The organism is Pseudoalteromonas sp. APC 3250, from assembly GCF_030407915.1.
GTDB lineage: Bacteria > Pseudomonadota > Gammaproteobacteria > Enterobacterales > Alteromonadaceae > Pseudoalteromonas > Pseudoalteromonas tetraodonis.
Map to the genome: position 1 here is coordinate 115,343 of NZ_JASDCM010000002.1, position 115,343 is coordinate 230,685.

Annotated in this window: 98 protein-coding genes (1 of these 98 cut by a window edge); 26 read left to right on the forward strand and 72 right to left on the reverse strand. The window is 39.2% G+C overall.

Going from position 1 to position 115,343, the window contains the following annotated elements; all coding sequences use genetic code 11:
• On the forward strand, positions 1-613 hold the 3' portion of the coding sequence (locus QL986_RS02950) for an AraC family transcriptional regulator (protein ID WP_290191148.1). Its footprint begins 281 nt before the window's first position; only the last 613 of its 894 coding nucleotides appear in the window; its start codon lies off the left edge, out of view; its stop codon occupies positions 611-613.
• A gap of 81 nt (positions 614-694) precedes the next feature.
• Positions 695-1,726, forward strand: a complete 1,032-nt coding sequence (locus QL986_RS02955) for a LacI family DNA-binding transcriptional regulator (protein ID WP_290191149.1) — start codon at positions 695-697, stop codon at positions 1,724-1,726.
• A gap of 73 nt (positions 1,727-1,799) precedes the next feature.
• Here the strand turns inward: QL986_RS02955 and gtfA are convergent, their stop codons facing one another.
• Entirely contained in the window at positions 1,800-3,272 is a 1,473-nt protein-coding gene (gene gtfA / locus QL986_RS02960) for a sucrose phosphorylase (RefSeq protein WP_138764301.1), read from the reverse strand.
• Positions 3,273-3,447: 175 nt separating this feature from the next.
• Here gtfA and QL986_RS02965 point away from each other — a divergent pair, with 175 nt between their 5' ends.
• From QL986_RS02965 to QL986_RS02975, 3 genes are all read left to right on the forward strand, one after another.
• On the forward strand, positions 3,448-4,677 hold the full coding sequence (locus QL986_RS02965; RefSeq protein ID WP_024602703.1) for an MFS transporter: 1,230 nt from the start codon (positions 3,448-3,450) through the stop codon (positions 4,675-4,677).
• A gap of 167 nt (positions 4,678-4,844) precedes the next feature.
• Positions 4,845-7,238 carry a TonB-dependent receptor gene (locus tag QL986_RS02970; protein WP_013463014.1) on the forward strand — a complete coding sequence of 798 codons (2,394 nt, stop codon included), beginning with the start codon at positions 4,845-4,847 and terminating at the stop codon, positions 7,236-7,238.
• 125 nt (positions 7,239-7,363) lie between these two features.
• The gene (locus QL986_RS02975) at positions 7,364-8,308 is read left to right on the forward strand and encodes a carbohydrate kinase (RefSeq protein ID WP_024602702.1); all 945 of its coding nucleotides are present in this window, start codon (positions 7,364-7,366) and stop codon (positions 8,306-8,308) included.
• A 198-nt stretch (positions 8,309-8,506) separates the two neighbouring features.
• Here the strand turns inward: QL986_RS02975 and QL986_RS02980 are convergent, their stop codons facing one another.
• The 3 genes from QL986_RS02980 to QL986_RS02990 form a co-directional block, all read right to left on the reverse strand.
• Complete coding sequence (locus QL986_RS02980; RefSeq protein WP_024602701.1) at positions 8,507-8,908, reverse strand: STAS/SEC14 domain-containing protein; 402 nt, start codon at positions 8,906-8,908, stop codon at positions 8,507-8,509.
• 120 nt (positions 8,909-9,028) lie between these two features.
• Positions 9,029-9,721: a cupin domain-containing protein gene (locus QL986_RS02985; protein ID WP_024602700.1), complete on the reverse strand. Its 693-nt coding sequence runs from the start codon at positions 9,719-9,721 to the stop codon at positions 9,029-9,031.
• A gap of 14 nt (positions 9,722-9,735) precedes the next feature.
• The gene (locus QL986_RS02990; protein WP_016900120.1) at positions 9,736-10,356 is read right to left on the reverse strand and encodes a glutathione S-transferase; all 621 of its coding nucleotides are present in this window, start codon (positions 10,354-10,356) and stop codon (positions 9,736-9,738) included.
• 178 nt (positions 10,357-10,534) lie between these two features.
• On the opposite strand from QL986_RS02990, the gene QL986_RS02995 reads away from it, so the two are divergent.
• Entirely contained in the window at positions 10,535-11,053 is a 519-nt protein-coding gene (locus QL986_RS02995) for a TetR/AcrR family transcriptional regulator (protein ID WP_024602699.1), read from the forward strand.
• Positions 11,054-11,125: 72 nt separating this feature from the next.
• Here the strand turns inward: QL986_RS02995 and QL986_RS03000 are convergent, their stop codons facing one another.
• Positions 11,126-12,589 carry a carbon starvation CstA family protein gene (locus QL986_RS03000; RefSeq protein WP_024602698.1) on the reverse strand — a complete coding sequence of 488 codons (1,464 nt, stop codon included), beginning with the start codon at positions 12,587-12,589 and terminating at the stop codon, positions 11,126-11,128.
• Between the two features lie 349 nt (positions 12,590-12,938).
• Between QL986_RS03000 and QL986_RS03005 the strand changes: the two genes are divergently transcribed.
• Positions 12,939-13,421, forward strand: coding sequence for a putative 4-hydroxy-4-methyl-2-oxoglutarate aldolase (locus QL986_RS03005; protein ID WP_024602697.1), 483 nt, complete (start codon positions 12,939-12,941; stop codon positions 13,419-13,421).
• A gap of 77 nt (positions 13,422-13,498) precedes the next feature.
• Here QL986_RS03005 and QL986_RS03010 read toward each other — a convergent pair whose 3' ends face one another.
• From QL986_RS03010 to QL986_RS03025, 4 genes are all read right to left on the reverse strand, one after another.
• The gene (locus QL986_RS03010) at positions 13,499-16,129 is read right to left on the reverse strand and encodes a glycosyl hydrolase family 18 protein (protein ID WP_290191150.1); all 2,631 of its coding nucleotides are present in this window, start codon (positions 16,127-16,129) and stop codon (positions 13,499-13,501) included.
• Positions 16,130-16,202: 73 nt separating this feature from the next.
• Positions 16,203-17,798, reverse strand: a complete 1,596-nt coding sequence (locus QL986_RS03015) for a lytic polysaccharide monooxygenase (RefSeq protein ID WP_290191151.1) — start codon at positions 17,796-17,798, stop codon at positions 16,203-16,205.
• Between the two features lie 67 nt (positions 17,799-17,865).
• Positions 17,866-21,036 carry a glycosyl hydrolase family 18 protein gene (locus tag QL986_RS03020; RefSeq protein WP_290191152.1) on the reverse strand — a complete coding sequence of 1,057 codons (3,171 nt, stop codon included), beginning with the start codon at positions 21,034-21,036 and terminating at the stop codon, positions 17,866-17,868.
• Between the two features lie 229 nt (positions 21,037-21,265).
• Positions 21,266-23,773 (reverse strand): S8 family serine peptidase, encoded by a 2,508-nt coding sequence (locus tag QL986_RS03025; RefSeq protein WP_290191153.1) that lies wholly within the window; start codon positions 23,771-23,773, stop codon positions 21,266-21,268.
• A gap of 570 nt (positions 23,774-24,343) precedes the next feature.
• Between QL986_RS03025 and QL986_RS03030 the strand changes: the two genes are divergently transcribed.
• From QL986_RS03030 to QL986_RS03045, 4 genes are read left to right on the forward strand one after another with little or no spacing between them, the layout of a single operon-like run.
• Entirely contained in the window at positions 24,344-25,852 is a 1,509-nt protein-coding gene (locus tag QL986_RS03030; protein WP_013463001.1) for a curlin, read from the forward strand.
• 41 nt (positions 25,853-25,893) lie between these two features.
• Positions 25,894-26,286: a curli production assembly/transport protein CsgE gene (locus QL986_RS03035; RefSeq protein WP_016900116.1), complete on the forward strand. Its 393-nt coding sequence runs from the start codon at positions 25,894-25,896 to the stop codon at positions 26,284-26,286.
• Positions 26,280-26,702 carry a curli assembly protein CsgF gene (locus QL986_RS03040; RefSeq protein WP_016900115.1) on the forward strand — a complete coding sequence of 141 codons (423 nt, stop codon included), beginning with the start codon at positions 26,280-26,282 and terminating at the stop codon, positions 26,700-26,702. Before QL986_RS03035 ends, QL986_RS03040 begins: the two co-directional genes overlap by 7 nt.
• Complete coding sequence (locus tag QL986_RS03045; protein ID WP_024602690.1) at positions 26,702-27,475, forward strand: CsgG/HfaB family protein; 774 nt, start codon at positions 26,702-26,704, stop codon at positions 27,473-27,475. Before QL986_RS03040 ends, QL986_RS03045 begins: the two co-directional genes overlap by 1 nt.
• Before the next feature lie 52 nt (positions 27,476-27,527).
• Here the strand turns inward: QL986_RS03045 and QL986_RS03050 are convergent, their stop codons facing one another.
• The 4 genes from QL986_RS03050 to QL986_RS03065 form a co-directional block, all read right to left on the reverse strand.
• Positions 27,528-28,217 carry a LuxR C-terminal-related transcriptional regulator gene (locus tag QL986_RS03050; RefSeq protein WP_290191154.1) on the reverse strand — a complete coding sequence of 230 codons (690 nt, stop codon included), beginning with the start codon at positions 28,215-28,217 and terminating at the stop codon, positions 27,528-27,530.
• Between the two features lie 103 nt (positions 28,218-28,320).
• Entirely contained in the window at positions 28,321-29,817 is a 1,497-nt protein-coding gene (gene treF / locus QL986_RS03055; RefSeq protein WP_290191155.1) for an alpha,alpha-trehalase TreF, read from the reverse strand.
• A gap of 15 nt (positions 29,818-29,832) precedes the next feature.
• Positions 29,833-31,071, reverse strand: a complete 1,239-nt coding sequence (locus tag QL986_RS03060) for an MFS transporter (RefSeq protein ID WP_290191156.1) — start codon at positions 31,069-31,071, stop codon at positions 29,833-29,835.
• A gap of 169 nt (positions 31,072-31,240) precedes the next feature.
• Complete coding sequence (locus tag QL986_RS03065; protein WP_010389326.1) at positions 31,241-32,248, reverse strand: LacI family DNA-binding transcriptional regulator; 1,008 nt, start codon at positions 32,246-32,248, stop codon at positions 31,241-31,243.
• Positions 32,249-32,528: 280 nt separating this feature from the next.
• On the opposite strand from QL986_RS03065, the gene QL986_RS03070 reads away from it, so the two are divergent.
• Positions 32,529-34,778: a TonB-dependent receptor gene (locus QL986_RS03070; protein ID WP_290191157.1), complete on the forward strand. Its 2,250-nt coding sequence runs from the start codon at positions 32,529-32,531 to the stop codon at positions 34,776-34,778.
• Between the two features lie 35 nt (positions 34,779-34,813).
• Here the strand turns inward: QL986_RS03070 and QL986_RS03075 are convergent, their stop codons facing one another.
• The 3 genes from QL986_RS03075 to QL986_RS03085 are packed head-to-tail and all read right to left on the reverse strand — an operon-like array spanning position 34,814 to position 36,467.
• The gene (locus QL986_RS03075) at positions 34,814-35,431 is read right to left on the reverse strand and encodes a GDSL-type esterase/lipase family protein (protein WP_290191158.1); all 618 of its coding nucleotides are present in this window, start codon (positions 35,429-35,431) and stop codon (positions 34,814-34,816) included.
• Entirely contained in the window at positions 35,431-35,955 is a 525-nt protein-coding gene (locus tag QL986_RS03080) for a DsrE family protein (RefSeq protein WP_064663727.1), read from the reverse strand. Before QL986_RS03080 ends, QL986_RS03075 begins: the two co-directional genes overlap by 1 nt.
• A 47-nt stretch (positions 35,956-36,002) precedes the next feature.
• Positions 36,003-36,467: an NAD(P)H-dependent oxidoreductase gene (locus QL986_RS03085; RefSeq protein WP_028834220.1), complete on the reverse strand. Its 465-nt coding sequence runs from the start codon at positions 36,465-36,467 to the stop codon at positions 36,003-36,005.
• A 98-nt stretch (positions 36,468-36,565) separates the two neighbouring features.
• Here QL986_RS03085 and soxR point away from each other — a divergent pair, with 98 nt between their 5' ends.
• The gene (soxR, locus tag QL986_RS03090; protein WP_008468671.1) at positions 36,566-37,024 is read left to right on the forward strand and encodes a redox-sensitive transcriptional activator SoxR; all 459 of its coding nucleotides are present in this window, start codon (positions 36,566-36,568) and stop codon (positions 37,022-37,024) included.
• A 13-nt stretch (positions 37,025-37,037) separates the two neighbouring features.
• On the opposite strand, the gene QL986_RS03095 is transcribed toward soxR, so the two are convergent.
• The 32 genes from QL986_RS03095 to tagH all read right to left on the reverse strand — a co-directional run bounded on the left by QL986_RS03095 (position 37,038) and on the right by tagH (position 74,609).
• Positions 37,038-38,204, reverse strand: coding sequence for a lipase family protein (locus QL986_RS03095; protein ID WP_013462988.1), 1,167 nt, complete (start codon positions 38,202-38,204; stop codon positions 37,038-37,040).
• Positions 38,205-38,234: 30 nt separating this feature from the next.
• Positions 38,235-38,747, reverse strand: a complete 513-nt coding sequence (locus QL986_RS03100; protein ID WP_290191159.1) for a DUF6795 domain-containing protein — start codon at positions 38,745-38,747, stop codon at positions 38,235-38,237.
• A 177-nt stretch (positions 38,748-38,924) separates the two neighbouring features.
• A complete protein-coding gene (locus QL986_RS03105; protein ID WP_290191160.1) occupies positions 38,925-39,710 on the reverse strand; it encodes a hypothetical protein in 786 nt (261 codons plus the stop codon).
• 60 nt (positions 39,711-39,770) lie between these two features.
• Positions 39,771-40,037, reverse strand: a complete 267-nt coding sequence (locus QL986_RS03110) for a hypothetical protein (protein ID WP_010389341.1) — start codon at positions 40,035-40,037, stop codon at positions 39,771-39,773.
• Positions 40,038-40,093: 56 nt separating this feature from the next.
• Positions 40,094-40,684, reverse strand: a complete 591-nt coding sequence (locus QL986_RS03115) for a hypothetical protein (protein ID WP_290191161.1) — start codon at positions 40,682-40,684, stop codon at positions 40,094-40,096.
• On the reverse strand, positions 40,678-41,451 hold the full coding sequence (locus QL986_RS03120; RefSeq protein WP_290191162.1) for a ChaN family lipoprotein: 774 nt from the start codon (positions 41,449-41,451) through the stop codon (positions 40,678-40,680). The genes QL986_RS03115 and QL986_RS03120 overlap by 7 nt, the downstream gene beginning before the upstream one ends.
• Before the next feature lie 173 nt (positions 41,452-41,624).
• A complete protein-coding gene (locus tag QL986_RS03125; protein WP_290191163.1) occupies positions 41,625-42,797 on the reverse strand; it encodes a lipase family protein in 1,173 nt (390 codons plus the stop codon).
• A gap of 17 nt (positions 42,798-42,814) precedes the next feature.
• Positions 42,815-43,306 carry a DUF6795 domain-containing protein gene (locus tag QL986_RS03130; protein WP_077535568.1) on the reverse strand — a complete coding sequence of 164 codons (492 nt, stop codon included), beginning with the start codon at positions 43,304-43,306 and terminating at the stop codon, positions 42,815-42,817.
• A 39-nt stretch (positions 43,307-43,345) separates the two neighbouring features.
• Positions 43,346-43,873: an SMI1/KNR4 family protein gene (locus QL986_RS03135; protein ID WP_290191164.1), complete on the reverse strand. Its 528-nt coding sequence runs from the start codon at positions 43,871-43,873 to the stop codon at positions 43,346-43,348.
• On the reverse strand, positions 43,873-48,384 hold the full coding sequence (locus QL986_RS03140) for an RHS repeat-associated core domain-containing protein (protein ID WP_290191165.1): 4,512 nt from the start codon (positions 48,382-48,384) through the stop codon (positions 43,873-43,875). The genes QL986_RS03135 and QL986_RS03140 overlap by 1 nt, the downstream gene beginning before the upstream one ends.
• A complete protein-coding gene (locus QL986_RS03145) occupies positions 48,384-49,229 on the reverse strand; it encodes a hypothetical protein (RefSeq protein WP_290191166.1) in 846 nt (281 codons plus the stop codon). Before QL986_RS03145 ends, QL986_RS03140 begins: the two co-directional genes overlap by 1 nt.
• Entirely contained in the window at positions 49,226-50,251 is a 1,026-nt protein-coding gene (locus QL986_RS03150) for a hypothetical protein (RefSeq protein ID WP_290191167.1), read from the reverse strand. The genes QL986_RS03145 and QL986_RS03150 overlap by 4 nt, the downstream gene beginning before the upstream one ends.
• Positions 50,252-50,253: 2 nt before the next feature.
• Entirely contained in the window at positions 50,254-50,544 is a 291-nt protein-coding gene (locus QL986_RS03155) for a PAAR domain-containing protein (protein WP_013462976.1), read from the reverse strand.
• A gap of 38 nt (positions 50,545-50,582) precedes the next feature.
• Positions 50,583-50,942, reverse strand: a complete 360-nt coding sequence (locus QL986_RS03160) for a hypothetical protein (protein WP_016900103.1) — start codon at positions 50,940-50,942, stop codon at positions 50,583-50,585.
• Entirely contained in the window at positions 50,942-52,795 is a 1,854-nt protein-coding gene (gene tssI, locus QL986_RS03165; RefSeq protein ID WP_024602740.1) for a type VI secretion system tip protein TssI/VgrG, read from the reverse strand. Before tssI ends, QL986_RS03160 begins: the two co-directional genes overlap by 1 nt.
• A gap of 73 nt (positions 52,796-52,868) precedes the next feature.
• Positions 52,869-53,348, reverse strand: coding sequence for a type VI secretion system tube protein Hcp (locus QL986_RS03170; RefSeq protein WP_013462973.1), 480 nt, complete (start codon positions 53,346-53,348; stop codon positions 52,869-52,871).
• Between the two features lie 220 nt (positions 53,349-53,568).
• On the reverse strand, positions 53,569-56,187 hold the full coding sequence (gene tssH / locus QL986_RS03175; RefSeq protein ID WP_290191168.1) for a type VI secretion system ATPase TssH: 2,619 nt from the start codon (positions 56,185-56,187) through the stop codon (positions 53,569-53,571).
• 23 nt (positions 56,188-56,210) lie between these two features.
• Positions 56,211-57,200, reverse strand: a complete 990-nt coding sequence (gene tssG, locus QL986_RS03180) for a type VI secretion system baseplate subunit TssG (RefSeq protein WP_036955215.1) — start codon at positions 57,198-57,200, stop codon at positions 56,211-56,213.
• The gene (gene tssF / locus QL986_RS03185) at positions 57,197-59,023 is read right to left on the reverse strand and encodes a type VI secretion system baseplate subunit TssF (RefSeq protein ID WP_013462970.1); all 1,827 of its coding nucleotides are present in this window, start codon (positions 59,021-59,023) and stop codon (positions 57,197-57,199) included. Before tssF ends, tssG begins: the two co-directional genes overlap by 4 nt.
• Entirely contained in the window at positions 59,020-59,505 is a 486-nt protein-coding gene (gene tssE, locus QL986_RS03190) for a type VI secretion system baseplate subunit TssE (protein WP_013462969.1), read from the reverse strand. Before tssE ends, tssF begins: the two co-directional genes overlap by 4 nt.
• Before the next feature lie 15 nt (positions 59,506-59,520).
• A complete protein-coding gene (locus QL986_RS03195; protein WP_290191169.1) occupies positions 59,521-60,300 on the reverse strand; it encodes a type VI secretion system accessory protein TagJ in 780 nt (259 codons plus the stop codon).
• 2 nt (positions 60,301-60,302) lie between these two features.
• Positions 60,303-61,829, reverse strand: a complete 1,527-nt coding sequence (tssC, locus tag QL986_RS03200; RefSeq protein ID WP_028834236.1) for a type VI secretion system contractile sheath large subunit — start codon at positions 61,827-61,829, stop codon at positions 60,303-60,305.
• Positions 61,830-61,865: 36 nt separating this feature from the next.
• Complete coding sequence (gene tssC / locus QL986_RS03205) at positions 61,866-63,356, reverse strand: type VI secretion system contractile sheath large subunit (RefSeq protein WP_013462966.1); 1,491 nt, start codon at positions 63,354-63,356, stop codon at positions 61,866-61,868.
• The gene (tssB, locus tag QL986_RS03210; protein ID WP_036955223.1) at positions 63,353-63,856 is read right to left on the reverse strand and encodes a type VI secretion system contractile sheath small subunit; all 504 of its coding nucleotides are present in this window, start codon (positions 63,854-63,856) and stop codon (positions 63,353-63,355) included. The genes tssC (QL986_RS03205) and tssB overlap by 4 nt, the downstream gene beginning before the upstream one ends.
• A gap of 15 nt (positions 63,857-63,871) precedes the next feature.
• The gene (tssA, locus tag QL986_RS03215) at positions 63,872-64,987 is read right to left on the reverse strand and encodes a type VI secretion system protein TssA (RefSeq protein ID WP_024602746.1); all 1,116 of its coding nucleotides are present in this window, start codon (positions 64,985-64,987) and stop codon (positions 63,872-63,874) included.
• 203 nt (positions 64,988-65,190) lie between these two features.
• Positions 65,191-65,988: a protein phosphatase 2C domain-containing protein gene (locus tag QL986_RS03220; protein ID WP_013462964.1), complete on the reverse strand. Its 798-nt coding sequence runs from the start codon at positions 65,986-65,988 to the stop codon at positions 65,191-65,193.
• Positions 65,981-66,709: a type VI secretion system-associated protein TagF gene (tagF, locus tag QL986_RS03225; RefSeq protein WP_013462963.1), complete on the reverse strand. Its 729-nt coding sequence runs from the start codon at positions 66,707-66,709 to the stop codon at positions 65,981-65,983. The genes QL986_RS03220 and tagF overlap by 8 nt, the downstream gene beginning before the upstream one ends.
• Positions 66,691-70,200, reverse strand: a complete 3,510-nt coding sequence (tssM, locus tag QL986_RS03230) for a type VI secretion system membrane subunit TssM (RefSeq protein ID WP_016900102.1) — start codon at positions 70,198-70,200, stop codon at positions 66,691-66,693. Before tssM ends, tagF begins: the two co-directional genes overlap by 19 nt.
• A 10-nt stretch (positions 70,201-70,210) precedes the next feature.
• The gene (gene tssL, locus QL986_RS03235; RefSeq protein WP_013462961.1) at positions 70,211-71,491 is read right to left on the reverse strand and encodes a type VI secretion system protein TssL, long form; all 1,281 of its coding nucleotides are present in this window, start codon (positions 71,489-71,491) and stop codon (positions 70,211-70,213) included.
• A gap of 22 nt (positions 71,492-71,513) precedes the next feature.
• A complete protein-coding gene (gene tssK, locus QL986_RS03240; RefSeq protein ID WP_036955230.1) occupies positions 71,514-72,842 on the reverse strand; it encodes a type VI secretion system baseplate subunit TssK in 1,329 nt (442 codons plus the stop codon).
• A gap of 15 nt (positions 72,843-72,857) precedes the next feature.
• Positions 72,858-73,322: a type VI secretion system lipoprotein TssJ gene (gene tssJ, locus QL986_RS03245; protein WP_013462959.1), complete on the reverse strand. Its 465-nt coding sequence runs from the start codon at positions 73,320-73,322 to the stop codon at positions 72,858-72,860.
• Positions 73,323-73,337: 15 nt separating this feature from the next.
• Positions 73,338-74,609, reverse strand: a complete 1,272-nt coding sequence (tagH, locus tag QL986_RS03250) for a type VI secretion system-associated FHA domain protein TagH (RefSeq protein ID WP_290191170.1) — start codon at positions 74,607-74,609, stop codon at positions 73,338-73,340.
• A 393-nt stretch (positions 74,610-75,002) separates the two neighbouring features.
• On the opposite strand from tagH, the gene QL986_RS03255 reads away from it, so the two are divergent.
• Complete coding sequence (locus tag QL986_RS03255) at positions 75,003-76,976, forward strand: serine/threonine-protein kinase (protein ID WP_028834241.1); 1,974 nt, start codon at positions 75,003-75,005, stop codon at positions 76,974-76,976.
• Between the two features lie 176 nt (positions 76,977-77,152).
• Complete coding sequence (locus QL986_RS03260) at positions 77,153-77,497, forward strand: PEGA domain-containing protein (RefSeq protein WP_028834242.1); 345 nt, start codon at positions 77,153-77,155, stop codon at positions 77,495-77,497.
• Between the two features lie 47 nt (positions 77,498-77,544).
• On the opposite strand, the gene QL986_RS03265 is transcribed toward QL986_RS03260, so the two are convergent.
• On the reverse strand, positions 77,545-77,910 hold the full coding sequence (locus tag QL986_RS03265; RefSeq protein ID WP_290191171.1) for a DUF1294 domain-containing protein: 366 nt from the start codon (positions 77,908-77,910) through the stop codon (positions 77,545-77,547).
• Positions 77,911-77,961: 51 nt separating this feature from the next.
• Between QL986_RS03265 and QL986_RS03270 the strand changes: the two genes are divergently transcribed.
• A complete protein-coding gene (locus QL986_RS03270; protein WP_013462954.1) occupies positions 77,962-78,492 on the forward strand; it encodes a hypothetical protein in 531 nt (176 codons plus the stop codon).
• 104 nt (positions 78,493-78,596) lie between these two features.
• On the opposite strand, the gene QL986_RS03275 is transcribed toward QL986_RS03270, so the two are convergent.
• Positions 78,597-79,139, reverse strand: a complete 543-nt coding sequence (locus tag QL986_RS03275; RefSeq protein WP_033102987.1) for a carboxymuconolactone decarboxylase family protein — start codon at positions 79,137-79,139, stop codon at positions 78,597-78,599.
• A 113-nt stretch (positions 79,140-79,252) separates the two neighbouring features.
• Here QL986_RS03275 and QL986_RS03280 point away from each other — a divergent pair, with 113 nt between their 5' ends.
• Positions 79,253-79,840 carry a TetR/AcrR family transcriptional regulator gene (locus QL986_RS03280; protein ID WP_013462952.1) on the forward strand — a complete coding sequence of 196 codons (588 nt, stop codon included), beginning with the start codon at positions 79,253-79,255 and terminating at the stop codon, positions 79,838-79,840.
• A 124-nt stretch (positions 79,841-79,964) separates the two neighbouring features.
• Here QL986_RS03280 and QL986_RS03285 read toward each other — a convergent pair whose 3' ends face one another.
• The 5 genes from QL986_RS03285 to QL986_RS03305 all read right to left on the reverse strand — a co-directional run bounded on the left by QL986_RS03285 (position 79,965) and on the right by QL986_RS03305 (position 85,448).
• On the reverse strand, positions 79,965-82,082 hold the full coding sequence (locus QL986_RS03285; protein WP_290191172.1) for a methyl-accepting chemotaxis protein: 2,118 nt from the start codon (positions 82,080-82,082) through the stop codon (positions 79,965-79,967).
• A gap of 113 nt (positions 82,083-82,195) precedes the next feature.
• Positions 82,196-83,416, reverse strand: a complete 1,221-nt coding sequence (arsJ, locus tag QL986_RS03290; protein ID WP_033102989.1) for an organoarsenical effux MFS transporter ArsJ — start codon at positions 83,414-83,416, stop codon at positions 82,196-82,198.
• 15 nt (positions 83,417-83,431) lie between these two features.
• A complete protein-coding gene (locus QL986_RS03295) occupies positions 83,432-84,445 on the reverse strand; it encodes an ArsJ-associated glyceraldehyde-3-phosphate dehydrogenase (protein WP_290191173.1) in 1,014 nt (337 codons plus the stop codon).
• A 16-nt stretch (positions 84,446-84,461) separates the two neighbouring features.
• Positions 84,462-84,818, reverse strand: a complete 357-nt coding sequence (locus QL986_RS03300) for a metalloregulator ArsR/SmtB family transcription factor (protein WP_013462948.1) — start codon at positions 84,816-84,818, stop codon at positions 84,462-84,464.
• Positions 84,819-85,019: 201 nt separating this feature from the next.
• Positions 85,020-85,448: an organic hydroperoxide resistance protein gene (locus QL986_RS03305; protein WP_024602752.1), complete on the reverse strand. Its 429-nt coding sequence runs from the start codon at positions 85,446-85,448 to the stop codon at positions 85,020-85,022.
• 129 nt (positions 85,449-85,577) lie between these two features.
• Between QL986_RS03305 and QL986_RS03310 the strand changes: the two genes are divergently transcribed.
• From QL986_RS03310 to QL986_RS03330, 5 genes are all read left to right on the forward strand, one after another.
• Entirely contained in the window at positions 85,578-86,012 is a 435-nt protein-coding gene (locus QL986_RS03310) for a MarR family transcriptional regulator (RefSeq protein WP_024602753.1), read from the forward strand.
• A 47-nt stretch (positions 86,013-86,059) separates the two neighbouring features.
• A complete protein-coding gene (locus QL986_RS03315) occupies positions 86,060-87,154 on the forward strand; it encodes an L-dopachrome tautomerase-related protein (protein ID WP_013462945.1) in 1,095 nt (364 codons plus the stop codon).
• A 429-nt stretch (positions 87,155-87,583) separates the two neighbouring features.
• Positions 87,584-88,930 (forward strand): N-succinylarginine dihydrolase, encoded by a 1,347-nt coding sequence (gene astB, locus QL986_RS03320; protein ID WP_036955249.1) that lies wholly within the window; start codon positions 87,584-87,586, stop codon positions 88,928-88,930.
• A 258-nt stretch (positions 88,931-89,188) separates the two neighbouring features.
• Entirely contained in the window at positions 89,189-89,869 is a 681-nt protein-coding gene (locus QL986_RS03325; protein ID WP_058155772.1) for an SDR family oxidoreductase, read from the forward strand.
• A 182-nt stretch (positions 89,870-90,051) separates the two neighbouring features.
• The gene (locus tag QL986_RS03330; RefSeq protein ID WP_290191174.1) at positions 90,052-92,139 is read left to right on the forward strand and encodes a bifunctional diguanylate cyclase/phosphodiesterase; all 2,088 of its coding nucleotides are present in this window, start codon (positions 90,052-90,054) and stop codon (positions 92,137-92,139) included.
• Here QL986_RS03330 and QL986_RS03335 read toward each other — a convergent pair.
• The 5 genes from QL986_RS03335 to QL986_RS03355 all read right to left on the reverse strand — a co-directional run bounded on the left by QL986_RS03335 (position 92,136) and on the right by QL986_RS03355 (position 98,483).
• On the reverse strand, positions 92,136-92,963 hold the full coding sequence (locus QL986_RS03335; protein WP_290191175.1) for a response regulator: 828 nt from the start codon (positions 92,961-92,963) through the stop codon (positions 92,136-92,138). The genes QL986_RS03330 and QL986_RS03335 overlap by 4 nt on opposite strands.
• A gap of 120 nt (positions 92,964-93,083) precedes the next feature.
• Entirely contained in the window at positions 93,084-96,011 is a 2,928-nt protein-coding gene (locus QL986_RS03340) for a TonB-dependent receptor (RefSeq protein WP_290191176.1), read from the reverse strand.
• A 256-nt stretch (positions 96,012-96,267) separates the two neighbouring features.
• Complete coding sequence (locus QL986_RS03345) at positions 96,268-97,083, reverse strand: TlpA disulfide reductase family protein (RefSeq protein WP_290191177.1); 816 nt, start codon at positions 97,081-97,083, stop codon at positions 96,268-96,270.
• A 155-nt stretch (positions 97,084-97,238) separates the two neighbouring features.
• Positions 97,239-97,958: a Sir2 family NAD-dependent protein deacetylase gene (locus QL986_RS03350; protein WP_024602760.1), complete on the reverse strand. Its 720-nt coding sequence runs from the start codon at positions 97,956-97,958 to the stop codon at positions 97,239-97,241.
• 279 nt (positions 97,959-98,237) lie between these two features.
• On the reverse strand, positions 98,238-98,483 hold the full coding sequence (locus tag QL986_RS03355; RefSeq protein WP_058155766.1) for a YfhL family 4Fe-4S dicluster ferredoxin: 246 nt from the start codon (positions 98,481-98,483) through the stop codon (positions 98,238-98,240).
• Positions 98,484-98,605: 122 nt separating this feature from the next.
• On the opposite strand from QL986_RS03355, the gene QL986_RS03360 reads away from it, so the two are divergent.
• Positions 98,606-98,728 (forward strand): hypothetical protein, encoded by a 123-nt coding sequence (locus QL986_RS03360; protein WP_257720507.1) that lies wholly within the window; start codon positions 98,606-98,608, stop codon positions 98,726-98,728.
• A gap of 49 nt (positions 98,729-98,777) precedes the next feature.
• Here QL986_RS03360 and QL986_RS03365 read toward each other — a convergent pair whose 3' ends face one another.
• The 5 genes from QL986_RS03365 to QL986_RS03385 are packed head-to-tail and all read right to left on the reverse strand — an operon-like array spanning position 98,778 to position 103,139.
• Positions 98,778-99,392: a class I SAM-dependent methyltransferase gene (locus tag QL986_RS03365; protein WP_036955265.1), complete on the reverse strand. Its 615-nt coding sequence runs from the start codon at positions 99,390-99,392 to the stop codon at positions 98,778-98,780.
• A gap of 36 nt (positions 99,393-99,428) precedes the next feature.
• Positions 99,429-101,105: a bifunctional protein tyrosine phosphatase family protein/NAD(P)/FAD-dependent oxidoreductase gene (locus QL986_RS03370; RefSeq protein WP_290191178.1), complete on the reverse strand. Its 1,677-nt coding sequence runs from the start codon at positions 101,103-101,105 to the stop codon at positions 99,429-99,431.
• On the reverse strand, positions 101,102-101,452 hold the full coding sequence (locus QL986_RS03375; RefSeq protein ID WP_016900098.1) for a TIGR01244 family sulfur transferase: 351 nt from the start codon (positions 101,450-101,452) through the stop codon (positions 101,102-101,104). Before QL986_RS03375 ends, QL986_RS03370 begins: the two co-directional genes overlap by 4 nt.
• A 13-nt stretch (positions 101,453-101,465) precedes the next feature.
• Positions 101,466-102,320 carry an MBL fold metallo-hydrolase gene (locus tag QL986_RS03380; RefSeq protein ID WP_016900097.1) on the reverse strand — a complete coding sequence of 285 codons (855 nt, stop codon included), beginning with the start codon at positions 102,318-102,320 and terminating at the stop codon, positions 101,466-101,468.
• 12 nt (positions 102,321-102,332) lie between these two features.
• Positions 102,333-103,139 carry a sulfite exporter TauE/SafE family protein gene (locus tag QL986_RS03385; RefSeq protein ID WP_020476975.1) on the reverse strand — a complete coding sequence of 269 codons (807 nt, stop codon included), beginning with the start codon at positions 103,137-103,139 and terminating at the stop codon, positions 102,333-102,335.
• A 274-nt stretch (positions 103,140-103,413) separates the two neighbouring features.
• On the opposite strand from QL986_RS03385, the gene QL986_RS03390 reads away from it, so the two are divergent.
• The 3 genes from QL986_RS03390 to QL986_RS03400 all read left to right on the forward strand — a co-directional run bounded on the left by QL986_RS03390 (position 103,414) and on the right by QL986_RS03400 (position 106,478).
• On the forward strand, positions 103,414-105,483 hold the full coding sequence (locus QL986_RS03390) for a TonB-dependent receptor (RefSeq protein ID WP_290191179.1): 2,070 nt from the start codon (positions 103,414-103,416) through the stop codon (positions 105,481-105,483).
• A gap of 16 nt (positions 105,484-105,499) precedes the next feature.
• On the forward strand, positions 105,500-106,006 hold the full coding sequence (locus QL986_RS03395) for a DUF2938 family protein (protein WP_290191180.1): 507 nt from the start codon (positions 105,500-105,502) through the stop codon (positions 106,004-106,006).
• Between the two features lie 124 nt (positions 106,007-106,130).
• The gene (locus QL986_RS03400) at positions 106,131-106,478 is read left to right on the forward strand and encodes a rhodanese-like domain-containing protein (RefSeq protein ID WP_064664266.1); all 348 of its coding nucleotides are present in this window, start codon (positions 106,131-106,133) and stop codon (positions 106,476-106,478) included.
• Positions 106,479-107,109: 631 nt separating this feature from the next.
• Here the strand turns inward: QL986_RS03400 and QL986_RS03410 are convergent.
• The 7 genes from QL986_RS03410 to QL986_RS03440 all read right to left on the reverse strand — a co-directional run bounded on the left by QL986_RS03410 (position 107,110) and on the right by QL986_RS03440 (position 115,330).
• Complete coding sequence (locus QL986_RS03410) at positions 107,110-108,759, reverse strand: ATP-binding cassette domain-containing protein (protein WP_290191181.1); 1,650 nt, start codon at positions 108,757-108,759, stop codon at positions 107,110-107,112.
• Entirely contained in the window at positions 108,743-110,470 is a 1,728-nt protein-coding gene (gene cydD / locus QL986_RS03415) for a thiol reductant ABC exporter subunit CydD (RefSeq protein WP_058155760.1), read from the reverse strand. The genes QL986_RS03410 and cydD overlap by 17 nt, the downstream gene beginning before the upstream one ends.
• Positions 110,471-111,472 (reverse strand): cytochrome d ubiquinol oxidase subunit II, encoded by a 1,002-nt coding sequence (gene cydB, locus QL986_RS03420; protein ID WP_016899620.1) that lies wholly within the window; start codon positions 111,470-111,472, stop codon positions 110,471-110,473.
• A gap of 3 nt (positions 111,473-111,475) precedes the next feature.
• Complete coding sequence (locus tag QL986_RS03425) at positions 111,476-112,873, reverse strand: cytochrome ubiquinol oxidase subunit I (protein ID WP_016899621.1); 1,398 nt, start codon at positions 112,871-112,873, stop codon at positions 111,476-111,478.
• Between the two features lie 241 nt (positions 112,874-113,114).
• Positions 113,115-113,693, reverse strand: a complete 579-nt coding sequence (locus QL986_RS03430; protein WP_290191182.1) for a DUF3365 domain-containing protein — start codon at positions 113,691-113,693, stop codon at positions 113,115-113,117.
• Between the two features lie 55 nt (positions 113,694-113,748).
• The gene (locus tag QL986_RS03435) at positions 113,749-114,618 is read right to left on the reverse strand and encodes an MBL fold metallo-hydrolase (RefSeq protein ID WP_290191183.1); all 870 of its coding nucleotides are present in this window, start codon (positions 114,616-114,618) and stop codon (positions 113,749-113,751) included.
• A gap of 61 nt (positions 114,619-114,679) precedes the next feature.
• Complete coding sequence (locus QL986_RS03440) at positions 114,680-115,330, reverse strand: peroxiredoxin (RefSeq protein WP_016899624.1); 651 nt, start codon at positions 115,328-115,330, stop codon at positions 114,680-114,682.
• Positions 115,331-115,343: the final 13 nt, after the last annotated feature.

A 115,343-nucleotide genomic window follows, 5' to 3' on the forward strand; every position in this document is an offset into this window, starting at 1 on the left:
CTTAAACGCACCCACCACCTGTTTAGCCATTGAAATAAGCACCGATAAAATAACCAATGTGGCTAATGCGCTTAATATGCAGCAAAGCTTTGCTAGTGATACCTTGTTTGAATACACCCCTAATTTAGTGCATACCCAACATAATACGCAAACTCAGCAGTTATTAGAGCGCATGGTGCATTTATTTAGTGAGCAAGGCGCTGAGCGACACTACTTAATTGATTTATCGTTAAACGAATTGATCACCCGTTTATTACAACAACAAAGCCGTGATTTATTGCTGGCAAACTGCGATAAGCTGCGCCTAAAAAGTAACGTGAGTGATGCACTGCATTATATTGAAGAGCATTTAAGCGAAAACCTCGACATAAACACCTTGTGCAAAATAACCTGTATGAGCCGTAGTAAGTTTTACCAGCAATTTAAACTTGCTTTTGGTACAAGCCCTGCACTTTGGCAGCAACAACTTAGGCTTAAAAAAGCCCGCACGCTTTTATTAGAAGGCCACGCTATAAGCAAGGTATGCTACGACCTGGGTTTTAATAGCGCCAGTCATTTTAGCCGTTTGTTTAAGCAAACTTTTGGTATTGCACCAAAAGCGTGTCGCCATTAACCTAAAACAACAGTTTTTGTTATATTAAACAGCCTAATATGCTAGATTGTTTGCAATGTTGTAAGTAGTAATGAGTCACCGATGAGTACACCCACCCGCTGGACATTAAAGAGTATTGCCAAAGAATTAGGTGTGTCTAATGCTACGGTATCAAATGCGTTTAATCGCCCGGATCAACTCTCTGCTAAACGCCGCGAAGCCATACTTAAAGCGTGCAAAGAGCTGGGGTATTATGGCCCTAATAAAGCGGCGCAGTCTTTGCGAAGTGGCACGTTTAATATTGTTGCATTAGTCCTTCCTGATAGCGTGGAATACATGGTATCAGACCCTGTTGCGAGCAGTTTTATGCGGGGAGTAACCTCGGTACTTGAAAAAAACAATATTAATGTTTTATTGTTTTCAGGCAATAGTGACAACCTCAACAGCGTTGTTGATTTTGTCGATGGCTTTATTTGTTATGGTCGCCCGCGCAATAAAGCACTAGTAGAGCAACTAAAAACAGTCTCTAAACATGTGGTGACGGTTGATTTTGACATTGCCCGTAACGCCTCAATTAATGTTAATAACGAGCAAGCCAGTTATGAAATAGCCAAACATGTTTTGCATAATCAAGATGATAAAGTGGCTATATTAGGTTTAAGATTACTTGATGAAAATGTATTGTGCCGGGTATACGAACATCACGAATTTGAAACTGGCCAATCTATTTCGCATCAACGTTTGCGTGGTTATCAACGCGCCTTAAGTGAAGCTAATATAACGGTTGCCGACGACCGCATTTGGAATATTCCTGAAAGCAGTGAGCGCTTTGCAAATATTGCCGCAAAAGAGGTATTAACAGCCTCCCCTCGCCCTAACGTGATTATATGCATGAGTGATTTAATTGCCCTTGCCACCATGCGAGAAGCCATAAAACAAGGGATAAAAATAGGCAGTGAGCTGCGTATTGTGGGGTTTGATGGCATAGAAGAAGCCGCTCGTTTTGTACCTCGCCTTACTACAATTCATCAAAATAGCCAAGAAAAGGGCGTTATGGCTGCTAACTTATTTATTTCCAAAGAAGAAAAACAATATGAAGTAGGTTACGCACTCGATATTGGTGCAAGTAGCTAAGCACTGCTAATAAAGCAAATAAAAAAGCCAAACAGAGGCTGCTTGGCTTTTGGTTTTCAACAAATAAAGCTATTTAAGCCAATAAACTTTGTAAGTTTAGAGTGCTTTCTTGAGTGCCATTAACCTGCGAAATAAGTGCAATACGGCTTGCAAAGTCAATCCTCAATGAAATTGATTGTTGTTCAAGCTTCCACATTAAACAACAAACACTTGCGCCGCCTTGAGCCGAAAATTCACCTTCAAATGCGGGATGTTCATTACGCATTTTAATTAGCTCTATGAGCCCTTTTACTACCGGTTTATTAAGTGCTTGCTCTATTTTAGCCGCGTTCAAATATGGGCGATTTATATCACGGCCAACATTGGTTTTTGCTAACAGTTCCATATCGTTTTCACAGGCAAATAAGCCGCCGTAATAAACTTGCGGTACACCTGGCGCAAAAAATTGAATTGCGCGCGACAGCAAATAGTCAAAATCATTAGCGCCTAATGCATTGTAATAAGTACAGTTTACTTGATATAAATCGACATTACTGGCAGCCGCGCCTGTTGCCTGGCGGCTTTGATTGTTACTATTTGCATGCATGGTTTCTACTAGGTTATCAATTTGCTCTGCATTTAATAAGCCTGGTTTTTCACCCATTGGGCCTGCATCAATAATGCCTATGCCATCATGGGTGTCTAGCACAGTTAAACAGTTACGCGGCGATATTTTTAGCCATTTGAGTAATGCATCCGCATTGTTATTAAACAAGCTATGTAGAATAAGTGGTGGCAACGCAAAGTCGTAAACCATATTAACGCGCTTAGCTACATCTACTTGTGTTTGATAATGGCTATGAATTTCTGCAATGGTTTCCATGCCTAAATCGTTGGCTTGCTTTGATAAGTTATCTAAGTAGCCAAACGTTTCATCTAGCATAAAACAATTAGTACCCGCCTGCTTAATGGCATAACCCGCTGCATCTAAACGAATAATATTAACGTTGTTAGCAGAGAACTTAGTAAGTACATTATTTAAATACGCAATTCCCGCCTCTACTTTTACGTTTATATCAATTTGATTGTCGGTAAAAGTGGTCCAAAAATCATACGTTTGACCATCACCGCATTTCATTGGTGTAAAACAACTGCCTGGGCGTGGACGGTAAATAGCTTGCTGCTCAGCCTCGCTCATGCCATTGGGAAACACGTCTTCTTTGGTTAAAAATAAATCCCAAAATGCTGACGCTTTACCTTTAGCCAGTACATCTTGAAACTGAAAAGATTGCGCCGACACATGATTCACTATTAGATCAGCCATTAAATCATGGTCTTTACCGAGTGCCTTTATGTCGTCCCAAGTACCGATTCGAGAATCAACTTCACTATGATCAATCGGGTCAAAGCCTGCATCGCTGCCATCAATTGGGTTATAAAATGGCAATAAGTGCACACCACCAAAAACGCCCTCTAATGGGCCATGTAAAAGAGTGGTAAGTGCATTTATATCTTGGCCAGTAATTCGATCAGCGTATGTGATCAATTGAACTTTATTCTTCATCATTGTGTGATTACCATGTTGAAACTTAATCGATTAAGATATATCTTTAACTAGCACGTACGAATTTACAAGTTATTTTTATAAATTTTACATACAAATATCGTGGCGACATTAATACTATAATCAGTAACTGACTGACTTACTGAGTGTTAAGAACGCATTTAACGAGGAAAAGCACATGACAAAATCACACACACACGTAAGCAGCGATCCGTTGCAACAAATTCGCTGGCTCACATATATGATGTTTTTTATGTTTGCCATGACCTCCGATGCCGTTGGCATGATCATTCCCGAGCTCATAACTGAATTTGGTTTAAGCATGACCCAAGCCAGCGCATTCCACTATGCGCCTATGGCACTCATTGCCTTTAGCGGATTATTTTTAGGCTTTTTAGCCGATAGCCTCGGGCGTAAAAAAACGATTATGCTTGGGTTATTAATATTTTCTGCGAGTTGCTTTTTATTCGCCATTAGTAGCAGCTTTATATTTTTTGTTTTTTTGCTCTGCTGTATTGGTTTAGCTATTGGCTTATTTAAAACCGGCGCTTTGGCGTTATTAGGCGATATTTCTCATAGCAACGCAGAGCACACTAAAACCATGAACAAAGTAGAAGGCTTTTTTGGTATTGGTGCCATTGTTGGACCTGCACTTGTTGGTGTATTACTGGTACAAAATGTAAGTTGGACTTATTTATATATTATTGCCGGCATTATGTGCTTAATTTTAGCGTTTTTAGCGTGGCGTGCAGAGTATCCAAGCGTTGTTAAAAGCACTGAAAAGCCCGCTTCACTTGCTACCACCATGAAAATGATTAAAAACCCCTACGCGCTTGGCTTTTCGCTCGCCATTGCGCTTTATGTTGCAACCGAGGTTGCCATTTACGTATGGATGCCGACGCTGTTAAAAGACTACACAGGCTCTTGGCCCCTTTTGGCAACCTATGCACTCACCATATTTTTTATACTGCGTGCCGCAGGGCGTTTTATTGCGGTGTGGTTATTAAACCGCTATAGCTGGCAAGGTGTTATGGCTTACTTAAGTTTAGGTATCGCATTGTGTTATGTGGGTACTTTAGTCGGTGGCGTTGATTGGGCTGTTGGTTTATTGCCGCTTTCAGGGTTATTTATGTCGATGGTTTACCCGACCTTAAACTCCAAAGGAATATCGTGCTTCCCGGTACAACAACATGGCGCAGTTGCTGGGGTTATATTATTTTTCACTGCACTTTCAGCCGCATTAGCGCCTTTATTTATGGGTATGATCAGCGATTACTTTGGTCATGTACGTTATGGTTTTTACCTTGCAACCGGCTTTGCCATTATTTTATTTTTAGCGATGCTGTTTAACTATTTCCGTGACCCATCAGCCTGCGCTTTACAAGAGAGCAACCTAATAACTGAGTAAATCAACAAATTGGGGGCTAAAAAAACACTATATAAATCAATAGATGAGTAAAAAAACAGCAAATAAAGAATAAAATAATTTGCTTATTGTAAAAGATTTGTTATTTTTACTTAATCGATTAAGTAAAAATAACAAACCCCTTCGGGCTCACAAAACGAGGCGTTCACATGACAACACACAACACACCTTTATATTTAATGAGTGCTTTAGCGCTGGCTGTAAGCCAAGGCGTTTATGCACAACAAGAAGAGCAAAACACACAAGCGCAAGCTAACAAAGGTCTTGAGACTATCGTTGTAACCGGTGTACCACGTCGTACAACCATTATGGCATCAAGCTCATCAGTGAGCAGTTTATCGCTTGCTCAAGTTGAAGTATCTACACCGCGTTCAACTGCTGAAGCGTTTAGAATTATTCCGGGCGTACGCTCAGAATCAACCGGCGGTGAAGGTAACGCAAACATTGCTGTACGCGGCTTACCTGTGGCCTCTGGTGGTGCTAAGTTTTTACAATTACAAGAAGACGGTTTACCCGTTATGCAATACGGTGATATTGCTTTTGGTAACGCTGATATATTTATGCGCCTAGATAATACCGTACAAACTATCGAATCAATTCGTGGTGGTTCGGCCTCGACTGCAGCAAGTAATGCACCGGGCGGCATAATTAACTTTATATCTAAAAATGGTGAAAACGAATCAGGCAGTGTTTCTACAACACTGGGCCTTGATTACGACACTATTCGTACAGACTTTGAATACGGCACTTACCTTAGTGATAGCGTACGTTTTCATGTAGGTGGTTTTGTGCGCCAAGGTGAAGGCCCGCGTGAAACAGGTTACACATCAAATAAAGGTGGGCAAATTAAAGCCAACCTTACCAAAGACTTTGAAAACGGTTACGTGCGTCTTTATTACAAACATTTAGATGACAAAAGCGTGGGTTACTTACCAATGCCAATGTATGCAAATGGTGACTCAATCCCAGGGTTTGACGCACAATCAGATACCCCGCATTCAGCATTATTTACTAAAACAGTGCGTTTAAATGGCGAAAATCAAATTAGTAGCGGCGATATTCGCGATGGCATGAACCCGCAAGTTGACTCAGTTGGTTTTGAAGCTGTATTTGACTTAGATAACGATTGGCGTATTGAAAACCGTTTTCGTAAATCCTCTGTTAGCGGTAACTTTAATTCACTTATTCCTGCTGAAGTAGGCAGCGCGACTGCTATTGCACAAAGTATTGGCGGCGCAGGTGCAACGCTTAGTAATGCAAATACCGGAGCTGCATTTAATGACGATTTAGCCATGCGTATTCATACGTTTGACGTCACAATGAACGACTTTGACTCTATTGTGAACGACTTCAAACTAACTAAATCACTAAGCGATGATACAAGCGTTACATTTGGTTACTATGCTTCAACGCAAAATATTGCTATGTCATGGTTATGGAACTCTTACCTAATGGAGCTTAAGGGCGATAATGCGGCGCTACTAAATGTAACAGCTGCTGATGGTACAGCGTTTTCTGAAAATGGTTTATATGCATACGGAACGCCTTTTTGGGGTAACTGCTGTCAGCGTGATTACGATACAGAATACGATACCCGCGCCCCGTACGTTTCATTTTCAACAAAAGTGGGTGATGTAAGTATTGACGCAAGTGCTCGTTACGATAGTGGTGAAGCACGCGGCAACTATGCAGGTGCCGTTACCTCAACGGTCGATATGAATCGCGATGGAGTGATTTCAGTTCCTGAACAAAATGTAGCAGGCATTGATACCGCAAATGCTAGCCCAGTAAATTACGATTGGGATTATGCATCCTATTCAATTGGGGCTAACTACCAAATAGATTCAAGCCTTGCGACATTTGCAAGACTGAGTAAAGGTGGCCGCGCAAATGCTGACCGACTTTTATTTGGTAAAGTACGCGCTGACGGTTCGGTTGCTGATGAAGATGCCGTTGATGAAGTAAACCAGTATGAATTTGGGGTTAAAAAACGTTTTGATTCACTCTCAGTTTTTGCAACAGCGTTTTATGCAGAAACAGAAGAGCAAAACTTTGAAGCAACATCGCAAACCTTTTTTGACCGTGAATACGAAGCAAAAGGGATTGAAATTGAATCAACTTACTTCATCGATGCATGGGATTTTCGTGGTAACTTAACATGGACAGATGCAGAAATTGCTAAGGATGCGCTTACTCCTGAAGTGGTAGGTAATACGCCACGCCGCCAAGCTGATTTAATCTACTCTTTAATGGCTCGTTATAGCTTTGATAAAGGTGCTGCCGGTGTGAACTTTATTGGTACTACTGATGCTTACGCTCAAGACAACAACGACCTTAAATTTGACGGTTACACTCAAGTAAATGGCTTTGTAAGTTACGATTTATCTGAAAACCTTAATATTGCACTTAATGTAAATAACTTATTCGATACGGTAGGTATTACAGAAGCTGAAGAAGGCTCAATTCCAGATAATAACATTATTCGCGCCCGTACTATTAATGGCCGCACAACATCAATAACGCTTAAATACGCGTTTAACTAACCATTTTTAGTGTAACAAACGCTGAAGCTATGTTTTTCAGCGATTGTTACACTAACTTTAATTAGTTTTAATAATTCTCCCTTGAATTTTGACCTAGCTCTGCTGGGTTTTTTAGGATTTACACTATGACCAAATTACTTAGCCTCGGCGAGCTACTTATTGATATGCTGCCACAAGATTCTCAAAACAGTGCTTATTTGCCCATTGCAGGAGGTGCCCCTGCCAATGTAGCGGTAGGTTATGCAAAGTTAGGCGGCAAGGCTGCTTTTTGTGGCGGTATGGGTGATGACTACTTTGCTAAACAATTAAGTAAATCGCTTGCGCAATATAAAGTAAGTACAGAGTACTTATTTACGATTAAAGACTCTCAAACGGCCGTGGTTATTGTGAGTTTAGATGAAACCGGTGAACGCAGCTTTAATTTTTATCGCCACAATACCGCCGATTTACTGTTAACGAGTGATCACTTAAGCCATATTAAATGGGATGAATTGAGTACCCTACACTTTTGTTCCAACACGTTAACCAATCCAGCCATTGCAAACACCACCGTGTGTGCTTTAAAGCTGGCTAAAAACAACCATAAACTCGTTAGCTTTGATGTAAATTTACGCTATAGCTTGTGGCAAAATAGCAATGACATTGAACACAATGTACATGCGTGTTATGCGTATTGCGACATTGTTAAGCTATCGCGTGATGAGCTGAACTTTTTAGCTGAGCAAACACAGCAATCACCTGATGATTACTTACAGTCTATTTTAAATATAGGTGTAAAATTGGTATTTTTAACCGATGGCCCTGCACCGGCAATGGTTTACCATAAAGAGTTTATATTAAATGAATCGGCGCCAATCATTAATGCTGTGGATACAACCAGTGCCGGTGATGCGTTTATTGCAGGCGTGTTATATTATTTAAATCACACCGATGAAAATAGCTCGCTCATCGAAAAAATTAATAATGAGCACCTAGTAAAACACGCTTTAAGTTTTGGTTTGCGTTGTGGCTCTAAAGCCTGCTTAGCCAAGGGGGCATTTCCCGCATTACCTACACTTCAAGAGGTGTAATACCAATCCGCAATAATACTTAATTATTTTACGAGGCTAAACGTGTCGCTATCTGCGTTAAAAAATTCTCATTTAGAACAACTAAATAGCAAATTTTTTGCCTAGCTATCAACACGTTTTTCCAGCCTCAAAATAGATCACTTAATTAAGCGAATTGATATAAATACTTTAAAAATAAAAGCCGATTATGGCCTTTATTTAAGCATCCGCTTCTTCATCATTACTTTTTAACCATTCTAAAGCCGCAGTGGCGTTCTCAAAATATTGAATTTCACCTGATACAAACCAACTGCCTAATTTAGCGATGGTTGATTGCCAGTCTTTGTTGCCGTATATGGCTATTTTTTTAAATTCTTTGTTATGCTTTAAGCCAAGTTTTAAATCATCCCATGCAGCTCTAAGTTCCCAGCCATCAAGCTCAGTACCATCTATGAGTACATTAACAATAGGATGTTTAACTTCACCAAGCGCAGAGTCAATCATCGGCGTGATCACCTCATAATCTTTATGAGTGAGTGTACCTATAGCTTTTAAGGTTAAAAAAAACTCGCAACCAGAGCGCTCAAAACCAATCGATAAGCCGTGTGTTAAATTTACCATAACCCGAACTCCACAATAATATGAGCATCAAGTATAGGTGATAGCTTATTAACCAATAGTGAAGTAGATCAAAAAACAGGCACATCACTTTTATTGTGCCCATTTTAATTAAATGCTTAATTATGCATTTTTAAGCCGTGCTATTTGGTTTTCAACATCTGTTAAATGACCGATTTTAAGCCATACTCTGGCTCCTTCACTGCCTGCTGTTGCTTTAATTTCGCTGTTAGGCGGCACTCTTAACCAGCTGTGCTGTACTAATGTATCGCCTTGCTCTTCAAGCGAGCCTTCAAGAACTAAAAGCTCGCCCCCACCTGAGGCGTTTAACGATATTTCACTGTTAGGTGCAAATGCTAAAATACTCACCTCTTCAAAGGCATCTTTATAAAGAGAAACTACATTTACATTACTAAACTCAGGGTGAGGAACGCTGCACATGGTATTAGTTTGCAAGCGAACATGCTCTCTATCCTCTGGCTGAAACTGCCATAATTTCACAAATATCACGCACCCGTTTTCAGAGCTTGGTGTATGTTTTGACTCAGGCGGATTACGAATATAAGAGCCCTTGGGGAAATCACCATGTTCATCTTGAAAAACACCTTCAAGCACAATAAATTCTTCACCGCCGGTATGTGTATGGGCAGAAAAATGGCTGTTGGGCGCATAACGTACAATGCTGGTTGCGCGTGCAACCTCATCGCCCACTCTATCAAGTGGACGCCTATCAACACCCGCCATCGGTGAGGCTATCCATTCTAACGATTCGCTATGTACAACAACACGTTCGCTAAAATCAGCTGCAATTTTCATATTTGACTCCATATCTAAACAGCAATACTTGGACGCTGAGCGACCTTTTCTTGCCATGCTATTAAATGTGATAGCTCACTAGGAATAGCTATTTTTGCAAAGCCTGCAAACACCAGACCGGCGTACAAAGTAATATCTGCAACACTAAAATTCTCACCAGCAACATAAGCAGAGTTGGCTAACACTGTATTAAAATAAACAAAGCCTTGGCGCGCTTTTTCACCTTGCTTTTCTCCCCAAGCAACATTTTGATAGGTTTCAAGCGCTGGGCCTAAACCATCCGTTGCATGATGAAAGTAAGTGGCTACAGCATCAAGTACCATTGACTCCGCACGTTTTTGCATCATATTAATCACTGCACGCTCTTTTGCCTCAACACCGGTTAATGAAGGGCCTGCAAAAGCGGTATCAATATATTCAGTAATTGCGGTGCATTCTGCTATGAACGTTCCATCATCTAGCTCTAAAACAGGTACGCCTGCTAAGGGGTTTTTAGCTAAAAAAGCCTCAGTACGGTGCTCACCATTTAATAAATCGACAGCAACAAATTCTACTTTATCAGTCGCCTTTTTTTCAGCAAGCGCAATACGTACACGTAATGGATTAGGAAAGTTTTCTACATCATAAATTTTCATAATTATCTCTTTATATTTTTAATCACAGTTTGAGCTAATACTGGCAAGAATAAATTACCTACCTACTGGTAGGTAATTTATATTAAGTTCTCGACCTTTGCAAACTAAAAATAAAAGAGCTTGAAAATAACTACCTACTGGTTGATAATTTTTTGCAGCGATATGAAGGAAGTTTAAAATGACAAAAAAAGCAGCCCTGTTAAAAGCAGCAGAAAACAAAGTTAGACTTGGTGGCTATAGCAATTTTAGCTTTAGAGAGTTGGCCAATGAAATTGGTATTAAAAGTGCCAGTGTGCATTATCACTTTCCAACTAAAGCTGATTTAGGTGCAGAGCTTGCGCATCAATATACCGATGCCTTTATCGCTGTACTTGGTGAACCAGAGGCACACAAAGCAAACGGTAAAAACCCTATTGATATTTACACTCAGTTATTTAGAAATGCACTCGTGATTGATAAAAAAATGTGTTTATGTGGCTTGCTCGGCGCAGAAAGCGACAGCCTACCTGATAAAGTGCGGGTTGAAGTTCAGCGGTTTTTTAATAAAAATTTAGCCTGGTTAACCCAAGCACACGCTGTGAATGGTGAAAAAAACCCTGCTCGCGCGGCAATACAAACAGTGAGCTTATTAGAGGGGGCGATGATGATTAGTAAAACCCTAGATGATATTAGCTACTTCGAACAAGCCACTTTTTAGCGATTGGTCATCAAGTATAAAAAAAGCGAGCCTTCATAAGGCTCGCTTTTACATTTTTAAGATTACGATTTATTAAGCCGTACGCACTTTATGCTTTGAATGCACAACAGCTAATACAATAAACCCTATAACAACCACCGCTGCACCAATCGGTTTACCTAAATCACTTGATAAGTTTAACCCTATTGCCGCGGTCATTATGTATGACAAGGTCACTGCTGTAGCGATTACTGCTGGTATACTAGTGATCCAGTGGAATGTACCACGGTCAAATAAGTACTTGGTCGCAAGCCACAACACACTGGTTGAAAGCAGCATATTTGAGAATGCGAAGTAGCGCCAAATCACAGAGAAATCGAGCTTAGTCATAAAGTAAGCAATGGTTAAAATAGGGATTGCTAGCAATAAACGATTACGTAAACTTTGCGGAATACTAAACGCATCAACCACGGTTAAGCGCAGTGAACGAAACGCCGTATCGCCTGAGGTAATAGGAAAAACAGCAACAGCAATAATTGCCATAATACCGCCAAATACACCTAAGTAGCTGTTTGCAATATGGTTAACCACCAAACCTGGACCGCCTAAATCAAGCATAGCTTTTAAACCCGCATAGCCTTCAGGGAATGCAGCAATACCCGCTAATGCCCAAACACAACCTACAATGCCTTCACACATCATCGCACCATAATAAACTGGGCGTACGTATTTTTCGTTGGTTAAACAACGGGCAATAATAGGTGCTTGCGTTGAGTGAAAACCACTAATAGCACCACAGGTAATGGTTATAAATAGCAGCGGCCAAGTGGGCAGTCCATCAGGATTTGGTGCTAAGAAGTCATGAGCGTGATCAGCCTCAAAGTATGCTAAAAAGTCGCCCGCTACTGGTAAATGCGGTGCGTTTATTAGCAGTGATACCGCAATAGCTACTGTCATTACAATCATTAACAAACCAAAAATAGGGTAAAACTTAGTGATGATTTTATCAATGGGTAATAACGTGGCTAAAAAGTAGTAAGCTAAAATAGCCAAAACCCAAAAGGTATTATTTGCAAATATTGTATCCTTAAATATATCAAGGTTACTTAATAATCCTGCCGGGCTCATAATAAATACAACACCAACAAAAAATAGTAGCATCGCAGTAAAAATAAGCATAAAGCCTTTAAATACAACGTTGTAGTAGTGCCCTGCTATTTCCGGTAAGCTTTTCCCGTCTTCTTTTATACTCATTACTCCTGAGAAGAAGTCGTGTACAGCGCCACCCAAAACATTACCAAGCACAATCCATACAAGCGCAACCGGACCATATAATGCACCCAATATCGGGCCAAATATGGGGCCTACGCCTGCTATATTTAAAAATTGAATCAAAAATGCACGAACAGGGTGAATTGCAACGTAATCAACACCTTCGCTAAAGCGTTTTTGTGGTGTGTCGACCGTTGAATCCATGCCCGCTTGCTTTTCAACAAACGGGCTATAAAACTTATAGCCTAATATTAAAATAGTTAGGCAAATAAAAAAGATGATCATAAAGCACGCTTCTCTTTTTGTATGTGTGTATAGGGCCAAGTATTGCAGCCCAAATTTTAAAATAACAATTGAACGTAGCATATGAAAAAGCACGCAACAATGAGACGTTTGGCTAATGCTCTGGCAAAATCAAATTTATTTAAAAAAATAAAACTAAGTAACAGCATAAGTTACTTATAAAAAAGCGTTAAAAAACGTTAAAAGTGCTTATATTGCGACTAAAATCTATACGCCAATTTACAACAATAGCTACACCTGAATGATTAATTAGCCTACGATAAACATTATTACTACTTTTAATGTACTGCCGTTGGCCTACGTGGCTTTATAAAAAACAAGGATGCCCTCAATGACACAGTTTACTACGCCCGATTTATACGATGAACATCGCGACCATGTGCAAGTCGCTGACAGTGGCTTGCAACACTTTGGTAATAAAACTCTCTTTTATGGTCAAGTAGTGACTGTCACCTGCCCAGACGATAACTCGTTTGCTGGCAACATATTACATGAAAATGGTGAAGGCAAAGTGTTGGTTGTGGATGGCTTTGCTAGTAAGCGTTTTGCCTTCATTGGCGATATGATTGCAGAGCGAGCCCTAAAAAATGGCTGGCAAGGCATTATTATTAATGGTTGCTGCCGCGATATTGAAATTCTTGCCAAGCTTGATTTACCCGTGATGGCGCTAGGCGCTACGCCGCGCTGCACCACTAAGCGCGGTTTAGGTGCCAAAGATCACCCGGTTAATATGTTAAACACCACAATTAATACCGGTGATTGGGTGTATGCTGATGTCAATGGATTAATTATTAGTAATAAAGCCTTGTTTTGAACAATCAAAGTGGCTGTTCGCGATAAAAAAGCAGCTCGAGAGCTGCTTTTTATAAAATCAAACAATAAAGTTTTACATTAAAGTGCTAACCATACATCGGTTGAACCAGGTTCGTTCCCTTGAGTCCACCATTTAGCTTGGTACTTATTACCTTGATAAGAGACTTCATCACCGCTGTTATAAATAGCCGTTGGCTGCCAAATTGCAGCACCTGTATCATCTGTAGGTTGTGTTGTTGCTTCCCATGCACCACCTAAATCAGGACGCTCGCCTTGAGTCCACCACTTTGCTTTATATTCAACGCCGTTATAAGTGACGACATCACCACCAACGTATGCAACACTCGCATCCCAGCTTCCTGTAGGTGGATTTGTAGTATCAACGTTTGTCACTGTTACGCTAAAGCTTTGCGTTGTGGTTAATGCGCCATCACTGACTGCAACTGAAACAGTGAAGTTTGTATCTGTATCTACAGCGCCTGCCTCAATACTTACATTTGCACCGCTGCCCACTAACGTTAAGCCTGTTGGTACTGTCCACGTATATGTAAGCGCATCGTTTTGTGCATCGTTTGCAACTACAGCAACACTTGCTGATGCGCCTTCGTCAACACTAACATTAGCAATTGCATTAACACTCGGTGCTGTATTTTCGCCGCCTGATGTTGGCGCAATAACATTAACAACAACATCACGATTCACTGTTGCTTGACCATCTGATACCGCAACGGTTGCAACATACTGTGTATCTGCAGTTACTGTTGGCGCGGTAATAACCAGTGATGATGTATTTTGTCCAGATACTACTAGCGCGCTATCAGCACTCCAGCTAAAGCTCAGTGAATCGTTATCTGCATCGGTTGCAGAAGCCGTTACTGTGATGCTCTCTCCTGAATTAACAGACACAGATGAAGACACTGAAACAACCGGTTTTTTATTACTTGGCGGAGCAACTACCCCTCCTAAACCATCATGCATAGCATTTAGAATATCACCATTATCAGCATCTATTTCCCATGCAAATAAACCACCTAAATTATACTGATTAACATACGCACCCTTGGCCAGTACTGACTTACGGCTATCATAAGTAATTAGTTTACCGGTTGAGCGATTCCATACATAAGCGGCTTGCGCTTGCTCATCATAACCCACTTCAAAACCATTAATACCGGTGCCCGCCGCACCAATCATATTGGCTTTAACGCCTTTGTAATCAATAACACCATCTTCCCATACGCCTTGTGCCGTAGAGCCTTTTAACGGGCCATTACCAGGGGCGGTCATTGGGTTACCATCAATTGCTGCATTTTGCGGGTAAACACCTTCCCAACCACGGCCATACATGGCTGTGCCGACGACGATTTTTTTCGATGGTACATTTTGCGCAAGTAACAGCTGTACTGCATTATCGGTGGTATAAGCAGGGCCTTTACGAGGTTCGCCATTTTCATCAAGCCCAGTGCCATTACATTGACCAACACTCATGTGCTCGCCACAGTAAAGTGCAGTTTGATGACCGGTTACGTTACTCCATGCGCCATAAAAGTCATAGGTCATGGCAAAAATGTAATCCATGTACTGGCTTGCGGCTTGATAATCTACATCTTCAATTTTATCGTAACCAGCACCAATGGCTGAGGTTAACTCGTAAGTACGACCCGTTTCTGCTTCTAGTTTATCAAGCATAGCGCGCAGCTCTTGCATAAGCGCCACATAGGCTGGGCCATCGTTAATTGGATCGCCAATATCAGGATTGGGGCCGTCACCACCTGGGAATTCCCAGTCAATATCAACACCATCGTAAAACTTCCAGGTTCTTAAAAACTCTTCCATTGAGGCAACAAAGGTGTCGCGGTTTGCTTTATTAGTAAAACCACCAAATGGGTCTGATAACGTCCAACCACCTACAGATGGTAAAATTTTAATATCGGGGTAACGCTGTTTTAGTGCCATTAACTGCGAGTAAGTACCACGAATGGGATCTTTAGCATCAACCCCTGGCAATGCTTTTTGTACTGCGGCCCATGGGTCGTGAATAACCACTTCGTAATCTGCAGAGCCCGCACAGGCTGTTTCCAGTGCGCGCTTAGGACCGCCAGTTAACGACGCATTTTCCCCACAAATTGGAATGAAGCCATACAAAATATGACTCAGGTTTTGTGCTGGCATATTCGTTACATCGTAATCACGGCCATAGATCCCCCACTCAACAAAGTAAGCGCCCGTCACTAAATCTTGCTTAACGCCAATATCACGGTTATTTGGGTCAACATCCATAGGTAATGGTGCTAAATGTCCGCCGTCAGTGTCAGCAATTACAATTGGCTTACCCGCACTTCTCGCACAAGTCGTGCCGCCTTCACATAGTTCAACATACATTGTATGGCGGCCTGCTTTATCATAAGGGAATGAAATAGTGCCACTTTTAGAACCAGCAGCAAGCGTGCCCTCATTCACTAGCATGTCATCAAAGTACACTTTATAGCTATCGCCGCCATCACCGCTCCACGCACTCCATTCAATGTTGATATTAACTTGCTCAACACGGGTAACCAGCTGTTTGTAAGAGCCGTTTCCCTCAAGGTCTACCTCAACAAACGAATATTGCTGTGGCTCCCAATTAATACTTGGTGTAGAAGGCGCTGCCGATACAGAACCGGCAAATAGTGCAACACCCATAGCTGCGGTTAATTGTTTAATATTCATATTTCTCTCTTATCTATTTTTAATGTGATTATTTTGGTTTAATAAGTTTGAACTACAAAACTTAGGCTTTTAGTTACAGTGTTTTCCATACATCGGCTTGTCCTGGCGTATCGCCTTGAGTCCACCAATTAGCGCGATAGCGCTGTCCTTGATAGATTATTTCTGCGCCCGCTTGATAGGCTTTGTTAATACTCCATGCTGCTGGATTAGTACCCTCCTCAACAAGCTCCCACGCACTTGAACTATCGGGCTGCTGACCTTGATTCCACCATTTAGCTAAGTAAACACGCTCTTGAAAACTCACTTTATCTGTTGCTTGATAAACCTCAGTAGTGCTCCAAGGCGCTATAACAGGATCATTGATAACGCTGTCATTAACGGTGACAACAAACTCGGTTTGGGTCGTTAATTGGCCATCAGAAACAGATACCACAACGGTATAATCTGTAGGTGTTGAAACTTCAGGTGAAATTAAGTTGATATTGGCATCGCTACCGGTAAAACTCAGTGGTGCCGGTACTGACCAAGTATAAATTAACGCATTTTGCTCATCATCAAACGCATGTAAATGCACAGCCGTAGTGGTGTTTTCATCAACTACTAGGTTTTCTGGCTTACTAACAATAGGCGCTGTATTATCAGGGGTGCCCAGCACGCTTAATGTATAGGTATAATTTGGATTGCTGCCATAGACTTGGTTTGTTAGTACATCAGCGCTGTTAAATACAACATCGCCAATTTGATTTTGCACACCAATCTGCACTAAATGCGCATAATCAAGGTTGAGTTGTGACGCCAACACTTGTTGCCAATTTGCTTGATTATCGGCATTGATTTTAAGTTGTTGATTAATCACCTCTTGGCCAGATTCATCAAATAAGCGAGCCCATACGGTGTCGCCAACAATGGCATTTTGCCCTTGACGTACAAAGTACCCAAGGCTTGCCCACGCATTCGGATTGGTTGGAGCAGCGTCGTTTACAATATTTATATCACTACAGTTATAAAAGCCTTCACCCACAACATCGTTTCGTTGCCAGCGGCTGTACAAAATGGCATCACCGTTGCGTCCTTGTGGAATAGCCACACTCATTTGATAATAACGCTCACCATCGGTGTCTTTAATCACGTCAACATTTTGATGCTCCTGAACTAGCTCTAAGTCTTGCCAGTTCAATACATCAGTAGCGGCATTAAAAGTTGGCTTAGTTAAGTAAAACTGCCAAAAGCTGGGATTATGTGGCGTTGATGCAAGGTAACGAACTTGAATTTCACCATTAGCATTGGGCACTACGTCACTACGTTGCCAATGTGGTGATGGTAAATCCATACCGCGTTTGGCTGTATCGCCACCAGCACATAAAGTGCCGTTTGGTACACTGGCCTCAACTGCGGTTTGATTTAAATAGTCAGGAGTATTAACAGAAAATTCAATCGCTTGCACAAACTGCACCGTGCCGGATTCTAGATATGCTGATCGACAAGCAAGGTTAGGAATATTTGTGCCATCTTCTGGCCACCAGTATCCGCCATCATCTTGGCAAAATGCTTGGCGTGCTTTAGGACTATCCATATAACCATGTGCTTGTACTTGCGGTGCTAGCATACTCAGTAGCAAGCCACCTGCGATTGCAGATAGCGATAGTGTGTTAAGTTTAATTGATGCCATTATTATATCCTTTCTAAGACTCAATACATGGGGCAAGCTCAGGCCTACCCCTCATTGTTTTTGAAAATTACAGGCTACAACTTAGGGTCCAATCAGCCGTTACACCCGGCTCAGACGTTGTCCACCACTTGGCTTTGTATATCGCGTTGTTATGAGACATTAAGTCACCTGCTGCGGCATGGCTTGGGTTGCCCGCCCAGTCAGTTTGAGGGAAGTTTGGATAAACAGGTATCGAGGCTATATCAACTCCTTCACACGTACCTGCAGGGTCACCGCCACCATTATCTGGATTGCCCGTGCCATCACCCGGTGTTGCATCTGGTAGCATTGGGTATTCAGCTTTGAATGCGTAAGTTTTTCCATCTTTTTCAATGGTAAAGTTGCTAGGCCCAGTGATTGGCATGTAGTACATCACTTGTGCATTCACAGTTGCACCAGCGCTAAAGTCTTTTGGTTGACCGCCCCATTCATTGTTCAGTGTGATTGAAAAACGGTGGAACTCGTTCTCAAAACCGCCAATATTATTACCCGCTGCGTTCGAGCCATTTACTTCTACAGCCATGCCTAGCTTCTCTTGTGCATTCCAGTTGGATTTAAAAATAGCGGAGGTTGATACCGGTACATCAAATGAAATTTTTGCACCGCTTAAATCAAGGCTTGAGTTATTGGTAAACGCAAATGTTGGGCTGATTGGGTAGTTATCATCACCAATTGGGAAGTCTTTTGCTGTAAATGTGATATCTACGGCTTCAGCAGGCACTGTAAAATTAGGGTTACCCGCGTGAACATCATAAGCAACACCACTTTGATTAAACTTGTCATAGGCAAGTGAGGTTAAAGTCGACCCCATGAAGTACTCGCCTTTTGCTGAGTCGTAATCAAAATCACCAGCAAGCTCCCAGAACATGATACCGCCAAGGCCGTTGTTAATAACATAATCAACTTTAGAGGCCATCGACTCTTCATCTTCTATCGACAGAAATACTTTTTTATCGGCATTCCAAAGCCAAGGTGCGACGGCAACACTGTCGTAATAACGTGTGTAAGAACCTGTTAAGCGATCGTCAGCATCGGTATCGGGGGTTAAGCCATACACTTCGAGGTAAGAGCCAACAATACCATTTTCAAGGTTTTTAACATGCCATAAAGGATTTGAACCGGCGGGCATTTCTTGACCTGCGTCGTTCTTATCGTGCCAAAGGTTATCAATACCTAATGCACCATTACCACACTTGTTCTTTTCACCAACCCCTGTACCTGTGGCACAATCAGCTTGGTTTGGTAAAGCCGATTGACCCCATAGACCATTAGTTCCGCCCGACACATCTTTAAAACCTCGAGTATAATAAGGAATACCGATATTGATTCGACCGGCAGCCATTGCCCCTCGGAAATAACGAACCGCCCAATCGGTGTTTAAGTAACCAATCCCTTCAAATTCTTTAGTGCCGTAGACGTTCCATTGTGTCAGTTCTGAGTCTAAACCGGTGTCAAATAAGGCAGCATTGTGCCCTACATGTGAGTTCCATGCGCCATGTAAGTCGTAAGACATAATGTTTACATAATCCAGATATTTAACCGCTTGAAAGGTTTCCATACCTCGTAATAAATAACCAGAAGATGGAGACGCAATAGTGAGTAAATAGTGCTTACCTGCTGCTTCACCTGCACGGTCTAGCTCTTCACGTACTTTTTTCATTAGCACTTGGTATGAGGCATTCAATCCTGCACGGCGCGCGTTGGATATAGGAAAATCATCGGGGTGACCTGAGTCGTTCATTGAAGATGGGTATTCATAATCAATATCAACGCCGTCAAATCCATATTTTTCAATAAAATCAACGGTGCTTTTTGCAAATGCATTAATACCTTCATAATTGACTGAGCCATCAGCATGGGTGGTCATGGTATAAAAGCCACCACTTTCAACGCGGCCGGTTTCATCAAAATACCCCCCCGTTTCAGCCCAGCCACCTACCGATACCAAGGTTTTAACGTGTGGGTGTTGTTTTTTGTATTTATTTAAAAGATTAAAGTGTCCTTTGTATGCAAACTCAGGATCCATTTCAGCGCCAATAACGCCTGGCCATTCCATGTTTGTAGCAGGATTATTTGCTGAATTAGGATCGCCAATAGATACTTTATTATTGGCATCAACATGCGCAAAGGCATAATTAATATGAGTAATTTTATCCCATGGAATATCATTAACTAGATAACTTGGTTGGTCATTAGCACCATTTCGCCAACTAGTAAAATAACCAATAACACGACGCGGGTGGTCAGCTCCCATAACTTCACGACCATCAGCATCATACACAGTACAATAAGGCGTATTAACACCGGGGGTTTGATATAACCCTTGTGGTTGACAATCAGTTACACCACTGCCGGGCGCTGCAGAGTCAACAACATTTAGGGTTTTTGTGGTTTGTGCTGTAGCCCCTTCGTTATCAGTCACTGTAAGTGTAAAGCTGGCTTGCCCAAGAGCTGTAGCCTGCCATGTATACTGACTAGTTGCTGATGTCGCTTGATGAGTATCATCACCATTTATAGCAAAATTAAGCGCGGTGATCTCACCATCGCTATCGCTACCTGAAAGCTCAAACACAACTTGTGAACCCACAATTAGCTGTTCAGGTAAGGTACTCAATGAAATTGATGCAACGGGTACTTGATTAACAGGATTAGTAACGTCATCTGCAACTGTTAAGGTATTGATGATTTGTAATGACTGCGCACCTTGATCATCCATTGCAATTGCACTTATTTGATGAGAACCCGCCACAGCTTGCCAATCAACGCTGTAAGGTGATGAAGTATCTGCAGCTAGAAAAATACCATCAACAAAAAACTCAACGGTGGTTACCTCTCCATTGTTATCAATTGCTTTCGCCGATATGACAACGCTGTCTTTATCGGTTAGTTGAAAACCGTCTGCAGGCATTAACTCGGTAATTACTGGAATTTCATTATCAATGACAGCGTTGTCACATAAACCCAAAATTTTCCAATCTTTATAATCACCAGCATTCTCCACTGGATTGGCTTGCGTCCACCAGCTAGCTTCATACGCTGTGCTTTGCGCTTGCACTTGATCTCCAGCAACGTGTGTCTGGCCTATTTGCCACTGTTCTAACGCACTGCAATCAATAGACGCGTGTACATTTAAACTAAGAAAACTTAACGATAAAGCACTTAGATTAAAGGCATTTGTTATTATTTTACGTGAGCTCATTGGCTCCTCCATTAACGATGTTTATACTCATTATTTTTTACCTTTCAGGTACAAACTTAACATGGATATCGTAAATATCAAGAAAATAATGCACAAATAACAAACAAAATAAATACAAAATAGTTACATTATAAAATTAACTAATTATTTATTACTATAAAATTAAGAAGGGATATTCCATAAAAAAGCCCAGCATTGCTGGGCTTTGAATGTCTAAGGGGTAAACGTTTTATTCAGAAAATGAAACCGTAATAATATTCGAACATACGTTTTCAGATACGCATAACTGATAGTCGTATGCCGGTAATGTTGCGTTACGCACATAATCACGGTAACGGCCATTATCTGATACGGTATCTACTAGTTCGCCATTTCGGTATAGGCTAAGTGACTCAGCCCCTACTTCTGCCCAGTTTAACTCAACACGCATAGTATCAAGACGTGACTTGTTAGCGCGCTTTAAGCTCAATTCAATTTCAACATCACTAACAACCACTGTTTGAGTGAATGTATCTGAGTTATTTTCACTATCCGTTACGGTTAATTCAACCTCATAACTTCCTGACTGAGCGTAAACATGTGTAGGACTTGGGTTTGTTGATGTTGAACCATCACCAAAGTTCCAGCTCCACTGTGAAATGTCATCATTTACATCACGACTTGTATCTACAAATGTAGCAGTTAAACCTTGTGCTGAAACACTAAAGCCAGCTTGTGGTGGTTGTGGGCTTACCTCACCAATAGCGCTAAATGTAAGTGACCAACCATTGATATTACCCGTATCTGCACCAGCTGTATCTTCAACATGAAGTGTCCAATCTCCGGTTGCCACTTCAGAATTAAATACGCTTGATGTAAATGACTTAACAATATCGTCTGCACTGCCACCTTCATTGCTTTGTAAAGTTACTTCTGTACCTTGCGCTGAAATAAGCGTAAGTACTAAGTCACCAGACCAAGTATGCGTAATATCTACATCAGCAGTGGTGCCAAAAATAGTTAAATCATCAGCAACCGTAATAACCGAGCTTGCGCCCTCTGGAGAATTATCTGGAATAGCGATGTTTTCATCACTGCTGTAAGTAAAGTCATTTAAACCAGCAGGTTGAAGCATTAAGCTAACAGTTTGTTCTTTAACTTGCTCGTCTGATGTTGCGGTAACAGTAAAGTCGTAATTTCCCCACTGAGTATCGCTGTTAGTTGCAACTGTTAGAACAACTTCATCGCCCGGACGAGCGGTAGTTGCGCTTAGTGATGCATCGGTAAGATCTGAAGCTAAAGCCAGTGAAACGTCACCTTCCCATTGTGCAATTGAGCCAATCGTAAAGGTATAAGAAACCGTATCACCTACAGTCGCTTGCTGAGAAACCGGCGATACAGATAATTTAAAGCCAGGAGTTGGATCAGCATCAATTAGCGCTTGGTTAACATTTAGGCGTGTACCTGCAACCGTTTTACCATTTAATGCCGCATTAGCATCACCACTAGACATAAGTAATTCTTTAAGCTCTAGTGTTGTTAAATCAGGATTAACTGAAAGTACAAGTGCAGCAGCACCAGCTACATGCGGTGTTGCCATAGATGTACCTGAATAAGTAGCATAGCTATTACCAGGAACGGTCGACAAAATACCTGAGCCAGGTGCGCCCATATCAACACTTGTTAGGCCCCATTGAGAAAAACTAGACATATTATCTCTGCTATCAGTACTTGCTATCGATAATACGTTGTCGTTTTCATAGTTAGATGGGTAGTGTGGATTTTGATCGTTATCAACCGCATCGTTACCCGCAGCAGCAACAAATAAAATATCAGCTTGCTCACTAGCCGTAATCGCATCAGCTAACGCTTGGCTAAAACCACCGCCGCCCCAGCTATTATTTAACACACGCAGATTAACACCCGCATTTTTAAGGCCAACCATGTAATCGATACACTTAATAGCACCAGAGGTAGAACCTGTACCATCTGCGGCTAAAAACTTACAACCCACAATAGAAACATCATGGTTTACACCAACAACACCGACACCATTGTTACCACTGGCACCGATTGTACCCGATACGTGTGTACCATGGCCTTCGTCATCCATCGGGTCACCAACATCAGTAATTGCATTAATACCGTGAACGTCATCAATGTAACCGTTTCCGTCATTATCGATACCGTCACCGGCAATTTCACCACTGTTTAACCACGCGTTCGCAGCTAAATCAGGGTGGCTATAATCAACACCCGTATCAATAACACCTACTACAACATCACGACTACCTGTAGAGATTGACCATGCTTCTGGTGCATCAATATCGGCATCAGCCGTGCCACCAGTTTGGCCTTCGTTGTTTAAGCCCCATAAATCATCAAAACGAGGGTCATTAGTTGCGCTTGCTATGCTCACTCGGTAATCAGGCTCAACATACTCAATAGCTTGATGCGATTTTAAGCGCTCAATTGCTTCTTTAGCGCTCATTCCTGATATTTTAAATTTTGCGAGGCGGCCAGAAAATAACGAGGTGAAGTTATCATCAATTTCATCGTTATTTAGATCAGATATTTTGGCTTTTACTAACGAACGAGCTTGCTTACGCATTTCCGGCGAAGCATTCTTTTTATACTTAACAATAATCGAGTCACTGCTCGCAGTTACTTTTTGAGTTGTACTGTTAACATCAGGCAATTTAGCCGCAGCTAAACAAGGTAAAAGTGCAAGTGTAATAATAGATAATTTTGTTTTCATTGTTCTATCCGTAATTAAGTTAACTTAGCTTTACTAAGCGAAATATTTACGTTTATGAATTTAAGTAATCACGTGGCAAGCGTTAAGAAAACGGGTAATCAGTCACTAACTCAAGTAAAAAAAGCAAAATCAGGAACAAAACCATTATTTTTAACTAGAAATACAGTAAAAAAAACATTAATAGCAGCCATTTTAATGAATTAAATAACTTATTTTTAACACGGTGTTAACTCATTATTTTTTACTGGTTTTTGATGTAAATAGATAGAAAATACAAATTAAACGAGTAAGTAATTGAAATTTATAGATTTAAATTACCATTAAAAAAGATGATTCAAAATGAACTCATTGAAGAATACAGTGACTGAGCAGTTATGAATTAGTGAATGGCAAACCACCTTACCAAGTACTAATGACCAAACCCTAGTTCATATTTAAAACAGCATTTTACGTTTAAGAATAAAAAGCTAATCACACATTATGGCAGCACGGCATGCTGCAACGAAAATACCTTTTTAAAACTTAATAAATAATCAAGGTATTTTATTTTATCTTTCAAGGAGAATAATAATGAAATTGAATAAATCACTTTTAAGCTGTGCAATTGCAATTGCAATGGGCGCCAGCTTTACAGCAAACGCAAACACAGAAACAAAAGCAGGTTCAACTTCTGAGCTTGCAGCTAAAGTATCTGTAAGTAGCATTGAGAATGCTGTAACAGTTAAGCAATCATTTTCTGACAACACGGCATTAGTCTCTCAAGATGGCGATGGCAATACTGCACTAGCTACTGAAATCGGTAACAACAACGATGTTAAAATAGCTCAATTACAAAATGGTAATTACGCCGAAGTTGAAACAACAGGTGATAACAACCAACAAACTTATGCACAAGATGGTGTTGCTAATGGTTTCATTACGCGCATAACGGGTGATAACAACGGCGTTTATGTTTCTCAATTCGGCCAAGGGTTATTTCAAAACAATGAAGCAATCAATATTATCACTGGTAGCGACAATAATATTGACGTTGAACAAGGAAATGGCGGTCACTGGTTTTACAACATGGACATGAGAGGTAATGGTAACGAAATTATTTCATCTCAGTCTGGTATGTGGCAAGAATTTGAAGTACTTAGCTTATCAGGCGATGAAAACATTATTGAAATTGAACAAACAGACACCTGGAATGAATTTAAAATAGGCTCATTACGCGGTAACGAAAATGAGATTGACGTTAGCCAAGATGGTTCACGTAACATCATTACATTTACTGATATTGCTGGTGATGACAACGAAATAGCTATTGAACAAAGCAGCGGTGATAACAATACCATTACTTTTGCAGCCGTTACTGGTAATGATAATGAAATAAAACTAGACCAAGAAGGTTCGAATAATGCTATTGAGTCTGGTCTTTTTGACGGTTCATTCAATGAAGTAACAGTTAATCAAATTGGTGATGAAAACCTTGCGACTACTGAGCTAATGGGCGATAACAATGAGCTTACAGCAATGCAAGTTGGTAACACTAATGAAGCATACATGGGTGTCATTGGTTCAAATAATGAATTTACAGTAACCCAGGTTAGTGATTTTAACTCGGTTCATTTAGCTAACTTTAATGGTAGTGGTAACGATGTTGATCTTAGCCAATCAGGTGGCGATGAAAACGCAATTTTAGTGCAGTCTTCATACCCTGATGTTTCTCTCACTTCAAACGATAACGATATTGATGTTAATCAAGTCGGTAATCAAAACGAGGCGATTGTTACACTAGCGGGTATCCTTGATAGTAACGCAAACCAAATTGATATTGCTCAAAATGGTGATATTAACGTTATTGACTTAATGGTAGAAGGCAGTAATCACTCTATTGATATTGCACAGCAAGGCGAAGGTAACTGGGTAGGTGGAACTGGAGATTCAGCGTTTTTATTAGGCGGTGAAAACGTTTCATTCTCTGTTACTCAAACCGGTAACTACAACACTGTTGAAGGTAACGTAATTGGCTTTAACAGTACATTCTCTGTCACTCAACTTGGTGATGGTAATACAGCAACAATTACACAAATGTAATTGATGAGACGGGGAGAGTAACCCTCTCCCTTATTTTAACTATGAAAAATAAACAATATATCTATCTTTTTATACTTTTAACTTTTTTTACTCCTTTGAGTAATGCCAGTGCTGATTTAGAAATCGATGGATTATTACTAAACAAAAGTATTAGTCGCTTTGGGTATCAATTTTACAGTGAATTTTCAAATTATTGGCGTGAACTGCCTTCAACAGCTGGCTTTAATGTAGAAATAAAAGAAACGGTTATACCCCGTGCTGGTACTAAATTAGTTTTAATAATGAATCATAAGATTATTTATGCAACCCATTTGGGACGAAAGTTAGAGCCTTTGGACGAGCGAGTAGAGCAAGCAGTGCACTCTGTAATGGACGCCATGGCGCGATCGAATATGCAAACAGCGAGTCCTGATATGGCATTGAATGGATGGTAACAATGAAAAAAATAGCATTAACAATAATAACAACTTTAAGCTTTTCAGTCTCCGCAACTGAAATTATTTATACCCCTATTAACCCGAGTTTTGGTGGCAACCCTCTCAATGCAAATATGCTGCTTAGTAAGGCACAAGCACAAAATAAACATAAAGCGCCGGTTGTCGAAAAAGGGTATGCAGAGCAGTTTCAAGATTCATTAGAGCGGACATACTTAAATCGAATGGTGAGAGAAATCACCGACATGGCTTTTGGGGAAAATATTGAAGACAGTGTTTTTAATCAAGACTCCATTTTTATGAGTGGTGATTATCAAATAGAAGTGATCACCAGTACAACCGACACTATCACGGTTAGAATAACAAATGTAATTGATGACTCGGTTGTGGTTATCGAAGTACCGAGGTTTGGATAATGTATAAATTAATAATAATAACAATCGCTCTTTCTCTTAGTGGTTGCTCTACTATGGGTAATTTAATCCCTCCGTCAAAACAAAGTGCGGTAACGTTAGAGCCAACAGATGTCTTTTCTGATTTAAAAAGCTTACCTAAACCTGCGGGCAGCATTCCAGTCTCGGTTTATTCATTTCGCGATCAAACTGGTCAATATAAGCCACAAACTAATGTTAGCTCGTTTTCAACGGCCGTCACTCAAGGTGCAAACTCTATTCTAGTGCAAGCATTACATGAGTCTGACTGGTTTACGCCGGTTGAACGTGAGGGTTTGCAAAATATTTTGACAGAGAGGAAAATAATTAGAGCGGCACAAGCGACTAACCCTAATCAAGGCGAGCTACCGCCGTTAACCACTGCGAAAATCATTTTAGAAGGCGGTATAATTAGTTACGACACCAATGTAAAAACGGGTGGCTTAGGAATGGAATATTTTGGTATTGGCGCATCAGAGCTATATCGTGAAGATGCAATATCAATCTATTTACGTGCCGTAGATGTAAGAACTGGCCAGGTATTGTTATCAGTAGCCACCAGCAAAAAAGTATTGAGCCAAGAAATGCGAGCAGGTTTTTTTAGGTATGTTAGCTATAAACGTCTGGCGGAAGCTGAGGCGGGATTTAGTGATAATGAACCAATGAGCATTTGCGTAACGCAAGCAATAGAAAAAGCGCTTACAGATCTTATCACCAAAGGTATTGATAAAGGCTTATGGGCTAAACAGGCAACTTAACCTACTCTTGCAGATGGCCACAACGTCATTGATGTGGCCAAACAAATAACGATTAGCTCTCAACGGGTAATAATACTGAAATATATCTTTGCGCCCAATTGGCCAATTCAACTCTATTACGCGAATTAGTTTTTTTAAATGCGCTATAAAGGTGAGTTTTAACAGTATGGTCGCTAATGTTTAGTTTGTCCGCTATTTTATTATTACTCGCTCCTTGTGCAATTAAATGAATAACCGATTTTTCTCGTTTAGTTAAATGCTTATAGTCAGCTTCATTTAACGTGATATCTTCGCTTAAGGAGCTAAACGAAGAGGCCACACTTAGAATATCATTAAAGGCCTTAGAGATTACTTTACGAGTAAACCAAAGCTCACCAGTAGAAATTCTTACTAAGCCTTTAAATATATCTTCTGCTGCAGCCGATTTATAAAATACCCCATTAAAATGATTGAGTAATAAGTTTTTTTCACATACTTGCTCTAGTTCTACATTAAAAAGCACAACCTTATACTGTTTAGCCAAACAAATTAAATCTGCTGGGATCAAGTCCTGCCAATCATTTTGAGATCCATCAATTAGAAAAATGTCATAAGCACCACGCTGATCAATATGTGGGATAGTACTGTCCATTTTTATATCACCAAAAATGGCTTGAAGTGTTCTTAAAATAACTGTGTAGTTTTGAGAATGGAAAGACGATTGAAGCGTTGTCTTAATAAAAGCCGAGATTTTTTGCAACATATAACTCATCCTTGAAACATTAGATTTACAACAATCGTCACATTACCTAAATTAACTACAAAACACAATGCTCTTTTGGTATAAGCCAATGAGTTTAGTTACCCTATAAAAGTGTATAAAAGCGTGATGTAACACCGTTAGTCCAACCAAATCCTTGTTGTACTTTATATTCACCCCCGCTGGCTTTTTTTTGCGGTGTGCATACGTTATATTTCTCCAACAAGCATTTATTTTCAATAAAATCTTGTTCTACCATTGTTAGCCAGTTTTTCATTATGCGCGTAGCTAATTGATCAATACCATAATTACGCAAGCCTTTTACCGCAAACCATTGTAATGGAGCCCAGCCATTCGGGCTGTCCCATTGTTGTGGAGTATCAACAACCGTTGTTACAATACCACCTACTTTTAAAAACTGCTCGCTAAATACGTTTGCAACCAGTTCAGCTTGCTGTTGCGAGGCTAAATTAACAAAAAGCGGGGTACTTGCCGCTGCACTTAAAATAGCAGACGGCTTAGATAGCTTATGATTATAATCAACAAAAAAACGCTTCTCATTACTCCAAAGATATTGATTAATAAGCGACTTTCTTTTTACAGCATAGCTGCTGTACGTTTGTGATTGTTGCTCATTACCAAGCAATTTAAAGCATTTACTAAGCTGATTTTCTAAATTGTAAAGTAGGCAATTTAAATCTATGGGTACAATATCTGTCGTTTGAATTGAGCTTAGTAAGTTTGACTCGGCTAACCAGCGCGAGCTAAAGTCCCACCCAGATTCGCACGCAGCACGAATATTACGATAAAACTCAGTTTTTTTATCATCACTAAACCCTGATGCAAGCGCTAAGTCTTCTCTTAATGACTCCGCGCGAGGAGCCGCCTCATCATCCCAATAGCGATTTAATACCCCACCACATGGCATTGTTACCACGCGTTTTACACTTGTTTGCGTATCACTGAGTGTATCTGCTCCTTGCATCCAAAATGCGTGCTCTTTTGTTAAAGCTTCAACACACAATTTAAGCCAAGCTAAATTATGTGTTTTACTGTGAGTGTGCTGCCATAAAAGATCAACCATCAGCGCTAAAATAGGCGGTTGTGAACGCGATAAATAATAACTGCGGTTACCATTTGGAATGCAGCCGTAATCGTTAATTAAGTCTATAAAGTTTTGTAGCATGTCTTCTACTACATCACTTTTATCTGCATCAATTAAACCTAGCGCAGTAAAGTAACTATCCCAATAATAAATTTCTTGAAAACGTCCACCAGGCACAATATAGCTGTGCTTTAAAGCGAGTAAAGAATTAGCTTTGGGTGTATCGGCTTCACGTCGAAGGCCGCTCCACAGTGAGTTTATGTAGCCTTTTACACTGGTGGTATTTGCAGCCCCTTTCATTGTTAATAAAGGCGTTGTTATAAAATGCGCATCAACAAAGTCTCTTAATTGAGTTTTATTAAGGGGTGCTATTTGCTCATACTGTTTACAGGCACTTTGCCAATCAACACGCGCGGTTGCATCAGCAAACGTTTTACAGTCGCTAAATATGTGCTGTGTTTGTACATCTTTAAATAATTGGCTATTAAAAAAACTCATAACTGTCCTAATCTATTAACTATTGACTGCGTGTTGTGAAATGGCATGGGTGCGTTTTTTAAAAATAATCACGCTAATAAAAATTAAACTAATGGGCACAAGTGAAAGATAAAAAGCATGCTGGCCACTAAAGTGCTCAAATACATACCCGGTTATCACCGACCCGGTGGTGCCACCAAGTGCTGAAAACACAACGATTAACCCTGTCATTGCAGCATGTTGATGCTTTTGAAGCGCACTGAGCATGACTGAGTTGAGTACCGGATAAATGGGCGCCATAAAAAAGCCAATTAATGGCAAAACAAACGCCGCCAGAGGCGCATCAAATAAACTATTCACCTCGCTTTTAGGTAAGTTTTCCGTTAGTGGTAAGGTAATAATGATCAATGCAGCCATAGCAACTAAACAACAGCTAAGTACTACAAACCAATGAATATGCTTTAATACTTGGCCCGCCACTAAGCGCCCTAAAGCAAGAGCTGCGGCAAAAATACTCGCTAGTTGAATACTAATGGCTACTGGTAATTGCAAAACTTGATTATTAAATGTAGGCAACCAAGTCCCTACCCCTTGCTCGATTAACACATACAAAAATGCACTAATAATAAAAATCAGCACTAACGGTTGATAGGTAAGTTTGAGCATAGCAATAAAGTCATTCCAACCAGAGTTGCTTTTTTGACCTTTAATAGCAGGTTTTATTGGTGCTATTACGACACTGATAATCACCAAAAGCGTAAGCGCTGCTAATACGTAATAAACGTTCAACCAGGCATTGCTATCAACAGGGTCTATAAATGCGGTGAACACCCAATAGCCACTTAATACACCCACCATAAAAATGCCTTCTATGGTGTTCAGTAATGATGAGTGACTATTTGCATCCTCAGTAACTTGGCCAATAATTGAATAAACCGACACCTTAACGACCGCAAAACCACAACCCACAGCAGCAAATAACACTTTAAACATGTAAAAGTCACTTATTACAGCCGTACTCAAACACGCTATAGCGACAACTATCAGTGCTAGCAGTATTGCAAGCTTGTAGCCTAAACGCGGTATAAATGAAGCAACAACAAATGACATTATTGCAATTGATAAGTCTTTAAACCCCTCTAAAACCGACGCTTCTGTTTTGCTTACCCCTAATGTGTTTATAGCCTGCAAAATAACAGTGCCTACGCTATTTAATAAAATTGCGAAAATAAAATAGCTTGCAGCAATTGCCAGTGTGATTTTTATTTTACTCATTGCGTGCCTCGTTTATAGCGACATACGCCATAACGTTTATAAAGCAAATTACCCATAACTGGTAAATTACTGTGTGTGTTAGTCAGTGAATCCTGAGTTTAGAGAAGAATAAACAACATTGCAATCGTTTGCATTTTAAATTTAACAATTTATATACATGCATACTAAGTTAACGTTTGCTTGACTGGCGAGTAATTAACTCTATATCAATAACTTGTGATTCGACTTTTTCACCTGAAAACTGCTGTATTAACTTTTTAACTAACAAAGTCGCAGCAAATTGGGTGTTTTGTTTAATTGTAGAAAGTGAAGGATGGCTGATATCAGCCATGGCAATGTCATCAAATCCAACCAGAGCCACATCGTTGGGAATACTCACGTAGCGCTCTTTCAGCGCTTTCATTGCCCCCAGTGCAACCATGTCACTACAGGCCATAATCGCGTCAAAATACAACCCTTTTTCACGTAATAACTGATTAATTGCTTGATACGCAGAGCGACTGGTAAGATCAATGGATATAACATGCTGCTCAAGTTTATGGGTAGAAAGTGCAGCAGCGTAACCACGATGCCTTTCACTAATTTCACCATGCTCAGGATCGCCTAAAAATAAAATATTTTTAGCACCGTGTTCTATTAAATGAGCCGTCGCTTGCATTCCTCCTAAGTAGTTATCACTGCCGACAATAGGATAATTGCTTTGTGTTTTTGGATCCCCCCATACAACTAAAGGAATACCTGCATCGGCAGCCGCTTCTATATTAGTTTGGTTTTTTCCTTGCCCCACAACAATAATGCCATCTGCTCGGCGGCCATTAATAAAGTAATTAGCCCAGTCATCTTGCGCCATAATAGAGTTAGATAACAACAACTCTAACCCCTGTTGATTAAGCGCAAGGTTAATTTCGCTCACTACCTTGAGTAAAAATGGATCGCTGATTGATTGCTCGGTTTGCTCATCAAGATTAATAATGACGGCAACAACATTGGTCTTTTGCGTACGCAAACGGCTAGCCGCCGTGTTAAGGCTAAAATTATGTTTTTTTGCAAGCTGCTGAAGCTTGTCGCGGGTTTCTTGCTTAATGAGCGGATTATTATTCAGCGCGCGCGAAACCGTTGAGGTAGACACCCCAGCAAGCTTTGCTAAATCAGCTAATTTAATTTTTTTATTATTCATAAAACCCTAAACGCTCCACTGCGGCTGTTGCTATATCTAACTTACTGACAATATAGCATTATTATTTTTTACTGGCTTGCCCATTAACTTAAAAATTACGCTCTTGTGTAATTACGCTCAATAAAACAACAGCCCTTATTAATAAATAATTTACAAATAAATATTGCAAACGTTTGCATTTATCTCTAGAGTTTCAATTTATACAGCCTGTTTACATTAAAATTTAATCAATCTCGCTGTAATACACACTGTTTAACACACTAAAAACGGGATCTCACACATGAAATTCAATAAAGCAAAAAGCATGCTAGCCTGTGCAATTATTTTAGCCCTAAGCACACACGCTGCTCTTGCAGCAGAACAAGCAAAAGAAAAAAAAGTTGAGCGAATTGTCGTTTCTGGTACACCCGCAGGTGTTGGGATCAGAAAAATTGATGCCAGCTACGCTGTAACAAATATTGATTCATCACAAATTATAAAATTATCACCTAAAAGTACTGCTGACTTATTTAAAGCCGTTCCCGGTGTGTGGGTTGAAAGCTCTGGCGGTGAGTCTGGTGCCAACGTATTTGTGCGTGGGTTTCCAGGAGGTGGTGATGCGCCATTTTTAACACTCAGTATTGAAGGCTCGCCAGTTTACCCTGCGCCTACTCTTTCATTTTTAGAAAACTCATCGTTATTTAGAATCGATGAAACGATTGAAACAATGGAAGCACTGCGTGGTGGTCCTAATCCTGTGCTATCCAATGGTCAGCCTGGTTTAACAACCAACTTTAGATTAAAACGTGGCAGTGAAGATACTCAAGGCTTATTTAAATACACCACCTCAGATTACGACTTACAGCGTGTTGATGCTGTAGTAAGTGGCGAAATAACTGACGACCTATATTTTATGGTAGGCGGCTATGTTAAAAGCTCACCGGGTATTCGTGATGCAGGCTTTACTTCTGAAAAAGGCAGCCAATTTACAATTAACATTACTAAAGAGTTAGACAATGGCGAGCTTAACTTTTATACCCGTCAAACAGACGATCATGGCGCATGGTACTTACCAACACCACTCAATGTTAATGGCATTGATGCTGAATATACCCAACTTGGCACACTTAACCGTCAAGCGACGATTTTTACCGGCCCAAATGCGCAACCACACGACATTGACCTAGGTGATGGCCGAGGATGGGATGGCCATGTATCCGGCGGTAGTATTAAACTTGAATTTGATAATGGCTGGCAATTTATTGATCGCTTCAATATTACCAAAGGCGATGCCAATACATTTGGCCTAGTACCCAATGGTTCAGCAACAACCGTTGGTGAAGTGGCCGACAATGGCCAAACGGCATTCGGTGCGGTAACTAACACCGAATATGCTAGTGACACTGCGATTCAGCAACTGGGTCGCTGGGTAGTACTAAAAGAAATAAGCTCGTTTACTAACGACTTAGCTTTTTCAAAACAATTTGGTGACTTATCAGCCACTTTTGGTTATTACACAGCAAGCACATCTGCGAGCGATTGGTGGAGCTTAGGTAATACCGCGTATCATGTGCTGGAAGCTGGTGGTGAGTTATTAAATGGTATTGAATGTAACCAAAACACTGACGGGTGTGGTTTTAATTACGATATTAGCTCAACAGGCGATGCACGCACCAATGCCCTTTACTTTACAAGCCAATATAAATTTGCAGATGCATTTACGCTTGATTTAGGTGTACGTAAAGAAAACCATGATGTGCAGTACAGTGTTGATGAAGACCTTGACGGTATTATCACTAAAACTGTTGATTACGATGAAAGTAAAACCTCATGGACAGCCGGTTTAAACTATTCAATTAATGACGACATGGGCGTGTTTGCACGTGTTAACCGTGGTTATAAAATGCCATATTTTGATGACTTTAGAGATAACTTTGGCGCATACCAAGGGGGTGAAAAACTAATTAAAGAAGTAACGCAGGGCGAACTAGGTTACAAGCTTATTTCAGACTCTACCGACTTCTACGCCACCTTTTTTGTCAATGAAGTAAAAGGCGATACCTTTGTAAGTCGCCCGGGTGTGCCGGCTGAAATTTTAACCAACGAAGCGTATGGTGTTGAACTTGATTACAACTTTAATCATAAATCTGGCTTTTCTGTTAATTTAAATACCACATTACAACAAACCGAAATCACTGAAAGTCCAGAAAATAAAGGCAATGAAGCACAGCGCCAGCCTAAATGGCAAGTACGTGTAACACCAAGCTATGACTTTGAAGTAGACGGCATGTATGCCACTTTATATGGAACAATTTCAGCGGTGGATGACCGCTTTGGTAATAACGAAAACACCGTGACACTCGATGGCTACGAAAAAGTAGACTTAGGTTTAATTGTTGAACCAATGGAAGGCATTAAACTGCAATTAGCCATAGATAACCTAACCGACGAGCAAGGTATCACTGAAGGCGACCCACGTAATGCCGACGCGCCCAATGGCCGTTACATTATGCCGCGTACAACACGCTTAAGCGTTAGTTATGCATTTTAATACACTCCCTAAGCAATAAATTAAAGCCGCTGTGTTTAATACACGGCGGCTTTTTTTATTATAGGTGTCAACCTATTAGCAAGCTCTCTATGCGCACTAACGGGTAAGTGTATGCCCTCTTTCTTGCATGGTTTTATCAGCGGATAACAATCTAAAAATTCACACGTGTGACGATCAGCGGCGGCTTTGAACTCAATGGATAATTGTTCAGCTTTTTTACCTGCACCTGCGTAAATGCTTTTATAACTTCCCACTTCACGAACCTTGGGCGGGCTTATAATGATTATCTTTGGTATTGTTTTACAGTGATAAAAGGCTTTAATAGCTAAAATTAACTCCTCCAGCGCTTTGCCAATATCGATAACAGACAGTGCAAAACGTGCTTTTAAGTCATTGGTGCCAAGCTGAATAATAACAACATCAACAGTGTGCGCTTCCAGATACGGTTTTAAATATTTAATGCCCGATTTATCTCCCATAAACGGGGGGTTATTGACTAAAGTACGATTAGGCTCCCCGGCTTCAATCACTTCAAAGCCTGTGCCCAACTGCTGCTTTAATAAAGTAGGCCAGCGTTCAGTTTCACTCAACCGTTTGCCATCAACAGGAGAAATACCAAAGGTATTGGAATCACCAAAACACAGAATATTCATTAAAACGGATTCAGCGTGTAGCCTTGTTGCTGTAACTGGGCGTGAGCGGTCATCGCTGAAAGCGCCATTTTCACTCCAGGGATAAGCTGATCTGCTGCTACCATCATATGCATTGCCGACTGCCCGCATACATATACCTGCGTGTTATTAGCAAGCAGCTGTTTAATTAAAGATTCGGTTTTGTTATCTTTTTCAAACCGAGCTTTATAATCACTGTTTTGCAGTACATCAACGCTGGCTCCACCGTGTACCACCAGCGCAAGCTGAATATTTTCTGGTTTTACGCCGTGAGCCACATGCATATTAATAAATCGCGCTAACGAATTAATATGATTATTTTGCGCGCCCTTTTCAGCGCCTTTACCTACATCAAAAGCTATCTTAAACTGCGCTTGGCTTAAATCAGACACATGCTCGGGCACATTATAAAAATAACCATAGTCTTTAATAACAGGCGCAGGCTCTGCAGCAAGAGTACTAAAGCTAGCCAAAAGTAAGCTTGAGCCAATAAGTAACGTTTTCATACATCATCCTTTTTACTTTTTGTTTAGCCTAACGCTATTTAACGTGATTAACTAGCCTGAACATGTGAATGCGCTTTAAAAGTCATTCCTAAATAATTAAAGGTATGTTTAAACATATCGATAAATGCATCTGGCGCAGAGGGAGATGCGGCATTAGACAGCAGTGAAAACTGCTTTTGACGTAAAGTTCTAAGCTTCGGTTTTAACGCCTCATCATCCATATAATCTGTGATCCTATCAATAAATGCTTTCATTTGTGGCGTAGTGTTATACCAGTACACAGGCGATGCGAACACCCAATGTTCGTAGCGAAGTAACACTTCAAACAAATTATAAAAATCATCATTGTGATACTGCTTATCGTAGCGATAAGGTGAAATAACATAATCATCTAAGCAAAAAACAATGCCGCTTTGTTGCTTACTATAGGCATTAACTTGCGCGGTAGTATTGCCATTTTTACGACCACTTGAATATATGATTGCAATATTGTGTGCTGATTTTTCTTGCATTGGGTTAGCTCCTTTTTTTATGATGGAGCAAAGCTTAAAACCTCAAGTTAGGTTCAGGTCAATAAGAAATAATTTAATTTTTAAAAGGAATTAAAGTGATGGCGGTACAAAAAAAGCTTACTGAAGCCAACTTAACGGTTGGGTTTGTCGCTAAACGCAGTGGCGTTAAGGTATCTACACTGCACTTTTACGAAAATAAAGGGCTAATACGCAGTTGGCGAAACAGTGGCAACCAACGACGCTTTAAACCAGATGTACTAAGGCGAGTCGCAGTTATAAAAGCGGCACAAGCGATGGGGATCACGCTGGAAGAAATTAAACAAACTCTGGCAACGTTACCAGAGCAGCGCACACCTACCCAAAAAGACTGGTCTGCACTTTCAAAACAATGGCAAGCACAGCTTGATGAGCGCATTGCTTATATGCAACGTCTACGTGAACGGGTTGATGGCTGTATTGGCTGTGGGTGTTTATCAATGAGTAAGTGCCCTATTTATAACAAAGACGACCACTTAGGTGAAACCCAAAGTGGTGCCATTTTGTTAGAGCGAGATTAAGGCTTATAAGACCTTAATCTAGACCATTTAAGCCTTCTCGGGCAGCGCGATATAATGCCCCTAGAGTTGAGTCAAATACCGATTTTATAAAACTGTAAGTCAGCTCTACAGCTTTGCTAATAACTTTGCCAGCAAACACTAGCATGTGGCCGAGTAAACCTAAGGTTTGCGTTGCAAATGAGGCTGACGCTTTGGCTATTTTATCAAGCGTTCGCGCGAGCATATCGTAAAAAGTTAAGCCTGTACCTATGGCTGCTTGTGCCGCAACAGCACTGTAGTAACCCGAATCTTTTAATAAGGTAACTAACGCAGCGCCCAGTTTATCTGCCCAGTGTGAACTAAATGAAGCTTGGTTTCTGTCTTCAAACTTTAAGCGTACTGGCGTGCTTAAAAAGTGGTTTGCTTTTACAGTTAAATTGCCCCAATCATTACTGTTCGCAGTATTAACATAGCCTGGCGTACCACTTAACTTGTGTGCTGCGCCTTTAAGGCCCTGACCATTATCAAGGCGAATTTCTTGGCCATTATAGGGCGCATGTGAAAATGGCCACAAAGGCACTTTTGTAACCGGATCAGCACCGTGTGTACAGCGGTATATTTTATCAATACGAGAAGTAGCAGCGCGTGAAAAGTTATCAAGCCCCACTCTTGGCGAGCCAAATGTATATAATTTAACGGGTAACGAATACTCTGCTTTTATCCAATCAGCAGAAAGCGTAGCCAGTGCCCCACCTAAACTGTGGCCAACAATATGAACACAGCCGGTTATTTTATCTCTTATATTTGCAGCAACGAACTCTTGTAGTGCAGGTTTCATACTATAAAAGGTTTTATTAAACCCAGCATGTACCATACTGCCATTAGAGCCACCGCTTAACCCAAAGTGTGCATCTGTTAGGCCATCTCTAAGAGAGGCCGTACCACGAATAGTAATGACTGAATCACCTTGATACAGTCCTTGGCCATGCCCTAGCAAACCAAAACCAGTGCTTAAACCAAATAAATGAGAGAAAAAACCACCAGATATTCCTTGTACTGCTTCAGGGCTCACCCCAAAGTTAAAGCTACCTCGCAGAGAAGGATGCAAAGAATTATTAAGTAACGTGGTACTTTTAATACTCTTTGCTTTATAAGCGAGCAAAGCAACCTGTACAGCTTGTGTAGGAGTTAAAGTATTCATAAAATTCCCTTTAAATGATTATGTTAAAAGTTACATTTTACATGCACCATATATCGTAAAAAAATGCTCTGGCGCTTCTTCTATAGGTATGTCGTATGTTTGTGGCTCTTCGGCAATATCACACTCTAACTTAGCGAGTAAGTTTTTTAGGGTATCACTCCCCTCGTGCATAGACACTGTTGTGTACCAAAGTACAATGCCCTCAGGCGTACCATTTTCTAAATAAACATGCTGAACCAATGATTCATTATCAAACATGTTTGCAGGCTTACTCGTTTTTATAGATTTTTCTGTGAAGGTAAAAAAACCATTATCATCGGTTATTGCTTCATCTTTATATTCATCACCATAAGTAAGCGCACGTACAACCTTAGTATTTGCAACAGGCTGCCCTTTATCTAATAATTGCCCTTTTACCGGAGCCGATAAAACAAAATCCTGTTTATTAAAAAAACCAAACATATCTGCACAAGCCTGTGTTGTAGTAAAAATAATAGTAATAGATACAATTACCAAAAAGTAAGCTTTAAAACGTGATAACAAAATATACAACTCCCAACTGTTAGCCTCAAAATACACGTGTCGTATTGCTATTTAATGACGTTTTAAACTCTTAACTATCAGCGTTAATGAAATTACCATTTCAACTAAAATTTATTCTAATTGGGTACAAAGCGCACTGCAAGCATTTAGAGTAAAAAACAAGCAATAAATCTTTCCCTAAAAAAACACCTCATAAACAAGCTTACATATAATGCTAAACCCAAGCCCCATCATTAATATATAGCCATACAAAATAGCAATAGCGCCACCCGATGCATCCCCTATTTTGTCTATTTCAATACATGTAGAGCACACTATAAAAAAGATAAAAAAGTTAGCAATTAAGCCTAATATATAAGCTTCGCCAAATAGTGGGGAAATGCCTACTAATATAGCACTTAGCATAATAAGTATGCCTGAAAGCGCCTCCTTTAAAGAAAACTTGTACTCAATAATTTTAAGCACCAAGGTCACTACCATTAATGCTAAAAAATAAACCGTAGGTTTTAACTGGCTGTATAAATAATCCACACTAAACATTTGGCTAATCGTCAATGAGGGCTCTTTCGCTGGGCTTAAATCTTCTGTTATCGCGCTTGAAGCGTCATCGGTAAAAAAATACGCTACCGCGACAATAATTAATTTTATCATTCCAAAAAAGATAAAACTGGCGACCATAAACCCTATTGAATCGTCTCTGGTGAGTCTCTTATTTGCTTTACTTTCTACAATTTTAGCTAGCAATACACCCAATAAGCACACACTACCTAAATAAAGCAGCGCGACCCAAAACTGATCAAGGTAAAAAACCGATAAGCCAGGGGCGATAAATAAAAACATTGAATCTTCATTATCTAACGAGCTTTTTGGCTCAACGCTATATTTTGACTGTTTAAAAAGTGCTAAATAAACAAATAATGGCTGTAAAAACAGCATTAAAATGCAGGTGTTTATAAGAGTCATTTATCATCCTTGATTACAGCCAACACACTGCGCCGAGAGTATTGGCAATTTCGAAACTAATTAAAGGTTTATTTTTTGAAGGTAGGTTTTAAGCTTTAATAAGCCCGACTCAAGCTCAAACTTTTGTATTTTAGGGTTTTTAAACTTAAACCCGTTTGAAATATGAGTATTAATCATCGTCGCCATGCCTTCAAACCCCGCAGGGGCAGTTGCAACTAAATCGCTCAATAGTGGTTGAATAAGCTCTTGATGCTCTTCAATTTTGGTTGGATCCTCGTAAATATCGTATACAAGGTTGGTTAGTGTTTGTTGGTGTTGTTGTTCCATAATAATTATATAACGCCCTAAGTTTGGCGTTTATAGCTCCTTTTTGGATTTGATATTTAATTGCTCATTGCTGCTACGGCATTTTCTTTTAATGTTTTAGCTAAAGTATCAGAGCCATCGTCTAACTTTTGATCTATCACATATTGCGCATTAATAATAACATTTGGCCAATCTTCAAGCTTTGTATAGATTTTTGCTAAATCGTAATGAATCGACCTTAACAGAATTGGATAGGGCTCATCTGCCTGAGTTAAAAAAAGCTCATATAAACGTGCGGCTTCCTTTAAATCTTCCTCAACAAACAAACCACCATCATAAAGCCATGCAAGTCTGCGAATAGCCAAATTTTCATTTTTCAGCACACGGCGCTTTAACTCATTAACATAACGTGAGCCGTCCCCAGTATGATGGCCAATAAAAAGTAATGCTTCATACTCACCCATGTCGTAAGCTTTTTCGCACCACTTTTCAAGCTGTCTAGGCGCATACATTAAACTTTTTTGACATTGAAGCATCACTGTATTTTTAGACAACTCTGGGTTGTTGATATCAAGATCTGGCCATAAAGTCTTTGATAACGACTTAGCCTGAACTTGAGCAGTGATTGTGCTAAGAACAAAAAAAGCTATAAATATTCTTTTTACCATTTGAGAGTTCCATCAGAATTGACTCTTTGTTCAGGAATATGAACTTGAAATGATTTAACTGAATGTTTAGAAGGGAAACCTTCACGATAAAAGTATTGCTGCTTGAGAGTATTTATTTCAGTTGAATCGCCTTCACAACGCCTTTGAGATAGACAAGCAATACCCCCTATAAAATCTATAAACCTAATGCTATTGATTCCCCTAATTGGCATTAGGGTATCTAAACCAGGCTCGTAGTTTGAAGCCTGTACAGCATGCCATCGATGCATAAAAGCAACGATACGATTTGCTTTCGATTGATTTAAAACACCCGCTATATTATCAGCCCATATTTTATTACGACGGGTGTGCGTGCTCAAACAGTCCCCTCCAATATATTGATCATAAGAGCACTCCTTATCCATAGCCTCCATTATTTGTTGCGAAATATCTAAGGCAATAATTTTTAAGCCAATATCTCTAGCAGCTTTTGCTAACTCACCATAAGCTTTAGGAACTAAATAACCCCAAGCCCAGTTTTCATCGAAGTATTGTTGAATTTCTCTAAAACCTTTACCCGTACGTTGGTAAAAATCAATTTTTTCTTGCATAGAGCGTGGCAACATCTCCATCGCAAAATGAGTAAATCCAGCTCCTTTAAGCTGTTTTAGGGCTTTAATAGCTTCATATTTATAGCCAGCGGTATTATGGCTCGATTCACCAAGCATCACTAATCGCGCATTACCGGCCATTGTTCTGTAATTTACATCCGTGTTTATTTTATTCATTACCTATCCTTGTTTTTTATTTATGTGATTACAGCTACTTTCGAAGTGAGTAGAAACAATAATTAGAGGTTTTTAAATTTCAACCAATTGAAGTATGTTTCTTTCAATTCTTTATAGCTAATCTTATTTATTATTTAAGTGGCTCAGAAGTTATCTGAGCCTTTAAAGCAATGTTAGTATCCAATACCCATGTAAGGAGATACTTTTACAGCTGCTATCACTACCTGATTTAGTTTTTCTAACATCCAATACAAAATTCGCTTAGCTTGCGCGTATGTATAATCAACAGCTATCACGCCAGGCTTCCCAACAAAGTTAAGAATATGCCCTAATAACCCCTGACAATCTTCAGCATATTTAGATGACATTTTAGATATTTCAACCAGGCTACGAGCTAAAGCATCATAAATAGTTAGCGTTCCAGCAACCACACCTTGAGCAAGAATACTGGTGATTTTGCCACTTTCTCTTAGTAACGTTAGTAAAGCGCTCGTTATTTTTTCAGCCCAATGAGCATTAAAAGAAGCATGGTGGCGATTATTGTATTTTAGACGTGTCATCGTTAAGTTAGATAAAGAGCCCTTTTCCATGCTCTTATAATCAGGATAACGAGATGCGGTATTGATATACCCAGGCGCATTTCCCGCCATTTTATGTGCAGCACCTGTAAGTGATACGCATGTGCTTATTCTGTACTCATTCCCTGCATGAACAAATGGCCAAACAGGAACCATAGGTACAGGGTCACTTCGGTGTACTGCCCTATAAATTCCATTTAGGCTGGTTTCACTTTGAATAGCAAAAGGGTTATGACCAACTCTTGGAGAACCAAAAGTGTATAATTTTACAGGCACTTTATATTGCGCTTTAATCCAATTTGCAGCTAACGTTGCTAATGCACCACCAAGGCTATGGCCAACACAATGAACGGGGCGACCACCAATCTTACTCAATATAGCTTTTAACTGAGGCTTGATAGACTCAAAAGTACGGTTAAACCCAGCATGAACCGCTTTATAATTTGGCCCAACAGTTAAACCACAATGTAAATCAGTCAAAGTATCAGCAATGCCTGCTGTACCACGAAAAGTTAGTACAACTTCACCTTTATGGGCGCCTTCTTTAGAACCAATTCCAAAAAAGCCAAAACCCGTTGCATGATTTAGCACATGCTCAGCTACAGTACCTGAAACTCCAGTAAAAGCAGATTTTTTTGAATCAAACACAAAGTGCTTACTTATTATTCTACTCGGCTCTATGTTTGATGAGCTCTTTGATACTGCTGCAATACTGTCGTATGCGAATTCAGCTAATTGTGCCGCTACACTTGGCGATAAAATATTCATGTAAATTCCTTTTCTATTTAAAAATCTTTAAAATAATCTTCGCTATCTTCTATCTCATAAATTTCAAAATCATGTTCCCATCTACAAATACTTGAACCATCAAACTCCAAATTTGGATTTTCATGATTAGGAAAAACAAAGTTTACCTCTGTAGAATCTAAATCAGCATTTAAACTGCTCAGCTTTTGTTTGTATTCACTAGGCTCACTTATTCCGCTTAGCTTAGAACCCCAAAGCTTGTATTTTTTATCATCATATACAGCCGTGATAGTTTGATAAGTTACCTCATGCGAGAACATATCACCCGGTATTTTTGATTCAATAACAACTTCAGGTAAATAAAATGAACCATCAGGAGCTGTTGTTACCTGATCTTCTTTTTCAACTTTGTGTGCAAATTCCAGAGTGCGATTTATTAAAGCACCCTCAACTGGATTACCGTTTAAAGTGATTACCCCTTTTACTTCGGAGCACATGTGCACACTGTATTTTTTTATTAAACCAAACATAGTGGTTTTAACCTCTGCTTTTATAATTGAAGCCCCAAATTAATCTTCGATTATGTCCATTATTTTATCGTAATCCACATCAACAGGTTCTGGATCAGGGGCGCCAGTCACAAGAAAAGATAAGTAATCTGTAAAGCTTTTAAACTTAGACACTTCTTGGCCATATGTTTCAGTTAAAAATAGACCGACCTCACCCGCACGTTCAGATTCTTTGGAAAACAAAAAGTAATAACCACCACCATCGTATGTATTAATCACCAAACCAAATTTTGGAACTGGTAAATAATTTTCTTTTTCATATGACTTAACGTGATGTATGGTGTTTAGATTGACAGCTGAATATTTTTTGAATCTATAGTTATCATCTGGAAGCCCTTGAACCCCCCCGCCAAACCATGATGCAAAACCAAAATTTGATAAGAAATATTTATAATCATTTGGCAAAGTTATCCCAAAATCCATTTCAAGAGACGCAATTTCTTCATCAGAAGCCCCACCCGCTCTATCATCATAATTTTTCAACAACTTGGCTTCGCCAATAAGCCTTGCTATTTTTTCATTCTTCACTATAAAAACTCCCAGTTATTTAAATTAGACAAAGAGGGACCATCACCACTTGCATAAGGACACTTACCTTCAGCGTACCAATGTAATTCTTTATTTTTTTTACTATGGTACTCATCAGGTAGTAATTCTAGATTTTCTAGTTTATTCGGATCTTCGTTACTTTCACATCTAAATATAGGCTTCTTGTGATGTACATTATACCCTCTAGGTACCTCACCTTTATATTCCATGTACTCTAATTCATCTTTGCTAAAGTACTCATGTGCGATGTGATTATCGTTGTTTAAAGCGGCATTTGCATAGCTAGATATATACTCAGCCCTCTTAGGTGGAAAAGCTTTCCTAGCGATCTCTACTTCACCCACTGTACGTTTATGATATTTAGTCGGTTTTGAATTAGGGCTGAGTTTTACACGCTTACTGTTAATAACATGCTGTTCAGCAAATTGTGCTGTGCTTATAACCTCTGTACTAATAACTTCACCTGATGTACTCATTTTATTGAGTTTAATTAAGCCATTATCTTCATCAAGGCCTGCAATATCATATACATGCTCTTTTCTATATTTAGCACCCTCTGCTGTATATTTAAGAGTCGATTTTTGTGGGTCGTTAATAACTGCACTTGCAATCGCAATTTCTAGAATTTTATTTTTTATAGCTTCATCAATACCACCTGAAGAAACTAAATTAGAAAGCATTCTATCAAGCCTTTCTTCACCCTCTTTACACAACAACCCAAACGGGTCCACCCAATTAACCGGATTCGGCGCATATTGGTAATGATTGATTCCACCCACTAAACCAATCGGGTCTTGATTTATAAATCGTTGTTGTTTGGGGCTGTAGTAGCGGTAGCGGTTGTAGTGTAAGCCACTCTCGATATCTAAATATTGCCCTTGAAAGCGTATAGGCTGAGTGAAGGTATTTGTAGTGCTTACCTCTGGTTCTTCGTAGCCATACACATCGGCTTGGTTTTCCCACACGACTTCTGCTTTGTTGTTGGTTACAAAACGTGGAGTATTCAGTTGGTCTAGGTGGTAGTAGTACACCTCGCCTTGTTTAATCAGCGCGACTGGGTGAAATTGATTTGGCAGGTTAATATACCAAGTATATTCACCGTGTTGGTATTCGCCAATTAACTGGTCGTTATCCCAAATGTAGTCAATTTTACCCTGCTCGGTGTGCTTGGCGATACGACGCCCCAGTGGGTCGTAATCGTATTGGGTAAGCGTGCCGTTATTATTAAAGCAACTTAGCTGATTAAATGCATTGTACTCGCGGCGGGTTTTTATACCTTTACCGGTTTCGCGTATTTGGTTACCGAATTCATCATAATGAAAGTCGCTGTCGCCGAAATGGGTTAGGCGGTCGGCATCAGTTGTGCCTGTAATAACATCATCATTATCAGTTAAATCACTTGAAGTTGTATCAGCCTCATCACTATTCGATGCTAACTCTTTATACTCACTATGAATAACATTACGTGTGCTTTCTGACTGACTGCTTTCAATCTTATTGCTGGCGTCAATAGCATCGCTATTATCATTGTGCTGAGTCGTTTGCTGCTCGGCTAATTCGTTATTTTGTACCCTTGACTGGCTAACTGGGTTACCAAAGCTATCCCACTGGTATTGCGTGGTTGCATCAACCTCAGAACTTACTAGGTTTTGCTGAATTAACTGACCAAGGCTGTTGTACTCAAAATTAATATTGTGGCTGCTAACGCCTTGCTCTTTACGCGCAATAAGTTGGTTTACGCTGTCGTAATTGTACGTACAGGTATCAAATAGCGCTTGCGCAGGATGGGTTAACTGCTGCCGTGTTAAGCGGTTAAATACATCAAACTGTTGAGTAAGAGTTACATCATTACCAAATTGTTGAGTTTGAATATTACCTTGACTGTCATAGCTAAGCGCTGCAAGTTCAACAACATTGCTATTGGCTTGCTGTAAGTGAATAGCACTTAGCTGACCAAATTTATTGTAGCTGTAGTTAAGCGTGCTTGAGTCTGGCAGCGTCAGTGTTTGGCGTCTGCCGTAGTCGTCGTAGCTGTATTTTAAGGTGTGCGCTTGTTGCTGGTTATGTACTTGCTCGGCATGCAGTAACCGCCCGCCTTTATCAAACTGCTGCTTTAAGGTTGATTGTGCATTATGCGCACGGGTAATTTTACCTTGCAGGTTATAGCTGTAGTAATTGGCGTTATTAACGATGTGAGTATCGGTTGCCAAACTTGCATGCTGCGCAATCACGCGGCCTAATTTATCACGCTCTATTTTTACATGGCGTTTATCACTTTGTGTAACCGAGGTTAAGCGGTTGCAAGCATCGTATTTATATTGCTGTAGCGTACCGTCAAACCCAGTTACTTGAGTTGGGTTTTCGTTAGCGTCATAGCTTATACGGTATACATGGCCGTCGCTACGTTCGATAGCGGTTAGGTTACGCTCTTTATCGTAAGTTAAATGCAGTGCACTGCCATCGGGCTGAATAACACAATGTGGCTGGCTTAGCCCTTCAAAGTGTTGCTCGGTGGTATCACCCTTACTGTTTTGCGAGCTAATTAACCGCCCTGCATCATCGTAACTAAAATGTTGATGCTGTTTGTTCTCGGGGTCTTTTTCGTCAAAGGCAATGGTTTGCGCAAGTTGGCCGTGCTCATTGTATTTATATTGAGTCAGCAAACCTATGTTATTAATGGTGGCATTTACACGGCCTAAACTGTCGTAACTGTAACGAATAAGCTCATCGTTATGGTGCTTGGCTAAAAGCTCGCCTTGCTCGTTCCATACAAATTTAGTGACTTGACCATCTTTATTTATGTGTTGGGTTAGCTGGCCAAATTTGTCATAGCTATAAAGTACGGTGCGACCGTCGCCAAAGGTTTCACTTTGCAGCAAACCCGCCACGCTGTATTTACGGGTTATAGTTTGGCCATCAGGCAAGGTGGTTAATACACGCTGACCCAATTGGTTATAAGCAAATTTTGTGACACTGCCATCTGGCTGCGTTATTGATTCTAACTGGCCGTAAGGGGTATAGCTGTATTTTATTTCACTGCTGTCTGGCTTTATTTCAGTAACTTTTTGACCTTGCGCGTTATAGCGGTATTGCCACACATTACCATTAGGGTCGGTGTGCTTAACTAACTTACCTTGCGCGTTATGTACAAAGTGTTCTTTATGCCCACGCGAATCTATACAGGTTGTTTCACCAGCGTCTACATTATATTCAAACTGATACGTATAAGTGTTGTTATCGCCCCACTGTTTTATACACTTAGCACTCGATGAGTAACTGTCCCATTCAAAATGATGGCTAAAACCACTGGCACGAGTACGCTTAGTTAATAAGTTAGCGGCGTTATAGCCATAATGCTCTGTTTCACCTTGTTGATTGGTCGCGCGAACGAGGTTTTTGTTTTCATCATAATCATATTGCGCAAGTAACGGCGTTAGTAATACTGGCTTGTTGTTATCAACTGTACGATAAGCCGAAATGTTTGCCAGCAACCCTTGCGGGTTATATTTTAAAATACAGCCTCGCGCTTTATTTACCTCAACGCGATGCAAGCGCTCTTTCGCATCGTAATAAAAACCAATACTTTGGCCTTTTTCGTTAATCACTTTTTCGAGCAACCATGAGTTTTCGCCAGCTTTAAACGTAAGATGCTGATCATCTGGGGTTACCAATACTTGCTTACCATTAGTTTGGTAATGCAAAGCCAAATTACTGCTTAGCTGATAGCTCGATTGCCCCGGTTTTACTTTTTCAAAGCGGTGTTTAGCGCCATGCTCATCTTGGTATTCTAACCAGTAGGTGCCTTTTTGTTTTGGGCCTACTTTAGGTGGCGGTAAGTAATGCTCAGTTAACTGCACCATAAAGTCATGTCGCCAACCATTACCCATTACACTACAAACATCCGCATGCGATGAACGGTATAGGCGTCGCCAAATTAATTGTTTACTCCCTGCTAGGGTGAAATCAATAAGCGGCAGTATTTCTTCACCTGAGAGCATAGAAACCGGATCAGAGCGGCATTCTTGTTTAGTGATAGGTTCTTCACTAGGGGTATTATTACTTGCACCGCCACTGTTTTTAGCCGGCGCTTGAGAGGCACTTTTACCTGAAGCTGTTGAACTGCTTTTACTACTTGGCTTTTTACCTGCTGCGCCGCTATTGGTGTTATCGCTTACTTGAATAGCCGACTTAGCTTTTTGGTGATAACAACTAATTTTATCTGCAACCAAAGCTTGGGTTAATACACTCGCGGTTTCGCGTGCAGACGCACCGCGCGAACAGCTCACTCCTGCAAGGTTAAGCAAGTTAATTACGTCTAAACGTTTAGCGGCGTCGCTAGTAAGCGCACTGCCGACTTGCGCAATTTGATTTTTGGCACTTTCAGGCGTGTTAGCTGCTACAGCAACAAAGCCCGACGGCGCAGAACCTTTACCAGCGACGAGGCAAATTGGGTAACTTATTCCTTGTAAAACAACGGTATTACTTTGCATTAGCTGTCTACTTCCTCACTTATCCATAAGTATGATGCTGCACCTTGATGCTTAGCTTGCTCTTGGGAGAGCATTAATGCATAACTAAAATGCTCAACAATTGCAGGGCTTGTGGTTAATTGGTACAAATTAACTAACCCTTCTAGTGCGCCTATTTTCCCTAATTTATAATTGGGTAGTTCGTAATTTGTGTGCTCATCAATTAAGCTAGTAAGTAGCTGTAAATTGTTTAGCCAACTATCATCATCTACCCCATTTCCTGGTGCAAAAATTAGATCAATCTTATTCTCTGTTTGTTCAGCTAATCGCGTAAGCATACCTGCTAGCTGATTATGTTTGCTAAAATCAATAGATGCTGCAATCTCATGGCTTACCTGCGACCACCCGCAAGGCACCATTTCAACTACAGCCAACGCACCACCTACACCTTGATATACAAACTGCTGCTGTTTATTTGCTTTAAAAGTTGCATCTAAAGCAATTACATTAAATTTTTGCCATTTTTTTTCACCGGCCAAAGCTATAGCAGAGTGTGCACCTGTTGTTCCATGAAAAATCAGCTCACTGCTATGATCGGGGTATAACTGTTGTAAGCTTTGAGCTAATAACTGTTTGAGCTCATCTTGAAATGATAATGCCGGTAGTAACCAAATCATCGGCAATGTGCTGTCGGTGACTTCTGCCATTAATTCTTTAGATTTAATTATGCAATCGTAAACACAGGCATCCCAAGACTGCCATTGCAACTCATTAAAAACAGCACTGTTATCGTCAAATAATAATGCATCTACGCTGCTAATATTTGGGACAGAAAAGCATGTCATCTCGATTGAAAATGCACTCATGATGCCACCTCGTCCTGAGTTTTATTGGCAGCGAGATGTTGATAATAGCGATATAAATTAAACACCCCTTGGCTATAGCTATCCATGGCCGATAAATAAATGGCATTAGGCACTTCATCAAGAGGGTGCCCTGCAATCAGTCGTAAACTCGACATGGCGGTTTCATATTTAGGCCAGTTATGTTTTAACTGCTGCTGAAAATTTATTAGCGCGCTTTCATCACCTTGCCAAGCGAGTCGCTGGATATCGTATTCCACTAGCTGATCGAGTTTATCACCTAACATGCGCCTTATTAGCGCAATAATTAACGCGGGTTGCTCTACTTGTTGTAATAGAGAATTGGCTAAAACAATCAGTTTTACAAAACCGCTTTGTAATAAAATATGCAATGTATGATCAACCGATAAGGTATTACTGGCATGATTGCTTAAGCTATTTACTTGCTCAAAATTTAACGACAACAAAAATAACGACATTAAGGGTGATAGATGGGCTTGCTCACTTAATGCATCAAAAATAGCCGTTAGTATCTGTGAGTCGTGGTGCTGCGCAAGCTTGGTAATTTTATTTATCGTTGCCAGTGTTTGCGGGGCAATCTCTTCCTCAGCACTGTAAGCAAAAAACAAGGTGTTTAAATTTAATAGCCGAATTAAGTTAAAGCTATGCTGTTGAATAACGACTTTATTTATAATGATTTTAAAAAAGGTACTCAGCGCTGGCTCATTAAGTAATTCATTTATAAATATAATATTTTTATTTTGTGGCAAGTTAGCCATGACTTCAATACATGCTTGGGCAACTAATTCATCGTTTTTGGTGTTAGTTATTATTTCGACTAGTTGCTCAGTGGTGGGCAATTCAAAGTTATTTTTTTGATTATTGTTTTTTGCGTTTACCCAACAGCTTTCTAATAGCGTTTTTCTTAAATAACGAACATGACCTACACACGTAAACGGGCACAGTTGAGCATTACTAATTTGTAGTAATTGTGCTTGATGATCACTTAAATAGGTCGCTAGCAAAGTTAACCACCAATTAACACGGTTGGGTTGCCCACAACGATTTTTCCGCCGTGGCCACTATCATCGCCCATTCTGGCGGCAGGTTTACCATTAATTTGAACACTACCCGAGCCTGTTTTTACGCTGTCTGGCGGGCCAACACACACTATCATATCGCCTTTGCGGGCAGCGGGCATGCCACCTATTAACACATTGCCAGAGCCAGCAACTATAGGTCCACCCACATGTGGAACTTTAGCGGTCACTTTAGGGCATACATGCATATGACCAATTGTAGCAGCGGGTTTACCCATTTTGACTCCTTGTCGTGTCTTTGTTGGTTTATGAAATGCTATTCATAAAGCGGGATAACTAATAGCTTGTTGCTGGTTACCAGTAGCGAAATTTCTTCAATTAACTCATCTTTACTGTGATCAGAAAGTGCCACAGCGCTTTGAGTTGCATATTGATATAAGTTTGAAATTACATTTTCACTATTAAGTGCATCACTTAAATGAATAAAAAACTGCTGTGCATAATAGCCATTCATGGCTTTTAAATGACTTAAAGCCGGGCTTAGTAATGGATCGTCTGGCCTGTTTATCGGTAAACACACTAAATGAGGTAAACCATAACGACAGTAAACAACGTGCCCGTTATTTGCAATGCCGTTTCTAAATCCTGATTGAAAGTTATTGACTATTTCCATCATTAATTTAACTTAATTACACCAGCAGATAAGGTAATGGCACTGCCATCTACTTTTACATTACTGCCTTTAATATCAATGTTTGTACCTTCAATAGTAATATTGCCACTACTGCTCATTTTAATTTGCGCAGAGCCTGTTTTTATCACTATTTCGTCACCCGCTTCAATATTAAGTGTTTTACCGACTTTTAAGGTGTCATTTTCACCCATTTCAGCAACACGGTTAGCTGTGACTTTGAGATTATCGTTATTGAGGATTTCAACATTACGGTCGTTATCTATTTTTTCGTTTTGATCGTTTTTAACGTAAAGCTGTTTATCTTTTTCGGCTTGCATATACACAAGCTCGCTGCCTTTTTTATCCTCAAAACGTAATTCATTAAAATTATCTGCCCCACCTTCTTTAGTTGAGCGGGTTTTAATACCACTTTGCGTTTTTTCGCCAGGTAATGCGTACGGAGGCATTAGGTCTGCATTATAAACAGCACCGCTTATTATAGGTTGATCTGGGTCGCCATTAATAAAGTCGACGAGTACTTCTTGACCTACGCGGGGAAAGAAAAAGGCGCCCCACTTTTTGCCAGCCCAGTTTTGTGCAACTCGGATCCAGCATGAACTTTTAGAGTCTTTTTTACCTTCACGATCCCAATCAAATTGCACCTTAACGCGGCCATATTGGTCAATCATAATTTCATCGGCGCTATCACCCGTTACTATGGCTGTTTGTACGCCGTTGATAACCGGTTTCTTTTTGCTCACTTGCGCTCTGTATGGAATGTCTTTTGGCACACATTCAAAGTGGTTAGAATACACTTCTTCACTCGATGCTTGTGCAGCGCCTGATTGGTTTGGTACCACAATCGACGTCATCATCGAGGTGATAGCAAAGGTTTTACCTTCAAGGCGTGGGTCTTCATGTTTTTTGAAACTAAACAGTTTACCAACAGAAAATGAGCGGCAGTCACTGCGCCCGCTCGAGAGCTTCATGTCTCTTTGCAGTGACTCTAGTTGAACTGATGCCAAATTAGCCGCGCGGGGATGACACTCTGCTTCAGCTGTATATTCAAAAATTTCTGATACCGATTGGGTCGGTAATTCTGCGTTTGCTTGCTCTGCATCAGGGTAACGTGATGGCTGTTTAAAATCGTAGCCCAAACGTTTGAAACTACCTGGCGCTAAGCTTAATCCGCCCTGCCAACGCGAAACATGAGACTCACTTAAATGGCCAGTTGAATGAACAACTTTAGCCTCACCACACATTTCATATGCGGTAATATCATCTGCTAAAACTAATGTATGGTTACTTTTTGTATGCTCAAAGAAGTAAAAAATCCCCTCGCTTTGTAATAAGCGTTGGATAAAGTCAAAATCTGACTCTTGGTATTGCACACAGTATTCGTATTTGGGGTAGGTTTTACTGGTTTTATCTGAAAAAGCCACATTGTGTTGGCCAAACAAATCAGCAAATATATCTTTAATTGTTTTCTTTTGGAAAATGCGACTGTTTTTACGATTACGCATAGAAGCGGCAAAAGGCACAATGGTAGCTTGATAATCAATGTAATTTTTTTGCTCATCAACATCCGCCGTACGGCTTCCGTTAGAAACAAGCTGACTCACGATACCGTGATAATAACGCTCTCCGCCACCCTCGGCATTTTTTACCTTGATAGAAACAGGCTTGCCAACCAGATCTTCATGTGCAATTTGTTGGCCTATGGTGTACATATTGACCGACATAACAAACAAATCTGACATGGCTTCTTGCGCAACGAAGCGTGTTAAATAAAGGGCGTCTTTACCAACAGGAGTACTAATTTGAATTACGTTTTTATCTTGTGTTGCTTTTTGCATTCCTTGCTTTTCCCATCCTGAAGATCAAAAAAAGCCCTGGGCAAAGCCCAGAGCTACAATCGGGTAACAAATATTACATTTGTTGACCTTTAACACCGCTGTAACCATATACAAGTGGTGCAGTGATGTTGTTTTGGTCGTCAGTAGGTGTAACAGTCATCATCATTTCAGTGTAGCTGATAGTGATTGTTTCAATTGGACGGTCGTTTTGAACTGATACTGAGTAGCTAGAGATCATGGCATCTGTAAGTTCGATTTTCATGATTTCTTCAACTTTATCACCTTGTTTAGTGATATGGAAAACAGCAGGTAGACCTTTACCAATAGTTGCTTCTTTGAAAAGATCCGGAGATGCTTTATCTTGAAGTTTAGTAATAGTCACATCGCCTAAACGAGTAGAGCTAGATTCACGATCCATCGCCGTACCAGTCGCTGCGCTAATTTCACGGCTAACGTTCCAATCTAAAGATAAAACTGTAATTAAATCTTTGAAAGACTCAGCAGTAGTTTCGCCTTTGATTGAACCGTATTTTAAATATGTATTTGCTTGCATTTGATAATGCTCCTTTTTATTAAACAATATTATCCATTATGTGGATTCGTTTACTTTGGTTACCCAAAATTCCTTGAAATCATTATCTTTAAAACAGCAATGAAAAGGTCTTCAGAATTCCTTTCCCTAGATGAAGACAATGTCTCAAAAATTCCTTGTTTCTATATAAGACACACGAATTATAATGCCCTAAAACTAAAGAAACAACCTTAAAAACAAGTTATTTTGAATTAACTTTAGCTAATTCAACATCGAACTCATTATCTTTAATTAACAATGAGATAGATGTTACTTTTTCACCTTCAACCATGCTTGAAAGCAAGATCTCAGACAATAGAGGTAGTACTTTATTCTGTAATATCGTGTGAATATTTCGTGCACCCGATCCGGCATTTTGACAATTTGCAATAATGTGCTCAATCACATCATCGTTATACGTTAATTGCGCATCATAGTGCTTTTTAACACGCTTAATTATTTTACTAATTTGCAACGCAGCAATCTGGGTAAGAATTTCATCACTTAACGGAATATATGGAATTACGTTAATTCGTCCTAAAAATGCAGGCTTAAATGCCCCTAATAAATCATCTTGTAGTGCTTTTAATAAGCCTTTAATACTTGGCTTACTTTCTTCATCTTCAAATAAACTCATTGTGGTATCAGTACCCACATTTGAGGTCATAATAATGATGGTATTTTTAAAGTCGATGTCTCGGCCTTCACCGTCTTTTATGGTGCCTTTATCGAATACTTGATAGAAAATATCTTGCACGCCTGGATGGGCTTTTTCCATTTCATCTAGCAGCACCACACTATATGGTTTTCTTCTTACTGCTTCGGTTAAAATACCGCCTTCGCCATAACCAACATAACCTGGAGGTGAGCCAAGTAGTAATGACACTTTATGCTCTTCTTTAAACTCAGACATGTTGATAACCGTTACGTTATCTTCACTGCCATACACTTCTTGTGCTAGTGAAAGTGCGGTCTCTGTTTTACCCACTCCGCTTGGGCCTGCCAGCATAAATATACCATTAGGGCGACTTTCATCTGCAAGCTGAGCACGGGAGGTTTGTACTACTTTAGACATAAGTTCAAGCGCATGATCTTGGCCAACTACGCGTTGTTTCATTTGCTCAGCTAAATTTAAAATGCCATGAATTTCGTCTTCATGCATTTTACCAACAGGAATACCAGTCCAATCAGAAATAACCTGTGCAATCAACTCTTCATCAACTTGCCAATGCACCATATTATGTTCGTACGAGGCTAGCTTAAGCTTGCTTTCTTTTAACTGCTCAAGTACTTCAACAGAAGAGTCTGCATCGTTGGTGTTAATCGATTCAAGCGCTTGGTTTAATTCTGCAACGATGCCTTTTTCAACGTTGAACTGCTCATTTAATGGTTCAAGTTGCTGTTCAATCTCAACTAGTTCAGATTTAAGTGCTGATAATTGTTCGCTGTGATCTAAACCGGTTTTTTGCTCACGATTTAACATTAAAACTTGCGCTTCAATTTCACTAAGTCTATTCATTAACTGCTCAATCGCATTAGGTGTCGATGCTTGGCTCATAGCAACGCGTGCACAGGCTGTATCTAGTAGAGCAACGGCTTTGTCTGGTAGTTGTCTAGCAGTAATGTATCTGTGTGATAAATGGACTGCGCTTTCTAGTGCTTGCTCTGAAATAAACACTTTATGATGCTTTTCCATAACAGGAACTAAACCACGTAGCATAGCAACCGCTTTTTCTGGCGTTGGCTCTTCAACCTTTACCACTTGGAAACGACGTGTTAGTGCAGCATCCTTTTCAAAAAACTTTTTATATTCAGCCCACGTTGTTGCTGCAATTGTACGTAATTCCCCTCTTGCTAAAGCAGGTTTTAGTAAGTTAGCCGCATCGTTTTGACCCGCTTGTCCGCCACTACCAATCATAGTGTGAGCTTCATCTATAAAAAGAATCACAGGGTCAACAGCGTTTTTAACTTCGTTAATTAACGACTTTAAGCGATTTTCAAACTCACCTTTCATGCCCGCACCTGCTTGAAGCAAAGCCAAATCTAGGCTGTGCAACTTAACGTTTTGTAATACTGCAGGTACGTCTTTTTGGGCAATTCTTAGGGCAAGTCCTTCAACCACAGCGGTTTTACCTACACCCGCTTCACCCGTTAAGATTGGGTTGTTTTGACGACGTCTAGTTAAAATATCAACCATTTGACGTATTTCAAAATCACGACCTAGAATAGGGTCTATTTTCCCCGCTTTTGCTTGAGCGGTTAAATCAACTGTAAATTGATCTAAACTCGGTGTTTTAGATGAACCATTTGCAGGTGTTGTAGCACTTGCAGTGCTGGTATTACGTTCTTGCGATTGGGCAACAATTTCAGGCCATGCGTGTAACAGTTGTCCAGGTTCTATATTATTGAAAAGCTTACTACAACGCGTTACTAAACTAGACAAGGTATCGTCTTTTGTGAGCGTGTAAATAACGTAAGCACTACGAATTTGCTCATCGGTGAACTCAATACTGGTACTTAACCATGACTGCCTTAATAATGTAGTCACATGCACTGATAGGCTAGGCGATGAATCACTGCCCGTTTTAAATGACTCTAGTGATTGGTTTAAATCTTGCTTTACCTGATCAATATCAATATCGAAAGAACCGAATATGAGTCTAACATCGTCTAGTTGCTGCTCAATCATAGCTAACAACCAATGCTCTAATTCAACCGTAAAATGGCTGCGGCTATTACATATTGCAACAGCTGCCTCTAAGCTTTTTCTACAATCTGGACTTAGTTTTTCAACTAATTTATTTAATGTCATCGTTGACATACGCTGTTCCTTTTAATTTTTAATTATCCTTTAAACGATAACTTAATAGGGTTAAATTTAGGGGTGTTTTTACTCGCCATTAAAAAGCTATTAGCGCCAAGTTGGCATTCCCGTTTAGACAACTGCACCGCATCAAGTTGTTGAAAATCTGATTCGATGATAAGTCGAAATGAAATCGCATTGCCCGCATAATCTTTTACAATCTTTGTAGCTAACTCAAATAACTTGCCTTTCGGTAACAAGGATTTTGCTTTATCAATATCAGTAGTGCTGATATGAATCTCAATATTAGAAGAAATATCCCATATCTTTTTACCTATTACGGTATCAACGCCTAAGCGAGCATGTTGTCCCTCATATAGGCGCTCACTTGCTAAACAAGTTTGTTCTTGTGGCTTCAAATCATGCCACTTTCCTACCATTTGTTTGATGACAACATCACAACCAAGGTAAGAGCTCAATACACTTTTTAAATCAAAAGCGTTGCGAATTTTTCGGCTATAAAGGCCTGAAAAGTGCAACTGATGATCATTGTAGCCGCCACTTAAAAGTCCCAATATTTGTGTATATGGGTCTTTGTTTTTATCTTTGTTCACATGATTTAAAGACGGCTTATATTTTTTCCACGCTCGATAATATAAAGACACCAAACGATGATTAAACATATCGTAAAAGTCACGCATGGTGGTATCTTTATAGCGAAGACGCTGCATCACCAGCTCGCTGTAAAATTGGGGTAAAGCACCCGAGCAACCCGTTAATCCCATAAAAGAGATCTGCATGTTGACTTTATGCAACCCATCTTCAAAGCTAGCTTGCTCTAATTTTGTGATAGCGTTACCTGGGTAACCAAATTTTTGTGTTGCGGTAAATTTAATTAACTCTTGCTTTGGGCTACTGTCATACCCTACATAGCGATACTCTAAGCAATGCTTTTTAAGCTGGTTTTCAATAATGAAAACAGCTTTATAAAAATCAACTTGTGACGCTTGAGAAATAATATGCTGGATCATATTAACGGGCTTTCCCCAACTCGAGCAGGCCATTGATAATACACTTGCTCTTGTTCTTTGAGCCTTAAACTAACACGCGTGAAGCTATTTATTGCCGCAAATTGTGCAAAGAAATGATCGAGGATAGAAGCAAAGAAAAACATACCACTTCCCGAAAAATCATCATTGGCAAAGGTAATTTCTATTTCGCTTCCCGTTGCGAAGCTTACTCGTCCTTTTTGTACAACACGCGCCGTTGCTGGTTCTACAATCACGCGGTAAATATTATCGATAAGGCCTTTTGTTTGCGGTGAAGCTCTAAAGTCATACAGCCGTAACACTTCTTTAAGCTTGTTACATGCATCATCTCCACTAAACGCATCAAGGGTTAAATGATTAACTAATTGCCAACGAGTTGCATCGGCTAATATCGGTCTAACTGCATGAGTAAATGGGATTAAACAACGTATTTTTTTTATTACATCACCACGTTCAGGCATTAAAAGTCCGAGTTCATCATCTCCAAAAGGCATGCTAGCAGGAAGGTTTCGATTACTGCAATTAGCACGTACTGTTAATACCGTGTTCCCTTCAGCATAATCCATAGCGCTATTTTCAAATCGTGCATCTACCAATGATAGAAACGATTCCGTACCTGACTCAACATAGCCACCGGCCCATGAGGCGGTTTCTCTGCGGATGTGCCAAAATAAATCATCATGGCCTTGGTATCGTGGATGAGTCTGCCCATAAAAAGGACACACTATTTGTTTGTTCCCTTTGTGATCAAACGCAATAACTTCTGAGATACCAATCACCTCTGAGATTTCAGAGTCCATATAGCGTGGTGTTAATTGGTATTCGTATTCACTCAGCTCAGGGCGAATCGGTTCTAGTTCTTGCTCAAACATATTGATAATGGGTGTACATCCCATTAAAAACATATTTTTGTCTACTTGCTTTTCAAGCTCGGTTGACTCTGAATCAAGGTAAATATACACACTGCATTTGTTAGACTTTTTAGGCAGTGATGAACGAATATTTTCAAGCTCAACAAAGCGAAACTTTTCCGGAAAGGTAAAGTTTTCCACCAGTAACCGATAACCAGCACTTGAGCGCTGCGAATAGGGCACCACCGCTTCATTTGCATCAAAGCCTACGGCTTTTAACTGGTTTTTAGAAAGGTACTTTATACCCTCTTCACCATTATCAAAAGCAATACCAATAGCGTGTTTAAATAATAGTTCATACACTTTAAGCGTATGATGCCATTGGCCATTTATAAATAATCGTAATTTTTCCAGCCCGGTTTCAGCTAATGATACACCCGGATATTCACCGGTTAGCTCAAGTTTAAAAATTGACTTAGCTTTTTCATGCCAACGAGGCTTAGGGGCAACAAACGGACTATTATCAAATTGGGCACTTGTGATCTCAACAGGCCATAAATAAGTTTCGTAACAGGTTTGAAACTTACATTGCTTCATCGACTCAACATTGGTTTCTACTTCACTGCCTCTTGGAATGACCACGCCCGTGGTGGACAGATTTTCAGCTTCTAATTTTACTACCGACATTGAAGGGATAGGCGCTTGATAGTCTGGCAGCATTTGCCCCAATAGAGCATCCGTTAGTTCAGGAAAGCTGTCATCTAGTTTTTGCCTAATATTTGCAGTTAAAAATGCGAACGATTCGATTAGCCTAGATACATGAGGGTCTTCAATATGGTCATCACTTAACTTTAATCGCCCGGCAACTTTAGGGTACTTTTCAGAAAAGTCTTTACCCATGTGGCGAACAAACGCTAGTTCGCGATTGTAGTACTTCAATAACTCATCGTTCATAAAGAGGCCTCAATAATCTTCATACCTAAATTAACTGGCTCAACTTCAGAATCAAAGCTAATAAATTCAGGTTCTGGATCGGCATACAACAAGGCGTTAATCCTTAGGTTTAATACTCTGTTCACGGGTACTTCATCATCGGTAAACACTTCTACTTCAATAAACCGTGGTTCAAATTTTAAAATTGTATTTCTTACGGTTTCGCATAAAAGTGCACGCCCTTCGTGAGAGCTTACAGACATACTTGAAAAATCAGGCAAACCATATGATAAACACGAAGTCGACAACTCAGCATATTGTGATGGCCAGGTATGCCACTGAATTCGAGCATTTAGCAGCGCTTCTATGTCTCTACGCACATTTTTTCTCAGCTCACTAATGCTGATCCCCTCAGTACGAGAAGGCGCATCTTGAAAGTCAGGCTCATCGTCAATGAGCCTATCTAAAATAGATGCTTGGAGTTGCTGCTTATGTTCAATCATAATCGTCTATTGCGCTTACTCTGCTGTTTCAACGGCGTTGATTTTTAGACTGGGAATGGTGATTGCCTCATCGTTGACAAATAACATTTTCATTCCTTTACCTACAATAAACTCATCTTGTAGTTCATCCCAATCAGAAACCTGACCTAACTTTTCAAGCTCAGTATTTGAGTTTGCATAAACCAGCGGTAAATGTGCCGTGCCTGAAGGACCGTCTTTGATAGTGATCTCAACACGTAACCAGATGCTCTCTAATAAAGACGCTACAGGTTCTACTTTTAATGTTTCAATTTCATTAAAGTTTGCAAGGTAAAACTTGCCATTCGTGCCTAGCACTTCCAAATATGGGCTTAAGCTATCATCTAAATCTCTAATTGCTGAATGCTCATCATCAACGCTTTCAAGACGAAGCGCTTCCATTTGTTTTGCAAGCGTTGCCGCTTCAGATGTTTCGCCTTCAAGTAGGGCTACGTGCATTTTTAAGAACAAGGTGTCTAGCTCATTAGCTTCATGAAAGAGTTTAGGAATACCCTTACCTTGATAAAAATCTACACGCGATTGTTGTGCGCGAATTAAATGCCTAAGGTTAACCGCACCTACAGCAAATTCAGGGTTCTTTTGCACCATAAAATCTAGCTGTTTATCTGCTTTTTCAAGTTCACCGTTAATGCAAAGTAATTCAGAATAAAGACTTCTAATATCAAAATTTAAAGGCTCATCTTGCAACTCTGTAGCGCAACATAATAAAGCATCAGCAAGTTTTCCCTCGCGAATTAAACTGTGTATTTTCTTCATGACTATTCCTTTATTTTATGATGAGGACTGAGCTCTGTTATTAACTTAATACTCGAGACCATTTGGTCTAACTGAAAATGGGGCTGTAACTGCAAAACCGAAAAGTAATGACCCGGATTAGCCTTGTTTTCACTTACTTTTATTTTTGCATTACTGAGTGGGTATTTACTTCTAATGTGCTCAGACGCAGAGTCTGACGCGGTTGTGTAGTTATTGATCCACGCTTGTAAATCTCTTTCACACGCTTGAGCCGTGCTATAAGAACCAACACGATCTCGGGCCAATAATTTTAAATAGTGCGCAAAGCGCGATACACATAAAATGTATTGCAACATAGACGATAAGCGCGCATTGATATTAGCAGCGCTTGAGTCGTAATTTTTTGTCTTTTGAACCGACGCATTACTGTAAAAAACAATATGTTCGGTATTTGTAACCGAAGAGGCTGGGATAAAACCGAGTTCAGAAAATTGCTTTTCAAACTTACTGGTTACTAACAAATCCAGTGGCGGCTTGGCTTCTTTTTGATAAGTATCATTAGCAAAACTATCGCGAGCTAGCCCTGTGACTAAGCCTTTTGACACTTTCCCTGGCTCTATACCACGTATATGCCCAAACCAGCCGCTATCGCAGTAAGCTCTGATTATTGTTGATACAAATTGATAGGCTGCATTTCCCCACAGCATATCTGTTTCTGGATTAATAATTTGTTCTTTGAAATAGAATTCTTGATGGCGCTTACCGTCATTAGCATAAGGCGGCCTAACTAGCACATGAGGGAGTGTAAAACCCATGAATCTAGCTTCTTCCATTTTTCTAAAGCTTTGCCATTTTATATATTCAGGCTGCTCAAAATGATTAAATAAATCAGAGTAATAACCTAAATCTGAAAAGCTATCAGCGCCAAATAAGTTAGCCGATGCCGAACATATAAAAGGAGAAAATGCGGCGGCAGCCGTTCTTGACACTTCTTTAATCGTATCTATATCGTTGTAAATAGTGCCCGCTGAGCAACCATTACTAATTTCATAATCACCAATCACAATACCAAAGGGCTCGCCGCCGGCACTGTCAAATTCGTTTTGATAGAGTAATTGAAAAAACGTACTTTGATCGAAATCTATCGCTTTATTTACGTCTTTTGAGAGCGTTGGCCAGTCACAATTAAGCAATTTAACTTTTACTTTTTTTTCTTTGTCTTGTTGCTCTGTTTGTAATAATAGCCACCATAAATTTCGCCAACTAGCTTCTAAATTTTGAAAGCTTTTTGCATGAATTATATGATTGAGTTGTGCAGAAATCAGTTGATCGAGTTCAATGATCACACGCTGTAAATAAGGACTCAATGACTCCTTATTCCAAGAAAGTGGAGAATCAGAAGAGCCTTCAAGCCATAATAATAACGCTTTATCTAGGTTTTTTTCGTTCAAAAACCTATCGAGTAAAGCGTCATTATCACTTATTCGAGACTGCGACTTTTGTTGAAAAGTGAAGTCTTGATTGATAAATGAAAACTCTTCGTGATTCATTCTATTGCATCATCCTTAATGCAGAGAGCGGTTTTATTAACCGATCTCTGGGATTTTAGCTACAAGGCGTAAAGAAGAAGTAAGCTCTTCCATTTGTAACCAAGGTTTAAGCCAAGCAACAGCGTTATAAGCACCAGGTTGTCCTGGGATCTCTTTTACAGATACTTTCGCATCAGCAAGAGGGTAACGTGCTCTAATATCTTGACCACCGCCCTCTGTCGCATTTACATAAGACAGAATCCAACGGTTTAACCATGATTCAACGTCTTCGGCTTCCATAAAGCTACCAATTTTATCGCGCGCCATTACTTTAAGGTAATGAGCAAAACGAGAAGTCGCCATTAAGTAAGGTAAGCGTGCTGAAATGGCAGCATTAGCGGTTGCATCAGGTGTTGAGTAGATTTTTGGTTTTTGACAGCTTTGGCCACCAAAGAAAACAGCATAATCAGTGTTTTTATAGTGACATAAAGGCAAGAAACCTAACTGGCTTAGCTCGGCCTCACGACGGTCTGTAATGCCAATTTCTGTTGGACATTTAAGATCTGGATCGCCATCATCACTTGTAAATATGTGCGTTGGTAAGCCTTCTACTTTACCACCACCCTCTGCGCCACGAATAGCAGTACAGAAACCATATTGAGAAAAAGCAGCGGTCATGTTTGTTGCCATAGCGTATGCGGCATTACTCCAACAGTAATCACTATTATCAGTGCTGACTGAACGGCCATCTTTCGCTTCAACTTCAAATTCTTCGTAGTTAAATTCTTCAACTGGTTTTGACGCTGCACCATAAGGTAAACGCGAAAGGAAACGCGGCATAGTAAGTGATACAAAGCGTGAATCATCGCTGTCTCTAAATGAACGCCATTTAGTGTATTCTAGTGATTCAAACACTTTTTCTAAATCACGTGGCTTAGTTAATTCTTCCCAATTATCAAAGCCAAATAACGACGGTGATGATGCGGCAATAAATGGACAGAAACCAGCGGCTGCAACATTAGACATTAAACTTAATGTTTCAACATCTTCTGGGTGATTCGTAAATTCAAAGTCACCTACAATCGTGCCATACGGTTCACCACCTGGGGTACCAAATTCTGACTCATATATTTTCTTAAAGGTTTGGCTTTGATCAAACTCAACAGCTTTACTTAAGTCTTTATGCAGCTCTTTCTTTTTCATGTTTAAAACACGAATTTTTAATGTTGAGCTAGTTTCAGAATTCATCACTAAGTGATGTAATCCGCGCCATGAGCCTTCAAGTTTTTGAAACTCATCCGTGTGCATTACGACACTTAACTGCTTTGAGATTTTTTGATCGATTAATTGAATTGCTTCATTAAACGTCACAGTCATGTTTTTGTTCCATTGAACTGTGCCTTTTAATGCTTCTTCAGTTAACGTTTTCAGTAACTCTTCAGCACGGCTTGACTCTGTTTGTTTAGTCGCACCAATTGCTTGCTCTAAAAGTGAAGAACTAACTTCTGCTACTGATTCTGATTCTGTTGCTAATTGTTCAGTGCTCATTTATCAGTCTCCTCTAAGTTAAGTTCTTTCGCCATCGAATCTAAGCTTGCTGTATTACTTAAAACTTCTTCTAGTACGTTTTCAAGTTCTTCTGAGCGGTCAATCTTCGTCATTAAGTCACGAAGCTTGTTACGCGTTTCCATCAATTTGCGTAACGGCTCTACTTGATTTACAACGGCTGCAGGCTCGAAATCGTCAATCGATTTGAAGTTCAAGTTAACTTCAAACTGAGAACCATCATCCGTTAATGTGTTGTCTACTTTTAAACGTAGAGATGGGTTCATACGCTTTAAAACATCATTAAAGTTATCACGATCAATTTGAATAAAACGTCTATCTTTTAGTGGCTTAAGCGCTTCTGTATTATCACCAGAAAAATCGCCCATTACACCCACTACAAAGGGTAATTCTTTTTTTACTGCCGCGCCCTCAGTTTCCACATCATAAGTGATATGTACTCTAGGTTTACGAACTCGTTTTAACTTATCATGGATACTCATTGAGAACTCCTTTTACTATGTTTCAGTTTCGCTGATCTTAATGCCAGACAACTTAAAGTATCCAGTCCTAGCATCACTATCTGTAATTAACTCATTTAATAACTCAGGTAGCGATAATTCGCTCCATCGAATAACTTGTTCTATCGTATAAGACATCGGTGAATGAGGTTCAGTCTTTCTGAAAAAAGTCGCAATTTCTTGAAGTTTTTTAATTGCGTTTTCTCTTGAATTAATCTCATCACTGCTAAGCTTTTTAGGTTGCTCTGAGTCAGCTTGAATCGCATCCTCAACGAGTTCCTCTTCAGGCTCAGCGTTAGCTTTATCTAGTGCAGTTTGCGCTGCTTCAAGCTTATCTGCTGCTACGTGTTTTACCGCCGCTAAGCTCACTTCTAATGCTTGTTTGATGTTAGACGTCGGTTGTGGCTCACCTGTCACCTCATCCATAACTTCGCTCAAGGCAGCAAACTGCTCTATCGCATCTTCAATATCGTTTTTTAAAGACACAAAAAATTCGGTACTGGTCTCAGCGGCACTTTTTTCTAATTGCTCAAAATCAACTGCGCCTTGGGCTATTTTCTTTTCGCGCTTTTCATCATTTAAACGCGAAATATCATACCCTTGCTGATACTCCCAAAAAGAAAAAGGATCCATACTGACACTGTCTGTCATATAAATGCTTTTTATTGGGATGATCAACGTGCCTTCACCGGCTGTACCATTTAAGCCAACTAAGGCAGACACTTTGTCTGAAATTTCATCACCGTCATCAAGTGTTGGATAAAGGGATTCAAAATGGTGTTCAAGCAAATACTTGGCAACGCGAAAACCAAACGCTATTCCTTTAAACCCGTGAACGCGGCATAAACCTTCAATTAGCCATGCAAGGTATTCAATATCCTTGCTTTCGCTTTTAACTGCCTCACTGCATTGTTCAAGTAATGGCAGCCAATCTCGCGAAAGTGAAGCAATTCCCTCTTCATCGACTAAGGCATTTCTTTCAGCCGCACGAAGTTGGTTTCTTAAATCTTTTAAGGCATAGTAAGTAGACGTTGGAGAGACGTCTGAGCGCGGATCAATACCTGCAAACTCAGCATCTGAAATAGGGGAAATATACTCTTCAAATAAAAACATTCCATTGTCCTAAATATTATCCATGTGCTCTAAGAAGCAAAGCGGAAATTATATTACATTCTTTAAATTAAATTACAAGCCTTGACGCTATTATGCCGATAAGCTGGCTAATGTTATTTTATAAATAATTGAAATAACAGTTTTTTTGTTCCTGATTTATTTACAACTTTTTTTCTTGATTATACTAAAACGGGCTTAATCAGCTACTTAGTGAACAATGGAATCGTTGCCTCATCTTGCAAATTGCAAGATTGTATCGATTGATTGGCATCCACATCATCATATTTTACTAAAATACAGGTCACGTTATCTTTGGCTCCTCTGACTAACGAAGAATGCATTAACGCCATTCCTGAATCAATAATACTAGAGGGCTCTAATGACAAACATATTTCTTCATCTGATAACTCGCCAGTAAGACCATCTGAGCACAGTAAAAATATATCGCCTGTGTTTATATCCCCTTCAACAATATCAACTTTTACTTCATCCATTACTCCTACGGCACGGGTAATTACATTAGATAGTGGATGATTTTTAGCTTCTTCAACAGAAATCATTCCTTCATCTATTAAGTCGTTAACTTGGCTATGATCTCTAGAAACTTGAGTCAACTTACTATTGCGCAACAAATAAGCTCTGCTGTCGCCAACCCATAAAATGTAATAGCGCTCATTTTTAACAAACAAAGCTGTCACCGTGCTGCCCGCTGTTTTGTTGCTTAAGTATTGCGCGCTATATTCAGTTAATTGTTTATTTGCATCTTCAATGGCTTTAACAATGTCACTGACGTTTAAATCTTCTAGTTTAAACTTTTCAACATGGGTTCTTATAACATCAACAACTAATTGGCTGGCAACTTCACCCGCTTCATGTCCTCCCATACCATCAGCTACTACCCATAAATTATGGCTGTTAATTTCTACATGCGCGTCTTCGTTAAGTTGCCTAACAGCACCTCGGTGGGTAATGGCATAACTTGAGCTTAAATTATTAATCACTATTTTTTACCTGTGTAAAATTCCATTCCCAATGTTTCCATCGTCCATCTAGCATAGCGGCCACTTGATTTACAGGCGGTAGAGCCGAAGTGATCAACACCATAGGCTTAATATTGCATGAGCCATGAGTCCACCAAACACTGTAATCACCATACTTTTTATATAAAATGGCATGCATGGTATCTTGTAAAATGTGATCACTTAATTCGGTACCAGAAAACTCCAATGCTGTAGCCTGTTTATTCTTATCTAGCGAGTTTGCAAAACTAACTTGCTTTTTAGTTGAAGTAATTTCGCTCAAAGTATTAGCTAACTCTTTACGCCAAGAAAATAAATCAACGGAGCCATCAAGTACTTTGAGTACTGCATCTTCGTACTCCAACGAAAAAACACCAGAATGAAGCACATCGACAGGAGCAATATGTGTTGTTCGCGTTACCGTGAGAGGATAATGCCTCCCCACAGCATCCATACTTGGCAATAACGTGCCCATAACGCCAGTATCACCCACAATATTTGGGCTTAAGGCAAAATGCCAAACGGGACCTGTTAAATAGTTTTCTTGCCAAACATCACCAAGCTGTTCTTTACTTACAGCAATGGCAGCCTGAAGCCATTGCTCCCAATGCTCTGAAAACTCTTTAGTAACATTATCTTGAACAAAGTCGCCTAAACAAGGGACTTTGCCAAGATAACCAATATCTACAATCGGGTCGGACATGAGAACTTCTCTACACTGCTATTCCAAAAAGGATGCCTGATTGAACTCGGCAATAATTCTACTTTTGCATTGTTACCCATTAGTGAGAAATGCAGCTCTAAGTCTTCTCGCGTTTTACTTCGCTTTTCACTCAGTTCATCTAACATTCTGTATAGTGACCACTCACCTTGGTAGGTGGTGTTAATTGAACGCCCACCATTTGGTGGAGTAAACACCACTCGAGTTTTGCTTTGACCACTTGCACCAGGCCAAACAAAATTGGTCACCTTAAGCGGACCATGACGATAAATCATAGATTGGCCATCAATTTCAATCATGAAGCTTGAGACCGTTTTATCTAATTTAAAGGTACGCAAGCCAAACTCAATTCTTGGAGTATTACTACCACGGTCAAAAAATGCGGTTTGAATTTTGTAAGCATGCTCGAACATTTTTAACGTGTTGTTGCTAATACCAATATCTTTTTCAAACTTCCAAGGGGTTGAACTCATGTCCACACTCGGGGCTACGTAGCTATTGAAAAAGTTGTCTATGGTGCCATTAGGACCAAAGAAGCGGGTAAAGTCTTTAATGCTGACTTCTTTTTCAGCCTGCGGAGCAAATGGGTAACGGCCCACAATCGCCGCGTTATACTCGCGTAAAACTTTACTTTTCCAAATTTCATTTAGATGCCTGTTAGCACTATTTTTGGTTATGTTGCTAGTATCTCTACTAATATCCAGTAACCAACTATTAAATGGATAAGGTAAGTCGCTGCTTTGATACTCTAATTGGCGAATAAAGCTAGGTTTGCTCTTACCGCTTATTTGATCTTTAATGGAGTACTTAAGCTGATCGCCTCTATCAAGCTTGGTTAAATAAATATTTAACTCTCTTAAATTTTTCTGAATATTATCAAGTTGCTGAACATCAATATCAATAATATCTTCAAAGGCTTCTTCTACTTGGTAACCTGGTAGATCAATTTCAAATTTTGGAGCTTCATCAGGTAAAAAGCGCTTGATTCGATTTGCTTTAGTTTGCATAGCGACTTTAGCGGCATTGGCTGCCACATCACCAGCTACTTTTTGATTTTCAGATACTGGTAGTTTAGTAAGCTGAACATTCTTTTTCACCGCATTGATGATATTTTTAATCGGTGCTTCAGAGCCTGCTAGCACATCAGTAATATTGACGCCTTCAGCGGGTGAGCTGTATTGATTAAGACTCAAGTCATCTAAAAATGACTGCCAATAATAAATGTAATCTTGGAAATAGCGCTGCTCTAGTTTCTTCTCTATCTCCGCTTTAGAAATATCGTAAGTTCCTGAGGCTTCTTGCCCGTAAACCCAGCTACTAGCCATTAAGTTGCCAAGCATTTTTCCTTTTTCAATATTAAAAATGCCATGAAAACCATTAAAAGTGTATAACCCTGGAATGCTTCGCGTTAAGTCGCCGTTATTACGAAAAGTAAACTTTTGTGCACTTTCAAAGCTAATAATATCGGTTAGTCTGAAAGGCGGAATACTACTATCAAGAAAATCAGCTTGAAGACGCTGGTATGCTCTTTCCGCAATCGGTAGTTTAGTTAACTCTGCACGTGCAACTCGCACAGCTTGGTTATCTATTTCGGTTTGCGTGATTCCCTCATTGAGTAAAGCTGAAATATGATTCATTAACTCACCACGCGTTTGCATATTCATATCACCGGGTAAGTTTCTGTCTAAATAAGCACTGAACCACACCACAATATCTTCACTTTCAAAGTATTCAGGTTTAAACAACATTAAGTAACACTTTAGCGTTTCATATAAATAGCTTAAGTGTTCTGGATGCGCTTCCATTTCCTTAATTAAAGTATTAGCAACAAATGGCTCTAAATACGTTTGTAAAGAACGCTTGTAAGCATTAGTAGAAGATTCTTTAATTTCGGTTAACTTATTAAAACCAACTGATGAAGCATCCTCAGGGTTAATGAGCTCAGAGTTAGTAGCAGGTAGATTTCTCAGTGCATTTAGTCTGTCGTTCAACACCAATAAATTATTTCTATCAAACGAAGAGGCATCGAGCTCTTGGTAAGTAGTAATTGCCTCATCGGTGGCGTCTATTAAGTTGCTATTCCATGCAAAACTAAAGTACCACGAAACTGAAAAACCTAATAAAGCAACACACGCAGCTGAAATACTTGCAACGCGAAGCCATTTATTTTGCTTATCATGATGTTTGTTAGTGCTTGCTAAGTTTTGCTCAGGAAAAATAACACTTTCTAAAACATTCTTAATAAAGAAACTTTTAGATTGATTTATGTAATCTGTTTTCCCTGCGCTCGCATCATTTAAAAAGCTTGACGGTGTCCCTTCTTGCGTCGCACTGGTTAAGTACACCCCTCTGAACATGGGTAATTCTTCATAGGCATTGGGGGTGAAAATTTCTTTTAAAAAGTCATCACCTACGCCCTGCAATACCCGTAACTGTCGAGGGAATTCAAAAATTTTGGCACGGATAGCTTCGTTACGCTCGTTAATAAGCCGACGATTTAACATCTCCGTAAGCTTAGAAATTAAAGCATGGAACTCTTTATTGAACGCATCTACCTGAGTATCTTTATCTAAATCAAGTTCAAAGGTAATTCCCCAAACCTGCTCACATTCTTCTTCAGTTAGCTCAGCAAAAAACTCTCTAAAGCCTTCAATTAAATCAACTTTAGAAAAAATAACATAAACAGGAAATGTCATCCCTAGTTGGTTTTGTAGTTCTTGAAGACGCTGTTTTATAGCACGAGCATGTAGGTTTCGCTCAGTTTTGGTCTGGCTCATTAGCTCAGAAATACCCATGCTGATCATCACGCCATTAATAGGACGTAACGGGCGATGCTTTCTTAATAACCCTAAAAAACCTTCCCATGCTCTTGAGTCATGTTTTGCGTGGCTACTTTGTGTTGTGTAACGCCCTGCGGTATCAATTAATACCGCTTTATTGGTAAACCACCAGTCACAATTACGCGTACCGCCTACACCATGAACTAAGTCAACGCCTAGCTTATCTTTTAATGGATAATCGAGGCCTGAGTTATGAATAACCGTTGTTTTACCTGCACCCGGAGGGCCAATCATAATATACCAAGGTAACTGGTATATATTTTTACCTTTAAATAGCTTTACATCTTTTAGTAAATCTATAGCTTCATTCATTCTCGTTTTAAGAGTAGTAATTTCTTCGTTTACTTCACTACTATTGGCATCATTGTTATCAATTAACTCATCCGCCATTTTTTCATCGCGCTTATTTTGCTGCATAAGACGATAAATTTTGGTCACTGAAAAAACTAATAATACCAATAAAATAGTTAATAATCGTGATGCTACACCTGCAAGCGGTACATAGTCTGCCACTGCGATTAAAGGGCCACCAAACCAAATTAATAATGATAAGGCTAAAAAGCCGATAATTAATATAGCGGTTCGTGATGTTAGCGCGTAGGTTATTTTTTTAAATTTTTGTGAGAAACTCATTGCAGCCTCATTAAAATAATAGATCGATTTCAATTCGTCGGTTTAATGACCGAGAAGCTGAATCTGAATTGCTGGCGATAGGCTCTGCAGCGCCCTTTCCTTCTGGCCATAAACGACCGCTTAAGTTGGTACTTTTAGCCATTAAATTAGCAACCTGTGTTGCTCTGGCTAAAGAAAGATGCCAATTAGAAGGATACTTATCTGTACTAATTGGTAAGTCATCTGTGTGGCCCGTTATAAGCACTCGCCCTTTAGTTCCCTCTAAGCTTAACGCTAACTTTTCTAAAATAGGCTGAAATGATGGAAGTAGTTGAGAATCCCCTTGTTTAAACAAATTTTCACTGTTTATCGTTATGCGGATCCCATCGGAATTTTTTGCAACAGCAACAATCCCCATTTTAATTTCTGTTTGTAGTAACTGTTCAAGTACACGCAGCTGCTGATCTTTTTTATCAACCGTTTGATTAACAGCTAACGGATGAATGCCCGCTAGTTTTTCATTAATCGCAAAAACATCGTTATTTAGCTTCATATTTATTGATAGATAAATCATCAATAATATCAGCCCCAGCACAGAAAATATGACCCACAGTGGCACTTGATTTCTTAGTTCAACACCTGCAGCAACTCTTTGTTGCCAGTTTGGAGATAGTTTATTATTAATCGGGCCATCAAGCTGATTGAGTAAATGATAAAGCTGTGAACGATACTCTTCGACTTTTGTATCGCCGCCGGCATCTAATCGATATTTCCCTTTAAAGCCTAAGTTTAAACAGTGGTATTGCAACTCCAAAAACTGTTTGTTTTTTTCAGGTTGCCCTAACCCGGCATCAAGTAGAGTATAAAAATATTCACCACCAAAGGTTTCTTTGTGAAAAGTCGACAGCAGACTTTCATCAGCCCACTCCATTGAGCTCCACTTTGAATTCAATACAGACTCATCAAGAATAGCGCATAGGCAATAGCGTGAATTATTAATCACTTCTTTTGATAGGTGCTGGTTACGGACTTCCACTTCAAAACGCTTTATAGCCTCAACACAGCGGTGTTTGAGCGCTGCTAGATTGCTCATTTCAAGCGATTGATTTATGGATATCACAAGAGAAAAGCAATCTGTTGCCGCTTCTAACAAGGGATTTTTAAAAATTGATACCTTATTATTGCTCATCGGCTTTGCAGAGGGTGGCTCAACCGACATAACGGTTTTATCAGCATCATTTTGCGCTGCACCACTGCTTGGGGTATTTCGCCCTAGTCGGCCAGGGCGTGGTTTTATAATGGTTTCGTCCATTGAAACTCTTCCTTTTAAAAAGTTAAGTTCTAATAGCCCAAAGGCTTAATTGGAGTTCTGGGTAACTTCCTGAGAGGTGGATAGCAATTCCTCCGCTGGAGCGCAGTTTTTCCCAATGTTCACCATGGCGATTTAATTCAAAATAATGAAAACCAGCATGGTAAGGGATCTGTCTTGGCGCTGTTGGCAAGTTACTAATTGTAATACCTGGGATCTGGTTGTTAACAAGATCACGAATGGTTTCAACGCTGCCAATTTTAATTTGCGAAGGTAGAATTTTTCTCAACTCTTCATGCGGAACGCTTGCTTTAATTGCTAAAACAAACTGCGCTGAATTTAAAATAGATTTATCTTTTAAGGCACCAAACGAAATACCAAACTTACTTTGTTCAAGCTTAATTTCAGTCGCGGTTTGCTCAATTACATGGCTTAATGATTGGTATAAAAAGTTAACCACTTCACTAAACACTTGCCCTAAATTTGTGTGATCATAATTAGGTAATTTAGGCACTCTTTTATTAGCCGTGCTAAAGGTTGATAACTCACCTGCCAGTTCAATTAAGCGGCTATAAAACACGTTCGGATGTAAACTATTAACGCTGAGCAAATTATTAAATATCGCGTCATATTTATTTAGTGTTTGCAGCATTATAAAATCTGCAACTGACGTACTACCCGCATAACCTTGGCACAACCTAGCAGCAATGCTTTCAGCGCGTTGCTTTATCATTGAGCCAATTTCTCTCACTAGCCCCGATAAAGGTTTACACTGCCCTACTTTTAAAGAGGGAGGAATGTACTTTGCATCTAACTTTATTTGCCCTTCGCTGCTCACATCCACTATTCGTGCTAAAGGCAACACGATATACCCTGAATGATCATCAGAAGACAGCATCAACTTACTGTATACTTTTGCAACTTGAATTATTTCTTGAGACTGCGCTCCCAATAAGTCATCACTCACTGCCAAATCGTTAAGCTTATAGCGAGTAACCATATTATCGTCAGTTGACGATATATTAACGCCACTATTTTTTAGCGCAGGAATAGCCAAATAAACAACTTCGTCAAACACATCTTTATTAACCACTAAAGGCTCAGGTAAAGAGGTTGACTGAGGCATATCAATTGGCAGTAGATCCGGGGTAATTGCAGTTAATGAATCCACAGCGAATTGACCACTGTTAAGTAATTCATTATCAATACTAATATCTATTATTCCCCATGGATCAGCAAGGTTTCCACTGCATACTTGCTTAATCACATTTGAAATATATTTATCTGATTGCTGAAAGTGCTGAGGTCTTAAAAACATCCCCTCAGTCCAAGCAACACGAGTGTTATCACTCATTTTAAAAATCCTTTTTTATTGCTCTCTCATATATGTAGCAATCGCTTCTACATTTACATTGATGTCGTCATAACCGGTGGGGTCAACTTCAATAACCGCTCTCCACCTTGCTTGGTCTATATTTCTGTAAGCAACAACAACCCCAACATAACGAGTATTACGATTAAGGCTCATTTTATATTGCTGTACTGAATCAGGCTGAAGCTCTAACTCATCCTTTTTTAATAAATCAGGGCCTAATATCTTTTCTGGCGTATCGTATAAACTAAAAAAATCCTGCGTGTCAAAAATTGTTCTTGAGCTCAACTCAAAAATTTTCATCACCACCGGAGAAGGGCGTTCTGATGTATCCGGATTAACATTTTTAGATACATTGATGATCAGATCTGTAGAAGGAGGTACGATTTTATTCATCGTAGTACATCCCAGTACCAAAAATAGTAAACTAAAACTCATTAAATAGAGCTTAACTTTATGCATTATTTACTTTCCTTTCTAGAGCGTTTCTTTGATTCGATCGTTATATGCTTTTAAAAAATCATCAGACATAGCTATAGCGCCTTTCGCGTTAACTTCCTGAGAAATATCATCATATAAACTTTGATATAACTTCCAGCATTTAGACTCTATTTGGCCTGGAATAATTTTTAACACGTTAGAATTATCGTTTGCCTGTTGATTAATTTGCACGGGAGAAACTTGCGATAACATCCCTTTGAGCACGCCATCTGCACCAGCGAGCAGTGCTTGCTCGTGCTTGCGTGTATCTACAAAGCTTTCTTTAATAGATTCATTCGAAGACAGAAAGCTTGCACTATTTTTTATGAACAAGTTCTGAATAACATCATCAATATTGGCAGAAAACTTCAATGGGTTGTTCTGTTCGGTCTGAAACATTGTATGGTTCAGTCTTAATTTGTTCTTTACAATCGCGCGTTGGCGTAAAGATTCCATGAGCTCTGTCAGTAATAAACTTAAGCCCTGCCCCATCTCAAACCACAGCTTTTCATTATCTAGAGCACTTTTAAGCTCATCCTTAATCCCCAATCCGTTTAAAAAGGCATCACAAAACACTTTATCATTTTGAGCAAAGCTTTTTACAGGCGCTGTTTGTTTTACAGCTTGCTGCTCAGCATTATAACGTTTAGTCGGTGCGCTTTCTTTTATTGGAGCTGGAGTGTCAACTGGCGCTGAAGAATTCACTTCGTCATTACCAAGATCAAACTCATCGGTATTCATAAGGCGAGTTAGTTCATCCCAATCTTCTGGAATATGATTATCCACTGTTGCTTGTTGTGAAATTACAGATACCGCAGGCATAGACTCATTCATAATTGAATCATTGAATAACGGCGCAGACTCTGCAGTTTGACTGCTATGTGAAGCAAATGTATTTGCTTGTTGAGAACTGTTTGAAGTAATAGGATTACTAATATCTGCGTGTGGCTCATCAGCTAAACTAACATCAACCTGAAAATCACCAATAGTTAAGACATCACTATCTGACAAACGTTGTTTATTACCTTGACCTAAAGGCGCCACTGCAAAATTAATAAACAAACCATTGGTTGAATTATCGTATATATAAAAAGAATCGCCTTCTTTTTCAATTCTACCGTGCTTACTGGAGATAATTTTTTCAGGATCGGGGAGATGCCAATCGCATCCCTCAGAACGGCCAAAAGTGAGTGAATCTTTTACCGTTTTGGTAGCTTCGATTTCAGGCGAAAGTCTGTGATAACTAGTGATGTTTAGTATCAGTTCCATTTGATAAGTCAGTCCCTATAGCATTATTGTGAACAGGATAAAGTAGAAGCGAAACTATTGTCAACATTGAAATTAACACAGGAAAATGTCGCATTGTAGATTTTGTCTCTAAAACAATACGCCCTATATACTCATCGACGGCGTTTGTTACTTTTCTTTTTAATGCTTTTTAACTAGGCCAAAAATAAACACTTTAGAGACATCTTCTGGCTTTAAACCGACTTTTTCAATTCACTATAAAGCGAGTTCACCGGCAACAATATGCTATTCAGGCATTGCTATAATTGTATATTTTTGTAAAATACATGCTTATATCAGAGGGAAAATTGATAGGTAAGTAGAGATTATTTACCTTTATAATTATTTAACTAAACACAATAAAAGGATTTTTTAATGAGCAATATTAATGATAACAACGATAAAACTCAGATTGCTTCTCTAGACTCCAGCACAAAAAAAACATCAAGCATCCATAAACAAAACCTCCTCGGCAAAAAGATATCCGATCGCTACCTAATTGAAGAGCTCATCGGGCAAGGTGGAATGTGTTACATATATCGTGCGCGAGATACCTTTTTAGAAAACAGCGGTCGCTCTGAAGCATCGGTCGCTATAAAAGTGCTCCAAGAAGAGTTTTCCAACTCTGAAGAAGCTATTTCATTATTGAAAGATGAAACAGCAAAAACACAACAACTTGCTCACCCTAGTATTGTAAAAGTGTACTCAGCAGACTCTGATGGCGATTTATATTATGTCACTATGGAGCTCATTGAGGGAGAAACTCTAGAACAAATTATTAAGCGAAATAAACCATCAGGTTTAGCGTTTAAAAAAGCGAAAATTATTTTAGAGCAATTAACTGACGCCCTTATATATGCCCACTCACGTGGCGTAATACATAATGATCTTAAGCCTTCGAATATTATTTTTGACTCTAATGGTAACCTCAAAGTGCTTGATTTTGGTATTGCTAAACACAAAAGTTTGGACGACCAATATGCTGTTAAAAACGAAAGTGAGTTTGCAACCATTGGTGGTTATACTCCAACGTATGCTAGCCCTGAGCAGCTAAAAGGCGGCGAAGCATCCATTAAAGATGATGTATTTTCATTTGCCTGTATTGCTTATGAGCTTCTAAGCAGTAAGCACCCATTTAACCGCATTGCTGCAGATAAAGTTCCTAAAAATACTACTGTAAAAAAACCAAGTAATTGCCCTCTCCTTTTATGGAAAAATTTACATAAAGCATTATCTTTAAGCGCCAGCCAAAGACTCGATTCACTAGAACAAATTTCAAAAACGCTAAAAGTAAACTTAAAACCCGCTATTTTTGCCAGTGTGGCTAGTGTGGCAATTATTGCCTTAATCACTCAAAATTATTTTTCAAGCTCAGATAATACCAAGCAATTACAGGCACAACTTGATAACGCCAAGGCAATCAACCAACAAGTGGAAGCATGGATGTCTTGGCAAGGCCCTACTATTTTAAACAAGCTAGAACAAATTCCGCCACAGTATGAGGTGCTTAAACAAGGATTACTCAGATCAAATCAGCAAAGTATATTAGATAGCTTTAATGATGAAGCAAGCCAGTTTAATAATATTGCGGGCCGTAAATTTAAAGATTTTGATAAAATAATAGCGGTCTATTCTAATGCACTGAACTACTATCCCGATTCAGAAAAGCTTTCGATGCAATTAGAAAGTGTATTGAGGGAGCGCCAATCAATTATTTTTGATATTACCGCGAGAATAGATTTATTACTCGAACAATCACGCTACAACGAAGACCAGCCCAATAGTATTGCTCATCTCGTTAAAGATCTAAAAGAAGTAGATAAAACTTACCGTTATCAACCAACGGATCTGCATCTTGATAACTTTACTGTTGCGTTAAACACAGCCATAGAAAGCGATGATGTCATCACACAAAAAGTACTTTTAAATGTGGGTAAAATTGTATTTTCAAATAACAAAAAAGCAGAAGAGCTTCTTGCTAATTTAATGAAGCGTGAGTCTGCAATTAATGCACTAACCGCATACCAACAAAAGATTAATTTAGGCGAACAAGCTGAGTTTCCTCGTGCCGATGCGGTCGTTTTTTATGGTCCAAAGTTTCAACGCTTTTCTGCACAATTAGAAACTATTGAAGATCATAAAGCTTTAATGGAATTTGAAGAGTTTATTAAATCCGAATCGACAGCACTACCCAACGATTTTTCTCTTTTAGTATCGCTTAGAAAAGAATTATCGAGACGTTACATTAGTACAGCGAACGATTTAATGAAAAAAAGAATGTATAAAGCAGCTGAACGTTTGGTTGAAAAAAGTGAGGCCATCACGCAATCGTTAGACAATATGCTTTAAACAACTCTTATTTATTGCTCAAAAATAACACAGATATAATTGAATATAGATTAGTTAGCTATTAGACTAACCCAAAATATACATAATAAAGTCAAGGACGACGAGTGCATTTCCATCATCATACACTCCGCCAAGATTTTAAAATATTTAGACTTTTTATAATTAATGGAGTACCTATGAAAAATTTAAGCTTATTAGCTGCAGCCGTTATACTTACGGGTTGTTCGACAACTTCTAGTGTAAATAAAACAGAGGAAGTAGTTATTGAGCCAACGCCTCAAGTTAGCGAAGAGAATGCGCCAATATCACTGACTGTTATTACTAACCCTGCTGACTCTAGAGTACGTATTATGAATATAGTGCCTGTATATCAAGACGCTATTGAACTAGATGCAGGTAAATATGATATCGAAGTAAGTAAAGCAGGTTATGTGACTTATAGGAAATGGGTAACGGTTGACAAAAAAACCATCTTAACTATTGAGCTAGATGAAAAACAGCTAAGCCAGTCTGCGCAATAAGCGAATGATCAATTTAAAATGCCTTTATTACGCTCAATAAAGGCATTTTAAATACGGTAATAGGCAAACCACGCGTAACTAATTACACTAATATTAACCACAATACATACCCATAGCACTGCAATAAAGACTCGCTTTTGTGACTTATGTCGTAAACTTTGCTGCGCAATAAGTGCACCGGGCCATCCTCCAAATAAAGCCAATAGATGTAAGTGTCGTTCAGGTATACGACTCACTTTTTTATGGTTTGATTGTACCGCTTTTCGCTTATCCCATGCGTAATATACAAATGTAATACAGCTGATCGATGAAACATATATGGGTAAGTACATTTCAACTCCATTGTTTAAGTAAGCTAACCAAAATAAGGCTATAAACAAGCTGGAAAATATAATTAAGCTACTTTTTATCAAAAAATAATCGCCTATAATGAAGATAATTAAAAGAAACACCAAGGTTAAATTATGACATATTTAAAGGCTTCGATGCTGCTGTTTTCACTATGTATATTCAGTATTCAAGCAAATAATAAAACGGATTTACTAGAGCCTGAGCTTGCGGTATTCACTCCTTACTTAGGTACTTGGCAAGCTGATTTTCATATAGATAAAAACCCGCTTCCAACCCAAGATGTGACCAAATGGGAGCGCACCTTAAATGGTAAAGCCATTCGCACTACGCATTCTATAAATGAAGGTGAGTATGGGGGCGAATCAATGATTTTCTATGATCGCAAAAAACAGTCATTAGTATTTTATTATTTTACTACGGCTGGCTTTTATACCAAAGGAGTCATGAAAGTGTTGAGCCCAACACAATTTGTTGCTTATGAAGACGTCACTGGCAGCCAAGAGGGCATCACTAAAGTTAAATCAACTAGTGAATTCAAGGATGAGCAATTTGTTGTTTCCACCAGTTATTTAAAAAAAGGTGAATGGACTAAGCCGCAAATTCGCACCTACCATCGCAGCAATAAAGAAGTAAAGTTTAAATAAGTTTTACTTATTGCCTTGTAATACCTAAAAACGTATTAGTTCTTTAAAAAACAGTGTTCTAGCCATTAATAATTACGATTTTGAACTAGAACACTGATCTTAAGTTACTTTATAAATTTTTTAAACGCATTATCAACAGGCGTATCTGCAAGGTGGTTGGTGTAATTACTCATCACCTTTTGCGCAAGACCCAACACAATTTCAAGAAGCTGTTGTTTTGTATACCCTGCTGCAAAAAACTTTTCCTGCTGTGACTGACTTAACACACCACGTTCTCGTGTCATTTCAAGCGTTGTCTCACGAAGTGTCTCAAGTTTAGGATCAGCAAGCGGGGTTTTATTGACTAATGCATCCACAATATTCTCATCAACCTTCATGGCAGCCGCTATACCACTGTGTGCTGGCACACAATAATGGCACTCGTGCTCAACATTAATTGATTGCCAAACAACCGTTAACTCTTGTGCATTAAACGATGTTTTTTGAAATAACTCATGCAGTACTTGATAACCCTTTAGCAATGTTGGTGCCTCAGCCATCACAGCATGAAGATTAGGCAACATTCCAAAAGCGGCGACAGAGTCTGTTAATAAAGGTTTTGCCTCTGCTGATGCATTTTCTTGCGTGTATAAGGTAAATTCAGCCATAGTTTGCTCCTATATAATAAATAGTATTAAGTCGTGTTGAGAAACATATTATTTGATTTTGAGCGGTCGCTCAAGTTAAAATTGAACAGTCGCTCAAATTAATAGAAACTATTATGGCCAATAAAATTAAATTTGAACGTGAACATGTTGTTCGCGTGGCAAGTCAGCTGTTCTGGGAGAAAGGCTTTCATGCTACTTCTACCCGCGATTTACAGGAAGCTATAAATATGCGACCAGGAAGTATTTACTCTGCATTTGGCTCTAAAGAGGGGTTATACAGCGAATCTTTAAAAGACTACACCGTACAGATGAAAAGCCAAATTGAGGGCTTTATAGCAAACTCTGATTCGATTTTAGGTGGTTTGCGGGCATTTGTTGAAAATGTAATTATTAAAACCAAGGACTGCAGTCCAAGTGCTATTTGTATGTTAGTAAAAGCAAATACCGAATTTGCTGAAAAAGACACGGCTTTAAGTGAGTTAAGCGCAGGCTTACTGACTAAATTTGAATCTTATTTAACCACATTGTTTACCCGCGCTATTGAAAATGGTGAGCTAAGCGGTGATTTAACTGCAACTGCATACGCACAATTTTTCCAAGTGCAATTTACAGGATTACGAGGTTACTTTAATCGCCCTGCAGTCGAGCATTTGGCGATGCCGATGATCAACCAAATGTTTGTACTAATCAAAAAACTGTAATCCTATTGGGTGCTTGTCTTTGCGCTTAAATAAACTCTTTTTATATTCCGTTTGATTATTCAGCGTATAAAAAAGCGGCTAATCTGTATTAAATTAGCCGCTTGTTTAACTCTAAATAAAAAATTTACGTTTTCAACTTATTCAGCTCAGCGTCTTGCTGTGCAACCAACTTATTGAGTTCTTGGCTGCTATCGCCTGCCTGAGCAGATAAATCAGAGAGGTGAGATGCCGCATCAGAAATAATAGTTAAATTACGATTTATTTCTTCAGTGACCAAACTTTGCTCTTCAGCTGCGGTTGCAATATGGGTGATTTGGTTAGTTATTTCATCCACTTTTACAACAACACTGTGCAGTGCATCAAAGGCAGTAGAAGTTTCATCAACTGCATTTTCAGCACGTACAACGCCTTTTTCAATGACAGTTGAGGCATTTCCTACTTCTGATAACAAGCTATCAATTAGGCTGCTAATATCATCGGTGGATGAGCGAGTTTTAGACGCTAAAGCCCTAACTTCATCCGCAACAACAGCAAAACCTCGGCCATGTTCACCTGCACGTGCAGCCTCAATGGCGGCATTCAATGCCAGTAAATTTGTTTGCTCAGAAATAGTTCGGATCACATCCAAAATTTGCGTAATATCATTACTACGTGAGGCCACTTTTTCGACTGCTTGGTTGGCTTCTTTGATTTCCTCAGACATTGTTTTAACTTGGGTCATCGCAGAAGATAAACTCGACTCGCTGCTAACCACTAAGGTATTGATTTCATCAGCTTGTTGCGCAGATTGCTCAGAAGCTTTTGCCACTTCAAGTGCTGTCGCGCTCATTTCGTTCATTGCCGTCACAACACTTTCAATTTCTTTAAACTGTGCCTGAACATTATGCTTGGTTTCTACGGCAATATTTGAGGTAACTTCGCCTTGATGCTTGGTTTGATCCGAGACCGCTTTTAGCTCACTAATAAGTTCACGCAGTTTTGATAAAAACTTATTAAATCCTCCGGCCAAAGCTATAAGCTCAGCATGCGTATCAACATGTAGTGTTTGTGTTAAATCACCTTCAGAGCTGGCTAGGTTATCTACACGTTCTTGTATTTGTTTAAGTGGCGCTACAACACTGCCTACTACAAGCTTCATTACTATAAATGCCAATACCGCAATCACAGTCCCCGTGATCAAAATAATCACACCCAGCTCTTTTGCAGCCTCAGACATCCCAGCAGTTAATTGAATAGGTCCTTCAAAGGCAAGTTCAGCGGGTACTTCAATTAGCAGCATCCATTTCACATCAGCAAGCTTAATTTCAATCGGGTAAGACACCATTATTTCAGCGCCTTGTTTGTTTGTTCCTTTGGTGCCTTTTAGAGCTTTATAACTCTCATAACTTTTAGCGCTAACCGCTTCTTTTAAAGGGCGACCTAGTTTTTCTTTGTAGTGGCTCGTACCTACAATTAAACCTAAATGACTAAGTAACGTTACTTTTGCTTTACCATCGTAAAGCGCTTTTGAAAGCTCTTCTGTCAATTTTTGAAATACAGGTAGTGTAATATCCGCGCCTGTTACCCCTACAAACTGGCCTGATTTAATAATAGGTACCACTAAAGAGGTCATCATTTCAGAATAACCCGGTGTTATTTCATAGAGGTAGGGTTCCATAATGCAGGGTTTTAATTTGTCTTTTGCACATAAGTACCATTCGGCTTCACGTAAACCGAATTCATTAATTTTATCAACATATTTTTCTGAGGCATCTTCTACTACTTGTTGTTCAACAACGCCGTTCGAACTTCTCGTTAGATAAACCTCTAGTGTGCCAGCTCCAGCAACTGAATGATCGTACCCTTGGGTAAAATCACTATCTTTGCCATCAAAGCCATTTTTTTCAAACTGTGAGTAAATACTAGAAATAACATCATTGCTTTCTAGTATTGAGCGATTTAGTAGAACAACAGACTCTCTGTTTATGGATGTTTTATCGGCGTCTTCTAAAATACTGCCAAGAGCGTATGGGATCCGATAAGCTTCATTGATAAATGCCGCAATTTTCTCACCATATGCTGCTGCATTTGCGGTTAAGCGACCATCTACTTCACTGACAATTAATGCTTCTGCCTCTGAAGAGGTTTGTGCATTACTTGATGATAATTTAGACCACAATATTCCTGAAAATAGTACAACCGTTAAAAGTATACTTCCAACACTTATCCACAATAACTTTTTTGCTAACGCTATTTCCCGCATTAAAATTACCTTACCTTACATATGTATTTTTTAGTTTAGACCAATTAAAAGAACATACTATAAAATATTTCAGAAATACCGTTTAGTGACTTATTTTAGTATTTAGTGTTCGGCTAACTTTGTTTAGTTAACCGTTGAGTGAGTAAACAAACGAGAAAAAGTAAGCTAGCGCTTACCCACAAACAGGCCTGCAGTCCATATACTTTATACATAAAACCAGAAAGTACTGTCCCGACCAGTCTTCCTGCAGCGTTAGCCATGTAATAAAAACCTACATCCAGAGAAACACCATCACTTTTAGCAAGGCTGACAATCAAATAACTGTGTAATGATGAGTTAATAGCAAATGCAGCACCAAAAATAAATAACCCAACAATTAGCGTAGTGTTTACAGCTATATTCAACTGCATCAAACAAGCTAATAACAAGGTGACACACGCCAATACTCCCCCCCAGTAATACGCTTTCTTTATCGCATCATTACTGACAAGTGACTTGCCTGTAATTTTTGGTGCTTGAGATTGCACTACCCCATAAGCAATCACCCATAGTGCCATAAAACCACTAACCCACCAGTGTGGCCAATTAAATTGCGAGGCTAAATAAACAGGCAGTGCAACAACAAACCATACATCACGAGCAGCAAATAAACAAAACCGAGCGGCACTGAGTAAATTAATTGCCCTAGACTTAGAAAATAACGCTTTAAATTTTGGTTTATTTTTAGCTTTGCCTATATCACCCTCTAAATACACTAAGCTAATGATCCAAGCGATAGTTAAAAGCATAATTAAAGCAACTAACGCTCCAACAAATCCTAGTAAAGTAAGTAATAGCCCCCCTAAAAAGAAGCCAACTCCTTTTAATGCATTTTTAGAGCCCGTTAATATAGCAATCCATTTGTATAATTGGCTTTGCTGATTGTCACCTTCGGGAACTAAATATTTAATCGCACTTTTAGCGCTCATTTTATTGAGATCTTTGGCAACCCCACTTAAGGCTTGCGCTAACATTACATAACTTACCGATAACCAATCGCTTGGTGCACACAACATAGCTAAAGCCACAACTTGCAACCCTAATCCTATGTTCATGGTTTTATTTAAACCTAAATGCGCACCTAACCAACCGCCAATTAAGTTAGTAATAACCCCAAATAACTCATAAAACACAAACAGCATGGCAATCGCGAGCGCGCCATACCCTAACTGATGAAAATACAGCACCACCAGCATGCGAAGTGCGCCATCTGTTAGTGTAAAAGCCCAGTAATTACCCGTAATAATGCCATACTGTTTTAAAGCCGATGGTAAATTGGCGATTTGCGAAAACATCTTCAATACCCTGAACTAGTTTACTAAATCACTTTGTCCTACTTTGAGCATCAGCTCAGCAGTCCGGTTGGCATAACCCCATTCATTGTCATACCAAGCATAGAGTTTAAGTTGAGTGTGGTTTATAACCATTGTCGAAAGCGCATCTATAATTGTGCTACGAGGGTCTGTTTTGTAATCAATAGATACCAATGGCTTTTCTTCATAGCCTAAAATGCCTTTTAGCTTGTTATTAGCCGCTTGCTTAAACCATCCATTCACTTCTTGTTCGGTTACACCACGCTCTAGTTCAAACACGCAATCAGTAATTGATGCATTGGTTAGGGGGACTCGAACCGCATGGCCGTTTAATTTTCCTTTGAGCTCAGGGAATATCTGCGTAATAGCCGTTGCACTGCCGGTAGTGGTAGGAATTAAACTTGTTCCGCATGAGCGCGCGCGACGTAAATCTTTATGAGGTGCATCTATAATGGTTTGGGTGTTGGTAATGTCATGAATCGTTGTTATGGATCCATGCTTAATCCCTACTTTTTCTTGCAATACTTTTACCACAGGCGCTAAACAATTTGTTGTGCATGAAGCCGCGGTAACAATTTTATGTAACTGCGGATTATAAAGATGATCGTTCACCCCTATTACCACATTTAAAACACTTTCTTCTTTAACTGGGGCAGTAACAACCACACGCTTTACACCTTGCGCTAAATAAGCGTTAAGTAATTCTGTTGTTTTCATTTTACCGCTGGCTTCAATCACCACATCACATTGTGACCAGTCAGTCTCTGCAATCGATTTATTATTCGTTACTTTAACCGTATGCTTTGTTACAGAAAAACTATTATCATCGGCTTGCACCTCATATTTTAGGCGCCCGTGAACCGAGTCAAATTCTAATAAATGGGCATGTGTTTTCGCATCAGCAGCCACATCATTAACATGTACAAATTCAACCTCAGGCCAATCAATTGCCGCTCGTAAGGTTAAACGTCCGATTCGTCCAAAACCATTTATGCCTACTTTAATCGTCATTATAAAATTCCTTTAGTTAGTCACAGCATTTTAAAATTCGCTCAGGACGCTTGCCCATCACATTTAAACGCTGTAATTGATGCTCATAAAATGTAGGGGTGGCATGTAATGTTTTTGTAATTACATCTTTCGCCCAATCAGGTAGTGATTTATTTAAGCTATAGAACACCCATTGATTTTGCTTACGATCAGCAAGCAAACCGCATTGACGTAATACAGCTAAATGCCGTGAAATTTTAGGCTGGCTTACATCAAGTGCCGCCACTAATTCACATACACATAACTCATCTTCATGCGCAATAAGCAGTATTGTCTTTAAGCGGGTGTCGTCAGCGATACATTTAAAAAAATGCAGAGGATTTAGTTGATTCATACAGTGTAGTCTTGTTTTGCATACAACAACAATATATGAAAAGAAAGACATATGGAATAGTGAATATATGAAATTTCATATATTCAGGTAAAGTTATCTATTTTCCGCGTCAACTCAAGTTTGGCTTTTAGAGGTGTGCCCAATAAAAAACACGCAATGATCACTCATGGCGTGTTTTTATAAACAATATAAAGAGGTTAATTAAATAACCGACAGCTCTACTTCAATATTGCCACGAGTTGCATTTGAATATGGACATACTTGATGTGCTTTCTCTACCAAGGCTTGTGCCGCTGCTTTGTCCATATCACCTAGTGATACAGCCAATTTTACAGCAATACCAAAACCGGCATCAATCGCACCAATAGACACTTCAGAGTTAATGTAAGTATCACTTGGTAACGCAATTTTTTCGCTACCCGCTACAAACTTAAGTGCACCAATAAAACAGGCAGCATAACCTGCTGCAAATAATTGCTCTGGATTAGTGCCTTGTCCATCGTCACCACCTAACCCTTTAGGTGTTGATAAGTTAATATTTAAACGACCATCATCCGATTTAGCAACGCCTTCACGTCCGCCTGTTGCCGTTGCTTTTGCTGTATAAGCTACATTTTGTAATACATTCATAGTGAACTCCTAAGATTAAAATTTCTAAGTTAATTACTTTGCATGCAAAATAATAGATCAACTAAATTCCGATTGCAAATACTTTGCATGCAAACTAAAATACTCTGTATTGAAATGAAGGATAAAGCGATGTCGTTTGAACAGTTAAAATTAAAAAATCAGTTATGCCATCGTTTATATATGGCGTCCAACAGCATAGCCCGTGCCTATCGAGAACCTCTAGCTGAGCTTAACCTTACCTATCCTCAGTATGTTGTTATGATGGCGCTGTGGGAACAAGATGAAGTAACTATCGCTGAGCTAATAGATAAAACCGCAATTGATGGTGGCGCGCTTACTCAAATATTAAAAAAAATGACCGACAAGTCATTACTTAACGTTATAAAAGACGAACACGATAAGCGTAAGCGTTTGGTGCAACTGACTCACACGGGTCACTCTTTAAAACTTGAAGCTGCCGACATCCCAAAAAGGATTTTTTGCAAATTTGACAGTATCGACACAACCCAAGCACAACAATTAATGCAGTTACTCGACTTAGTGGTCAATGATCTGACCGACTAAAAACCCAGCTTTACCCAGCTATAACTTAACAAACAAGGCGTTAATTAATGACTCATTTAAAAAAACGACTTATTGCTATTACTTACAGCATTACATTACTGGTAAGTAATGGAGCACTTGCCAATAATAGTGAATTAACCACTGTTGCGACATTTGATGCACAACACCCGCCTGGCAACATAGCCATTACGCCATCTGGCCGTAAGTTTTTATCTATACATGGTTTTTATGGGCAAAATCAAAAAATCATGGAGCTATTAAGTGATGGCACCACTAAACCCTACCCTAATGAGCAATGGGCTTACGCATACAACAAGGGTAAAGGCTTTTACGGGGTACTCGGTGTTAATGTATCAAGCGACGGCATACTGTGGATGCTTGATACCTCAGGGCCTGATCATGCGGGGAGATTAGTTGGTTGGGATACCAACCAAGAGCAACTGCATAAAATTATTTACCTAGCCAAACCAACAATTACCGATACCTCGTTTTTAAACGATTTAGTTATCGATAATAAACACGGCGTTATTTACATTGCCGATACAGCACAAGGCAGTCAGGCTGCGATTATTATAGTAAACCTAAAAACCGGTGAAGCGCGAAGAGTATTACAAGATAGCCAATACACCACCGCCGAAAATATTGATATGGTTATTAATGGCCGAACAATGCGCCTAGGCGGACAACCTGCGCGTTTAGGTGTTAACCCAATTACGCTTGATCCTAACGAAGACTGGCTTTACTTTGGGTCAATGTCGGGGACTTCGGTTTATCGTATTGCCACCAGCGCAATTAACAACGAGCAGCTTTCAGCAAAAGCGCTAGAAGCTAAAGTAATGCGCTACGGCACTAAACCCATTTCCGACGGCATTACGGTGGATGGGGGCGGTAACGTCTATGTGACCGATATAACCAATGGTGCAATTGGCGTCGTAAAACCAAATGGCGACTATGAAGTGTTATTTAAAGATGATCGCCTAAGCTGGCCAGATGGCTTTAGTTATGGTGCAGATCATAAAATATATTTTACAGTAAACGATTTGCACAACTCGCCGGTGTTAAGCAATGATAAAACTCAAAACCCTAATAAGTTTAAAGTGATGTCGTTTACGCCCCTTGTAAAAGGTAAAGTAGGTCGTTAATAACCTAACGCAATTACCCTAGCCCTGTCATGTAATGCAGGGCTTTATAACATCACACCAAAAAAGTGCATATTTTATAATCACTCCCCCAATTTGGTGCCTCAACCAAACTAGGTATTAAAGAAATAATAGTAAATATCTGATTTATATTCATAAAATATTCAATAAACAATTGGCATACTTCTTCCTTATATTTAATTGTCATTAGTTACACCAAGGAAAAAAATTATGTCTAATTTATACAACACTCTTTATTTTTTATGGCGCTTAGATATCACAGTGTGGCAAGTTAATGAGCCAACAAATACGCATACCACCAGTGAGAAAGAGCGTATCTACTCGCGTTAAAAACTATTTTTGAACAGACTTTGCAAGCTAAGTCATAGCGTTGTATTGTAAAAGACTATTTAATTGGTTAGTGGAACGTGTATGCATGCTTTAGAAGTTAATTTTGACGGCTTAGTCGGCCCTACTCACAACTACGCAGGTTTGTCGTATGGCAATGTTGCCTCGTTAAATAACGCGGCGAGCTTTTCAAATCCGCAAGAAGCAGTATTGCAGGGCTTGGCTAAAATGAAAGCCATGCGCGATAAAGGCTTAACCCAAGGGGTATTTGCGCCTCATGCTCGCCCAGATTTAAATGTATTGCGGCGTTTAGGGTTTACTGGCAACGATGCACAAGTCATTAATAAAGCCTTTAAAGCCGATCCTATTTTATTGCGCGCTTGTTACTCTGCCTCAGCCATGTGGACCGCTAATGCAGCCACCGTATCGCCTTCACCTGATACTAACGACGGCAAAGTACACTTCACTGCGGCTAATCTAAATAATAAATTTCATCGCTCTTTAGAGCCAAACACCACTACACGTTTGCTCAAAGCGATGTTTAATAACGAACAATACTTTGCACACCATTCACATTTGCCTGAGCAAGGTTTTTTTGGTGATGAAGGCGCAGCAAACCATACTCGCCTGTGCGACAGCCATGGTGAAACCGGGCTAGAATTATTTGTATTTGGTGCAAGTGCCTTTAACAGTCAGCTTGTTAAACCCGTTAAGTTCCCTGCAAGGCAAACCTTGGAAGCGTCTGAAGCCATTTGTCGATTGCACAATATAAAAGATACCAGCCAAATACTATTACAACAAAACCCTGATGTGATTGACCAAGGGGTGTTCCATAATGATGTAATCGCGGTGGGTAACGCTAATGTTTTATTATGCCATCAGCAGGCGTTTTTAAATCAAACGCAAGCATTAGACGATATCCGCGAAGCCTATGTAGGTAACAAACAGCTTTATATTATTGAAGTGCCAACCAGCAAAGTGAGTATTCAAGATGCCGTTAGTAGCTATTTATTTAATAGCCAACTGGTTAGCCTTAGTGACGATAAAATGTTGCTCGTTGCCCCACAAGAATGCCAGCGTAATCCTGCTGTAAAAGCGTATATTGAAGAAATGATTATTGACGATAACCCCATAAATCAAGTGCAGTTTTTTGATTTACGCCAAAGCATGCAAAATGGCGGCGGACCTGCTTGTTTGCGTTTACGCGTGGCGCTTAATAGCCAAGAATTAGCAGCGGTAAATCCTGAGGTTATTTTAGATGAGCAAAAGTACACCCAATTATGTGATTGGGCTACGCGCCATTACCGCGATAAACTCGGTGCTAACGATTTTGCCGATCCAGCGTTATTAACCGAAAGTTATCAAGCGCTTGATGAGTTAACCCAGTTACTTAGCCTAGGATCGGTATACCCATTTCAACTAGAAGCTTAATTGCTTTCGGCTACTAGGGTTTGAAACATACGTTCAAACCCTTATCGCTAATCTCTCTAAATTCAATTAAGGTTAAGTTTATATAATTATACTTATAGCTTAACTATTCAAAAAAATATGATTCTATCTATTAGGGTAATGAATTACTCCTGATAGCATGCTTAAACGACATTACTGTCACTTAATTAACCCTAACTAACTCATTTAATTGAGTCTATACACTCAAGCTTGGCAGAATTCCAAAAAAGGAGACAAACCATGGCAACACAGAAAGTAATTTTAATTACCGGCGCATCGAGCGGCATTGGCGAGGCAACCGCTAAAACATTAGTTAATAATGGCCACAAAGTGATCTTAACCGCGCGCAGCGAAGATAAACTCAATAAACTAGTTGACGAGTTAGGCCATGAAAATGCATTTAGCGTTTCAGCCGATGCCACTGCATTTAATGAACTTGAGAATGTAGTGAGTAAAGGCGTTGAAAAATTTGGCCGATTAGACGTAGCATTCGCTAACGCCGGCATGGGTGTGTCATCACCTGGTACAGAGAATGGCGATCCTCAAGAGTGGTCAGCCATGGTTGACCTTAATATTAAAGCATTGCTTTGGACTGCTAAACTCACTTTGCCTCATTTACGTGAAAACCAAGGACATTTTATTTTAACCAGCTCTGCAGCAGGACGAAGACCCATTGATGGCTCTATTTATGGTGCCACTAAATGGTTTGCTCATGGCTTTGGTCAAAACCTTGCAGAAGAAATGAAACCTTGGCATGGCCGATGTACAACCATAGCCCCAGGCATGGTGAATACACCATTTTTTGATGAAGCAAAACCAGATAAGCTCGACCCTCAAGACGTGGCCGATGCCGTTTTGTTTGCCATTGAAGCTAATCAGCGTAATAGCGTACGCGAAATCTATTTAATGCCCACCAACTAATAATAAAATATAAAGGCCAATGTTTATTGGCCTTTACTATAAAAGTGCTTACCTGTGCTTTATTCAAATCACTATCTATTCAATCAATAAAAAGTCACTCATTGAAACGCCGCTTACCATGCTAAATCACAACTTTATGTCTATTATATAAAGAAAGTAATTCAATAACTGGAACCCATTTAATGGCTCCCAATAAAACTAATAATATGCCAGCTCATCAATATGTTACTAATGACCCGTTGCATCAACTTTTTGATGCTGTCGATTCTATTTCAGTACAAGGTTACGATGAGCAACGACGTGTTATTTATTGGAATAAAGGCAGCGAATTACTTTATGGGTATACACACCAAGAAGCCATTGGCAAAAAACTCGAAGATTTAATTATACCCGCGCCAATGCGAGAGCCCGTTATTAAAGCGCATAGTAATTGGATTAAGTATGATATTGAAATTCCCGCATCAGAACTCATACTCAGCCATAAAAATGGCAATGATGTAGCCGTATTTTCAAGCCATGTTATGTTTACCAATCAGTACAATACCAAACAAATGTACTGTATTGATATTGATCTGTCTGAGGTGCACAAAGCACAAGCAGAAGCCGTATTTAATGCCACCATGCTCAAAACTTTATTTGAGGCAATTCCTGATTTATTTTTTGTATTAGAGCAAAATGGCACTATTACTGACTACCATGCAAATAATGAAAACGATTTATATATTTCACCTAACCAGTTTATTGGTAAAAAAATGGTGGATATATTACCTGAAAAAGTAGCGCAAAAGTTTCAGGTTCATATAGAAAAAACGATAACACAAGACAGTATGGTCAGTTTTGAATACGAATTAAGCATGCCTGAAGGCGTAATTTATTACGAAGCGAGATTGCGTTTACTGCCCAAAAAAAACCAAATTATGGTGATTATTCGTGATATTAGCGAACCACACCGCTCCGCTGAACTAATTCGCCATCAGGCCCACTTTGATAGTTTAACCGATTTACCTAATCGCTTTTTATCCCTAGACCGCTTATCACAAATATTACTGGAAGTACAAAAGAGCCACGAAAAAGCCGCGGTGTTCTTTTTAGATCTTGATGACTTTAAAAAAGTGAATGACTCTTTAGGCCATGAAGTGGGCGATGAACTATTAATTGCGGCAGCAGCAAGATTACAGCAAACACTTAAAAAAAGTGACACAATAGGCCGATTGGGCGGCGATGAGTTTATTGTTTTAATATCCAATTTAAATGATGAAAACGATGCTTTAGTGATTGCTGAGCGGTTACTTCAAGCATTTAGGAAACCCTTTAAACTTGTAGGTAGAGACTTAATACTGACATTAAGTATTGGGATTGCTATTTCCCCTAAGGATGGCACCTGCGCCTCGGTGTTGTTACGAAATGCCGACACCGCTATGTATCAAGCAAAAACCATGGGGCGAAACACGTCCTCTTTTTTCACCCCACAAATGAACGTCGCCATGCGCCGCCGCTTTGAAATAGAAGAGCAAATGCATGGTGCACTGGAGCGTAATGAATTTGAGCTTTATTACCAACCACAAATAGATGTAAAAACAAACACCATCGTTGGCGCTGAAGCCTTGCTTCGTTGGCATAATATAGTGTTAGGGGAAATCACACCAGATGAGTTTATCCCAATTGCAGAGCAAACCGGCTTAATTACGCCTATTGGTGTATTTGTTCTTCAACAAGCCTTACGCTTTTTAAATGAATGGCAATCAATTAACAAGCAAAACTATACCATGGCGATTAATTTATCACCGCGCCAATTCAGAGACCCTGAACTGGTCAATATAATTAAACACACTCTACATAAAAATAGTATTAATAATGAATGTTTAGAGCTGGAAATTACCGAAGGGGTGCTGATGAATAGCCAAGCGTCAATTCATGATGCCTTATTGCAAATTGATGAGCTGGGCATAAAACTGTCAATGGACGACTTTGGCACAGGGTATTCATCATTAAGTTACTTACGAGAATACCCTTTTGATGTGCTAAAAATTGACCGCAGCTTTATTACTGGCATAACAGATAACAAGGCAGACTGTAATTTAGTGAAAGCGGCCATAGCTATGTCACACAGCCTAGAAATAAAAGTAGTGGCTGAGGGGGTAGAAACCAAAGAGCAGCTAGATTTACTCAACGAGCTAAACTGCGATATTGCTCAAGGATTTTATTTAAGTAAGCCCTTGCCGGCCGCCAAGCTGCTCAATTTTTCATTGCGTTACTTAAAAGCACTTTAGTTAAAAAGTGCTTTTATAGTTATGTTATAGCTCATGATTTTAAAGAGTAAATCGCGCACAGTAGCGGGCTCAAACGGTTTGTCACATATTGCGTCCACACCCGCTTGAGCAATATTAGCTAAATGGGTATCGTTAGCTTCTGAGCTCACCATCAAGATTGGGATATGCGAGTACGCATTCGATTGCCTTACCGTTTCAGTTAATTCTTTACCATCCATTTCTGGCATATTGTAGTCAGTAACAATTAAATCAAATGATTGGCTGTTTAACATTTCAATTGCTTGTTTACCGTCTTCGGCCTCTACCGGTGCTGGAATTCCCATCCCCGCTAGCACTCGTATTATGTGTTTTCGTGCAAAACGGCTATCGTCAACTACAAGCACTCTAAGAAGCGTCACATCAAAGTGCTCTAGTTCCACTTCTTGCTCGCTAATAATATCCAAAGTCGCTTTAAGCGCTCGGGTTATTTCGTCGGCACTAAACGGTTTTGGTAAAATCGCTAATACCCCCGATTGCCTAAGTTGCTCTAAATGGCGCTTATTACGCTCGCTCGATACCAACATAAATGCCTGTTGCTCGGTATCGCTATTACTGCGTATTGCCTGTAATAAAGAATCAGCTGTGCCATCACTTAAGTACATGCTGCTAATGACTAAATCAGGGTGATAATTTGATAAAGCAGCCAGCGCGTTTTCTTGAGTGCTGGCCGTTTCAATTTGTGTAACACCGCACTGAGCCAGTGATTTTTTTATTAGCTTTTGTTGAACTTCAGAAGGCTCAACTAATAAAATAGATAAGTTGGCTATTGCCGTTAAATCACTCATTTCAATCCTGTTAATATTAATTCTATAATTTTTATAACGCTCATTATAAAGTAATAACTTACAAGAAAAAGCTAAAACAGCAACAAAACAGCTTGTTTACCTAGACTCAACACACTCAGCTTAAAAACGGTAGTTTATGCCCGCATAATAACGTCTTCCCGAATAGCTTGAGTTTAATAACCGAGACTCTGTATCGTTACCTAGGCGCTTTACCGACTCAGATTTAGTTAAATTAATAACTGCAGCGGTCAAACTCAAATCCTCTAATAAATTAATCGAAGCATTTACATCAACTTGCTCGTATGGGTCTTGGTATACATTTAAGCCGCTATTTAAACCCAACACAGTTTCACCGCGTTTATTATAAGAAGCTCGAATATTAAAGGCATCTCTCTCATAATATATCGAGGTATTGTATTGATACTTAGCACTGCCTATTAGTGGCGATTTACCAAACTCTTTACCATCCACTTCTACATCGGCTTTATTTGTTTTGTTATAAGTGTAGTTTGCATAAAAACCAAAACCACTATCAAAGGCATGCTGTATAAATACTTCCGCCCCTTTAGATACGGCATCAGTGCCATTACCTACTGTGCTATATGGCGATACAGTAATATTTCCTGCCTCAACTATGCCCTCTTTACCAGCAAAATCTTGTTGTACGTCAATGACTAAGGGTACAACAAAATTATCAACAGTTTTATGAAACAGTGCTAAACCAATGGCAGAGCCTTCGCTGTAATAATATTCAATAGATATATCAGCTTGCACCGACTCAAATGGCTTTAAGTTTTTATTACCGCCACTGCCACTAAAACCCGGAATTTCATTAAACTCAGCTCTATCGTCTGCCCACTCATCTGAGACAAACGTGATGCGTTGTTGTGCGCCTAAATCGGCATAATCAGGGCGAGACATCACTTTAGCAACCGCGCCTCGCACCACTACATCATCACTTATATCCCACGCAATATTAAAGCTAGGAAGAATTTGAGTATCGGTACTCTCTTGAGTAATAAGTTGATAGTCTTCAACAAATCGATCATCTCCCGTTACCGGCTCGCCGCTGTCATCATCAGTATGATCTAATAAATAAGTATATAGGTCGGTTGATGATGTCATGGTTTTCGTGCGAACAACACGTACCCCTAAATTACCGCGCACGCTATTAAACTCAAAGTCACCTTGCAGATAAAACGCCGCTATTTGCTCTTCAATATCATAAATAAAGTTATCTTCTTTGCGTGTATACGGCACATAATGACTGGTCACAATGTCACGATATTTTTGCCAATCAATACCGGGCATTTGGTTTATATTAAAACCACCAGCAATGTTACCTTCGTTAATAAACACGTCTTGTGCTAGTGGCATACCGTTGTTCCACTGATAACTGTCAAAACGTGTGATCCCCCCCTCGCTCGCTTCTCCTGCAGCAATATCAAAATTAGGATCTAAAAAGAAGGTATTACCGGTTTCGCGATGCAACGTAGCTTCTCGGTACTTTACGCCGGTTTTAATTGTTCTTAAAATTCCCCAATCGGTATAAATATCAAAGTCAGCTTGGTAGTAATCTTCTTCGAGTTCACTGCGCACAAAGCTTGAATTTGACGAGCCTGGATCGCGCCCACCGCCCACACCATTTAGTAAGTTAGATAGCGTATTAGGGTCTATATTTAAACTAATATCGTTTTCATTAATTTGCCAACCCGCTGTTTGCGATGCATTTTCTATACGGCTTTCATTTTCACCGGCGTTTGAACTTTTATACGCCGCTTCCCAACTCTCCTTTGGCCCGCCTTCAGAGCGCGTATTGCCCGCCACAAAACGGGCTTTAAAATAATCGCCTTCATAGGTTAAATTAAAATCAAAGGTGTCTGAGGTCGACTCTTCACGCACATAACGGCCTCGCATCCACGGCAATTGCATATCATTCTCTGCGCCACTCGCAGCTGCATCAAATTGCATCCCATTGATAATAGTGCCCGACTCATCCAAACTTACATCGGTTAAAAAGTCAGGATTTAAAGACCACTCAGGTATATCAATCACCGACTCTGTTCTATTTTTATCAAGTGAAAATCCAAAATAGTTAAAGCCAATTTCAACACGGCTGGTTGGACGCCACTGCGTGCTAAATTGCACCCCTTCTCGCTCACGTAATTCGTTTACAATTGAGCCACGAACCACTTGAGGAAACCAAACATTGTCATAACTATTACCCTGAGCATCGCTTATTGAGTCCCACTGATTATTATTATCAACCGGCTCACCATTGGCATCTACCGGGTTATCACCGGCAAAGCGCCACACATTTGCATCTGTGCCTCCTGAGAGAGTTCGGTTAGTGCGTTTTTGTGAGGTATAACCAAACAACATGCCAAAGGTATCAGCCTCGTTCTTCCAAGAATAAAGCGCGGTTAACTGCGGCTCAGATTCTTCAGTCACATCGGCATAGGTGCTTTCAATGTTAATTACCCCAGAGTTTGCCTCCATACTCAGCGGTTTACGACTATGCATTAATACCGTGCCGCCTACGCCCCCCTCATCTAAACGCGCTTCTGGCGATTTATACACTTCCACGCTTTCAATCATGGCTGAGGGCAGTAATGTATAATCAAATGAGCGAGACGGCTCACCTGGTGATGACGCAATAAAATTACCATTTAGCTGAGAAAAGGTTAGCTCAGATGATAACCCCCTAATACTTACCGATGAGCCTTCGCCTCCGTCACGGTCAATCACCACGCCAGGTACGCGTTGTAATGAATCAGCGACATTTTTATCAGGGAACTTACCAATATCTTCTGCTGTTATGGCATCAACCACAGAGCTCGATAAACGCTTTATATCTAAATTAGCCGCCATACTGGAACGAATACCACGCACCTCAATGACTTCCATATCTTTGCTTTTTAATGTTTTATCTTCTGCTTCATCAGCATATGCATGATTGACAACAGATAGAATAGACACGCATAGCGTTGATTTAATAAAAAGTGGAAGAGAGTGATGTGCAGCGTGGGTTATCCGATGAGCGGTCATAGTTTTAACAGTTCCATTTAAAATACAGTTAATACTTAAAGATGAGCGTACCGGCTAAAGCTGATACGAAAAAAGTAGCTGTATTTTACACAACCAAACTTAATAGTTTGTTAATGTAAACTGATAAGTAACTGAATAAACCATCAAAAAATAGTCAATTCGAATAAAGGTAGGAAGTTAAGCAGCAAAATTGCTATTTAGCTGCTTATTAAAAGAGCATAAAAAAGGAATGACGCGATTAAACAGCAATACACCGTTATTTTTTATCACTAATAGCCTGAATATAATAGCCTAAACTCGCATGAGAAAGTTCTCCCATATGACTGGTAACTAACTCACCTTGGCTATTATAAAACAAAGTGGTTGGTAAGCCCGCAGCACCTGATTCGCGACTCACATTACTACTTTGATCAAAAAACACATGATTTAGGTCGAGTTGCTGTTCATCAAGGAACGCTTTTACCGTGTGTAAGTCTTCGCCTTGATTGACAAATGCCACCGTGATATTCGGGTTATTTTTTTGAGCCGCTTGCAGTACCGGCATTTCTTTTCGACACGGCGGACACCACGACGCCCAAAAGTTAATCACCACCGGCTTACCTTTGAAGTTTTGTAAGTTAACTTGCTGCCCTTGAATATTATGCACAACAGACTGCGGTAACTGTACACCCGTTTGGTAAATAGACAGCGCAAAGTTAGGAATGATCATTGAACAAAATCCAACAAACCCAGCAATAACGTAGTGTTTCATTACCGCTTTTTTACCACGTGCATAAAATGCTAAAACCACTATACCGCTGAGCCAGCCATAATAACCAATAAAGCCGCCATCGCTAATATTAAAAAGCTGCCACCAGTTACCTTGATAGGCATCCCACATAGTAAACACAAACGCTAAACGCGAGACTAAAAAGCCCACCACAATTGCTTTAAAAACAGTGTCTAAAATCGCTTTTTGTAATGGATGTTGGCGTGTTAATAAATAGGTAAGCCCCCAAAAAATGCCTAACCCTAAAAAAATGATCAACTGAGAAATGGAAATAACTAAAGGCCCAAGAGAAATACTTAACATTGCTGTCGTCTACTTATAATGTATTTTAGTACTTAAAATAACCGGTACATAGTGTGAATTAAAGGCTAACAATAACATAGCCTAAACTGTACTGATTATTAATAACGCATAATAGGTTATGTATACCAGCAGCAATACAAAACCTATTTACCTAGTTAACCTTGTTGCTGTATGTACTCCAACGCAGTCATTTTTTTATAACTTACATTTGAGTGCAATACATGAGTAGGTTCAGGATCAACAATTTCAATAGGAATAGCGTAATTACGTGCAATCTCTAATGCCATTTGGGTAATATTAACGCTGAACGAAGTACCCATAAACACCATTTTATCGGCATCAATCATTCGCTGCTGCGCTTCAGTAATGCGGTATAGCTCGGTGTAATATTCATCAAATAACAACACAAAGGGCTTTAAAGAATGATTAAGCTTTGGCTGATGGTTTTCAATATTGAATAACGCAAGTAGAGAGCGATGTAAGTTGCTCTCATCAACATTACTCCATAGCGTAGCTTGTGGTGTAACGTTATCACCTTGATGATGAAATACAGTCATTTGATCAAGCCGACCATGAATCGCAATGTAATTTTTATTTTCCGCCTTACCATCTAGCCCATCAATATTTTGAGTTATTAAGTTTTTATCACTAAGCCAATGATGCACTTCGTTAGGACCATGATGACGATAAGTTGCAAAGCGATGATAATACCAAGCTAAAAACTCACTTGGATTATTTTCATACATTGCACGTGTCGCCATTTCCATTGGCGTATAGTTTTTACTACCAATAGTCCAAAAGCCATCTTCACCGCGAAAGGTGGGAATACCGCTAGCAGCACTTACACCTGCTCCAGTAATGTATAATGTATTCATAAAGTCATCTCTTATATTCAATAACCCTATAATACTTTATAAGATTGTATATTTGTGACCTTTACTCTTTAGCTATTAAATTATTTAAGCTTCGGCCATTTAGCTGAAAATAAAGTTGGGCACCAAGAAAGCTCTTTATATTTTTAATTTCGCTCAAGAGCACTTTAAATCCTTTTTTAATTGTATGTGGGAACTATGCCAAAAATAAACAATAACTAATTAGTTACAATGCACTTAGCTTTCTCAGAAAAACATATAATTAATCTACATATTAAGTAACTAACCCATTAACCTCACATATTTTTCTGCCAGCTCATCTATAGTTTCTCGGTGATTAGGGTCGGGCTTTATACAATCAATGGGGCATACGCTCACGCACGTTGGCTTGTCGTAATGACCCACACATTCGGTGCATTTATCTGAATCTATTTGATAAATTTTAGCGCCCATATAAATGGCTTCATTTGGGCACTCGGGGTCGCACATATCACAGTTAATGCATTTATTATTTATTAATAAAGCCACTTTCTAACCTCATTGCTTATTACTAGCATAAAATTACAGTCGTAAATTATGCACTTTATTCTTTGTTACTTTATTGATCTCAAACAATAAAAAATTTTGAAATTACTCGACTAATTTCATTCATGCAGCTATTACTTTTTTGGCAAACACTCGACGACTTAACTCGTTTATATGACTTAACAAAAGTGCCAACTCAAGGCAAGAATGCGCCAACGTCTATCGAACAGGTATTAAAGCGTTATTAAATAATATCGATTCAAAGTTTATGGTAGTTTGTGTTTTTAATTTTAAGCTTTAATTATGATCTCGATTTAACGCGACAAGTTGCAATGTGTTACTTTTACCACAGTGATAAACCCCTTCACTTATTTCTCGCTCTACTTCATGAAAAATAATAAATGAAAGTGCTGAAAAATCATTAATAAACATTGGTTGAGTATATAGAAGCGATTCGTCTTTTGGGCCACCGGTGTTGTTATTAAGTTGCAAAGGCGTATAACCTTCAATTATAAGTACACCATTGTCTGATAATCCAGACACACACTGAGAATGCACCTGCCTTCTAATTGCTGGTGGAAGGTGTGCAAATATCATAATAATTGCATCCCAGCTATTTTCAGCTATTTGATACTGTGACAGATCACTTTGAACAATTGTTATCTCAACTTGTTGCTCTTGTGCTAAGGCTTTAGCCTTAGAAAGGGCGGCACTTGAAAAGTCAACTAAAGTAACTTCGTAACCTAGCTTGGCTAGATAAACAGCATTACGCCCTTCCCCTTCAGCTAAACACAATATTTTTTCGCCCGTAATGTAATGTGTATTTGCTTTTAAAAAATCATTAGGCTCTTTGCCATAAGCATAGTCACTTGATGCAAATCGGTCGTCCCAAAAGTCAACAGGATTATTCATTATTAAGCCTTATTGTTATCAAAGTTAGTAGGGTTGCTAGTCTGATTTATCTGATAACTTCTCTGGTTTTGCCATCCACTCTCTGCCTTTTAACATGCCTAACCAATAAATAGGCGGCAACAACTTTTCTTTTAGTCGCCAAGCAAGTCTAGATGGGCGTTTACCATTAATAATCCATGACGGAAAGCTATTCATTACTTTACCACCATAACCAAATTCAGCTAATACGACTTTGCCAAGTTCAACAGTCAGTGGACAGCTACCATAACCGTTATATATAGCTTGATATTTAGATAATCCTCTCGCATATAAAAGATTAGTAGCAACAACTGGTGCCTGCATTCTTGCAGCAGCAGCCGTTTTTGCGTTTGGCGCATTAGTAGCATCACCTAATGCAAAAATATTACTAAACTTTTTATGCTGTAGTGTTGATTGGTCAACATCTATCCAGCCATTTTCATCGACAAGTGGGCTCACTTTAATAAAATCTGGAGCAGATTGAGGGGGCACGACATGCAACATATCAAATTTAACTTTTTCCACAGATTCATTTTCGCCATTAACCACTTTAAAAGTCGCTATTTTTTGCTTTCCATCAACAGCAATTAACTCATGATTGAAATTCATATTGACATCGTACTTTTTAATATACTCTAGTAGAGCAGGTACATACTCTTTAACACCAAAAAGAACTTCGCCTTTATTGTAAAACTCCACATCTATATTATTAATTACTTTGTTTTTAAACCAGTAGTCGGATGATAAATACATGGCTTTTTGGGGAGCTCCGGCACACTTTATCGGCATTGGTGGCTGAGAGAACACCGCCTTTCCCTTCTTGAGGTTTTGCACCAACTCCCAAGTATAGGGTGCTAAATCGTACCTATAATTTGAGGTTACGCCATTTTCACCTAATGTTTCGCTGAGCCCATCAATTTTATGCCAATCAAGCTTAATTCCAGGACATACTACCAAATGTTCGTACTTAACCGTTCTACAACCGTCAATTATTATCAAGTTTTCATCGGGTATAAATGCAGCTGCTGCACCTTTAAGCCACTTTACACCATCAGGTATTACCGACGCTGTAGTTTTAACCGTTTGTTCAGGAGTAAAAACCCCTCTGCCAACTAATGTCCAACCAGGTTGGTAATAATGTATTTCATTGGGCTCAATGATAACTATTTCACTCTCTGGTGAACGTGACTTAATACTCGCAGCAACAGCGACACCACCTGCCCCAGCACCTATTATTACAATAGGGTAAGCAAAATCAGCTTTACTGATTTGCGTTTCACCATTATTTTTTAAACGTCTAATAACACCACTTAAATCATAGCCCGCTTTTTGTGATAAATTTAAAATCTCTTCATGAGAATATGTTTTTGGTGCACTCATGGCCCATAGCGTGATTGAGCGAGTACCTGTTCTACAATAAGCTAAAATAGGTTTCGGTAAGTCTCTAACAATATTTTCAAAGTTTTTAATATCATCATCGGTCACCTTACTACTTACAACAGGTAAGTAATGGCAATTTAAGCCTAAATTATTTGCTTGTTTTTCTATTGCAGCAAAACTAATTTGATCAGCCCCCTCACCATCAGGTCTATTACAGACAATAGATTTAAAGCCTTGCTCTTTTATATGCTGCAAATCGTTCAGCGTTATCTGTGCTGATACAGATAATTCAGGTGTTACTCGCTTAAAGGTCATAATCGTTCACCCTCACTATTTGCACTAACCATTGAATAAAGAATCCCTGAACGAGTGCCCGTTCTGCAATATGCAAGAATAGGTTTTGGTAGCTTACTAAGGGCAAACTCGAATTCTTGCTTGTTTTCTTCTGTAATAGCACCGCTAATGACTGGTAGATAATAAGTTAATATACCAAGCTCATGAGCTTGTTCATTAATAGAAGAAAATGAGGGCTGTGTTTCGCACTCACCATCGGGTCTGTTACAAATAATGCTCTTAAACCCCATTTTTAATATTTCCGTACAGTCTTCAATATTTATTTGGGGTGAAACTGATACATCATCAGATAACTTTTTAATATTCATAACATCTCTCCAACTATATTGAATTAACAGGAACTCTAATAAAAGGTTTGCCTGTCTGTTCAGATATTAAAAATTGGCCATTTCTCAAGTTACATTGAATTGCTGGTAGTAGTAATTTAGGCACTGCTAATGTCGCATCTCTTTTTTCACGCTTGGTAATGTATTCTTGCATTGTTACACTTGGCGAGACTTGAACATTTTCAGATTTGGCTTGAGCAATTGAAATACAAGAGAGTGGTGATGAACCTTCTTTAGGGTAATCATGACCTAAGTAAACCTTTGTATCATCACTCAAAGTAAAGAATCGCTGGATTGTATTATATAAATCTTTTGCACTACCGCCTGGGAAGTCACATCTAGCAGTCCCAAGGTGGGGTGCAAACATGGTGTCACCGACAAAAATTGAGTTATTAACTAAATAGCTTGCGCAAGCAGGTGTATGACCCGGTGTATGCCAAACGGTTACATTAAGATCACCAATATTAAATGTATCACCTTCTTCAAATAATACATCGTACTGACTTCCATCGCTTGGCGTGTCATCACACATTTCGAATACAGGTAACCAAGTATCTAATACTTCTTTGATACCGCTGCCAATGCCTATTTTTCCTCCAACCTTTGTTTTTAGATAGTGGGCAGCTGTTATGTGATCTGCATGAACATGAGTCTCTAAAATCCATTCATTCTGTAAATTGTTGCTATTAATAAACTCAATCACTTTGTCTGCATTAACAGTTGATGACTTTCCTGAAAAAGCGTCATAATCAAGTACAGAATCAATAACAGCGCACTTACTTGTTGCTTTATCAACAATAACATAAGTAAAAGTAGCGGTTGTTGTGTCGTAAAATGTTTCAACGTTCATAGTTTTTTCCTTCTAGATTAACTCTTTAGAAATAATAAAAATGGCGATTATCAAAGTGAAAAAGGCAAAGAACTTTTGCAATGAAGCACCGTCTAATTTACTCGCTACTTTTGTTGAAATAGCCATACCGATAAAGGTGGCAACGAGCATAAGTGGAAGCAACGGCACTTCGAGAGAAATACCTGCTTGTAAATCGCCAACAAATCCGAGTAATGATTTAAGCGCAATAATAAAAAGTGAAGCACCAACCGCGTTTTTCATCGGCATACCTAAAAACAAAACAAGTGCAGGTATAATTAAAAAGCCACCTCCAGCCCCTAAAACACCTGTCACTAAACCAACTACAGCGCCTTCAGTCATTATTAAAGCAACTCTAGAACTAGAGTTTGAGATAGCAGGTGCGGAGTTAGTTACAGTTTGAGATTTATACGCTTTACGTAACATCATTACAGCCGATGCCAACATTAAGATGGCAAATAAAACCATAATCGCTGTATTTTTAGTGATATGTATGGGCGACAAAAGTATGTCGTCAGGGATATTTGGCATTAAAAAAGCACGAGTAAGATATACAGCTACAATTGACGGTATCGCAAAAAGTATTGAAGCTTTTATGTCAACTAGCCCTTCACGAAAATATCGAATTGCTCCAAATGCAGCTGTAGCTCCAACTAAAAGTAATGAATATCCAGTTGCGATATCTGGTGAAATTCCCATTAGGTAAACAAGTATAGGAACTGTAAGTATTGAACCCCCTCCCCCTATAACACCAAGAATTAGCCCCATAAAAACGGCCATTAAATATCCAAGAATAACCATACCGCAAACCTCAAACCAAAAAGAATATAATATAATTAAATGTTATAACAACTGAGAGGGAATATGTCTAATTAAAAAAGGTGAATCACGCAATCTATTTTTAAGATAATGGAAAATCAGCCAGCGAAATAATTTTTATCAACATTAAAGCCATTGATTTATATGAATAAAAATCAACATTAGACAACACTAATGTTTAAAACAAACAAACCCAACCTTGTCAATTTAATTTTTAAGATATAATATAACATCTTACTTTTTGTAAGGGCTAAGTATGAATCAAATTAAATTGATATTTTTTTTACTGCTGTTTTCTAATTCTTTATTTGCAAATCAAGACAAGCATAGTTATTCAGAAATAGACCGAATAACTGTAACCGCTTCTCCTTTCGCTACTAAGGTTCTTGATTCTGCAGCAGCAATAAAAATACTAGATGGGCAAGAAAAGAGCTTAAAACAGACTTTATCTTTAGGTGATTCATTAGCCAGTTACAGCGGTGTTAGCTCAATATCAACAGGCAGCCAGTCTGGGAAGCCAGTGATCAGAGGTTTGAGTGGAAATAGAATAAAAATTTTATGGAATTCAGTGGCGCAAGACTTTTTACAGTTTGGTGTTCGTCATCCTCCAGGTTTAACACCTGTAGTGGCCCAAAGAATAGAGTTAGTAAAAGGGCCGATGAGTGTCTTATATGGTGCAGATGCAATAGGTGGCGTTGTTAATTTAATAAGCAGCGATATTCCCATTGGCGCAGATAACATTATTTCTGATGCTAATTTAGGGCTATCGTATCAAACGAATAACTCACAAAAAGATTATAATATGAGTTTGTCAGGTGGCTCAAACCGATGGGGCTGGAACGCAGCTTTAACTGAGTCTGCGGCTGATAATTTCAAAACACCAAACACTCAATCTTATTACGATTCACAAACACTAAATGCTCCGAAGTTTACCGGTAAAATTCCTTTTACAGACTTCAATATTAAAAATGCTGATGTCGCCATAGGGTATTCCGCCCACCACTTAAATGCGGACTTTCGCATAAACATTTGGAATAACGATCAAAACTTCTTACAACCGAATGGCCTTCCTACAGGTCAAAAGTTACGTAACGAAAACTTTGCAGCAAACTTAAATTATGAGTTTTTATCTGAGTGGTCAGCTAATATTAAACTAAGTCTACAAAAGAATGAGAGGGATGCAGTAACAGGCGCTTCCTATCAACAATTAACGGAATATAATAAAGATTTAGCTATCTCTTTAGAGCGAAAGCAAGCCACTATTTCACTCAATCACCCACAAGTACATGGTTGGAAGGGCCAATTTGGCACTGAGCTTGTTAGTAAAAATCAGAATACCTCAATCGGCACACTTGTACCGGATGCTGACTATAATTCCAAAGCGATATTTTTATATGAAGTATTAGACTCAGATCTATATATAGCTGAGTTCGGTGCTCGCTATGACTCAATAAAACAACAAGCTATTAATAAAGAACAAGCATGGGTTAATGATTTTACAGAACACCAATGGCAGGCACTGAGTGGATCAATTGGTATAACATGGAAGCTTGACAACCAATGGCTATTGATGAACAGGATTGCACGAGGTTTTAGAGCTCCTTCAATATTCGACCTTTACGCAAATGGTGTTCATGGTGGTGTGGCTGCATATCAAATAGGTAACCCTGAACTAAAAGAAGAATATTCCTTAAATAAAGAAATTGGCTTAACTTATTTAGGAAATAAACTAGGTAGTACAATAACCTATTTCCATAACAAAATAGACGACTATATATACCAAGCAAACTCCTTATCGTTTGATCATAACTCTTCGCTCCCCATATACGTTCAAAAACAAAACAACGCCACTATAGATGGTGTAGAAGCTGAACTAAATTGGAAGATTAATGAAAAAACGTCCGTCGAAGCAAACTATACATGGATCAATAGTGAGTTAGCGCAAACAACTGAAGAACTTCCTATGATGCCTGCGGATAGTGGCTACATTGCAGTGAATTATTTGTTTGACAATACAAAGCTAACAAAAAATCTACAGCTCAACGCTAACTATTCTTTTTATGCAGATAAACAATCAGCTGGGGCTTATGAGCCATTCTCCCAATATGATGATTTACCTTTTGGAACCGCGTCAACTAAAAGCTATGGGCTTTTTGGGATTAGTGCATCGGCAGATTCACTGTTGCTTGATAAGCCTTTTTTTATTCAACTTAAAATAGATAACCTTTTTGATAAATCATATCGAAATTTTTTAGATACTTATAAAGGTTACACATTAGGAATGGGGCGAAATGTTCGTTTATCTGTATCCATTCCTTTGGTATAACCCTGTGGAGATTAAAATGAAATACCTCGTCAAGCTCAGCTTTTATTCAATTATATTAGGTACTCTCGCAACTGCAATGTTAGATACTTGGAATTGGAGTCGACATTACCTATTTGATACCCCGCTCACCAAATATGAATTTATAGGCCGGTGGATGCTTTATATGCTTGATGGTCAGTTTTACCATGCTTCTATAAAAGCATCTCCAGCACTGCCCTATGAGCTATTAGCTGGCTGGTTAGGCCATTATTTTATAGGTATTGTATTTGCTGCCCTTCTACTCCTTGTATTTGGATTAAAATGGCTTGAAAAGCCAATGTTTAAACCTGCAATAATCATAGGTATGGTTACCGTTGTTATTCCTTATTTAATCATGCAACCGGGTATGGGAATGGGTATTGCCGGTTACTTAACTCCCAACCCCATGTTTGTTATTACAAAGGTAATTGTGTCTCATGTTGCTTTTGGGGTTGCACTTTACATCGGTGGAATATTAATCAAAAGCGTTAAAACTAACAGGTAAAACCAATGCAATAAGCTTCACACCAGCCGTATTACCGTGAGCTGAAAATTAAAAGCGAGTGGCTTTATGAAAAATATACTATCTAATATTTTTAATTTACTACTTTATAACCAAAAGGTGACCTATGAAATACACTGAAAAATTCCAAAACTTGGCAAATATAGCCCAAACTCAAGTCGAAAAAGTAGAAGCCAATACGGTCAACCAGTTGATTGCATCGGGGGCAATAGCACTTGATATAAGAGACCCTGATGAACATGCAAATGGCCATATTACAGGCTCATTAAATATAAGTCGGGGAAAATTGGAAATGCTCATAGAATCTAAGCTTCCAGATTTAAATACTGAAATATTATGCTACTGCAATGCTAATAACCGAGGGGCATTATCGGCGGCCACCCTCAGGTCTATGGGTTATGTAAATGCAAAATACATTGCAGGCGGTCTAAATGAATATAAAAAAGTAGCATAAAAATTATAGATTCTTGTTACAAATGCTTGTCCTGTCCAACGAAAAGGACCGGGATTAGAGCTTAGGTTAAAAGTAAGTACTAATTTAAACTTACTTTTAACTATATATTATTAAAGCCCTCACTTAACTCTAAAAAAACAATTTTTGATATTTAGTTTTTTCATATTATGAACGAAGAAAAGCTAATTACGTTAGGGTCTGTTGATCTTTCAAGGTTAAATTTGCAGCAGTCTGTTTGGTATTTAGGCAAGGCAGAGCCTATGTGGTGTGGTTATTCCCCATAAATAGGCGATAACGCAGCATCAATGCCAAACAGGCGCTGCGCGAAGGGATCTGCCTAGAAGCGATTTACTCTTTGTTGCCTACATGGATGTAGGTAAGGGGAGTGAGCAGGACGCGGAAGCTTTGCCTGGTTTTTACTTAGCCCACTAGGTTACAAACCTCGCGCCGCGATTAAACCGCCCCTAGTTTGAACAAATTTTAATCCGCAAAGGTCAACAGACCCTAATATCTAACCTTGAGTTATAGAGCATTTCGACTTATTTAATTAAATATTAACTTTAAGTATAGACTTCATTCAAAACTTATACTTGTCAGTCATCAAAAATCAACAAGTTAAAATTTACATAAATTAATCAAGCGATATTACTAAATCAGCAGTTTTATTCCTTAAAAATTGAGGGGTTTCATGAGTTAACAACACAATTGTTTTTTTAGCTAACCAAGGAGCCATATTAGCCCATACTCGACACGCCATTGATTCATCAAGATTACTAAAGGGTTCATCTAAAACCACTAATTCAGGGCTTCGAAGTAATAATCTTGCCAAACAAATACGTCTTGCCTGTCCGCCAGAGACAATACCTCCGGTTTCACCCAACCAATAATTTAAACCATCAGGTAAATTAATCGCCCAATCGTATAGCTCTACTGTTTTTAGAACTGACCAAATATCACCCTCTGAAATGCCATCTAAACCTAATATTAAATTATAACCAAGTGTTCCTGAAAAAATGGCATCACTTTGAGGTAGGTAGCTCACTTTTTTATACCAACTATTAGATGCTATCTCTTGCAGGTTTATTTGGTTAATGTAAACACCTCCATGAGCTGAATCAATGCTTTCAATACCCATTAACAAATTAGCAAACGTTGATTTACCAGTACCAGAGCGGCCAATAATTGAAACACACTGGGTCTGTTTTATAGATAAACTAAGAGGCGTATCTAAGCTTTTAGGTATTTTATTATGATTTTTTATATCAATTTTAATATCGCTTAGGGGCTTAATCTCTTTGTATTTACTTGATGGATTAGAACGGGATAAAGCTGCTAGTTTTGTCGCTGCAAAAGAAGTCTGCCCCCAAGAGCTAAAATGATTAGGTAAACTTTGAACAACCTCATAGGTACCTATCAGCATCATTACGAGCATAATTGCTTGTGCTTCACTTATGAGCTGTTCATTAACTGCAAAAAAAGCACTCACAACCACAACAAACAATGCAATATTTAATAATGAATCAAAAATTAGCTGAACATTAGCAATTCTTGCATTCAGCTGTTCTTGCAGAGAGTTAAATAACGCCAATTCGTCAATAATAATCTGCTCATGATGTTGCATTAACCCTATTGACTTTAGCTCAAAGGCGCCACTTAAGTGCTCAATTATTTTTTGCCTAAACTCGTCCATCATACTGGCATATTTATATGAAAGCTTAGCTGTAAACTTGGTTGTTATTGCAATTACTGAGGTAATACCAAATAATAAAAACAAAGCAAAATACAATGCAAAGTCCAACCAAATAAAGCCGGTAAATACAGTTAATATAGTGATCAGTAATACTGAAATAATTGGCGGGACAATATAACGAAGAAGTAAACTATCAAGTGCATCTAAGTTAACCGTTAGCTTACTAAGCCATTCGCTATCAGAACGAGCTCTCAACTGCTCTATGGTTGATTTTGAAAGATTATTAAAAAGAGATAATCTAAAAACAGATATTAATCTTAAAATAGTATCGTGGTTGTAAATTCTTTCTATATACCGAGAGATCGTTCTACTTAATGCAAAAAAACGAATACCGGAGCCGGGTATATATAAATTTAATATAGAAGTAATGCCCAAGCTTATTGCAATACCCGTTAATGCTGTAGCTGTGATAAACCAGCCCGATACCATCAATAAACTCACACCTGAAATAACAGTTAATAAAGCCCAGAAAACACCTAAAAAAAGACGTTTTTTTTGACTTTGGTATAAAAGTTTAAACCAATACTTCATTGTCATCCTCTGTGCTTGTTATTGATAAATCTAAATGGGCATCAGCAATATTCAAAAGTAATGGGTCGTGCGAGGCAACAATTAATATACGCTCTTTTTTAAGTATTTTAAGCGCACTGATAATATATTTTTTACTCAATCTATCTAACTTAGAAGTGGGTTCATCTAATAAAATCAATGGTGCTGGATTTAATAATACTCTTGCAATACTAATACGCTGAATTTGCCCGCCAGATAAACCTTGCCCATGTTCGCCAATAAGAGTATTTAAACCCGTGTGTTTTTGTAATAACTCTTTATCAAGACCAACAATTCGAAGCGCATCAAACATCTGCTCTTTTGTGGCATTAGGTGCTAACACTTTTAAATTATTAAAAACGGTGTCATTTTTTATCCACCCTCTTTGAGGCAAGTACGCAATGGGTGCTGCTTGCGGATAAATACTCATAGTGCCCGCTATCGGTGCTGTATATCCTGCAAGTGTGTTTAAAAGTGTTGACTTACCTGCACCCGAAGGCCCCGTAATACTTAACATTTGTGCTTGTTGTATATCAATATTAATTGTATGAGGAAGTGGTAACTTCTGGTTGTATCCAATGACTAAGTTTTGCAATCTAACCGCAATGTGTTGCTCTGAACCACTATCAGGTACACTTAAATTATAATACTTTTTACTTGTAGTGCTTTTTTCATCACATTCATCGCTATCAAGCAATAAGACGAGGTTATTAGCAGAGCCTAAAGCAGTCGCTCTGTCATGGTAAAATGCAGCTAAATTTCTAAGTGGTTGAAAAAATTCAGGTGCTAAAATAAGAATTGCTAACCCTGAAAATAAAGTAAGTTCGCTTGCGGGTCCCCAATCGATTGACCCATATAAAGAAAAACCAATATAGATTGCCAAGCTAGCAATCGCGACACTTGTAAAAAACTCTAATACCGTTGAGGATAAGAATGCGAGCTTAAGCGTTTTCATTACAACGGTTCTGTAACCTTCACTATTAACTTTAACCTCGTCATAAATTGCGCTTTCTGAGCGCAATAATTTAATATAATCAAGATTTGCCACTCTATCTAAAAAGTGACCAGCCAAACGCTGACGGATCAATGAATACTTCTGATTAACTTTTTCAGCGCCCATTCCCACCAAAATCATAAATAACGGAATAAGAGGCGCAGAAATAAGTAAAAGCAATGCCGATAGCCAATCAAGCCAAGCAATAACGCTTAATATTAAAATAGGAGATATAATAGCTAAATTTTGCTGCGGCCAATATCTAGAGAAGTAGCTATCCATAGATTCAACTTCTTCTATCCATTGAGCTGCAGAGGCCCCTGCGGAGTGTTTTTTTAACACCAAAGGGCTCGACATCCGCCATTTAGCTAAAATTGATAGCCGAATATCATTTCTGATTCGCACACTGGCTTTTTGACTCAAATTAACTTGCAACCTTATAAATAAAGGTTGGCCAATTAGTGAGGTAAAAAGCACGATAAGGGAGCCATATAAATCATTTAATTGTGCTTTTTCAATGAATAAGGAGTGCGCCAAATAGCTAAAAGTAACCCACTGAATTAAAAGAAGTAACGTGGAGGCTGTTCCTGACAATACAGCCGCATATAGTAAAAATGACTGTTTTTTACTGTAGCGTTTTAAAAACAGCTTGCCAGTGAGAGCTGCACTCTCACTGGCGGGTTTATTTTTCTTAAGCATCTAGTGGTAACCAGTATCCTTAACTTTCCCTCTAAATACCCAGTAACTCCAGCTTGTGTAACCTAATACAATAGGGATAACAAAAAGAAACCCTATAAGTAAAAATAACTGAGAATTATACGACGAAGCAGCGTCCCAAATAGTAAACTTAGGTGGGACAATATATGGCCATTTACTGGCTAATAAGCCTATGTAACTAAACAAGAAAATACCCATTGTTGCTACAAACGGCATACCGTCACTTTGCTTTTTAACTGAACGATAAACAACGTAAGCACAATAAATCACTAAAACAGGAATTATCCATAACAAGCTTATCTCATCAAACCATCTGCTCATAACGCTGTCATCGATGTAAGGGGTATAAACACATACAATTGCAAACATAACTAAAAATGCGACTAGTAATTTTGGCGTAATTTTATAAGCCCACTCTTGTACTTCACCATCAGTTTTCATTATGAGCCAAGTACTTCCCAATAATGCATAACCTACAACCAATCCTAATCCGGTCAATATGGTAAATACACTTAACCAATCAAGCGGGCCACCAGAATATACAAAACCCTCTGTTTCAAAGCCCTGTATATAAGCACCAACGACCGCTCCTTGAGCAAATGAGGCAACAATAGAACCTACTGAGAATGACCAGCTCCATAAATGTTTTGACGTTTTTGCTTTAAAACGAAACTCAAATGCAACTCCTCTAAAAATCAGTCCAGCCAGTAATAAAAAAACACCTATATATAGTGCAGGTAAAAAAACAGAATAAACCAGTGGAAATGCCGCAAGTAAACCCGCACCACCAAGTACTAGCCAAGTCTCATTTCCATCCCAGACAGGGGCGACTGAATTCATCATTTTGTCGCGTGCTTTTTCGTTTGGGGCAAAGGGAAATAAAATCCCCTGCCCTAAGTCAAAACCATCCATTAATACATACATCATGATCCCAAAACCAATAATGCCTGCCCAAATAATGGTTAAATCAAATGGTTGTTCCATAATTTATTCCTTTTCATCGATAGCAACATGTGCTGCAGAAAACGGACGCATAGGGCGCTCAATTTCATCCATCTCATGTGGTGCACTCGCCTTTTCTATTCCGCCTTTAAACACTTTTAATAAGTAGTAAACACCAGAGCTGAATACGAGTGAATAAACGATGATATACCCAACTAAAGTAAATAGTGCCATACCGCCGGTTAGTGAAGGGGTTAGTCCTTGAGCATGGGTCATTTGACCATAAATCAACCAAGGCGCTCTGCCAGTTTCTGTTACTATCCAACCAGCTAAAACAGCAAAAAACGGGCTTAAACTCATTAATCTTAAGCCATTTAAAAATAAAGGCGATTTATAGTACTGTCCTTTTCTTCTTAAGATTAAGCCCCACAATGCAAACCCTATCATTAAAAAGCCAAGCGCAACCATGATTCTAAACGACCAAAATACAATAAATACTGGTGGCTGCTCTTCTTTGGACACTTCTTTAAGGCCTGGTACTTCACCATCCCAGTCATGAGTTAAAATGAAGCTGGCTAGTTTTGGAATTTTTACTTCAAAATGATTTGTTTGCTCTTCTTTATCAGGTATTGCAAATAGTAACAGTGGAACACCTTTTTGTGTTTCCCAGTTACCTTCCATTGCAGCTACTTTCATAGGCTGATATTTAAGTGTGTTAATTCCATGAAAATCACCTACAAGCGCTTGTGCCGGAGCTAAGAAAAGTAAAAACCATAATGCGATTGAAAGCGCTTTTCGGTTAGCTTCAAACTCTCTGTTTTTAAGCAGGAACCATGCGCTTACGCCTGCTACAACCAATGCCGCAGTTAAAAAAGAAGCCAAAGCCATATGTAGAAAGCGATATCCAAACGAGGGAGTAAACAATGCCTCAGACCATGAAGAAACATGATAAATGCCATTTACTAATTCTAATCCCTGAGGCGTCTGCATAAGGGAGTTAGCTGCAAGTATCCAAAAAGAAGATATAAATGTACCTAACGCAACCATACAGGCGGCGAATAGATGAACACCTTGTGGCACTTTATCTCTACCGAATAATAGTACACCTAAGAAGGCAGCCTCTAAAAAGAACGCAGTCACAACCTCGTAACTCAGTACTGGACCCAAAAAGTTTGCGGTTGCATAGGAGAAGTTACTCCAGTTAGTTCCAAACTGAAAGGACATGACGATACCGGATACAACACCAATACCAAATACGACTGCAAAAACTTGAATCCAAAATTTAGAGAGCCTTTGCCATATTGGATTACCCGTTTTAAATGATAAGAATTCAAAGCCAGCAATTGTGCTTGCCAAGCCTATAGTGAAGACAGGGAATATTGCATGGAAACACACAACAAACGCAAACTGTATTCGGGATAGTAAAAGTGGATCTAGTTCCATATCCATTCCTAATATTTTAAAAATTACGCTCTGATCTATTGACCTTAGCAGAATAAAATTTATTTAACTCACCAGTAATTCATAACAGTAAAAGGCTTTTAACAGCGCTTATTCCATTTTAATATATGCACCTTAAATTTTAACATAAGGATTATATTTCATCTGATCAAAAAATCAACTCTCAAATAAAATATATAATAAAAAATTCATTGTGCTAATACTAAACTCAGTACTGTTTACACTAATTAGTTGCTTTTAGTTGTTTTATTAGTGTAAACGCGCCACGAATATCACCCACATTAAATCCAATTGCTTTATCTTCAGGGTAATAATGCTGAATAACTTTTTTGACTTCAGGTGTGACTGAGGAGCCATGACAAGCTAAGCACAAACCGCCGGTTGGTATCGCTTTCATGTAACGAAAACTTTGTTCATCGTAATTCGACTTTGCCAATGTATTAACCTCAATGCCTTGTTGTTTGAGTTTTTCAAAATCAACCAGTGTTTTTAGTTCCCATTGATCAGCCGTATTGCTGGTGTTTCTGGTGCGTAAGCTAGTACGACCAACAGACCAACCGTCAGTTGACAACTGCTCAGCTATTTTTGGTGCCTGCTCACTACACACTTTAACACCAGCGCTGAGCCCTCCTTTATTGATAGCTGACTTTAACTGCGACTTTAAACTGCTCGAGAATTCTTTTATTCGCTTTTGTGCTTCTTGCTCCAATACACTTTTATTATTTTCACCAAGTGATGTTGAATTTACAGCTAAAGGAGTAAAACCCATGATTAAAATTAAAACTAAGTAGTTTTTTAACATTACTCTTCCCTCTGAGCTCTTGTAAAATAGATTAACTATAAAAGTAGCTATAATTTTAAAGCTGATTTAGTGGTACTTTTAAATAACTTACACCGTTATTATCTGCAGGTGGAAAATTACCAGCCCTCACATTAAGTTGAATTGCAGGCAAAATAAGGCGCGGCATAGATAGCGTTTTATCACGTGTTTCACGCATTTCTATAAATTGCTCTTTTATTACGCTATTGTTGACATGGATATTAGACTCCTTTTGCTCTTTAACCGTTACGCTATGGCGATAATCTCGATCTTCGTTTGGGTAGTCATGGCATACTTGAATCGTTGTTTCATCCGGCAAAGCCAATACTTTTTTTATCGAGTCAAAAAGCTGTGAACTGCTCCCACCCGGAAAGTCACAACGCGCAGTTCCAACGTCCGGCATAAAAATTGTATCTCCAACAAATACAACACTTTCATCAATTAAATACGCCAAGTCGGCAGGTGTATGCCCAGGTGTATGCATTACTCGGATAGTAAGTTCACCTATATGAAATATTTCACCATCTTTAAATAATTTATCGAACTGAGTTCCATTTGGTAGAAATTCTTTTTCTAGGTTAAATAACGTTTTAAATGTTTTTTGGACCGTTTTAATATGTTCACCAATCCCAATTTTTGCACCAAATACCTTTTTGAAGAATGGAGCACCTGAAATATGATCAGCATGTGCGTGGGTTTCTAGCACCCACTCAAGATTTAGCTCATTTTTCTTAATATAATTCGCTATTTTCTCAACCCCCTCCTCAGAAGTGCGGCCAGATTTATAATCGAAGTCCAATACAGGGTCTATGACTATAGCTTTCTTTGTCTGTTTATCAAAAATGACATAGCTAAATGTTTCACTGTCTTGATCAAGAAATTCTTGTATCTCATAGTTTGTTTTCATAAATATTCCCTCGAAGTTAGCCCTAGGAGAAATCCTTGGGCTAACGTTTCATTAAACAGTATTAAAGAGATTTTTTACTAAAGTACCAATCAACATAATCGTATCCTTTATCTTTACGACCAGCAGCGTCTTCAACGGTATGCGGTGGAGGTACAATAACTGGTTCGCCTTCTACCCAATTCTCTGGTGTAGCTACTGAATTTTCATCACTTGTTTGAAGTGCTTTAACTAAACGTAAAAATTCATTTACTGAGCGACCATTACTCATTGGGTAATAAACCATCGCTCGCATTACCCCCTCAGGGTCAATGATAAACGTAGCTCGTACAGCTGCAGTATCGCTTGCACCAGGTTGAACCATGCCATAAGCATGAGCCACTTCCATTGAAAGATCTGCAATAATTGGGAAAGGTATATTCACACCAAAGTTTTCTTCAATGTTACGTACCCAAGCAATATGCGCATGAATACTGTCAATCGATAAACCTAATAATTCAGTATTCATCGCTGAAAACTCTTCTGCTGCATTTGCGAAACCCATGAACTCGGTAGTACATACCGGAGTAAAGTCTGCTGGATGCGAGAAAAGCACTAACCACTTACCTTTGTAATCTTCAAGTGTACGATTACCATGAGTTGTCTTCGCATTAAATGCAGGTGCTGGCTTGTTTAATTGTGGGAACTGTAATTGTCTTTCATTTTGTTCAGTCATAACATTCTCCTAA

Excerpts from the sequence above, each read along its gene's own strand:
- QL986_RS02955 (WP_290191149.1), top strand. The coding sequence starts at position 695 with ATGAGTACACCCACCCGCTGGACATTAAAGAGTATTGCCAAAGAATTA.
- gtfA (WP_138764301.1), bottom strand. The coding sequence starts at position 3,272 with ATGATGAAGAATAAAGTTCAATTGATCACATACGCTGATCGAATTACT.
- QL986_RS02965 (WP_024602703.1), top strand. The coding sequence starts at position 3,448 with ATGACAAAATCACACACACACGTAAGCAGCGATCCGTTGCAACAAATT.
- QL986_RS02970 (WP_013463014.1), top strand. The coding sequence starts at position 4,845 with ATGACAACACACAACACACCTTTATATTTAATGAGTGCTTTAGCGCTG.
- QL986_RS02975 (WP_024602702.1), top strand. The coding sequence starts at position 7,364 with ATGACCAAATTACTTAGCCTCGGCGAGCTACTTATTGATATGCTGCCA.
- QL986_RS02980 (WP_024602701.1), bottom strand. The coding sequence starts at position 8,908 with ATGGTAAATTTAACACACGGCTTATCGATTGGTTTTGAGCGCTCTGGT.
- QL986_RS02985 (WP_024602700.1), bottom strand. The coding sequence starts at position 9,721 with ATGAAAATTGCAGCTGATTTTAGCGAACGTGTTGTTGTACATAGCGAA.
- QL986_RS02990 (WP_016900120.1), bottom strand. The coding sequence starts at position 10,356 with ATGAAAATTTATGATGTAGAAAACTTTCCTAATCCATTACGTGTACGT.
- QL986_RS02995 (WP_024602699.1), top strand. The coding sequence starts at position 10,535 with ATGACAAAAAAAGCAGCCCTGTTAAAAGCAGCAGAAAACAAAGTTAGA.
- QL986_RS03000 (WP_024602698.1), bottom strand. The coding sequence starts at position 12,589 with ATGATCATCTTTTTTATTTGCCTAACTATTTTAATATTAGGCTATAAG.
- QL986_RS03005 (WP_024602697.1), top strand. The coding sequence starts at position 12,939 with ATGACACAGTTTACTACGCCCGATTTATACGATGAACATCGCGACCAT.
- QL986_RS03010 (WP_290191150.1), bottom strand. The coding sequence starts at position 16,129 with ATGAATATTAAACAATTAACCGCAGCTATGGGTGTTGCACTATTTGCC.
- QL986_RS03015 (WP_290191151.1), bottom strand. The coding sequence starts at position 17,798 with ATGGCATCAATTAAACTTAACACACTATCGCTATCTGCAATCGCAGGT.
- QL986_RS03020 (WP_290191152.1), bottom strand. The coding sequence starts at position 21,036 with ATGAGCTCACGTAAAATAATAACAAATGCCTTTAATCTAAGTGCTTTA.
- QL986_RS03025 (WP_290191153.1), bottom strand. The coding sequence starts at position 23,773 with ATGAAAACAAAATTATCTATTATTACACTTGCACTTTTACCTTGTTTA.
- QL986_RS03030 (WP_013463001.1), top strand. The coding sequence starts at position 24,344 with ATGAAATTGAATAAATCACTTTTAAGCTGTGCAATTGCAATTGCAATG.
- QL986_RS03035 (WP_016900116.1), top strand. The coding sequence starts at position 25,894 with ATGAAAAATAAACAATATATCTATCTTTTTATACTTTTAACTTTTTTT.
- QL986_RS03040 (WP_016900115.1), top strand. The coding sequence starts at position 26,280 with ATGGTAACAATGAAAAAAATAGCATTAACAATAATAACAACTTTAAGC.
- QL986_RS03045 (WP_024602690.1), top strand. The coding sequence starts at position 26,702 with ATGTATAAATTAATAATAATAACAATCGCTCTTTCTCTTAGTGGTTGC.
- QL986_RS03050 (WP_290191154.1), bottom strand. The coding sequence starts at position 28,217 with ATGTTGCAAAAAATCTCGGCTTTTATTAAGACAACGCTTCAATCGTCT.
- treF (WP_290191155.1), bottom strand. The coding sequence starts at position 29,817 with ATGAGTTTTTTTAATAGCCAATTATTTAAAGATGTACAAACACAGCAC.
- QL986_RS03060 (WP_290191156.1), bottom strand. The coding sequence starts at position 31,071 with ATGAGTAAAATAAAAATCACACTGGCAATTGCTGCAAGCTATTTTATT.
- QL986_RS03065 (WP_010389326.1), bottom strand. The coding sequence starts at position 32,248 with ATGAATAATAAAAAAATTAAATTAGCTGATTTAGCAAAGCTTGCTGGG.
- QL986_RS03070 (WP_290191157.1), top strand. The coding sequence starts at position 32,529 with ATGAAATTCAATAAAGCAAAAAGCATGCTAGCCTGTGCAATTATTTTA.
- QL986_RS03075 (WP_290191158.1), bottom strand. The coding sequence starts at position 35,431 with ATGAATATTCTGTGTTTTGGTGATTCCAATACCTTTGGTATTTCTCCT.
- QL986_RS03080 (WP_064663727.1), bottom strand. The coding sequence starts at position 35,955 with ATGAAAACGTTACTTATTGGCTCAAGCTTACTTTTGGCTAGCTTTAGT.
- QL986_RS03085 (WP_028834220.1), bottom strand. The coding sequence starts at position 36,467 with ATGCAAGAAAAATCAGCACACAATATTGCAATCATATATTCAAGTGGT.
- soxR (WP_008468671.1), top strand. The coding sequence starts at position 36,566 with ATGGCGGTACAAAAAAAGCTTACTGAAGCCAACTTAACGGTTGGGTTT.
- QL986_RS03095 (WP_013462988.1), bottom strand. The coding sequence starts at position 38,204 with ATGAATACTTTAACTCCTACACAAGCTGTACAGGTTGCTTTGCTCGCT.
- QL986_RS03105 (WP_290191160.1), bottom strand. The coding sequence starts at position 39,710 with ATGACTCTTATAAACACCTGCATTTTAATGCTGTTTTTACAGCCATTA.
- QL986_RS03110 (WP_010389341.1), bottom strand. The coding sequence starts at position 40,037 with ATGGAACAACAACACCAACAAACACTAACCAACCTTGTATACGATATT.
- QL986_RS03115 (WP_290191161.1), bottom strand. The coding sequence starts at position 40,684 with ATGGTAAAAAGAATATTTATAGCTTTTTTTGTTCTTAGCACAATCACT.
- QL986_RS03120 (WP_290191162.1), bottom strand. The coding sequence starts at position 41,451 with ATGAATAAAATAAACACGGATGTAAATTACAGAACAATGGCCGGTAAT.
- QL986_RS03125 (WP_290191163.1), bottom strand. The coding sequence starts at position 42,797 with ATGAATATTTTATCGCCAAGTGTAGCGGCACAATTAGCTGAATTCGCA.
- QL986_RS03130 (WP_077535568.1), bottom strand. The coding sequence starts at position 43,306 with ATGTTTGGTTTAATAAAAAAATACAGTGTGCACATGTGCTCCGAAGTA.
- QL986_RS03140 (WP_290191165.1), bottom strand. The coding sequence starts at position 48,384 with ATGCAAAGTAATACCGTTGTTTTACAAGGAATAAGTTACCCAATTTGC.
- QL986_RS03145 (WP_290191166.1), bottom strand. The coding sequence starts at position 49,229 with ATGAGTGCATTTTCAATCGAGATGACATGCTTTTCTGTCCCAAATATT.
- QL986_RS03155 (WP_013462976.1), bottom strand. The coding sequence starts at position 50,544 with ATGGGTAAACCCGCTGCTACAATTGGTCATATGCATGTATGCCCTAAA.
- QL986_RS03160 (WP_016900103.1), bottom strand. The coding sequence starts at position 50,942 with ATGATGGAAATAGTCAATAACTTTCAATCAGGATTTAGAAACGGCATT.
- tssI (WP_024602740.1), bottom strand. The coding sequence starts at position 52,795 with ATGCAAAAAGCAACACAAGATAAAAACGTAATTCAAATTAGTACTCCT.
- QL986_RS03170 (WP_013462973.1), bottom strand. The coding sequence starts at position 53,348 with ATGCAAGCAAATACATATTTAAAATACGGTTCAATCAAAGGCGAAACT.
- tssH (WP_290191168.1), bottom strand. The coding sequence starts at position 56,187 with ATGTCAACGATGACATTAAATAAATTAGTTGAAAAACTAAGTCCAGAT.
- tssG (WP_036955215.1), bottom strand. The coding sequence starts at position 57,200 with ATGATCCAGCATATTATTTCTCAAGCGTCACAAGTTGATTTTTATAAA.
- tssF (WP_013462970.1), bottom strand. The coding sequence starts at position 59,023 with ATGAACGATGAGTTATTGAAGTACTACAATCGCGAACTAGCGTTTGTT.
- tssE (WP_013462969.1), bottom strand. The coding sequence starts at position 59,505 with ATGATTGAACATAAGCAGCAACTCCAAGCATCTATTTTAGATAGGCTC.
- QL986_RS03195 (WP_290191169.1), bottom strand. The coding sequence starts at position 60,300 with ATGAAGAAAATACACAGTTTAATTCGCGAGGGAAAACTTGCTGATGCT.
- tssC (WP_028834236.1), bottom strand. The coding sequence starts at position 61,829 with ATGAATCACGAAGAGTTTTCATTTATCAATCAAGACTTCACTTTTCAA.
- tssC (WP_013462966.1), bottom strand. The coding sequence starts at position 63,356 with ATGAGCACTGAACAATTAGCAACAGAATCAGAATCAGTAGCAGAAGTT.
- tssB (WP_036955223.1), bottom strand. The coding sequence starts at position 63,856 with ATGAGTATCCATGATAAGTTAAAACGAGTTCGTAAACCTAGAGTACAT.
- tssA (WP_024602746.1), bottom strand. The coding sequence starts at position 64,987 with ATGTTTTTATTTGAAGAGTATATTTCCCCTATTTCAGATGCTGAGTTT.
- tagF (WP_013462963.1), bottom strand. The coding sequence starts at position 66,709 with ATGTCCGACCCGATTGTAGATATTGGTTATCTTGGCAAAGTCCCTTGT.
- tssM (WP_016900102.1), bottom strand. The coding sequence starts at position 70,200 with ATGAGTTTCTCACAAAAATTTAAAAAAATAACCTACGCGCTAACATCA.
- tssL (WP_013462961.1), bottom strand. The coding sequence starts at position 71,491 with ATGGACGAAACCATTATAAAACCACGCCCTGGCCGACTAGGGCGAAAT.
- tssK (WP_036955230.1), bottom strand. The coding sequence starts at position 72,842 with ATGAGTGATAACACTCGTGTTGCTTGGACTGAGGGGATGTTTTTAAGA.
- tssJ (WP_013462959.1), bottom strand. The coding sequence starts at position 73,322 with ATGCATAAAGTTAAGCTCTATTTAATGAGTTTTAGTTTACTATTTTTG.
- tagH (WP_290191170.1), bottom strand. The coding sequence starts at position 74,609 with ATGGAACTGATACTAAACATCACTAGTTATCACAGACTTTCGCCTGAA.
- QL986_RS03255 (WP_028834241.1), top strand. The coding sequence starts at position 75,003 with ATGAGCAATATTAATGATAACAACGATAAAACTCAGATTGCTTCTCTA.
- QL986_RS03260 (WP_028834242.1), top strand. The coding sequence starts at position 77,153 with ATGAAAAATTTAAGCTTATTAGCTGCAGCCGTTATACTTACGGGTTGT.
- QL986_RS03270 (WP_013462954.1), top strand. The coding sequence starts at position 77,962 with ATGACATATTTAAAGGCTTCGATGCTGCTGTTTTCACTATGTATATTC.
- QL986_RS03275 (WP_033102987.1), bottom strand. The coding sequence starts at position 79,139 with ATGGCTGAATTTACCTTATACACGCAAGAAAATGCATCAGCAGAGGCA.
- QL986_RS03280 (WP_013462952.1), top strand. The coding sequence starts at position 79,253 with ATGGCCAATAAAATTAAATTTGAACGTGAACATGTTGTTCGCGTGGCA.
- QL986_RS03285 (WP_290191172.1), bottom strand. The coding sequence starts at position 82,082 with ATGCGGGAAATAGCGTTAGCAAAAAAGTTATTGTGGATAAGTGTTGGA.
- arsJ (WP_033102989.1), bottom strand. The coding sequence starts at position 83,416 with ATGTTTTCGCAAATCGCCAATTTACCATCGGCTTTAAAACAGTATGGC.
- QL986_RS03295 (WP_290191173.1), bottom strand. The coding sequence starts at position 84,445 with ATGACGATTAAAGTAGGCATAAATGGTTTTGGACGAATCGGACGTTTA.
- QL986_RS03300 (WP_013462948.1), bottom strand. The coding sequence starts at position 84,818 with ATGAATCAACTAAATCCTCTGCATTTTTTTAAATGTATCGCTGACGAC.
- QL986_RS03305 (WP_024602752.1), bottom strand. The coding sequence starts at position 85,448 with ATGAATGTATTACAAAATGTAGCTTATACAGCAAAAGCAACGGCAACA.
- QL986_RS03310 (WP_024602753.1), top strand. The coding sequence starts at position 85,578 with ATGTCGTTTGAACAGTTAAAATTAAAAAATCAGTTATGCCATCGTTTA.
- QL986_RS03315 (WP_013462945.1), top strand. The coding sequence starts at position 86,060 with ATGACTCATTTAAAAAAACGACTTATTGCTATTACTTACAGCATTACA.
- astB (WP_036955249.1), top strand. The coding sequence starts at position 87,584 with ATGCATGCTTTAGAAGTTAATTTTGACGGCTTAGTCGGCCCTACTCAC.
- QL986_RS03325 (WP_058155772.1), top strand. The coding sequence starts at position 89,189 with ATGGCAACACAGAAAGTAATTTTAATTACCGGCGCATCGAGCGGCATT.
- QL986_RS03330 (WP_290191174.1), top strand. The coding sequence starts at position 90,052 with ATGGCTCCCAATAAAACTAATAATATGCCAGCTCATCAATATGTTACT.
- QL986_RS03335 (WP_290191175.1), bottom strand. The coding sequence starts at position 92,963 with ATGAGTGATTTAACGGCAATAGCCAACTTATCTATTTTATTAGTTGAG.
- QL986_RS03340 (WP_290191176.1), bottom strand. The coding sequence starts at position 96,011 with ATGACCGCTCATCGGATAACCCACGCTGCACATCACTCTCTTCCACTT.
- QL986_RS03345 (WP_290191177.1), bottom strand. The coding sequence starts at position 97,083 with ATGTTAAGTATTTCTCTTGGGCCTTTAGTTATTTCCATTTCTCAGTTG.
- QL986_RS03350 (WP_024602760.1), bottom strand. The coding sequence starts at position 97,958 with ATGAATACATTATACATTACTGGAGCAGGTGTAAGTGCTGCTAGCGGT.
- QL986_RS03360 (WP_257720507.1), top strand. The coding sequence starts at position 98,606 with ATGCAGCTATTACTTTTTTGGCAAACACTCGACGACTTAACTCGTTTA.
- QL986_RS03365 (WP_036955265.1), bottom strand. The coding sequence starts at position 99,392 with ATGAATAATCCTGTTGACTTTTGGGACGACCGATTTGCATCAAGTGAC.
- QL986_RS03370 (WP_290191178.1), bottom strand. The coding sequence starts at position 101,105 with ATGACCTTTAAGCGAGTAACACCTGAATTATCTGTATCAGCACAGATA.
- QL986_RS03375 (WP_016900098.1), bottom strand. The coding sequence starts at position 101,452 with ATGAATATTAAAAAGTTATCTGATGATGTATCAGTTTCACCCCAAATA.
- QL986_RS03380 (WP_016900097.1), bottom strand. The coding sequence starts at position 102,320 with ATGAACGTTGAAACATTTTACGACACAACAACCGCTACTTTTACTTAT.
- QL986_RS03385 (WP_020476975.1), bottom strand. The coding sequence starts at position 103,139 with ATGGTTATTCTTGGATATTTAATGGCCGTTTTTATGGGGCTAATTCTT.
- QL986_RS03390 (WP_290191179.1), top strand. The coding sequence starts at position 103,414 with ATGAATCAAATTAAATTGATATTTTTTTTACTGCTGTTTTCTAATTCT.
- QL986_RS03395 (WP_290191180.1), top strand. The coding sequence starts at position 105,500 with ATGAAATACCTCGTCAAGCTCAGCTTTTATTCAATTATATTAGGTACT.
- QL986_RS03400 (WP_064664266.1), top strand. The coding sequence starts at position 106,131 with ATGAAATACACTGAAAAATTCCAAAACTTGGCAAATATAGCCCAAACT.
- QL986_RS03410 (WP_290191181.1), bottom strand. The coding sequence starts at position 108,759 with ATGAAGTATTGGTTTAAACTTTTATACCAAAGTCAAAAAAAACGTCTT.
- cydD (WP_058155760.1), bottom strand. The coding sequence starts at position 110,470 with ATGCTTAAGAAAAATAAACCCGCCAGTGAGAGTGCAGCTCTCACTGGC.
- cydB (WP_016899620.1), bottom strand. The coding sequence starts at position 111,472 with ATGGAACAACCATTTGATTTAACCATTATTTGGGCAGGCATTATTGGT.
- QL986_RS03425 (WP_016899621.1), bottom strand. The coding sequence starts at position 112,873 with ATGGAACTAGATCCACTTTTACTATCCCGAATACAGTTTGCGTTTGTT.
- QL986_RS03430 (WP_290191182.1), bottom strand. The coding sequence starts at position 113,693 with ATGTTAAAAAACTACTTAGTTTTAATTTTAATCATGGGTTTTACTCCT.
- QL986_RS03435 (WP_290191183.1), bottom strand. The coding sequence starts at position 114,618 with ATGAAAACAAACTATGAGATACAAGAATTTCTTGATCAAGACAGTGAA.
- QL986_RS03440 (WP_016899624.1), bottom strand. The coding sequence starts at position 115,330 with ATGACTGAACAAAATGAAAGACAATTACAGTTCCCACAATTAAACAAG.